Annotated in this window: 84 protein-coding genes, 1 tRNA gene and 1 pseudogene (1 of these 86 running past the window's edge); 39 read left to right on the top strand and 47 right to left on the bottom strand. The window is 68.8% G+C overall.

The genetic code is table 11. The features are described from left to right. The 3 genes and pseudogenes from ACG0Z3_RS08525 to ACG0Z3_RS08515 form a co-directional block, all read right to left on the bottom strand. Positions 1–320, bottom strand: a pseudogene (locus tag ACG0Z3_RS08525) (IS5/IS1182 family transposase); the annotation flags it as partial. Positions 321–355: 35 nt separating this feature from the next. Beyond that, positions 356–1378, bottom strand: coding sequence for an alcohol dehydrogenase AdhP (adhP, locus tag ACG0Z3_RS08520; RefSeq protein ID WP_394396841.1), 1023 nt, complete (start codon positions 1376–1378; stop codon positions 356–358). Positions 1379–1466: 88 nt separating this feature from the next. Continuing rightward, positions 1467–2456, bottom strand: a complete 990-nt coding sequence (locus tag ACG0Z3_RS08515) for a TerC family protein (protein ID WP_394396840.1) — start codon at positions 2454–2456, stop codon at positions 1467–1469. A 121-nt stretch (positions 2457–2577) separates the two neighbouring features. On the opposite strand from ACG0Z3_RS08515, the gene ACG0Z3_RS08510 reads away from it, so the two are divergent. The 6 genes from ACG0Z3_RS08510 to ACG0Z3_RS08485 all read left to right on the top strand — a co-directional run bounded on the left by ACG0Z3_RS08510 (position 2578) and on the right by ACG0Z3_RS08485 (position 8931). Further along, positions 2578–3471 carry a LysR family transcriptional regulator gene (locus ACG0Z3_RS08510; RefSeq protein ID WP_394396839.1) on the top strand — a complete coding sequence of 298 codons (894 nt, stop codon included), beginning with the start codon at positions 2578–2580 and terminating at the stop codon, positions 3469–3471. 330 nt (positions 3472–3801) lie between these two features. Then, positions 3802–5271 carry an IMP dehydrogenase gene (gene guaB, locus ACG0Z3_RS08505; RefSeq protein ID WP_394396838.1) on the top strand — a complete coding sequence of 490 codons (1470 nt, stop codon included), beginning with the start codon at positions 3802–3804 and terminating at the stop codon, positions 5269–5271. Positions 5272–5331: 60 nt separating this feature from the next. Next, a complete protein-coding gene (locus ACG0Z3_RS08500; RefSeq protein WP_394396837.1) occupies positions 5332–6561 on the top strand; it encodes an MFS transporter in 1230 nt (409 codons plus the stop codon). Between the two features lie 10 nt (positions 6562–6571). Next, a complete protein-coding gene (gene guaA, locus ACG0Z3_RS08495; protein ID WP_394396836.1) occupies positions 6572–8206 on the top strand; it encodes a glutamine-hydrolyzing GMP synthase in 1635 nt (544 codons plus the stop codon). Beyond that, positions 8203–8358: a hypothetical protein gene (locus ACG0Z3_RS08490; RefSeq protein WP_394396835.1), complete on the top strand. Its 156-nt coding sequence runs from the start codon at positions 8203–8205 to the stop codon at positions 8356–8358. The genes guaA and ACG0Z3_RS08490 overlap by 4 nt, the downstream gene beginning before the upstream one ends. A gap of 3 nt (positions 8359–8361) precedes the next feature. Then, the gene (locus ACG0Z3_RS08485) at positions 8362–8931 is read left to right on the top strand and encodes a 2'-5' RNA ligase family protein (RefSeq protein ID WP_394396834.1); all 570 of its coding nucleotides are present in this window, start codon (positions 8362–8364) and stop codon (positions 8929–8931) included. A 151-nt stretch (positions 8932–9082) separates the two neighbouring features. On the opposite strand, the gene ACG0Z3_RS08480 is transcribed toward ACG0Z3_RS08485, so the two are convergent. Genes ACG0Z3_RS08480 through pxpB form a run of 4 tightly spaced genes read right to left on the bottom strand, consistent with a single transcriptional unit; the run spans position 9083 to position 12370 of the window. Beyond that, complete coding sequence (locus ACG0Z3_RS08480) at positions 9083–10075, bottom strand: DUF72 domain-containing protein (protein WP_394396833.1); 993 nt, start codon at positions 10073–10075, stop codon at positions 9083–9085. Continuing rightward, positions 10075–10824: a 5-oxoprolinase subunit PxpA gene (pxpA, locus tag ACG0Z3_RS08475; RefSeq protein WP_394396832.1), complete on the bottom strand. Its 750-nt coding sequence runs from the start codon at positions 10822–10824 to the stop codon at positions 10075–10077. Before pxpA ends, ACG0Z3_RS08480 begins: the two co-directional genes overlap by 1 nt. Continuing rightward, positions 10821–11741: a 5-oxoprolinase subunit C family protein gene (locus tag ACG0Z3_RS08470; RefSeq protein WP_394396831.1), complete on the bottom strand. Its 921-nt coding sequence runs from the start codon at positions 11739–11741 to the stop codon at positions 10821–10823. Before ACG0Z3_RS08470 ends, pxpA begins: the two co-directional genes overlap by 4 nt. Next, the gene (gene pxpB, locus ACG0Z3_RS08465; protein ID WP_394396830.1) at positions 11738–12370 is read right to left on the bottom strand and encodes a 5-oxoprolinase subunit PxpB; all 633 of its coding nucleotides are present in this window, start codon (positions 12368–12370) and stop codon (positions 11738–11740) included. Before pxpB ends, ACG0Z3_RS08470 begins: the two co-directional genes overlap by 4 nt. 42 nt (positions 12371–12412) lie before the next feature. Here pxpB and tadA point away from each other — a divergent pair, with 42 nt between their 5' ends. Both tadA and ACG0Z3_RS08455 read left to right on the top strand, forming a co-directional pair. Then, positions 12413–12958 (top strand): tRNA adenosine(34) deaminase TadA, encoded by a 546-nt coding sequence (gene tadA, locus ACG0Z3_RS08460; RefSeq protein ID WP_394396829.1) that lies wholly within the window; start codon positions 12413–12415, stop codon positions 12956–12958. Then, complete coding sequence (locus ACG0Z3_RS08455; protein WP_394396828.1) at positions 12955–13938, top strand: LD-carboxypeptidase; 984 nt, start codon at positions 12955–12957, stop codon at positions 13936–13938. The genes tadA and ACG0Z3_RS08455 overlap by 4 nt, the downstream gene beginning before the upstream one ends. Before the next feature lie 45 nt (positions 13939–13983). Here the strand turns inward: ACG0Z3_RS08455 and ACG0Z3_RS08450 are convergent, their stop codons facing one another. Continuing rightward, the gene (locus ACG0Z3_RS08450) at positions 13984–14604 is read right to left on the bottom strand and encodes a DUF4254 domain-containing protein (RefSeq protein ID WP_394396827.1); all 621 of its coding nucleotides are present in this window, start codon (positions 14602–14604) and stop codon (positions 13984–13986) included. A 42-nt stretch (positions 14605–14646) separates the two neighbouring features. Between ACG0Z3_RS08450 and ACG0Z3_RS08445 the strand changes: the two genes are divergently transcribed. Continuing rightward, the gene (locus tag ACG0Z3_RS08445; protein ID WP_394396826.1) at positions 14647–15609 is read left to right on the top strand and encodes a glycosyltransferase family 9 protein; all 963 of its coding nucleotides are present in this window, start codon (positions 14647–14649) and stop codon (positions 15607–15609) included. Here ACG0Z3_RS08445 and gpmA read toward each other — a convergent pair. Next, positions 15594–16337 carry a 2,3-diphosphoglycerate-dependent phosphoglycerate mutase gene (gpmA, locus tag ACG0Z3_RS08440; protein WP_268165270.1) on the bottom strand — a complete coding sequence of 248 codons (744 nt, stop codon included), beginning with the start codon at positions 16335–16337 and terminating at the stop codon, positions 15594–15596. The genes ACG0Z3_RS08445 and gpmA overlap by 16 nt on opposite strands. Positions 16338–16525: 188 nt before the next feature. Here gpmA and ACG0Z3_RS08435 point away from each other — a divergent pair, with 188 nt between their 5' ends. The 7 genes from ACG0Z3_RS08435 to ACG0Z3_RS08405 all read left to right on the top strand — a co-directional run bounded on the left by ACG0Z3_RS08435 (position 16526) and on the right by ACG0Z3_RS08405 (position 22199). Next, a complete protein-coding gene (locus ACG0Z3_RS08435; RefSeq protein WP_394396825.1) occupies positions 16526–17734 on the top strand; it encodes a porin in 1209 nt (402 codons plus the stop codon). Positions 17735–17753: 19 nt separating this feature from the next. Then, positions 17754–18176 carry a type 2 periplasmic-binding domain-containing protein gene (locus ACG0Z3_RS08430; RefSeq protein ID WP_394396824.1) on the top strand — a complete coding sequence of 141 codons (423 nt, stop codon included), beginning with the start codon at positions 17754–17756 and terminating at the stop codon, positions 18174–18176. 76 nt (positions 18177–18252) lie between these two features. Beyond that, entirely contained in the window at positions 18253–19767 is a 1515-nt protein-coding gene (locus ACG0Z3_RS08425; RefSeq protein ID WP_394396823.1) for a methyl-accepting chemotaxis protein, read from the top strand. A gap of 78 nt (positions 19768–19845) precedes the next feature. Next, positions 19846–20256 (top strand): rhodanese-like domain-containing protein, encoded by a 411-nt coding sequence (locus ACG0Z3_RS08420; protein ID WP_394396822.1) that lies wholly within the window; start codon positions 19846–19848, stop codon positions 20254–20256. 11 nt (positions 20257–20267) lie between these two features. Next, on the top strand, positions 20268–20528 hold the full coding sequence (gene grxC, locus ACG0Z3_RS08415; protein ID WP_268165274.1) for a glutaredoxin 3: 261 nt from the start codon (positions 20268–20270) through the stop codon (positions 20526–20528). A 117-nt stretch (positions 20529–20645) separates the two neighbouring features. After that, entirely contained in the window at positions 20646–21119 is a 474-nt protein-coding gene (secB, locus tag ACG0Z3_RS08410; protein WP_394396821.1) for a protein-export chaperone SecB, read from the top strand. A gap of 81 nt (positions 21120–21200) precedes the next feature. After that, positions 21201–22199, top strand: coding sequence for an NAD(P)H-dependent glycerol-3-phosphate dehydrogenase (locus tag ACG0Z3_RS08405; RefSeq protein ID WP_394396856.1), 999 nt, complete (start codon positions 21201–21203; stop codon positions 22197–22199). 22 nt (positions 22200–22221) lie between these two features. Here ACG0Z3_RS08405 and ACG0Z3_RS08400 read toward each other — a convergent pair whose 3' ends face one another. From ACG0Z3_RS08400 to ACG0Z3_RS08390, 3 genes are read right to left on the bottom strand one after another with little or no spacing between them, the layout of a single operon-like run. Beyond that, complete coding sequence (locus ACG0Z3_RS08400; protein ID WP_394396820.1) at positions 22222–22977, bottom strand: tRNA-uridine aminocarboxypropyltransferase; 756 nt, start codon at positions 22975–22977, stop codon at positions 22222–22224. Between the two features lie 4 nt (positions 22978–22981). Beyond that, positions 22982–23452 (bottom strand): tRNA (uridine(34)/cytosine(34)/5-carboxymethylaminomethyluridine(34)-2'-O)-methyltransferase TrmL, encoded by a 471-nt coding sequence (gene trmL / locus ACG0Z3_RS08395; RefSeq protein WP_394396819.1) that lies wholly within the window; start codon positions 23450–23452, stop codon positions 22982–22984. 18 nt (positions 23453–23470) lie between these two features. Next, positions 23471–24226, bottom strand: a complete 756-nt coding sequence (locus tag ACG0Z3_RS08390) for a ComF family protein (protein WP_394396818.1) — start codon at positions 24224–24226, stop codon at positions 23471–23473. Positions 24227–24249: 23 nt separating this feature from the next. Here ACG0Z3_RS08390 and ACG0Z3_RS08385 point away from each other — a divergent pair, with 23 nt between their 5' ends. The 7 genes from ACG0Z3_RS08385 (at position 24250) to ACG0Z3_RS08355 (ending at position 30104) form a co-directional block, all read left to right on the top strand. Next, positions 24250–25164 (top strand): class I SAM-dependent methyltransferase, encoded by a 915-nt coding sequence (locus tag ACG0Z3_RS08385; RefSeq protein ID WP_394396817.1) that lies wholly within the window; start codon positions 24250–24252, stop codon positions 25162–25164. Between the two features lie 252 nt (positions 25165–25416). After that, complete coding sequence (gene coxB, locus ACG0Z3_RS08380; RefSeq protein WP_394396855.1) at positions 25417–26538, top strand: cytochrome c oxidase subunit II; 1122 nt, start codon at positions 25417–25419, stop codon at positions 26536–26538. Between the two features lie 30 nt (positions 26539–26568). Further along, positions 26569–28221, top strand: coding sequence for a cytochrome c oxidase subunit I (ctaD, locus tag ACG0Z3_RS08375; protein ID WP_394396816.1), 1653 nt, complete (start codon positions 26569–26571; stop codon positions 28219–28221). A gap of 5 nt (positions 28222–28226) precedes the next feature. Continuing rightward, positions 28227–28331 carry a cytochrome oxidase small assembly protein gene (locus ACG0Z3_RS08370; protein WP_268165280.1) on the top strand — a complete coding sequence of 35 codons (105 nt, stop codon included), beginning with the start codon at positions 28227–28229 and terminating at the stop codon, positions 28329–28331. Positions 28332–28337: 6 nt separating this feature from the next. Then, positions 28338–28934 (top strand): cytochrome c oxidase assembly protein, encoded by a 597-nt coding sequence (locus ACG0Z3_RS08365; protein ID WP_394396815.1) that lies wholly within the window; start codon positions 28338–28340, stop codon positions 28932–28934. After that, positions 28931–29173 carry a DUF2970 domain-containing protein gene (locus ACG0Z3_RS08360; RefSeq protein WP_394396814.1) on the top strand — a complete coding sequence of 81 codons (243 nt, stop codon included), beginning with the start codon at positions 28931–28933 and terminating at the stop codon, positions 29171–29173. The genes ACG0Z3_RS08365 and ACG0Z3_RS08360 overlap by 4 nt, the downstream gene beginning before the upstream one ends. A 46-nt stretch (positions 29174–29219) precedes the next feature. Next, positions 29220–30104: a cytochrome c oxidase subunit 3 gene (locus tag ACG0Z3_RS08355; RefSeq protein WP_394396813.1), complete on the top strand. Its 885-nt coding sequence runs from the start codon at positions 29220–29222 to the stop codon at positions 30102–30104. Between the two features lie 66 nt (positions 30105–30170). On the opposite strand, the gene ACG0Z3_RS08350 is transcribed toward ACG0Z3_RS08355, so the two are convergent. Further along, positions 30171–30392: a DUF2909 domain-containing protein gene (locus ACG0Z3_RS08350; protein ID WP_394396812.1), complete on the bottom strand. Its 222-nt coding sequence runs from the start codon at positions 30390–30392 to the stop codon at positions 30171–30173. 30 nt (positions 30393–30422) lie between these two features. Between ACG0Z3_RS08350 and ACG0Z3_RS08345 the strand changes: the two genes are divergently transcribed. The 5 genes from ACG0Z3_RS08345 to ACG0Z3_RS08325 are packed head-to-tail and all read left to right on the top strand — an operon-like array spanning position 30423 to position 34377. Then, positions 30423–31130, top strand: a complete 708-nt coding sequence (locus tag ACG0Z3_RS08345) for an SURF1 family protein (RefSeq protein WP_394396811.1) — start codon at positions 30423–30425, stop codon at positions 31128–31130. Positions 31131–31134: 4 nt separating this feature from the next. Continuing rightward, positions 31135–31779 (top strand): SCO family protein, encoded by a 645-nt coding sequence (locus ACG0Z3_RS08340; RefSeq protein WP_394396810.1) that lies wholly within the window; start codon positions 31135–31137, stop codon positions 31777–31779. Beyond that, the gene (locus ACG0Z3_RS08335; protein WP_394396809.1) at positions 31776–32867 is read left to right on the top strand and encodes a COX15/CtaA family protein; all 1092 of its coding nucleotides are present in this window, start codon (positions 31776–31778) and stop codon (positions 32865–32867) included. The genes ACG0Z3_RS08340 and ACG0Z3_RS08335 overlap by 4 nt, the downstream gene beginning before the upstream one ends. Before the next feature lie 2 nt (positions 32868–32869). After that, positions 32870–33775: a heme o synthase gene (cyoE, locus tag ACG0Z3_RS08330; protein ID WP_394396808.1), complete on the top strand. Its 906-nt coding sequence runs from the start codon at positions 32870–32872 to the stop codon at positions 33773–33775. Further along, on the top strand, positions 33772–34377 hold the full coding sequence (locus ACG0Z3_RS08325) for an SCO family protein (protein WP_394396807.1): 606 nt from the start codon (positions 33772–33774) through the stop codon (positions 34375–34377). Before cyoE ends, ACG0Z3_RS08325 begins: the two co-directional genes overlap by 4 nt. A gap of 56 nt (positions 34378–34433) precedes the next feature. On the opposite strand, the gene rpoH is transcribed toward ACG0Z3_RS08325, so the two are convergent. The 4 genes from rpoH to ACG0Z3_RS08305 form a co-directional block, all read right to left on the bottom strand. Further along, the gene (gene rpoH, locus ACG0Z3_RS08320) at positions 34434–35351 is read right to left on the bottom strand and encodes an RNA polymerase sigma factor RpoH (protein ID WP_394396806.1); all 918 of its coding nucleotides are present in this window, start codon (positions 35349–35351) and stop codon (positions 34434–34436) included. Positions 35352–35496: 145 nt separating this feature from the next. Then, entirely contained in the window at positions 35497–36000 is a 504-nt protein-coding gene (locus tag ACG0Z3_RS08315; protein ID WP_394396805.1) for a chemotaxis protein CheW, read from the bottom strand. 31 nt (positions 36001–36031) lie between these two features. After that, positions 36032–39208, bottom strand: a complete 3177-nt coding sequence (locus ACG0Z3_RS08310) for a PAS domain S-box protein (protein ID WP_394396804.1) — start codon at positions 39206–39208, stop codon at positions 36032–36034. After that, a complete protein-coding gene (locus ACG0Z3_RS08305; protein ID WP_394396854.1) occupies positions 39205–41769 on the bottom strand; it encodes an ABC transporter permease in 2565 nt (854 codons plus the stop codon). The genes ACG0Z3_RS08310 and ACG0Z3_RS08305 overlap by 4 nt, the downstream gene beginning before the upstream one ends. 84 nt (positions 41770–41853) lie before the next feature. On the opposite strand from ACG0Z3_RS08305, the gene ACG0Z3_RS08300 reads away from it, so the two are divergent. Next, positions 41854–41927, top strand: a tRNA-Gly gene (locus ACG0Z3_RS08300). A gap of 70 nt (positions 41928–41997) precedes the next feature. On the opposite strand, the gene ACG0Z3_RS08295 is transcribed toward ACG0Z3_RS08300, so the two are convergent. The 3 genes from ACG0Z3_RS08295 to ACG0Z3_RS08285 form a co-directional block, all read right to left on the bottom strand. After that, positions 41998–42936: a diguanylate cyclase gene (locus ACG0Z3_RS08295; RefSeq protein ID WP_394396803.1), complete on the bottom strand. Its 939-nt coding sequence runs from the start codon at positions 42934–42936 to the stop codon at positions 41998–42000. After that, positions 42933–45512, bottom strand: coding sequence for a response regulator (locus ACG0Z3_RS08290; RefSeq protein ID WP_394396802.1), 2580 nt, complete (start codon positions 45510–45512; stop codon positions 42933–42935). The genes ACG0Z3_RS08295 and ACG0Z3_RS08290 overlap by 4 nt, the downstream gene beginning before the upstream one ends. A gap of 154 nt (positions 45513–45666) precedes the next feature. Then, entirely contained in the window at positions 45667–47334 is a 1668-nt protein-coding gene (locus ACG0Z3_RS08285) for a bifunctional metallophosphatase/5'-nucleotidase (RefSeq protein WP_394396801.1), read from the bottom strand. Between the two features lie 408 nt (positions 47335–47742). On the opposite strand from ACG0Z3_RS08285, the gene ACG0Z3_RS08280 reads away from it, so the two are divergent. Continuing rightward, complete coding sequence (locus tag ACG0Z3_RS08280) at positions 47743–50229, top strand: TonB-dependent receptor (protein ID WP_394396800.1); 2487 nt, start codon at positions 47743–47745, stop codon at positions 50227–50229. 101 nt (positions 50230–50330) lie between these two features. Here ACG0Z3_RS08280 and ACG0Z3_RS08275 read toward each other — a convergent pair whose 3' ends face one another. Then, on the bottom strand, positions 50331–51815 hold the full coding sequence (locus ACG0Z3_RS08275) for an NAD-dependent succinate-semialdehyde dehydrogenase (RefSeq protein ID WP_394396799.1): 1485 nt from the start codon (positions 51813–51815) through the stop codon (positions 50331–50333). 107 nt (positions 51816–51922) lie between these two features. Here ACG0Z3_RS08275 and alaS point away from each other — a divergent pair, with 107 nt between their 5' ends. Then, on the top strand, positions 51923–54547 hold the full coding sequence (gene alaS / locus ACG0Z3_RS08270) for an alanine--tRNA ligase (RefSeq protein WP_394396798.1): 2625 nt from the start codon (positions 51923–51925) through the stop codon (positions 54545–54547). A gap of 75 nt (positions 54548–54622) precedes the next feature. On the opposite strand, the gene ACG0Z3_RS08265 is transcribed toward alaS, so the two are convergent. The 5 genes from ACG0Z3_RS08265 to ACG0Z3_RS08245 all read right to left on the bottom strand — a co-directional run bounded on the left by ACG0Z3_RS08265 (position 54623) and on the right by ACG0Z3_RS08245 (position 60453). Further along, complete coding sequence (locus ACG0Z3_RS08265; RefSeq protein ID WP_394396797.1) at positions 54623–56749, bottom strand: methyl-accepting chemotaxis protein; 2127 nt, start codon at positions 56747–56749, stop codon at positions 54623–54625. Positions 56750–56854: 105 nt separating this feature from the next. Continuing rightward, positions 56855–57379, bottom strand: a complete 525-nt coding sequence (locus ACG0Z3_RS08260; RefSeq protein WP_394396796.1) for a chemotaxis protein CheW — start codon at positions 57377–57379, stop codon at positions 56855–56857. Positions 57380–57410: 31 nt separating this feature from the next. Beyond that, on the bottom strand, positions 57411–59546 hold the full coding sequence (locus tag ACG0Z3_RS08255) for a chemotaxis protein CheA (protein WP_394396795.1): 2136 nt from the start codon (positions 59544–59546) through the stop codon (positions 57411–57413). 25 nt (positions 59547–59571) lie between these two features. Continuing rightward, positions 59572–59934: a response regulator gene (locus tag ACG0Z3_RS08250; protein WP_268165303.1), complete on the bottom strand. Its 363-nt coding sequence runs from the start codon at positions 59932–59934 to the stop codon at positions 59572–59574. A gap of 51 nt (positions 59935–59985) precedes the next feature. After that, the gene (locus ACG0Z3_RS08245) at positions 59986–60453 is read right to left on the bottom strand and encodes a hypothetical protein (protein ID WP_394396794.1); all 468 of its coding nucleotides are present in this window, start codon (positions 60451–60453) and stop codon (positions 59986–59988) included. Between the two features lie 197 nt (positions 60454–60650). Here ACG0Z3_RS08245 and ACG0Z3_RS08240 point away from each other — a divergent pair, with 197 nt between their 5' ends. The 7 genes from ACG0Z3_RS08240 to ACG0Z3_RS08210 all read left to right on the top strand — a co-directional run bounded on the left by ACG0Z3_RS08240 (position 60651) and on the right by ACG0Z3_RS08210 (position 67720). Next, the gene (locus ACG0Z3_RS08240) at positions 60651–61808 is read left to right on the top strand and encodes a hybrid sensor histidine kinase/response regulator (RefSeq protein WP_394396793.1); all 1158 of its coding nucleotides are present in this window, start codon (positions 60651–60653) and stop codon (positions 61806–61808) included. Then, positions 61805–62452, top strand: a complete 648-nt coding sequence (locus ACG0Z3_RS08235) for a response regulator (protein ID WP_268165306.1) — start codon at positions 61805–61807, stop codon at positions 62450–62452. The genes ACG0Z3_RS08240 and ACG0Z3_RS08235 overlap by 4 nt, the downstream gene beginning before the upstream one ends. A gap of 199 nt (positions 62453–62651) precedes the next feature. Further along, entirely contained in the window at positions 62652–63833 is a 1182-nt protein-coding gene (locus tag ACG0Z3_RS08230) for an efflux RND transporter periplasmic adaptor subunit (RefSeq protein WP_394396792.1), read from the top strand. After that, positions 63830–64528 (top strand): ABC transporter ATP-binding protein, encoded by a 699-nt coding sequence (locus tag ACG0Z3_RS08225; RefSeq protein ID WP_394396791.1) that lies wholly within the window; start codon positions 63830–63832, stop codon positions 64526–64528. Before ACG0Z3_RS08230 ends, ACG0Z3_RS08225 begins: the two co-directional genes overlap by 4 nt. Positions 64529–64543: 15 nt before the next feature. After that, positions 64544–65713 (top strand): ABC transporter permease, encoded by a 1170-nt coding sequence (locus tag ACG0Z3_RS08220; protein ID WP_394396790.1) that lies wholly within the window; start codon positions 64544–64546, stop codon positions 65711–65713. Between the two features lie 2 nt (positions 65714–65715). Next, positions 65716–67032, top strand: coding sequence for an ABC transporter permease (locus ACG0Z3_RS08215; RefSeq protein ID WP_394396789.1), 1317 nt, complete (start codon positions 65716–65718; stop codon positions 67030–67032). Between the two features lie 4 nt (positions 67033–67036). Beyond that, the gene (locus tag ACG0Z3_RS08210) at positions 67037–67720 is read left to right on the top strand and encodes a class I SAM-dependent methyltransferase (RefSeq protein WP_394396788.1); all 684 of its coding nucleotides are present in this window, start codon (positions 67037–67039) and stop codon (positions 67718–67720) included. A gap of 8 nt (positions 67721–67728) precedes the next feature. On the opposite strand, the gene fliR is transcribed toward ACG0Z3_RS08210, so the two are convergent. From fliR to fliF, 13 genes are all read right to left on the bottom strand, one after another. Then, positions 67729–68493, bottom strand: coding sequence for a flagellar biosynthetic protein FliR (fliR, locus tag ACG0Z3_RS08205; RefSeq protein ID WP_394396787.1), 765 nt, complete (start codon positions 68491–68493; stop codon positions 67729–67731). A gap of 12 nt (positions 68494–68505) precedes the next feature. Next, positions 68506–68775, bottom strand: coding sequence for a flagellar biosynthesis protein FliQ (gene fliQ, locus ACG0Z3_RS08200; protein WP_268165312.1), 270 nt, complete (start codon positions 68773–68775; stop codon positions 68506–68508). Positions 68776–68806: 31 nt separating this feature from the next. Continuing rightward, positions 68807–69559, bottom strand: coding sequence for a flagellar type III secretion system pore protein FliP (fliP, locus tag ACG0Z3_RS08195; RefSeq protein ID WP_268165313.1), 753 nt, complete (start codon positions 69557–69559; stop codon positions 68807–68809). Next, positions 69549–69872, bottom strand: a complete 324-nt coding sequence (locus ACG0Z3_RS08190; RefSeq protein WP_394396786.1) for a FliO/MopB family protein — start codon at positions 69870–69872, stop codon at positions 69549–69551. The genes fliP and ACG0Z3_RS08190 overlap by 11 nt, the downstream gene beginning before the upstream one ends. Before the next feature lie 152 nt (positions 69873–70024). Then, positions 70025–70468, bottom strand: coding sequence for a flagellar motor switch protein FliN (gene fliN, locus ACG0Z3_RS08185; protein ID WP_394396785.1), 444 nt, complete (start codon positions 70466–70468; stop codon positions 70025–70027). Next, complete coding sequence (gene fliM, locus ACG0Z3_RS08180; protein ID WP_394396784.1) at positions 70458–71462, bottom strand: flagellar motor switch protein FliM; 1005 nt, start codon at positions 71460–71462, stop codon at positions 70458–70460. The genes fliN and fliM overlap by 11 nt, the downstream gene beginning before the upstream one ends. Before the next feature lie 87 nt (positions 71463–71549). Next, positions 71550–72149, bottom strand: a complete 600-nt coding sequence (locus ACG0Z3_RS08175) for a flagellar basal body-associated FliL family protein (RefSeq protein ID WP_394396783.1) — start codon at positions 72147–72149, stop codon at positions 71550–71552. A gap of 134 nt (positions 72150–72283) precedes the next feature. Next, the gene (locus ACG0Z3_RS08170) at positions 72284–73489 is read right to left on the bottom strand and encodes a flagellar hook-length control protein FliK (protein ID WP_394396782.1); all 1206 of its coding nucleotides are present in this window, start codon (positions 73487–73489) and stop codon (positions 72284–72286) included. Positions 73490–73493: 4 nt separating this feature from the next. After that, entirely contained in the window at positions 73494–73949 is a 456-nt protein-coding gene (fliJ, locus tag ACG0Z3_RS08165) for a flagellar export protein FliJ (RefSeq protein WP_394396781.1), read from the bottom strand. A 73-nt stretch (positions 73950–74022) separates the two neighbouring features. Then, positions 74023–75450 carry a flagellar protein export ATPase FliI gene (gene fliI, locus ACG0Z3_RS08160; RefSeq protein WP_394396780.1) on the bottom strand — a complete coding sequence of 476 codons (1428 nt, stop codon included), beginning with the start codon at positions 75448–75450 and terminating at the stop codon, positions 74023–74025. Then, a complete protein-coding gene (locus tag ACG0Z3_RS08155) occupies positions 75447–76220 on the bottom strand; it encodes a FliH/SctL family protein (RefSeq protein WP_394396779.1) in 774 nt (257 codons plus the stop codon). The genes fliI and ACG0Z3_RS08155 overlap by 4 nt, the downstream gene beginning before the upstream one ends. 121 nt (positions 76221–76341) lie before the next feature. After that, a complete protein-coding gene (fliG, locus tag ACG0Z3_RS08150; RefSeq protein ID WP_394396778.1) occupies positions 76342–77337 on the bottom strand; it encodes a flagellar motor switch protein FliG in 996 nt (331 codons plus the stop codon). Between the two features lie 179 nt (positions 77338–77516). Then, positions 77517–79211: a flagellar basal-body MS-ring/collar protein FliF gene (fliF, locus tag ACG0Z3_RS08145; RefSeq protein ID WP_394396777.1), complete on the bottom strand. Its 1695-nt coding sequence runs from the start codon at positions 79209–79211 to the stop codon at positions 77517–77519. A 153-nt stretch (positions 79212–79364) separates the two neighbouring features. Between fliF and fliE the strand changes: the two genes are divergently transcribed. Further along, positions 79365–79691, top strand: coding sequence for a flagellar hook-basal body complex protein FliE (gene fliE / locus ACG0Z3_RS08140; RefSeq protein WP_394396776.1), 327 nt, complete (start codon positions 79365–79367; stop codon positions 79689–79691). A gap of 142 nt (positions 79692–79833) precedes the next feature. On the opposite strand, the gene ACG0Z3_RS08135 is transcribed toward fliE, so the two are convergent. The 8 genes from ACG0Z3_RS08135 to ACG0Z3_RS08100 all read right to left on the bottom strand — a co-directional run. Beyond that, positions 79834–80343 (bottom strand): pilus assembly FimT family protein, encoded by a 510-nt coding sequence (locus ACG0Z3_RS08135; RefSeq protein WP_394396775.1) that lies wholly within the window; start codon positions 80341–80343, stop codon positions 79834–79836. Then, positions 80340–81071, bottom strand: a complete 732-nt coding sequence (locus tag ACG0Z3_RS08130; RefSeq protein ID WP_394396774.1) for a flagellar brake protein — start codon at positions 81069–81071, stop codon at positions 80340–80342. Before ACG0Z3_RS08130 ends, ACG0Z3_RS08135 begins: the two co-directional genes overlap by 4 nt. A gap of 101 nt (positions 81072–81172) precedes the next feature. Next, complete coding sequence (locus ACG0Z3_RS08125) at positions 81173–81472, bottom strand: flagellar protein FliT (protein WP_394396773.1); 300 nt, start codon at positions 81470–81472, stop codon at positions 81173–81175. Positions 81473–81504: 32 nt separating this feature from the next. Then, positions 81505–81939 (bottom strand): flagellar export chaperone FliS, encoded by a 435-nt coding sequence (gene fliS / locus ACG0Z3_RS08120; protein WP_394396772.1) that lies wholly within the window; start codon positions 81937–81939, stop codon positions 81505–81507. 172 nt (positions 81940–82111) lie between these two features. Continuing rightward, positions 82112–83551, bottom strand: coding sequence for a flagellar filament capping protein FliD (fliD, locus tag ACG0Z3_RS08115; protein ID WP_394396771.1), 1440 nt, complete (start codon positions 83549–83551; stop codon positions 82112–82114). An 89-nt stretch (positions 83552–83640) separates the two neighbouring features. After that, positions 83641–84627, bottom strand: a complete 987-nt coding sequence (locus ACG0Z3_RS08110; RefSeq protein ID WP_394396770.1) for a flagellin N-terminal helical domain-containing protein — start codon at positions 84625–84627, stop codon at positions 83641–83643. A gap of 245 nt (positions 84628–84872) precedes the next feature. After that, on the bottom strand, positions 84873–85745 hold the full coding sequence (locus tag ACG0Z3_RS08105) for a flagellin N-terminal helical domain-containing protein (protein ID WP_394396769.1): 873 nt from the start codon (positions 85743–85745) through the stop codon (positions 84873–84875). A 233-nt stretch (positions 85746–85978) separates the two neighbouring features. Then, on the bottom strand, positions 85979–85984 hold the end of the coding sequence (locus ACG0Z3_RS08100) for a flagellin N-terminal helical domain-containing protein (protein WP_394396768.1). 861 nt of this gene lie beyond the right edge of the window; 6 of the gene's 867 nt are visible here — the last part of the coding sequence; its start codon lies beyond the right edge, outside the window; the stop codon is at positions 85979–85981.

The raw sequence follows: 85984 nt of genomic DNA, 5'->3' as shown, positions 1-85984 counted from the left end.
ATGTGCGAGTCGATGGCCGAGCGGCCGGCGTTGCTGCCCCGCGCCTTGATTGCCTGCGTCAGGCGGCGCAGGTCCTGACGCTGGACGTAGCCCCACACCAGCCGGGCGCGGTGCTCCTCACCCAGCAGCGACTCCAGGTCCGACGCGCGAAGTTCGATCTGCTGGCGATTGGGGCGCAGCAGCCGGGCGGGCTGGCTGCGCAGCGCGCTGGCTCGCGCCTGCGCCGCCGCAGCGGCTGCTTGTTCGGCTTGTTCATTCAGTGGCGCCAGGTCTTCGAACAGCCCCGCGCTCGCGCTGTATTGGTGCTTGGTCTGACTCATGCCAAGCGCGGCGGCGGAGAAAAACTCTCAGCCTCTCAGTCGAAGCTCAGCACCGCGCGGCCGTCGATACGGCCTGTGCGCAGTTCGTCGAAGATGCGGTTGATGTCCTCTAACCGGCGCGGCGTCGTGGCGGCGCGCACGTGGCCGTCGGCGGCGAACTGCAGGGCCTCGTTAAGGTCTTGCCGCGTGCCGACGATGGAGCCGCGCACGGTCTTCGCGTTGAGCACCACGTCGAAGATGGGCAGCGCGAAGTCGCCCGGCGGCAAGCCCACCATGGACATGGTGCCGCGCTTGTGCAGCATGCCCAGGCCCTGGCTAAAGGACTCGCGCGAGACCGCGGTGACGAGCGCTCCATGCACGCCGCGCAGGTCGCGCTGCAGCACGGCCACCGGGTCGTCCTCGGCGGCGTTGACGCACAGTTCGGCGCCGAGCTGCCGGGCCATGCGCAGCTTGGCGGCGTCGATGTCCACGGCCGCCACGTGCAGGCCCATGGCGCGGGCGTACTGCACGGCCAAGTGGCCCAGACCGCCCACGCCGACGATGGCCACCCACTGACCGGGGCGCACGTCCAGCACCTTCAGGCCCTTGTAGACGGTCACGCCGGCGCACAGGATGGGCGCCAGCGACTCGAACGACAGCCCGGCCGGCAGATGGCCCACATAGCCCGGGTCGGCCAGCACGTACTCGGCAAAGCTGCCGTTGACCGTGTAGCCGGTCATCTGCTGGTGGTCACACAGCGTCTCCCAGCCGGTCAGGCAGTGCTCGCAGCCGCCGCAGGCGGTGTGCAGCCAGGGCACGCCGACGCGGTCGCCCTCGCGGATGCCCTTGACACCGGCGCCCACGGCGGCCACATGGCCCACGCCCTCGTGGCCGGGGATGAAGGGCAGGGGAGGTTGCACGGGCCAGTCACCGTCGGCGGCATGCAGGTCGGTGTGGCAGACGCCGCAGGCCGCCACCTTCACCAGCATCTGGCCGGGCGGCACCTCGGGTACCGGCACCTCGTCGATGGCGAGGGGCTCCCGGTAGGCGTGGACAACGGCGGCTTTCATCGTGCGCATGGGCGGCTCCTGGCGGTCAGGCTTGGAGCCGCCAGCGTAGGCAGGGGCCTGGCCGCCGGCCTTGCGCTGGGTCAACAAAGCGGGCCGCTCAGGTGGTGCGCTCGGTGGCCTGCTGGCCGCGCGTCTTCCACAGCGACACCAGCACGCCACCGGCGATCAGGCCGAAGGTGACGCCCAGCGACAGGGCCGGCGGGAACTTGCCGATCACGTTGACCAGGAAGATCTTGGCGCCGATGAACACCAGCACCAGGGCCAGCGCGTACTTCAGGTAGTGGAAGCGGTGGATCATCGCGGCCAATGCGAAGTACAGCGCACGCAGGCCCAGGATGGCGAAGATGTTGCTGGTGTAGACGATGAACGGGTCGCTCGTGATCGCGAAGATCGCGGGCACGGAGTCCACGGCGAACACCAGGTCGATGATCTCCACCATCGCCAGCGCCAGGAACAGCGGCGTCGCATGTCGCACCAGGCGGCCGCTGGCATCGGGCTGCTGCACGAAGAAGGCCTTGCCGTGCAGCTTGTCGGTCACGCGCAGGTGGCGGCGCAGGAAGCCCAGCACCGGGTTGCTGGCCATGTCAGGCACTTCCTCGGCGGCGCGCCACATCTTGATGCCGGTGATCACCAGGAAGGCGCCGAACAGGTACAGCACCCAGCTGAAGTTCTGCACCAGCGCCGCACCCACGCCGATCAGGCCGGCGCGCATGACGATGACGCCCAGGATGCCCCAGAACAGCACGCGGTGCTGATAGATGCGGGGGATGCCCAGGAAGCCGAAGATCATCGCGATGACGAACACGTTGTCCATCGACAGTGACTTCTCGATCAGGAAGCCGGTGTAGTACTCGATGCCCGACTGCGAGCCCATGTACCACCAGACCCAGGCGCCGAACAGCAGCGCGATGCTGATGTAGCCGGCCGACAGCAGCAGGCTCTCGCGCACACCGATCTCGCGCTCTTCCTTGTGCAGCACGCCCAGGTCCAGCGCCAGCAGAGCGACGACAACGGTCATGAAAGCCAACCAGGCCCAGGCGGGTTTGTCCAGCCAGGGGGTGTGCAGCAGCGCGAGCAGGGTGTCCACGGTGTTCTCGAAGTGAAGGAGTTGGGGGTCGCCGTCCGGCAACCGAGGGCTGCACGATAGGACGGCAGACACATCCAAAAAAGCAGACAATCTCGCAATGAATTTCCCGTAAATCAGGAATATGTCCCAGCACTTCAACTACCGGCACCTGTATTACTTCTGGGTCGTGGCCAAGGAGGGCGGCATGTCGAGAGCGGCCGCGCGTCTGGACATGGCGGTGCAGACCGTCAGCGCGCAGGTGCGCGAGCTGGAGCGCTCGCTGGGCGTGCAGCTGCTGCGCCCGGCGGGCCGTGGCGTGGCGCTGACGGAGGCCGGCCAGCGCGCGCTGCAGCAGGCCGAGGTGATCTTCGAGGCCGGCGAGGCCCTGCCCGGGCTGCTGCGCGCCGGCGCGGCAGCCGCGCCCACGGTGCGGCTGGCACTGGGCATCAGCGACACGCTGCCCAAGCTGGTGGTGCGCCACCTTGTGCAGCCGGTGCTGGACACGCCGGGGCTGCGCCTCGTGTGCCACGAGCAGGGCTTCGACGACCTGCTCGGCAACCTGGCCGTGCACCGGCTGGACCTGCTGTTGGCCGACCGGCCGGCGCCGCCGCATGCCGGGCTGAAGGTGTTCAGCCATGCGATGGGCTCGTCCCAGCTGGCTTGGTACGGCACGCCCGAGCTGGCCGCGCGGGCGAGGAAGCGCTTTCCCCAGGGCCTGGCCGACGTGCCGGTGCTGCTGCCTTCGGCCAATGCCGCGGTGCGCCCGCACATCGATCGCTGGTTCGCGCAGCGTAGTCTCACGCCCCAGGTGTGCGGCGAGTTCGAGGACTCGGCGTTGCTGAAGATCTTCGGCGCCGGCGGCATGGGCGTGTTCCCGGCCGCCGAGCTGGTGAACCAGCAACTGCTGGCCCAGTACGGCGTGCAGCGCATAGACGCGCTGGAGGGCGTTATGGAGCACTTCTACGGCATCAGCACCGAGCGGCGCGTGGTGCATCCGCTGGTGCGGCGCATGGTGGCAGCGGCCGATCAGGCCTGAGAGCTTGAGAGTCTTTCACCCATGCCCGCCTTGCACGCCAAAACACCCCCGCTCTTCGTTGCAAATGCGCGCCATAGCCCGAGCTATGGCTGTGCTTTGCGCCTAGATCAGAGGCGCTTTGACGTGCCTTTCGGGCACGGCCGAAAAACTCCCAAGCTCTGAGTGGCCGGCGGTCCGGCGCCCGGGCGAGGGCACTGATACAATCCAGTGCTCCCCGAACCCGCACACTTGGCTGTGCTTGAGCCGGGCGCGACGAAAGTCGCAAGCCCGGTTCTTTGGGGGGAATGGCCCGGCAGCGGCCCGTTCCCACCCTCCTCTGGAGCTTTGCACATGCGCCTTCTCGGCAAAGCGCTCACCTTCGACGATGTGTTGTTGGTGCCGGCGTTCTCTCAGGTGTTGCCTCGCGACACCAGCCTTGCGACCCGTCTGTCGCGCAACATCCCCCTGAACCTGCCCCTGGTGTCCGCCGCCATGGACACCGTGACCGAGGCCCGTCTGGCGATTGCCATCGCGCAGGAAGGCGGTATCGGCATCGTGCACAAGAACCTGTCGGCCGAGGCCCAGGCGCGCGAGGTGGCCCGCGTGAAGCGCTACGAGAGCGGCGTCGTCCGCGAGCCGCTCACCATCGGCCCGGACGCCTCCGTGCGCGAAGTGGTGGAACTGACCCGCCTGCACGGCTTCTCGGGCTTCCCCGTCGTGCTGGGCAAGAAGGTTGTCGGCATCGTCACCGGTCGCGACCTGCGCTTCGAGACGCGCATGGACGCCAAGGTCCGCGAGATCATGACGCCGGCCGAGAAGCTCATCACCGTCAAGGAAGGCGCGTCGCTGGACGAGGCCAAGGCTTTGATGCATACGCACAAGCTGGAGCGCGTCGTCGTCATCAACGACGATTTCGAGCTGCGCGGCCTGATGACGGTGAAGGACATCACCAAGCAGACCAGCTTCCCGAACGCGGCCCGTGATGCCCACGGCGGCCTGCGCGTCGGCGCGGCGGTTGGCTTCGGCGAGGACACCGAGCAGCGCGTGGAACTGCTGGTCAAGGCCGGCGTGGACGCCATCATCGTCGACACCGCCCACGGCCACAGCGCCGGCGTGCTGGAGCGCGTGCGCTGGGTCAAGCGCAACTTCCCCGGCGTGGACGTCATTGGCGGCAACATCGCCACCGGCGCGGCTGCGCTGGCGCTCGTCGAGGCGGGCGCTGACGGCGTCAAGGTCGGCATCGGCCCCGGCTCCATCTGCACGACGCGCATCGTCGCGGGCGTGGGTGTGCCGCAGATCACGGCGGTCGACAATGTCGCCACCGCGCTGCGCGGCACCGGCGTGCCGGTCATCGCCGACGGCGGCATCCGCTACTCGGGCGACGTGGCCAAGGCCATCGCCGCCGGCGCGGACTGCATCATGATGGGCGGCGCCTTCGCCGGCACCGAGGAAGCCCCGGGCGAGACCATCCTCTACCAGGGCCGCACGTTCAAGAGCTACCGCGGCATGGGCTCCATGGGCGCGATGGCCAAGGGCAGCGCGGACCGCTACTTCCAGGACACGTCGGCCAACAACCCGAACACGTCCAAGCTGGTGCCCGAGGGCATCGAGGGCCAGGTGCCGTACAAGGGCTCGGTCGTGCAGGTCATCTTCCAGATGGCCGGCGGCCTGAAGGCCTCCATGCACTACTGCGGCTGCGCCACCATCGCCGAGATGCAGAGCAAGGCCGAGTTCGTCGAGATCACGACCGCCGGCATGCGCGAAAGCCATGTCCACGACGTGCAGATCACGAAGGAAGCACCCAACTACCGCAGCGAATAAGCTGAGCGCGATGACAACGGGGCGACGCCAGTTCGCCCCGTTTCTCTTTTCTGCCAAGCGATGAGTTCCTCCCCGCAACGCGCCCCGGCCATGGGCTTCATCATGGTGGCCGTGCTGATCGACATGATCTCCATCGGCCTGATGGTGCCGGTGCTGCCGCACATCGTCGGCACGTTCACGAACGGCAATGACGCCCAGACGGCGGCTTACCTGATGGTGACGATGGCGTTCGGCGTGGCCAACTTCCTGGGCTCGCCGGTGCTGGGCGCGCTGTCCGACCGCTTCGGGCGCCGGCCGGTGCTGCTGATCGGCTTTGCTGGGCTGGCGCTGAGCTTCTTCGTCACGGCCATGGCCACGGCGCTGTGGATGCTGGTGGCGGTGCGCCTGTTCTCCGGCGCCATGCAGGCCAACATCGCTGTTGCCAATGCCTATGTGGCCGACATCACCGCGCCCGAGGACCGGGCCCGCCGCTTCGGCCAGCTGGGCGCGATGTTCGGCATCGGCTTCATTCTCGGCCCGGCGCTGGGGGGCTGGCTGGGCGGCCACGACGTGCACTGGCCTTTTCTGCTGGCGGGCAGCCTGGCGTTGGTGAACTGGTGCTACGGCTTCTTCGTGCTGCCGGAGTCCCTGCCGCTGGACCGCCGCCGCCCCTTCGACTGGAAGAAGGCCAATCCCGTGACGGCCCTGCGGGGGCTGGCGGCGCTGCGTGGCGTGGGCTCGTTGGTGTCCGTCATCGCCTTGTCCTCGCTCGCGCAGTTCATGCTGCACATGGTCTGGGTGCTGTACACCAAGTTCCGCTTCGGCTGGGGGCCGGCGGACGTCGGTCGCTCGCTGCTGCTGGTGGGCATCGTGTCGGTGCTCAGCCAGGGCGTGCTGCTGCGGCCGTTGCTGGCGCGGTTCGGCCCGCAGCGCGTCGCGATGATCGGCATGGCGTCGGCCACGCTGGCCTACCTGGGCTTCGGCCTGGCCACCGAGCCGTTGTGGATCTACGCCATCATCGGCATGAACCTGCTGGGCGGCGTGGCGAACTCGGCGCTGCAGAGCATCATCTCCAACGCCGCGCCGGCTGACCGGCAGGGCCAGGCCATGGGAGCCGTGTCCTCACTGAACAGCCTGATGGCCGTCGTCGCGCCCCTGCTGGGCCTCAGCCTGCTGGGCCTGGTCTCGCACCGGGGCCAGGACGATCTGCTGATGGGCCTGCCCTTCTATGCCTGCGCCGCGCTGCAAGCGGCGGCGCTGCTCGTCACCCTCCGTTTCTTCCGCAGCCAACCGGCACCGCAGCCCGCCTGAAAGACGCGCCATGCAACACGACAAGGTCCTCATCCTCGACTTCGGTTCCCAGGTCACCCAGCTCATCGCGCGTCGCGTGCGCGAAGCAGCCGTGTACTGCGAGATCCACCCCAACGACGTGTCCGACGACTTCATCAAGTCGTTCGCGCCCAAGGCCATCATCCTCAGCGGCAGCCACGCGTCCACCTACGAAGACCACGAGCTGCGTGCGCCGCAGGCCGTGTGGGACGCCGGCGTGCCGGTGCTGGGCATCTGCTACGGCATGCAGACCATGGCGGTGCAGCTGGGCGGCGAAGTGAGCTGGAGCGACACGCGCGAGTTCGGCTACGCCGAGGTGCGCGCACATGGCCACACGGCACTGCTGAAGGACATCGCCGACTTCACCACGGCCGAGGGCCACGGCATGCTCAAGGTCTGGATGAGCCATGGAGACAAGGTCACGGCTCTGCCACCGGGCTTCAAGCTCATGGCCTCCACGCCCAGCTGCCCCATCGCAGGCATGGCCGACGAAGCCCGCGGCTTCTACGCAGTGCAGTTCCACCCCGAGGTGACGCACACGGTGCAGGGCGAGGCCATGCTGCGCCGTTTCGTGCGCGACATCGCGGGCTGCAAGGGTGACTGGGTCATGGGCGACTACATCGCCGAAGCCGTGGCCAGGATCCGCGAGCAGGTGGGCGACGAGGAAGTCATCCTGGGTCTGTCCGGCGGCGTCGATTCGTCGGTGGCGGCCGCGTTGATCCACCGCGCCATTGGCGATCAGCTGACCTGCGTCTTCGTCGACCACGGCCTGCTGCGCCTGAACGAGGGCGACATGGTCATGGACATGTTCGCCGGCAAGCTGCACGCCAAGGTCATCCGCGTGGACGCGAGCGACCTGTTCCTCGGCGAACTCGCTGGTGTCACCGACCCCGAGCAGAAGCGCAAGATCATCGGCCGCCTGTTCGTCGACGTCTTCAAGGCCGAAGCCGCCAAGCTCAAGGCGGGCGATGGCGGGCACAAGGGCGGGGATGAAAGTCGCGCCGTCAAAGGCGCGACGTTCCTGGCCCAGGGCACCATCTACCCCGACGTGGTGGAGAGCGGTGGCACCAAGACCAAGAAGGCCACCACCATCAAGAGCCACCACAACGTAGGCGGCCTGCCCGAGCAGTTGGGCCTGAAGCTGCTGGAGCCCTTGCGCGAACTGTTCAAGGACGAAGTGCGCGCGCTGGGCGTGGCCCTGGGCCTGCCTGCCGAGATGGTCTACCGCCACCCGTTCCCGGGCCCGGGCCTGGGGGTGCGCATCCTGGGCGAGGTCAAGCAGTCGTACGCCGACCTGCTGCGTCGTGCCGATGCCATCTTCATCGAAGAGCTGCGCAACACCATCGACCCGGCCACAGGCAAGAGCTGGTACGACCTGACCTCCCAGGCCTTCGCCGTGTTCCTGCCGGTCAAGAGCGTGGGCGTCATGGGCGACGGCCGCACCTACGACTACGTCGTGGCGCTGCGCGCCGTTCAGACCAGCGACTTCATGACCGCCGACTGGGCGGAGCTTCCCTACTCGATGCTCAAGCGCACGTCGGGCCGCATCATCAACGAGGTGCGCGGCATCAACCGCGTGACCTACGACGTCAGCAGCAAGCCGCCGGCCACCATCGAGTGGGAATGACGCCGGTGCGAGGCCGGCATCCCACCCTCAGCCTTCCCGTCGTCGTCATCGTTGCCGCCATCGTGCTGTCGCTGGCCAGGAAGCAGGCCACGGCGCTGAAGCCGGCCACGCCCGGCGCGGCGGCCGAGGCGGCGCCATCGGCCATCCGGTGAGCCGTGCCGGCCCACAAGCTCTTCTTCGCGCTGCGGCCCGATGACGAGGTGGGCGAGCGCATCGCGCGCGTCGCCACGGCGGAGCATGAGGCGCGTGGCCTGAAGCCGCGGTTGCGGCCCAGCCGCATCTTCCACGTCACGCTGCACTACTTCGGCGCGTTCAGCGGCGAGCCGGACGAGCGCCTCGTTGCCGGCGCGCGGCGCGCCGCGGCCGAGGTCGTGCGGCCTGCGTTCGACCTGGGCTTTGATCACTTCACGAGCTGGGGCGACGAGCAGGCCACCCGGCACCCGTTCGTGCTGACCGGTGGCCAGGGGCTGGAGGCCGTGCGTGAGCTGCGTGACGCGCTCGTCGAGCGCCTCGTGGCCCATGGCCTGGCGGCACCCGAGCGAGACTACGAGCCGCACCTGACGCTGCGCTACGACAAGCGCCGCGCGCCGGCCTGGCCCGTCGAGCTGCCCGGCTGGGTGGCCAGCGAGTTCGTGCTGGTGAAGAGCCCGCAGGGGCTGACGCGGCACGACGTCATCGGCCGCTGGCCGCTGCAGGGTTCAGCACGGCAAGGGCTCAGAGGGTGAGAGTTTTTCGGCCGTGCTCGAAAGGCGCGTCAAAGCGCCCTCGAACGAGGCGCAAAGCGCAGGCATAGCTCGGGCTATGCCGAGCATTTGCAACGACGGGCGGGGGTGATTTGACGGGCAAGGCGGGCATGGATGAAAGGCTCTCACCCTCTCAGCCGTCGGCCACCGCCTGCGCCAGCGCCCGCACGCTCAGCGGTGCCGAGCCCTCAGCCTTGTTGGAAATGGTGACGAAGCAATCCTGCCCGGCGCCGGCCGTGCCGCGAATGATGCGGGCCAGCTCGTCGCGGGTCTCGGGGTCGGGGTCCAGCATCTCGGCGAACTCGCCGTACTTCTTCTCGGCTTCTTCGTACCCGTAGGCGCCGTGCAGCCGGTTCAGGTTCCAGCGCACCACCAGCGGCCCGGGCCATAGCGCGCGCAGCAGCGGCAACTGCCCGGCCAGCGGCGGCAGCTTGGGGTGCAGGCCCAGGCAGTAGCGCGCGCCGGTGTCGCGCAGCAGCGCGACGAAGTCCGCCGTCAGCCAGGCCGCGTCGCGCACCTCCACGGCCAGCACGCCGACCGGTGGCTTGGGGCAGGTCCGTAGCAGCGCATGCAGCTGGTCGAACTGCTCGTGCATGCGCGCCAGCCGCGCACCGGGCAGCGGGCTGAGCTGGAACACCAGCGCGCCCAGCGTCGCCCCCAGGCCTTCGTAGGCCGGCTCGATGAAGGTCTGCAGCGCGGTGGCTGGGTCCAGGAACAGCGGGTTGGGCTGCTGGCCGCGGCCGTCCTCGTCGCGCAGCAGCGCATCGGTCACGAGGCTGGGCGCTTTGACGGTGAAGCGAAAGCCGCGCGGCACCTGTTCGGCCTGGCGCTGGAACTCTGATGCGGCCAGCGGCCGGTAGAAGCCCCGGTCGATGCCCACGGCGCGCAGCAGCGGGTGGGCGGCGTACGCCGGTAGCCCCGTGCGCGACAGCGTGGACTCGCTGTGCCGGCCCGCCCACACCAGCCCTTGCCAGCCGGGGTAGCTCCAGGTCGATGTGCCGAGGTGGACATGTGGCGACAGCCGACCGGCCAGGGCGACATCCTCGGCCCGCGGCGGCGCGGGCTGCACGCCGCGGGCGGGCTTGCCGGCGGGCGTCTCGGGCAGCGCGCCGAACAGGTCTTCCATCACGGACGCACGTCCACGCCCGCTGCCGTCAGCGCTGCGCGCAGCGCGCGTGCAAAGGCCAGCGCATGCGGCCCGTCGCCATGCAGGCAGATGGTGTCGGCGCGCAGCCGCACGGTCTCGCCCGTCACCGCCTGCACGGTGCCGTCGCGCACCATGCGCAGCGTGCGCGCGACAGCCACGTCCGCATCGCTGACAAAAGCGCCGGGCTCGCTGCGCGGCACCAAGCTGCCATCGGCACGGTAGCCGCGGTCGGCGAACACCTCGGCCACCGGGCGCAGGCCGGCCCGCACTGCGGCGCGCAGCAGCTCGCTGCCGGCCAGGCCGTAGAGCGCCAGCGACGGATCGACGTCCAGCACGGCCGCCGCGATGGCGTCAGCCAGCGCCGGGTCGCGCGCAGCCTGGTTGTAGAGGGCGCCGTGTGGCTTCACGTGGTGCAACGCGCCGCCCTGTGCGCGCACCAGCGCGGCCAGCGCGCCGATCTGGTAAACCAGGTCGGCGCGCACGTCGTCGGGGCTGAGTGCCATCTCGCGGCGGCCGAAGTGCTCGCGATCTGGGTAGCTGGGGTGGGCGCCGATGGCCACGCCACGGTCCAGCGCGGCGGCCACGGTGCGCTGCATCAGCCGCGCATCGCCGGCATGCCAGCCGCAGGCGATGTTGGCGGAGCTGACAAGTGCCAGCAGGTCGGCGTCGTCGGGGGCGCCTTCGCCGAGGTCGGCGTTCAGGTCGACATGAAAGGCGGCGTCGTTCACAGCCCGTTCCTCATCTGGTTCAGAAGCAGTTGTTGGTCTCGCAGTGCCGTCGCAGCGTCGGCTTGGGTGCAGCGCACGAAGCGCACCCGCGCGCCGAGGCGCAGCTGGGCAAGTTTCCACAGGTCGGCATGGATGACGACGGCGATCTTGGGGTAGCCGCCGGTCGTCTGCGCATCGGCCAGCAGCGCGATGGGCTGGCCTGACGGCGGCACCTGCACGACGCCCGGCAGCACGCCGTGCGACGGGAGCTCGACGCCGTGCTCACGCGTGAGCACCGGGCCGGCGAGGCGGTAACCCATGCGGTTGCTCTGCGGTGTGACGGTCCAGTCGTTCGACCAGAATGCGTCTCGGGCGTCCGCCGCGAAGTCGTCGTACTCGGGCCCGGGCAGCGCGCGCACGCTGGGCGTCCACACGGGCGGGCGCAGGCCGACGGCGCGCGAGGGCAGGGCGGCGCCGGCGATCAGCGGCAGGCAGTCGCCGTCGCGCAGCGCGCGGCCGTCCAGCCCGCCGAAGTGGGCCTTCAGGTCGGTGCTGCGCGAGCCCAGCGCCTCAGGCACGTTGATGCCGCCGGTGACGGCCAGATAGCTGCGCATGCGCTCGCGCGGCGCGGCGAGCTTGAGCGTCTGGCCTGCGCGCACGCGCAGGCGCCACCAGGGGTGCACGGCGCGGCCGTCGAGCTGCGCGTCGGCATCGGTGCCGGTGACGGCGATGCAGCTGTCGGCATGGAAGCGCAGCGTGGCGCCGCCCAGCGTGAACTCCAGCCCCGCCGCGCCGGACGTGTTGCCGACGAGCAGGTTGCCGGCCTGCAGTGCGAACTCGTCGAGCGCGCCGCACAGGCTCAGGCCGCGGTCACGCCAGCCGGGGCGGCCGAGGTCTTGCACGGTGGCCAGCGGCCCGGCGCGAACGATTTCGATCATGAGGCGACGAAGCGCACGCGGTCACCCGGTGCCAGCAGCGTCGGCGGCGCGGCCTGTGGGTCGAACAGCGGGAGGGAGGTGCGGCCGATGAGCTGCCAGCCGCCGGGCGTGGCCAGCGGGTAAATGCCGGTCTGCGCGCCGCCGATGCCGACGCTGCCGGCCGGCACCGACATGCGCGGCTCGTGGCGGCGCGGTGTGTGCAGCGACTCGTCCAGCCCGCCTAGGTACGCGAAGCCGGGCTGGAAGCCCAGGAAGTAGACGACGTACTCGCCCGCCGTGTGGCGTTGCACGACCTCGTCGGCGCTCAAGCCGCAGTGCGTGGCGACATCGCCAAGGTCGGGGCCGTCGTAGGTCACCGGGATCTCGATCCGTCGACCCGGCGCACGGCGCCGTGGTGGCTGTTCCCACAGCTGATGGGCGGCGGCTTGCAGTGCGGCGGGGTCGGTGCGCAGCGGGTCGAACACAAGCGTCAGGTTGTTCATGCCGGGGATCAGTTCCTGCACGCCGTCGACGTCGCTCAGCGCCGCGGCGAGCTGCCAGATGCGCTGTTGCTGGTCGAGCGACACAGGCGCCGGCAGCGTGCAGCACAAGGCTGACTCGCCAAGGGAATGGATGGACAACTCGGGCATGAGCGAAAGCATGCCATGGGCGTCGCCTAAACTGCCGGCCCGATGACCGAACCGATCTTCACGCCTGCCGACGAGCATGCCATGCGGCTGGCGCTGGATCAGGCGCACAACGCCTGGCTGGTGGGCGAGGTGCCCGTCGGCGCCGTCATCACGCGCGGCGGCCAGGTCATTGCGACCGGCTACAACCGTCCGATCACGACGCACGACCCGACAGCCCACGCCGAGATCGTTGCGCTGCGCCACGCGGCCACGCTGCTGGAGAACTACCGGCTGCCGGAGTGCGAGATCTTCATCACGCTGGAGCCCTGTGCGATGTGCGCGATGGCGCTGATGCACGCGCGTTTCAAGCGGGTGGTGTTCGCGGCCACCGATCCCAAGACCGGCGTGGCGGGCTCCGTCACGGACCTGTTCGCGCTGCCGCAGCTCAATCACCACACGCGCATCGAGAGGGGTCTGATGGCTGACGCCTCCGCCAAGCTGCTGCGCGAGTTCTTTGCCGAACGCCGCGAGGCCGCCCGCGCGCGCCGCGCCGAACGCCAGGGGCTGATCCCCACCGGCGAAGCCACCCACCTGGACGACACCCCATGACGACGCTCACCCTGTTTTCCCCGGCCGGCGCAGTGCAGAAGGCCGATGCGCTGAAGCGCGCTGCCAGGCGGCTCACGGCGCTGGGCTTCGATGTGAACATCGACGCAGACGCGCTGTCGCGCCAGCAGCGGTTTGCCGGCGACGACGCTGCGCGACTGGCCGCGCTGCACCGCATTGCCGACGCGGCGCCGTCCGTCGCGCTGGCCTCGCGCGGCGGCTACGGCCTGACGCGCCTGCTGGACCAGATCGACTGGGCGCGCATTGCCGGCAGCGTGGAGCGGGGCACCCGCTGGGTGGGCTACAGCGACCTGACGGCGCTGCAGAACGGCTTCATCGCGCGCCACAAGGGCCTGGCGATGTGGAGCGGCCCGCTGGCCTGCGACGACTTCGGCCGCAGCGAGGCCGACGGCGGCGTGGACGAGGTGACGCAGGACTGCTTCACCGAGGCGATGAGCGGCGCGCTGGAGGCCGTGGGCTTTCGCGCGCCGAGCGCCGAGTTCGACGGGCTGGAGGCCCGCGGCCGGCTGTGGGGGGGCAACCTCACCGTGCTGTGCTCGCTGCTGGGCACGCCGCACTGGCCCAAGATCAAGGGCGGGCTGCTGTTCCTGGAAGACATCAACGAGCATCCCTACCGTGTCGAGCGCATGCTGCTGCAGCTGCAGCAGGCCGGTGTCATCGACAACCAGGCGGCCGTGCTGCTGGGCGACTTCAGCGGCGCAGCTAAGACGCCCAACGACCGCGGCTACGGCCTGAAGGACGCGGTCGCCGCGCTGCGCGCCCGCACGAAGACGCCGGTGCTGACCGGCCTGCCGTTCGGCCATGTGCGCACCAAGGTGTGCCTGCCGGTGGGCGGCACCGTGGAGCTGTACGTCCAGGGGCGCGAGGCCATCCTGGGCTGGCAGTCAGATCCACGCCTGGCCCATGTGCACCACCATGGCGACGGCTGTGCTCCCGACTGCGGGCACGACCACCACCACTGACGTTGCGCGAGGGGGCTGGCCGTCTTCACCGGGCCGTCAGCCGCTTCAGGACTCCGCGACCAGGGCCGGGTTCAGGCGCGGGTCGTTGTACATCTTGAACTGGCGGTAGACCTTGAAATAGGCTCGGCCGGCGCGCGCATCGGCCAGCAGTTCGTCGTAGCAGGCGCCCAGGTCGGCGCGCTGTTGCACGAGGCGTTGCAGCCGTTCGCGGCAGGTCTGGCGGTGCACGTCGTCGACGTCGGTGCGCAGCGTCTGCTCGCGCATTGCTGCGATCTTCAGGCCCAAGATGGCGATGCGGTCCAGCATGGAGCCGGCCGTCTCGCTGTTCAGCCGCGCACCGGGCGCGACCGTGGACACGGGCAGCGCGGTGCCGATGGTGGCCGGGTCCACGAGGCCCAGCGCCGACAGCAGGAACTCGTCGATGCGCTCGATGGCGTCGTTGCGGGCCTGGTTGTGGCGGTCGATGGCGCGCTTGTTGGCGACGATCTCGGCGTCCGGCGCCTGCGTGCGGCGGGCCAGGTCTTCCTGGGCCCACAGGCTGCGGTTGTGGACGTGGTTGACGGCGATCCAGCCGTCGAGGTCGTCGGCTTCGGCCGCGCTGGGCGGCGAGGCGAGCGCGGCGTCGTGCCGGGCGATCACGTCTGCAGAGGAGGGCAGTGAGGTCATGAATTGGAGTGGAGAATTCCGCGCCACTTGGAACAGCCGCCGATGATAGAAGCCCGCCCTGACGCCCAGCCCCTGATTGTTCGCCTGCGCAACTTCGTCGGCGATACGGTGCTGAGCCTGCCGGCGCTGCGCCTGCTGGCGCAGCACGGTTACCGGCTGGAACTGGTGGGCAAGGGCTGGGCGCGCGGGCTGCTGGAGGCGGAGGGCTGGCCTGTGCATGTGCGGCCGGCCAAGTTCGGTGATCGCTTGACGCAGCTGCGCGAGCTGCGCCAGCGGTTCAGGGCGGAGGACCCCGGCTTCGACCGGCGTTCCAACACGTTGCTGCTGCCCTATGCCTTCTCGGCCGCGCTGGATGCGCGCCTGGCGGGGCTCAAGGCCGAGGGCCATGCGGGCGATGGCCGCAGTTGGCTGCTGCGCCGTGCCCACCCGCGCCGCGACGGGCGGCACACGCTGGTCGAGTACTGGGAGCTGGCTTGCGACTTCCTGGGCATCCAGGCGGAGCCGCCGGCCGATATCCACGTGAAGGTCACGGCGGCACAGCGGGAGCAGGCGATGGCCTTGCTGGCCGGGCAGGGCCTGGAGGCCGGGCGCTATGTGCTGATCTGCCCGTTCGCGAACGGCCGCGTGGAGTTCCTGGACCGCAGCTGGCCGGCGTTCCCGGCGTTCGTGCAGCGCCTGCAGGCGGCGGGCCGGCGTGTCGTGATCGTGCCGGGGCCGGCCGAGGTGCAGGGGGCGAAGGACTTGTACCCGGACGCCATACGCCTGGACGGCGTGGCGCTGGGCGTCTACAACGCCTTGCTGCAGCTGGCCGGCCTGGTGGTCTCCAACGACACCGGGCCGGCCCACATGGCCGCCGGCGTCGGCGCACGGCTGCTCAGCGTGCTGGGGCCGACCGATCCGACGCGCTGGGCGCCGTGGGGATCGAGCGTGACCGTCATGCGACGCTGGCCCGAGTGGGGCAGCGTCGATGAGGTGCTGTCAGCCGTGGATCAGGCCTTGCCCTGATTCGCGACGGCGGCGGCTGCCTTGGCGGCCGCTTCGGCGTCGCCCAGGTAGTAGCTCTTGATGGGCTTCAGGTTCGCGTCCAGCTCGTAGACGAGCGGGATGCCGTTGGGGATGTTCACGCCCACGATGGCGTCGTCGGCGATGCCGTCCAGGTACTTCACCAGCGCGCGGATGCTGTTGCCGTGCGCGGCGATCAGCACGCGCTGGCCACCCTGGATGGCGGGCGCGACGGTCTCGTTCCAGAACGGCAGCACGCGGGCGACGGTGTCCTTCAGGCATTCCGTCAGCGGGATGTCGCTGGGGTTGAGCTTGGCATAGCGCACATCGCTGCGCTCGCTGCGCGGGTCGGTGGCTTCCAGCGCCGGCGGCGGCGTGTCGTAGCTGCGGCGCCAGACGAGCACCTGCTCATCGCCGTACTGCTTGGCCATGTCGGCCTTGTTCAGGCCCTGCAGGCCGCCGTAGTGGCGCTCGTTCAGGCGCCAGGCGTGCTGCACCGGCAGCCAGGTGCGGTCCATCTGGTCCAGCGCGTGCCACAGCGTCCACACGGCGCGCTTGAGCACCGAGGTGTAGGCGATGTCGAAGTCGTAGCCGGCTTCCTTGAGCAGCCGGCCCGCGCTCTTGGCCTGCTCCACGCCCGTGGGCGTCAGGTCCACATCGGTCCAGCCGGTGAAGCGGTTTTCGAGATTCCAGGTCGATTCGCCGTGGCGGATGAGGACGAGCTTGTACATGGCCTTGAGTGTTGCGAAAACGGTTCGAAATTGTAGGGACGCACGGTGAGCGGACACCCGTAATGGGTTCGACCGTGAATGAGTGCGCGTTCGCGTCTAGGGTAGTTACCTACTTGCGGGCTTGCGCTCCTAAGATTTTTCCACTGCCGCAATTTCTGCGGTTTCTGATGAGTTACCAAGGAGATCTCATGAAGCTGACCCCCCGGCAACGCGTACTGCCCGCGCTGATCGCCTGCCTGCTGTGCGCCGGCGCGGCCCATGCGGCGGACCCGTCCAGCAATTTCACGGTCTCTGGCTTCGCGACGTTGGGCCTGGTGAAGACGGACACCGACCTGGCGCAGTACGCCATCGCCGGCCAGACGCGCGGTGCCGACAAGGACATCAGCGCCGAGGTCGACAGCAAGCTGGGCCTGCAGTTTGGCGCCAAGTTCAACAACATGTTCTCGGGCACCGTGCAGTTGCTGACCAAGAGCGGCGGCGACGGCAATTTCAAGCCGGCCGTGGAATGGGCCTTCGTCAAGGCGCAGTTGGCGCCGTCGGTGGCGGTTCGACTGGGGCGCATGGGCGCGCCGTTCTTCGCGATCTCGGACTTCCGCGCCGTGGGTTTCGCCAACACGACGCTGCGTCCACCGCAGGATGTCTACAGCCAGGTGCCGGTAAGCCACTTTGACGGCGCCGATGCCAGCTACCAGGCCAACCTGGGCGTCGGCACGCTCACGCTGCAGGGCTTTGGCGGCAAGTCGGCCGAGAAATTCGAGCGTGTCGATGTCGAGCTGGATCGTCTGTACGGCATCAACGCGACGCTGGAAACGGACGCGGGGCTGACGCTGCGCTTCGGCCACGCCAGCGGCAAGCTGACCGTGAAGTCGACCTCGCTGGCTGGCCTGGTGAGCACGCTGCGCGCGACGCCGTTCGCCAGCGTGGGCAACCAGCTGGATGCCAACGACAAGAAGGCCAGCTTCACCGGTGTAGGCCTGACCTGGGATGAGGGCCAGTGGCTGGTCAACGCGGAGTACACGCAGCGTCGCGTGGCCACCTACCTGCCAGATACCGATGGCTGGTACGTGACCGTGGGCCGCCGCTTCGGTAGCTGGACGCCCTACGCCAGCGCCTCGCAGATCAAGTCGGTCAGCACCAATGTGAACAACACCGTGGTCGCTGCCACGCCGCAGCTCGCGCAGTTGCGCGGCATCGTTGATGCGACGCTGGCCAGCCAGCAGCTCAACCAGAAGACGCTGGCGGTCGGCACGCGCTGGGACTTCGCACGCAACTTCGCCATGAAGGTTCAACTGGACCATGTCCGCCCGCAGGGGGATGCGTTCTTCGTCCAGATCCAGCCGGGCTTCAACAGCCGCAAGGTCAACGTCTTCAGCATCGCTGTCGACACCGTGTTCTGAGCCCAGGGAGCAGTCGCAAATGAAATTCCGCAATACCGTCATCGTCGCCGCCCTGCTGGCCACGGGCCTTGCCGCCCAGGCTCAGGTGGTCGTCGTCGTGAATCCCAAGAGCGCCCTGGCCAGCATGACCGCCGATCAGGTGTCGAGCATCTTCCTGGGCAAGACCACCACGCTGCCCAGTGGTGCCACGGCAGCTCCGGTAGACCAGGCCGAGTCCGCCGCCGTGCGCGAGCAGTTCTACAGCAAGGTCACGGGCAAGCAGTCCGCCCAGGTCAAGGCAGCCTGGTCGCGTCTGGTGTTTTCGGGCAAAGGCACGCCGCCCAAAGAGTTGGGGAACTCGGCCGAGGTGAAGAAATTCGTGGCGGGCAATGCCGACGCGATTGGCTACATCGAGAAGTCGGCGTTGGACGGCAGCGTCAAGGCTGTGTTGACTGTCGACTGAAGTCTGCCGAACGTCGGATGATGGGCGCGGCCGCTTGCGGCGCGCCCTTGTTGCTTGATGCCCGAGGAGAGTGCGAATGAATGTGAAGACCCGGATCTGGTTGCTGCCCGCGCTGGCGGCCGCCATCTTTGCCATCGGCATCGCCGTTGTGCTGCTGTTCTCGTCGCGCACCTCTGACGCCATCAAGTCGGTGGGTGATGTTGACTACCCCTACCTGGACGCGACCACGCAGTTCGCCGCGCAGCTGGAGGCGCTGGGCGCCACCATCCAGAGCGCCGTCGCCGAGGGCGAGAAGAAGCGCCTGGACGAGGCCCGTGAGCGCGCCGGCACCATGCGCAAGCTGATCGCCGGCATCCAGAAAATCAACGGCAAGGCCGAGGTGGGCGGGCGACTGGGCAAGAGCTTCGAGGCCTATTTCGTCGCGTCGGTGGACACGGCGGAACTCTTCCTGGGCATCAAGCAGGGGGATCAGGCCGGCGCCATTCCCAAGATGCAGGCGGCGTTGAAGGCACTGGAGACGGAGCTGACCGAAGCCCGCAAGCAGGCCAGCGAAGGCTTCAACGCCGGGCTGGACAAGGCGCATGGCGGTGTGTCGGCCAGCCTGTGGGCCACCGTCATCAGCGGTGTGATCGTCGTGCTTTGCCTGGGCGGGGGGTCCTACCTCGTCATCGGCGGTGTGTGGCGCCAGCTGGGCGGCGAGCCCGAGTACGCCCGTGACGTGATGCGCCAGATGGCCGATGGCGACCTGTCACAGGACATCCGCGTGGCGCCGGGTGCCGAGCAGAGCCTGCTCGCGGCCGTGCGCGACATGTCTCGTGGCCTGGCGGCCATCGTCGCCAACGTGCGCCATGGCACCGATTCCATGACCGTCGCGTCGCGTGAGATCGCCGCCGGCAACCAGGACCTGTCCGAGCGCACCGAGCGCCAGGCTGGCTCGCTGGAGCAGACCTCGGGCAGCATGCAGGTGCTGACCGACACCGTGCGCCAGAGCGCCGACGCGGCCGCCCAGGCCAACCAACTGGCCGGCTCGGCAGCCACCGTCGCGCAGCGCGGCGGCGAGGTCGTTGGCCAGGTGGTCGCGACCATGGAGGAGATCAACACCAGTTCCAAGAAAATCGCCGACATCATCGGCGTCATCGACGGTATCGCTTTCCAGACCAACATCCTCGCGCTGAATGCGGCCGTGGAAGCCGCCCGGGCCGGTGAGCAGGGGCGCGGTTTCGCGGTGGTGGCCGGCGAGGTGCGATCGCTGGCTCAGCGATCGGCGGAGGCGGCCCGCGAGATCAAAGGGCTGATCGGCGCCAGTGTCGACAAGGTCGAGTCCGGCTCGCGCCTTGTTCAGGCGGCGGGTTCGACGATGGACGAGATCGTCGCCAGCGTTCAGCGAGTCTCCGACATCATTGGCGAGATCACTGCAGCGGCCTCCGAGCAGAGCCAGGGCATCGGCCAGGTCAACGCGTCGGTGGTGCAACTGGACCAGATGACCCAGCAGAACGCTGCGCTGGTCGAGGAGGCCGCCGCTGCCGCCAGCAGCCTGGAGCAGCAGGCCATCAACCTGCAGCAGGCGGTGGCGACCTTCAAGTTGTCCTGAAGCCCTCCCGGCGTGGGCCCGGGCATCCAGGCTCACCGATAATCCCGGGCTTTTCTCCAAGCCCTAGACGGTGATCGCTTGAACTTCCTGATCGAAAACTGGTTTCTGATCGTTGCTGCCCTGGTGTCCGGCGGCATGCTGCTGTGGCCCCTGATCGTGTCGGGCTCGCAAGGCGCGGCGCTCACCCCGGCGCAGGCCGTGCAGATCGTCAACCGCGAGAAGGGCGTCCTCATCGACGTCAGCGAGCCCGAGGAGTACGCCAAGGGCCACGTGGTCGGCGCGCGCAACATCCCCTTTGGCCAACTCGAAGGCCACAAGCAACTGCCCTCCAACAAGGCCCTGCCGCTGGTGTTGGTGTGCCCCACCGGCGCACGCGCCGGCCGCGCCGCAGGCATGCTGCGCAAGCTGGGCTACGAAAAGGCCCAGGTGCTGGGTGGCGGCCTGAAGGCATGGCGCGACGCCAACCTGCCTGTCGAGAAGAGCGCCTGAGGAGCCCGGCCATGGCCACCGTGAAGATGTACACCACCCAGGTCTGCCCGTTCTGCGTGCGCGCCAAGATGCTGCTCAAGCAGCGCGGTGTGGAGCAGATTGACGAGGTCCGCATCGACCTGAACCCCGAGGAGCGCCAGGTCATGATGGACAAGACGGGACGCCGCACGGTGCCGCAGATCTTCATCGGCGACACCCATGTGGGGGGCTGTGACGACCTGATCGCGCTGGACCAGCGCGGCGGGCTGCTGCCATTGCTCCAGGCGGCCTGATTTCAAGACCCGGGCAAGCCCGGTCAGGCCTGTCACGAGGCCTCGCCCATAATCCAGCTACCGCCCGCAGCGCGCCGCCTGCGGGCTTTTGTTTGACGCTTCGCTAGAGAGAGTTTCATGGCCGACGAGATCCAAGCTGCCGCCGAAGGCACCCCCGTGTTCCAGATCCAGCGCATGTACCTGAAGGATCTGTCGCTGGAGCAGCCCAATGCGCCGCACATCCTGCTGGAGCAGCAGCAGCCCCAGGTCGACATCAACCTGACGCTGTCGGCCGAGAGCGTCACCGACGGCATCTTCGAAGTCTGCGTGACGGCCACCGTCAACACCAAGGTCGGCGACAAGACGCTGTTCCTGGTCGAGGCCAAGCAGGCCGGCATCTTCGAGATCCGCCACGTGCCGCAAGATCAGCTCGAAGGCATCCTGGGCATCGTGTGCCCGCAGATGGTCTACCCCTACCTGCGCGCCATCGTGTCCGACGTCTGCACCCGCGCCGGCTTCCCGCCCGTGCTGCTGACCGAAGTGAACTTCCAGGCCATGTTCGAGGCCCAGCAGGCCCAGCGCGCCGTCCAGGGCGGCCAGGCGGTCAACTGATCATTCAGGCCCTGGCCTGTTGATGACGCCCCGCCCCGTGCGGGGCGTTGTGCTTGAGGGACACTTTCGCGCATGACGACGATGAAGATCAGCGTTCTCGGTGCCGGTGCCTGGGGCACGGCGCTGGCCATCCAGGCCGCACGGGCAGGCCATGATGTGCAGCTGTGGGCGCGCGACGCCGAGGCCGTCGCGCAGATGCGGGCGACGCGCCGCAACGCGGCCTACCTGCCCGACAGCGATCTGCCGGGGCCGCTGGGGCTGACGGCTGACCGTGCCGCCGCCGTGGCCCATGCAGCGGGCGGCCTGACCATCATCGCCACGCCCATGTCCGGCCTGCGCGAGACGCTGGCGGCGCTGCCCGCCACGCAGCGCGTGCTGTGGCTGTGCAAGGGCTTCGAGGCCGGCACCGGCAAGCTGGGCCACGAGATCGCGCGCGAGCTGCAGCCGGCCATGCGCGTCGGCGTGCTGTCCGGCCCCAGCTTCGCGCAGGAGGTGGCCGCCGGCCGGCCGACGGCGCTGGTGGCCGCCAGCGAGGACGCGGGGCTGGCCCAGGCGGCGGTCGACGCCTTCCATGGTGAGCGGCTGCGCGTCTACACGTCCGCCGACCCGGTGGGCGTGGAGGTGGGCGGTGCGGTCAAGAACGTGATGGCCATCGCCGTGGGCATTTGCGACGGCCTGTCCGGCGCCGCGCCGGACGCGCCGGGCCTGAATGCGCGCGCCGCGCTCATCACGCGCGGCCTTGCCGAGATGCTGCGCCTGGGCGTCGCACTGGGCGCCAAGGTCGAGACCTTCATGGGCCTGTCGGGCCTGGGCGACCTCGTGCTGACGGCCACGGGCGACCTGTCCCGCAACCGCCGCGTGGGCCTGCTGCTGGCCCAGGGGCTGGCGCTGCCGCAGATCCTGCAGCAGCTGGGCCATGTCGCCGAGGGCGTCTACAGCGCGCCGACCGTGCTGGCGCGTGCGCGCGCCGTCGGTGTCGAGATGCCCATCACCGAGGGCATGGTGGCGCTGCTGGACGGGCGGCTGCAGGTCGGCGCGGCGGTCGACTCCCTGATGGGCCGCGAGGCGCGGGCCGAGTAGCGATTCGGGCGGCCCGGCCCGATCAGGCCGTGCACGCCGCCTGCCGGGCCACGGCGTTCTTCAGGCGCTGGTGCATGGCGCCGTCCGGGACGGCGGGCAACTGGTTTTTCGCCTGCAGGTAGTGGTGCGTGAAGACGCCCAGGTAGGCGTCCAGCGCGTCAGCTGCCATCGCGTCGCCCGCCAGGTTCAGGCACTGTGCGGCGACCTCGCTCGTGCAGAAGTGATCGTCGCAGCGCGAACGGCGCAACCGGTATTGCGAGGTGCTGGCGGGCTCGAGGCTGAGCACCGGCATGTGGTTCAGATAGGGGCTGCGGCTGAACATCTTGCGCGCCTCGGACCAGGTGCCGTCGAGCAGGATGAACAGCGGGCGCTTCATAGCGCCGCCCGGGCCCGTGGCGGGCGGCTGGACGGCGTGCACCACGCGTTCCGGCGCGGCGTACTGGCCCGGGAATACGACATGGCAGTCCCAGCCGGGATCGCCCAGCAGCGCGATGAGTGCGGGATCGGTGCGGGTTCGCGACCAGCTGAAGGCGAAGGTGTCGGTCACCAGGTCCGCGATCAACCAGCCGGTGTTGGTCGGCTTCAGCGGCTCGATGTCGGCCATCAGCAGGCACACCGCCGCGCGCGTGCGCATCGGCGTGCGCAGGGCGCAGATGCAGTGGGTCGGGGTGAGCCGGCAGCCCTCGCAGCGCTCGCGCTTGAAACCGCCGCGCGCCGTGAAGGGCTCGTCGGTGCTGGCCAGACGCGCGGCGCGCAGAAGGGAAACGGCGTGGGACACGCGCTCAGCCACCGCCGGCGTAGCCGTTCTGCCGCCAGGCCTCGAACACCGCGACCGCCACGCTGTTGCTCAGGTTGAGGCTGCGCTGGCCTTCGCGCATGGGCAGCCTGACGCGCTGTTCGAGCGCAAACCCGTCGCGCAACGCGGGCGGCAGGCCGGCCGTCTCGCTGCCAAATACCAGCCAGTCGCCCGGCCGCCATGTGACCTCGCCAAACGGGCGGCTGCCACGCGTCGTGAAGGCGAACAGGCGCGTCGGGTCAGGCGATTCAGCGACCAGGAAGGCGGCCCAGTCGGCATGGCGCTGCACTCGGGCGTACTCGTGATAGTCCAGCCCGGCGCGCTGCAGCAGCCGGTCCTCCATCGAGAAGCCCAGCGGCTCGATGAGGTGCAGCGTGCAGCCGGTGTTGGCGGCGAGCCGGATCACATTGCCCGTGTTGGGCGGGATCTCCGGGTGAACGAGGACGATATGGAACATGGGCGGATTGTCCCGCCCCTATCCGTCTCCGGGCTCGGGTGTGCGTGCGATGACCCAGGCCTGCACGCTCATGACGCCGGCCTGCAGCAGCACGCGGGCCAGCTCGTACAGCGTGGCGCCGCTGGTCATCACATCGTCCAGCAGCGCGACGTTGGTGCCGCGCAGCTGGCCGGCCTTCTGGGGCTCGATGGCGAAGATGCCGTGCACGTTGGCGGCGCGGGCATCCAGCTTCAGGCTGGCCTGGGCCTCAGTGTGGCGCACGCGCAGCAGCAGGTCCGGCTCGCAGCGCAGGCCGCGCCGTCGTGCCAGCGCCCGGGCCAGCTCGTGCGACTGGTTGTAGCCGCGTTCGCGCAGCCGCTCGGCGGACAGCGGCACGGGCAGCAGCCAGTCGGGGGCGCTGACCTCCGAGGCGTTGAGGGCGCAGTTGAGCCGCTCCAGCAGGCTCTCCCGCAACTCCAGGGCCTGGTGGTACTTGAAGTGCTGCAGCAGGCCGTCCCAGGGAAAGCCGTACTCCAGTGCGGCCACGGTGTGGTCCAGAGGTGGCGCCTGCAGCAGGCAGCGTCCGCACTGCGGCCGCGGGCGTCCTGTCATCGTCGGCGGCAGCCGCGTGGCGCAGGTCCAGCAGCGAGGCTGTGGGCGTGCATACAGCGTGATGCAGGACTCGCAGATGGTCTGGTGGCTCCAGGCACGGCAGACCGTGCACTGGCCCGCACAGCGCAGCAGCACCCGCTCCACGGGTGCGGGCTTCTGGGCGGCCAGGAAGCGCGAGGGCATCGGGTCAATATACTGACCGACCCATGAGTGAGCAGGCTGCGCCCCCTACTTCAAACAAGGGGCTGCGGCCCCAGGACCTCGATCCCGCCGCGCTGCGTCACCAGGCCCGGCGCCTGGCCCGGGCGCAGCAGGCGCCCTGGCTGCATGCCGAGGTGGCGGCGCGGATGGCCGAGCGTCTGCCCCTGATCAAGCTGAGGCCGGCGCGCGTGCTCGACGTCTCGCCCGCGCTCGGGGCGGGTGCGGCAGCGCTGCGCCAGGCCTACCCCGATGCCGAGATGCTCTGGCATGAGGACGACCCGGTGCTGGCTGCACGCGTGCCGCCAGCGAGCTGGTGGCGCCGGCTGCTGGGCACGGGGGGCGGGCGGCTCGACGCGCTGCCGGCGCGCCCGGAGGTGGACATGTTGTGGTCCAACATGGCGCTGCACGCGGCGGTCGACCTGCCCGAGACCTTGCAGCGCTGGCAGGCCAGCCTGGCGGTCGGCGGCTTCGTGATGTTCTCGTGCCTGGGGCCGGACAGCTTTGTCGAGCTGCGCCCGCTCTTCGCCCGTGCTGGCTGGGGCCGGACGGCCCCGGACTGGTGGGACATGCATGACATCGGCGACCTGGTGTTGAAGGCGGGGCTGGCCGATCCGGTCATGGACCAGGAGCGCGTGCGCCTGACCTGGGGCGGCCCGGAGCGCTTGTTGGCGGACCTGCGGGCGCTTGGCGGGAACGTGGCCCCCGCACGCTTTGCGGGCCTGCGCGGGCGCGGCTGGCGCCGGCAGGTGCTGGCCGAGCTCGAGAGCTTGCGCGACGACCAGGGGCGCCTGGCGTTGACGCTGGAGCTGGTGTTTGGCCACGCATTCAAAGCTGCGCCCCGGCTCGCGGTGGCTGCCGAAACCCATGTGCCCGTCGATGCCTTGCGTGCCAGCCTTCGCCAACACCGCAGCGGCAGCTGACTTGCTAGGTAGTTGCGAGGGGTCTGGCCCCCCGGGGTGACGGGGGTGCCTGGGCTAAAATTCCGCGCCGCCAAGAGGGTTTAGGGCAAAACCCGGCCCGTTCGTCTGCGGGTCTTGCGGCACCAGGTCCGGCTCGCCGGGCGGATGGCCAAGTCCCGCTCTTCAAAGAACCAAGTGACAACCATGACGATGATGAACGCACGAGTGCAGAGCGCCTCACGCGGATGGGCCCTGCGGGCTGCCGCTGCGGCGATGACGGCCCTGGCGACGGGTTCCGCCCTCGCGGTGAACGATCTCAAGGGCGGCCCCGGCGTCAATCAGATCAACCTGCACGAGCCGGTCACGCGCATTGCGGCCGACCAGATGTGGTTGCACAACTTCATGCTGGTCATCTGCCTCGCCATCTTTGTGGCGGTGTTCGGCGTGATGTTCTATTCCATCTTCAAGCACCGCAAGTCGAAGGGGGCCGTGTCGGCCAACTTCCACGAGAGCGTGGCGGTCGAGATCGCCTGGACCGTGGTGCCGCTGCTGATCGTCATCGGCATGGCGCTGCCGGCTACCAAGGTCGTCGTCGCGATGAAGGACACGACCAACGCCGACGTGACCATCAAGGCCACCGGCTACCAGTGGAAGTGGGGCTATGACTACCTGAAGGGCGAAGGCGAGGGCATCGGCTTCCTGGCCACGCTGGACACCGAGCAGCGCGAGCAGTCCAACTCCGGCAAGCCCACCCCGGTCGACAACTACCTGCTGAAGGTCGACAACCCGCTGGTGGTGCCGGTGGACAAGAAGATCCGCATCATCACGACGGCCAACGACGTCATCCACGCCTGGATGGTGCCCGCCTTCGGCGTGAAGCAGGACGCCATCCCCGGCTTCGTGCGCGACACGTGGTTCAAGGCCGAGAAGATCGGTGACTACTACGGTCAGTGCGCCGAGCTGTGCGGCAAGGAACACGCCTACATGCCCATCCACGTGAAGGTGGTGTCCGCCGAGGACTACACCAAGTGGGTGGACGGCGAGAAGAAGAAGCTGGCCGCCAAGGCTGACGACCCGAGCAAGGTCTGGGAGCTGGCGGCGCTGGTGGCACGCGGCGAGAAGGTCTATGCCGCCAACTGCGCGGCCTGCCACAAGGCTGACGGCACGGGCGCCGGCCCCATCAAGGCGCTGGACAAGTCGGCCATCGTGCTGGACGCTGACAAGGGCAAGCAGATCAACATCCTGCTCAACGGCGTCATGGACAAGGGCATGCCGGCCTGGAAGCAGCTGAGCGACACCGACATCGCCGCCGTCATCTCGTACACCAAGAACGCCTGGTCCAACAAGACCGAGCAGATCGTGCAGCCGGCCGAGATCGTGGCCGCACGCAAGTAACCGTCAGAACGCCGAATCAGAGGTAATCCCATGAGTGCAGTGCTCCCCCCCCACGGCGCGGTCGGTGGTCATGCCGGCCATGACGGTCACGCCCACGACGACCATCACGATCACCACGCGCCCACCGGCTGGCGCCGCTGGGTGTTCGCCACCAACCACAAAGACATCGGCACGCTGTATCTGCTGTTCAGCTTCACGATGCTGATGATCGGCGGCATCCTGGCGCTTTGCATCCGCGCCGAGCTGTTCCAGCCGGGTCTGCAGTTCTTCAACCCCGAGCTGTTCAACCAGTTCACGACCATGCACGGTCTGATCATGGTGTTCGGGGCGATCATGCCGGCCTTCGTCGGCTTCGCGAACTGGATGCTGCCGCTGCAGATCGGCGCCAGCGACATGGCGTTCGCGCGCATGAACAACTTCAGCTTCTGGCTGATGATCCCGGCCGCCATCATGCTGGTCGCGAGCTTCTTCATGCCGGGCGGCGCACCCGCCGCCGGCTGGACGCTCTACGCGCCGCTGACGCTGCAGATGGGCCCGTCCATGGATGCCGGCATCTTCGCGATGCACATCCTGGGCGCCTCGTCCATCATGGGGTCGATCAACATCATCGTGACCATCCTCAACATGCGCGCCCCGGGCATGACGCTGATGAAGATGCCGATGTTCGCGTGGACCTGGCTGATCACGGCCTACCTGCTGATCGCCGTCATGCCTGTGCTGGCCGGCGCCATCACGATGACGCTGACCGACCGCCACTTCGGCACTGCCTTCTTCAACCCGGCAGGCGGCGGCGACCCGGTGATGTACCAGCACATCTTCTGGTTCTTCGGTCACCCCGAGGTCTACATCATGATCTTGCCGGCCTTCGGCATCGTCAGCCAGATCGTGCCGGCCTTCGCCCGCAAGCGCCTGTTCGGCTACGCCTCCATGGTGTACGCCACGGCGTCGATTGCCATCCTGTCCTTCATCGTGTGGGCCCACCACATGTTCGCCACCGGCATGCCGGTGACGGGACAGCTGTTCTTCATGTACGCGACCATGCTGATTGCGGTGCCCACGGGCGTGAAGATCTTCAACTGGCTGGCCACGATGTGGCGCGGCTCGATGACGTTTGAAGTGCCCATGCTGTGGGCCGTCGGCTTCATCTTCGTGTTCACGATGGGCGGCTTCACCGGCCTGATCTGCGCGATGGCGCCGATCGACATCCAGATCCAGGACACCTACTACGTCGTTGCCCACTTCCACTACGTGCTGGTGGCCGGCTCGCTGTACGCGCTGTTCGCCGGCGTCTACTACTGGGGCCCGAAGTGGTCGGGCGTGATGTATTCGGAGTTCCGCGGCAAGGTCCACTTCTGGGGCTCGCTGATCTTCTTCAACATCACCTTCTTCCCGATGCACTTCCTGGGTCTGGCCGGCATGCCCCGTCGCTACGCCGACTACCCGATGCAGTTCACCGACTTCAACCAGATCGCGTCCATCGGCGCCTTCGGTTTCGGGCTGATGCAGGTCTACTTCTTCCTGTTCGTTGTCGTGCCCATGATGCGCGGCAAGGGCGAGAAGGCCCCGCAGAAGCCGTGGGAAGCCGCTGAAGGCCTGGAGTGGGAAGTGCCGTCGCCGGCGCCGTTCCACACCTTCGAGACGCCGCCCAAGCTGGACGCGTCGGCCACCAAGATCATCGGCTGACCGTGATGACGCCCGAACAGCGCAAGAGCAACCGCCGGCTGGGTTTGATCCTGCTGAGCGTGGCGCTCGCCTTCGGGGTGGGCTTCATGGCCAAGATGGCCCTGCTGTAAATCGCCATGCGTCTGCTCGATACCCTGCATCGCGACAACCGCCAACTGCTTCTGAAGCTGGTGGTGGTGGTCGCGTTGATGCTCGGCTTCGGCTACGCGTTGGTGCCGCTGTACAAGCACATCTGCGAGGCGCTGGGCATCAACGTGCTGTCGCTGTCCGAGCGCCAGGGCCTGACCGCCAAGAGCGATGCCACCGGCAACGGGCAGATCGACTACAGCCGCACCATCACGGTGGAGTTCGACACCAATGCGCGCGGCCCCTGGGACTTCAAGCCCGAGGTGCGCCACATGACGGTGCACCCGGGTGAACTGAAGCAGGTCATGTACGAGTTCCGCAACAAGCAGGACCGCACCATGGCTGCCCAGGCCATCCCGAGCTATGCGCCCATGCAGGCCAGCGCGCATTTCAACAAGCTGGAATGCTTCTGCTTCAACGAGTACACGTTGCAGCCGGGCGAGACCAAGCAGTGGCCGGTCGTGTTCGTCATCGACCCCAAGCTGCCCAAGGATGTGAAGACCGTCACCCTGTCCTACACCTTCTTTGAGGTGGCGGGCAAGGGCGGCGTCAGGGTGGGCCAGGCCTCCAAGGGGCAGGCGCTGTGAGCGCGCCCGGCCAGGATCTGAAGGAAGCGGTGGGCCGCAAGGCGTCCATCATCCAGACGATCTCTGCCGTGGCCTGGAGTTTTTTCGGCGTCCGCCGGGGGCGTGACCATGAGAACGACATGGCCAAGCTCAACCCGGTGCACGTGATCATTGCGGGCCTGCTTGGCGCAGCCCTGTTTGTGTTGGTGCTGGTGCTGGTGGTCCGCTGGGTCATCAGCAGTGGCGTGGCGGCGGCCTGAGGCCTGGCCCGCCAGGTTCAGAACAAGCGAGAACTAGGAGAACGACATGTCGGCAGCGACAACTTCGGGCAGCGCCCCGTACTACTTCGTTCCGGGCCCGTCGCGGCATCCGGTGATGGCCGCGATCGGTCTGTTCTTCGTCATCCTCGGCGCAGGCCAGTGGATCAACGGGCATCAGTGGGGCGCTTACTCGCTGGCCTTCGGTCTGCTGTGGTGGGCCTTCGTGCTGAAGCAGTGGTTCGGCGACGCCATCCGCGAGAGCGAGGGCGGCCTCTACAGCGACCGCATCGATGTGTCCTTCCGCTGGAGCATGGGCTGGTTCATCTTCTCGGAGGTGATGTTCTTCGCGGCCTTCTTCGGCGCGCTGTACTGGGCCCGCGTGTTCTCGGTGCCGGCGCTCGGCAGCCTGGAGAACAGCCTGCTGTGGCCTGACTTCAAGGCTGTCTGGCCCAGCATCGTGGCGGGCGCCACGGCGTCGCCGGCCGGCACGGTCGAGCCCTTCACCACCATCGGCCCCTGGCCGCTGCCCACCATCAACACGGCGCTGCTGCTGACCTCTGGCGTCACGCTGACCATCGCTCACCACGCGCTGATCGCCGGCAACCGCGCCAAGACCATCGCCTTCATGTGGGCCACGGTGCTGCTGGGTGTGGTGTTCCTGTTCGTGCAGGGTTTCGAGTACGCCCATGCCTACAAGGACCTGAACCTCAAGCTCAGCTCCGGCATCTTCGGCTCGACCTTCTTCATGCTGACCGGCTTCCACGGCTTCCACGTCTTCGTGGGCATGCTGATGCTGCTGTTCATCACCATCCGCCTGCACAAGGGCCATTTCACGTCCGAGCGTCACTTCGGCTTTGAAGGCGCGGCCTGGTACTGGCACTTCGTCGACGTCGTCTGGCTGGGCCTGTACGTCGTCGTCTACTGGATGTAAGACGGGCTCAGCCCCAAAAGACAAAGCGCCGCGGAAGCGGCGCTTTTTTTACGGGGCTTGCCGGGGTCAGCGACCCATGGGCACGCCCTTGGGTTCTATCCATCCCATGGCCCAGCACAGCAGGATGAGGGCGAACAAGGCCACCGACACGGCGATGCGCACGGTCAGCGCGCGAGCCATGTTGGCGCCGCGCTTGTCACCCTTCTGGCCGCTGCGCAGCATGAAGAAGCCGGCGGCGGCCAGCGCGCCGAGGATGCCGATGAAGGCGATCAGGAACACGAATTTCATGGCCGATGATTATCCGCCCCGGGGGCCGGCATGACGACGCGTCGCTGGCTGGTGTTGATCGCCACCCTACTGGCCGTGGCGTTGACGGCACGGCTGGGCGCCTGGCAACTCGACCGCGCTTCACACAAGCTGGCACTGCAGGCGGCCGTTGACGCCGAGGCTGCGCGGCCGCCGCTGCGCAACGCCGACCTCGGTGATGCTGCCGTCCACCGCGGCGTCGTGTTGCGCGGTACCTGGGTGACGGAGCGCACCGTGTGGCTGGACAACCGGCCCATGGACAGCCGTGCGGGCTTCTACGTCGTCACGCCGCTGCGGCTGGCCGGCCGTGCCGACGCCGTGCTTGTGCAGCGAGGCTGGGCGCCGCGCGACCCGACCGACCGCAGCCGCGTGCCGCCGCTGGCGACGCCGCCGGGCGAGGTCGAGATCACCGGCCGGCTGGCCGCTGCGCCGTCGCGGCTTTATGAGCTGGGCCAGGGCGCGGCCGGCGTGATCCGGCAGAATCTCGATCCGGCAGCGTTTGCCGCCGAGTCGGGCTTGGTGTTGCTGCCGCTCACCGTCGTGCAGACCGCGCCCGCCGGCGCCGACGATGGCCTGCTGCGCCACTGGCCGGCGCCTGACCTCGGTCTGCACAAACACTATGGCTACGCCTTTCAATGGTTCGCGCTCTGCGCGCTGATCGTCGGTCTCTATGTCTGGTTCCAACTCCTCCGTCCCCGGCTCCGCAGGCAGCCCTCCTGAGCCAGTGAGCTTTGCGGTTCACAGCCTGCCCGAGCCCGGCGCCACGGCGCAGCGGGCCGGGCGCTTGAAGATGCTGTTCTTGCTGGCGCTGTGCGCTGCGCCGGTGGTGGCGTCCTACTTCACGTTCTACGTGATCAAGCCCAGCGGCTCGGCCTACAGCGAACTCATCACGCCCACGGTCGACCTGCCTGCCGATCTGCCGCTGACCGACCTGCAGGGCCGCGCCGTGCCTGCAGAGTCGCTGAAGAACCAGTGGCTGCTGACGGTCGTGCAGCCCGCAGCCTGCCCCGAGGCCTGCGAGCGCCAGCTCTACGTGCAGCGGCAGTTGCGCGAGATGCTGGGCAAGAACCGGGATCGCGTCGACAAGCTCTGGCTGATTCCCGAGGACGGTGCCGTACCGCGCCCCGAGCTGCTGGCCGCGCTGAGCCAGAAGGGCGTCGAGGTCACGGTGCTGCGCGTGCCGGGCGAGCGCCTGCAGGCCTGGCTCAAGCCGGCGGCGGGCAAGGCGCTGACCGACCACTTCTTTCTCGTCGACCCGATGGGCCGCTGGATGATGCGCTCCCCAGCCGACCCCGAGCCCAAGAAGCTCAAGGGCGACCTCGACAAGCTGCTCAAGGCGGCCGCCGGCTGGGACAACGCAGGGCGATGAACGAGCTGCTGCTTCCTCTGGGCCAGGTCGCCGCCATCGGCGGCGCGGTCGCGCTCGGCCCGCTGCTGTGGTGGCGCCAGCGCTCGCGTTCGCAGACGCCGGTGGGCCGGCTGCGCGCACTGACGCTGCTGACGCTGTTCCTCACCTTCGACCTCATCCTCTTCGGGGCCTTCACGCGGCTGACCGACTCGGGCCTGGGCTGCCCGGACTGGCCGGGCTGCTATGCCTCGGCCAGCCCGCTGGGCGCGCGCCATCACATCGAGGCGGCACAGACGGCCATGCCCACTGGCCCGGTCACGCACACCAAGGCCTGGATCGAGATGTTGCACCGCTACCTGGCCAGCGGCGTGGGCCTGCTCATCCTGGTGCTGTGCGTGCTCAGCTGGCACCTGCGCCGGCAGGCCGGGCCGGAACCGGCACCCTCGCCGTGGTGGCCCACGCTGTCGCTGGTGTGGGTCTGCGTCGTTGGTGCCTTTGGCGCGCTGACGGTCACCATGAAGCTGTTCCCGGCCATCGTCACGGGCCATCTGCTGCTGGCCATGGGCCTGCTGATGCTGCTGGCCTGGCAGCGCGAGGCCTACGAGCCCCGCCCTCTGGCGGCACCGCGAGTGCTGCGGCCGGCGGTCGCGGCAGTGCTGCTGTTGACGCTGTGCCAGGTTGCCCTGGGTGGCTGGGTCAGCACCAACTACGCCGTGCTGGCCTGTGACCAGTTCCCGACCTGCCACAACGGCGAGTGGTGGCCCCGCATGGACTTCGCTCAAGGCTTCCAGCTGTGGCGCGAGCTGGGCGAGCGCGCCGATGGCAGCCTGCTGGGCTTCGATGCGTTGACGGCCATCCACATGGTCCACCGGCTCGGCGCAGCGGTCGTGTTCAGCGCCATCCTGGCGCTGGCCTGGGCCTTGCGCCGGGTCGCGCCGGGCTGGTCGCGCGCGCTGCTGGCCGGGGCCGGCTGGCAGCTGGCCTCCGGCCTGTCCAACGTCGTGCTCGACTGGCCCATCGTCGCGGCCCTGGCCCACACCGGCGGCGCCGCCGTGCTGCTGGGCCTGCTCACCACCTTGTTCGCGCGCCTGCGGGCGCGTCCGCTCTGATCATGGCTACCTCGTCCACCGCCGGCCTGTCCGTGCGCAACCCGCGCTGGCGGCAGTTCTACCAACTGACCAAGCCACGCGTCGTCCAGCTCATCGTTTTCTGCGCCGCCATCGGCATGGCGCTGGCCGTGCCAGGGCTGCCCGACCTGACCCAGGCCGTCACCATGCTCGCGGCGATTGCCGGCATCTGGCTGGTGGCCGGCGCGGCTGCCGCGTTCAACTGCCTCATCGAGGACGGCATCGACGCGCGCATGAAGCGCACCGCCTGGCGTGCCACCGCCAAGGGCGAGCTGAGCCGCCCGCAGACGCTGGCGTTCTCGGCACTGCTGTGCGGGGCTGGCATGGCGCTGCTCGGCCTGTACGTGAACGTGCTGACGATGTGGCTGACCTTTGCCACCTTCGTGGGCTATGCGGTGGTCTACACCGTCATCCTGAAACCCATGACGCCGCAGAACATCGTCATCGGCGGCGCCTCGGGGGCCATGCCGCCGGTGCTGGGCTGGGCGGCCATGCGCGGCGAGGTGGGCTTCGAAGCCTGGCTGTTGTGCCTCATCATCTTCCTGTGGACGCCGCCGCACTTCTGGGCGCTGGCGCTGTACCGCGCCGAGGACTACGCCCGCGCCGGCCTGCCCATGCTGCCCGTCACGCATGGCAACGACTACACGCGGCTGCAGATCCTGCTCTACACCTGGGTGCTGTTCGCGGCCACGCTGCTGCCCTTCCTGGCGGGCATGAGCGGCTGGTTCTACCTGCTCAGCGCCATCGCGCTGGGCCTGGGCTTTTGCGCCTATGGCTTCCGGCTGTGGCGCGGGTATTCGGAGGTGCTGGCACGGCGGACCTTCTGGTTCTCCATCTGGCACCTGTCGCTGCTGTTCGCGGCCTTGTTGATCGACCACTACCTGCCATGAGCACTCGCCGTTTTGCCCTTGCCGCGCTGAGCGCACTTGCCCTTGCGGGCTGCCAGAAGTCCGAGTCGGCCAAGCTTGGCTTCAAGGGCATCGACCTGACGGGCGTCGAGTACGCCCGCCAGCTCAACCTGACCGACCAGGACGGCCGCGCCCGCTCGCTGGCAGACTTCAAGGGCAAGGTCGTCGTCGTGTTCTTCGGCTACACGCAATGCCCCGATGTCTGCCCGACGACGATGGCCGAGGTGGCCGAGGTCAAACGCTCGCTGGGCGCCGACGCTGACAAGGTGCAGGGTGTCTTCGTCACCGTCGATCCGGAGCGTGACACGGCGCAGTTGCTGAAGGCTTACATCACGGCCTTCGACCCCAGCTTTGTCGCGCTGCGCGGCAGCGAAGAGCAGACCAAGGCCGCCGTGAAGGAGTTCAAGGCTTTCGCCGCCAAGGTGCCCGGCAAGACGCCGGAGACCTACATGGTCGACCACACCGCCGCCAGCTACGTGTTCGACACCGAAGGCCGCGTGCGCGTCTACGTCCGCTACGGCGCCGGCGCCGAGCCGTTGGCGCACGACATCAAGCTGCTGCTAGCCGACGCCGGACAGAAATGACACGACAATGAGAAAAGGCCCCGCGTTAAGGGGCCTTTTGCTTGGAGGGCGCGGGCTCAAGCCGCTTCGGTCAGCGCCTTCTTCATCTTCTTCATCGCCGCCACCTCGATCTGGCGGATGCGCTCGGCCGACACGCCGTACTCGGCGGCCAGTTCGTGCAGCGTCATGCCGCCGGAAGTGTCGTCGTTCACCTTCAGCCAGCGCTCCTCGACGATGCGGCGGCTGCGCGGGTCCAGCACGTCCAGCGCGCGCTGGATGCCGTCGCCGGCCAGGCTGTCGCGCGAGCGGGCCTCGATGACGCGCGTGGGCTCCTGGCTGTCGTCGGCCAGGTAGGCGATGGGGGCGAAGCTCTCGCCGTCGTCGTCGGTCTGCGGCTCCAGCGCCACGTCGCCGCCCGACAGTCGGGTCTCCATCTCCAGCACTTCCTCGCGCTTGACGTTCAGCTCGCGGGCCACATGGGCGACCTCGGCTTCCGTCAGCGTGGCGCGGTGCGTGGCGTCATCCGCCTGGCCTGCCTTGAGCTGGTGCTTCATCGAGCGCAGGTTGAAGAACAGCTTGCGCTGGGCCTTGGTCGTCGCGACCTTGACCATGCGCCAGTTCTTCAGGATGTACTCATGGATCTCCGCCTTGATCCAGTGCATTGCGTAGCTCACCAGGCGCACACCCTGATCGGGGTCGAAGCGCTTGACGGCCTTCATCAGGCCCACGTTGCCTTCCTGGATCAGGTCGCCCTGGGGCAGGCCGTAGCCGACGTACTGGCGGGAGATGGACACCACCAGGCGCAGGTGCGACAGCACCATGCGGCCGGCGGCCTCCAGGTCACTCTTGTCGCGCAGGCTGCGCGCGGCGGAGGACTCTTCCTCAGCCGTCAGCAGCGGCAGGCGGTTGACGGCAGAGATGTAGGCGTCGAGATTGCCCAGCGAGGGCACCAGGGCCCAGGGGTCGCGGACGGCAATGGCGGAAGAAGCAGACATCGTCTTGATTCCTGGCTAACCGCCGCGTGAAATGCAGCGGTGAAGGAATATTAGCACTCCCTCGCGGCGAGTGCTAAGGCCGATGCTGCCTGGCCTGGAATGCTGTGTTGGCACCGCTGAAACAGTGGGCGGGCACTGACTTGGGTCAATCGACCAGGCCGAAGTCCGGGCTTTTGATCATGGCCTCGATGTCCAGCAGGATGAGCATGCGCTCGCCGAGCTTGCCCAGGCCGGTGATGAAGCGCGCGTCCATGGCGGCGGGCACTTCGGGCCGGGGCTTGATCTCATCGGTGCTGAGTTCCAGCACGTCGGACACCGAGTCCACCACGATGCCCACCACGCGGCCGGCCACGTTCAGCACGACGACGACGGTGAAGGCGTTGTATTCGCCGGGCTGGCCCAGCCGGATGCGCAGATCCAGGATGGGCACGATGACGCCGCGCAGGTTGACGACGCCCTTGACGAAGGACGGCGCATTGGCCACGCGTGTGGGCGCCTCATAGGAACGGATTTCCTGCACTCGCAGGATGTCCAGGCCGTATTCCTCGCCGCCGATGCGGAAGGTCAGGAACTGGGCCGCGTCGGTGCGGGTCACGGTCTGCACGGCCTGGGCGCCGGCGTTGGCGGGAACGAGGTCGGTGGAGCTCATCGGAACAGGGCGGAGTGTGAATATTGACGCCTCATTCTGCCCGCTCCTTGGCGCCGGCCTGCATCAACAAATCGTCAACCAGGGCCAGCAGTTCACGCACATCCAGCGGCTTGGTGACGTAGTGATGCGCGCCGGCCTGCCGGGCCAGCGCGATCTGCTCGGGCTGTGCGTTGGCTGACACGACGACGGCCGGTGGTGCCGCGACGCCCTGTTGTTGCAGCCGCTGCAGCAGAGCCAGTCCGTCGCCGTCGGGCAATTGCCAATCCAGCAAGAGCAGTTCGGGCGAGCGTTCGCGCAGGGCCCGCCAGCCGGCTTCCAGCGTCGGTGCGATCTCCAGCTCCAGCCCGGGGCGCTGCGCCAGGATGCCGCGCATGACCTCGACATTCAGCGGGTTGTCCTCGACGTAGAGCACGCGCCGGTGCGCTGCGGCCGTGGGCCGGCTGGGCTCCTGCAGGCCGGCCTCGGCCGTGCCGGTCGGTGCGGTGCTGGCCGCTGGCAGGCGCAGCACGAAGCACGCGCCCGGGCCATCGACGGCCTCGGCCCGCAGGCTGCCGCCCATCATCTCGGCGAGCCGCTGGCTGATGACCAGTCCGATGCCGGTGCCGGGCAGGCCGCTGCCCTCGCGGCCCAGGCGGTTGAAGGGCTGGAAGAGTGCGTCCCGTTGCTCCTGCGTCAGCCCCAGCCCGGTGTCGCGCACGGCGGTCTCCACCCAGCCGGGCTGCGGGCAGCTGACCTCGATGGTGATGCTGCCACCCGGGCGGTTGTACTTGACGGCATTGCTGAGCAGGTTGGTCAGCACCTGTGTCACGCGGGTGGGGTCGCCAATGGCGCGCAACGCCGCAGGCGCCAGGCGCTGGCTGATGGACAGCCCCAGCTCGGCGGCGTTCTGCTGGACCATCGCCAGCGCGCGGGCCAGCAGCGGCGGCAGCTCCAGCGGCACGAGGGCCAGCCGCAGGGAGCCGGTCTCGATGCGCGAGAGGTCCAGCGTGTCGTTGATCATCTCCAGCAGGTGCCAGCCCGCCTGCGCGATCTGTTGGGCGCGGGCGCGCTGCCCTGGGGGCAGGGGCTCGCCTGCATCCATCTGCATCAGCTGCGTGAAGCCCAGGATGGCGTTCATGGGGGTGCGCAGCTCGTGGCTCATGCGCGAGAGGAACTCGTTCTTGGCCAGGTTGGCGGCCTCGGCGGCCTCTCGGGCGCGACCGAGCTCCTCGATGCGCAGCTGGTCCGTGATGTCCTCGACCACGCCCACCAGCCGGTGCGGCCGGCCGTCGTCGCCGCGCAGCAGGCTGACGAGCACACGGGCATGGGCCACGCTGCCGTCTGGCCGCAGGTAGCGCTTCAGGCGGCGGTAGAAGGGCAGTTCGCCGCGCATCAGGCGGCGCGCCAGGCGGACGTCCTCGCGGCGGTCGTCGGGGTGGGTCACGTCGATGCTGCGCCGCCCCATCAGCGCGTCTGCCGGGTGCCCCACCAGGTGGCAGAAATACGTGTTGACCTCCTGGAAGCCGCCGTTCAGGTCGGTGAAGACGATGCCCACGGGTGCCGTCTCGAAGATGCTGCGAAAGCGCTGCTCGCTCAGCCGCAGGGCCTGCTCGCCTCCGGCTCGGCTGGCGATCTCGCGCTGCAGCTCGGCAGTGCGCTCGGCGATCTGCGACTCCACATGGCGAGTGCGGCCGGACATCAGCAACAGCAAGGCGCCCACCATGGCCGTCGTCAGCAGGCCAGCCAGCGCGAACGCCCAACTGCGCCCAGGTGGTGGCGCCTGGCCGGGCAGGTCGTAGAAGCGTGCCTCCCAGCGCTGCCCGCCGAATTCCAGTGGCACGGTCACTGGCGGCAGCAGCGCGGTCGGACTGCCCTGAATCGCCTCGCAACCCAGTCGTCCTCCCAGGCGTGGAGATGCTGTGCCCGGCGTCATGTCTACCAGGCAGGCACCCAGTCGGGACGGCCAGTCGGCGGCCAGCCGGGACAGCAGCAGGTCGGGCCGCAGCGTGGCGAACACGTAGCCGCCCGTGGCTGCAGTGCCTGACTGGGCCGACCGGTCCAGCGCCTGGTAGACGACGACGCCCACGCCGCCGTCCCGGTCCTGAGACAAGTGGAAGCCCATGGACGCCACCGGGCGTCCCAGCCGCGCCGCCTGCTCGGTGGCGCGTCGCACCACGGGGATGCTGCGGATGTTGATGCCCAACGCGCCAGCGTTGCGCGACAGCGGTTCTATGAGCCGGATGGCGGTGACGTCCTCGTCGGGCGATGTGCGGATGTCGCCAGCACGGGCGCGGTCACGCACCCCGTAGCCGCCGGGAAAACGATCAGGCGCGGCTGCAGCGGTGAACCCCGCCAGCTGCGCCCGGGGTACCGTCAGCGCCAGCCCCAGCGCGATCAGCGAGCTGTCCTCGCGGAGGAATCCGCTCGTTGCGTGGGCGAAGGCCTCCCGGGTGAGGCGGGGCTGGGCTTTCACCAGCGCATGCACGCCCTCCAGGGCCAGCAACGGCTCGCGCAGCCGGCTGGCCAGTGTTTGCGCCGCGTTGCCAGCCTCGCGCGCGAACTCGGCGCGATGGCTCTGCCGGTCCCAGGCCATCGTCGTGGCCACCCCGAGGCCGACGATCAGCGTCGTCAGCAGCAGCGGCAGACCCACACTGAAGCGTCGCACGGCCCAGGCGGCGTCGGGTTGACCCAGCAGCGCCAGCGTGATGGGCGTCGCGATCAGCACACCCATCAGGTCCCCGGTCCACCAGGTCATCCAGACCAGTGCCATCTGCGCGTTGGTGATGACATCGGTCCCACGCAGCAGCAAGGTGGCGCAGCTCGGGCTGATGCAGCCGGCCAGGGCCGCAGCGGCCAGGTAGGCGGCAATCTCACGTGGCGAAGCCAGCACCATCTGCCGCCCGCACCACCGCTGCATCAGCCGTGCGCCGAATGCAGCCTGGGCTGCCGCGCCGCAGCCTATGCCTGCGGCCAGCGGCAGCATCTGCTCGCCCTGGTTGCTCATCGTCGTGGCCTGCACGATGAACGAGCCCAGCGCCACGGCCGGCAGGTAGCGCGGCCCCAGCACCAGCAGCATCGCCAGGCCCCAGCCGGCGGCCGGGTACAGCGGCGCCACCTGGTAGGGCGGCAGCACCATCAGCAGACCCAGCCGCCCGAGCAGGTAATAGATGAGCGTGATGCCCGCAGACAGGGCCAGGTAGCGGCCGACGCTGCGGGCCGGCGCGCTCATTCGGCCTCGGCCTCGCGAAGCGTCTGCACCACGGGGCGCTGCAGCACGCCGCGCAGGCTCCACCACCCGGCGCTCCAGGCCAGCAGGGCGCCACCCGCGGCGCTGGCTGCGGGCACCCAGAGGTTGATCTTCCAGGGGAACTCGAACACGAAGTGCACCATCAGCCCGGCCAGCAGCAATGCCACCGCCCCGGCCAGGAAGCCGGCCAGCGCGCCCACCCCCAGCAGCTCTGCCCGCTGCACCTTGGCGAGCAGCGACGAGGCGGCGCCCAGCGCCCGCATCAGCCCGAACTCTCTGGCGCGCGCCTCTCGCGTGCTGCTGACGGCGGCGATCAGCACCACCAGCCCCGAGGCCAGCGTGAACGCGAACAGGAACTGGACGGCCTGGATGACCTGATCGAGCACGCGCTGTACCTGCTGGATCTGCGCCGACACGTCGATGACCGTCAGGTTGGGGAACTGCCGTGCCAGCTCGCGGTCCAGCTTGCCGGCGGCCGGCGTGCGGTAGGCGGCGATCAGCGTGGTGGGCAGGTCCGGCAGCGCGGCCTGCTCGAACAGCACGAAGAAGTTCGCGCGCATGGACGACCAGTCCACCTTGCGCAGGCTGGTGATGCGGCCCTGCACCACCTGCCCGGCGATGTCAAAGCTCATCGTGTCGCCCAGCTTCACGCCCAGCGTCTCGGCCAGGCCGGCTTCCACGCTCAGACCCATCTCGCCGGGCGGGGCGCTGCCCCAGCGGCCCTGCAACAGCGTGTTGTGCTCGGGCATGGCGGCAGCGTGGCTGAGGTTGAACTCGCGCTCGGCCAGGCGCTGTGCCCGGTCATCGCTGAAGCGCTTGGCCTGCACCGGCTCGCCCCTGAGCGCCGTGAGCCGGCCGCGGAACATCGGATACCAGTCGTAGCCGGTGACGCCGGCGTTGGCCAGCGTGCGCTGGAAGGCCTCGCCCTGGTCGGGCTGGATATTGATGACGAAACGGTCCGGCACCGAGGCCGGCGTGGCGGCCCGCCAGCTGTCGATCAGCTCGGTGCGCAGCAGCACCAGCAGCGCGAGTGCCAGCAAGCCTACGGCCAGCGACGACACCTGCATCACCGCGAAGCCGGGCCGTGCGGCCACCTGGCGCGTGGCCAGCAGCAGCCAGCGCGGCACGCCGGCATGGCTGATGTTGGACGGCACGATGCGCCGCAGCAGCTTGACCGCCAGCCAGGCCAGCGCCGCGAACACCAGCACCGCGCCGGCGAAGCCGCCCGCCGCGATGGCGCCCAGCTTCAGGTCGCCCGCCAGCACGAGCAGGATGCCTGCCAGGCCTGCCACGCCCGCGCCCAGCACGAGCAGCGAGCCGGCCTTGGGGGCGCCCAGGTCGCGCCGGATCACGCGCAGCGGCGGCACGGCCGCCAGCTGCAGCACGGGCGGCAGCCCGAAGCCCATCAGCAGCGACAGCCCCAGCCCCAGCCCCAGCAGCGCCGGCCACAGGCTGGGCGCGGGCAGTGCCACGTCGATCAGGCCGGACAGCAGCGACACGAACACCTGGTGCAGGGCCAGCCCCAGCAGCACGCCCACCGCGCTGGCGGCCAGGCCGGCCAGCAAGAACTCCAGCCCGTAGGCCCAGGCAATGCGGCGCTGCGGCTGGCCCAGCACGCGCAGCATCGCGCAGGCATCCAGATGCCGCGCCGCGAAGTCCCGGGCGGCCAGCGCGACCGCCACGGCGGCCAGCAGCGCCGACAGCATGGCCACCAGCCGCAGGAAGCGCCCGGCGCGGTCCAGCGTCTGGCGCATCTCGGGGCGGCCGGCCTCCATGGACTCCAGTCGCACGCCGCGCAGCTTCTGCTGCTCCAGCAATTGCGCGGCGTCGCGCGTGAAGCGCTTCATGGCATCCGCGGGTGCGCCGGGGCCGGGCACGACCGCCAGGCGGTAGGTCAGGCGGCTGGCCGGCTGCACCAGCTGCGTGGCCGCCAGGTCCACCTCGTTGAGCATCACGCGTGGCGCGAAATTGATGAAGCCGCCGCCGCGATCGGGTTCGGTCTCGATCAGCGCGGCCAGCCGGAGCCTGCTCTCGCCCAGCAGCAGCATGTCGCCGAGCTTGAGGTTGAGTGCATCGGCCAGCGCAGGGTCGATCCAGACTTCGCCCGCTGCCGGCGCGCCGCTGCGGCCCGGCAGAGCCTCGCGCAGCTGGACCCGGCCGCGCAGCGGGTAGCCGTCGCTGACCGACTTGACCGACGCCAGCCGGCTCTCGCCGCCCTGGGCGTCTTCGGCGCGCGCCATGCTCGGGAAGACGGCGCTGCGCACGGTGGCGAGCTTCAAGGTCTGCGCCAGGTCGACGATGGCGGGCGGCGTGGGCTGGTCGCTGGCGACGACCGCGTCGCCGCCGATCAGCTGGGCCGCATCGCGACGCAGACCCTGGTCCAGCCGGTCCGACAGGAAGGCCACGGCGCACAGGGCTGCCACGGCCAGCGTCACTGCCAGCATCAGCAGCCGCAGTTCGCCGGCCCGCCAGTCCCTCAGCAACTGCCGCCAGGCAAGCAGGGCAACGGCGGGCGGGCGCGGGTCAGAGGCGGCGGCAGACATCATGCGGCTGACTGTAGCGTTGCGACAGGCCTGTGCGTTTCGTCAGCGCGGGAGCCCCGAAGACGCGCCATAATCCGCGTCGCTGCGGGTGTAGTTCAATGGTAGAACGCTAGCTTCCCAAGCTCGATACGTGGGTTCGATTCCCATCACCCGCTCCAGATCCAGACGCCCCCCGACCGCAAGGTCTGGGGGCGTCGCCGTTTGGGGGGCGAGGGCCAACCGCCAGCCTCAGCTGACCAGCCAGCTGACCCGCCCGCGGCCGGCGGCCTTGGCGAGGTAGAGGGCCTTGTCGGCGTTGTCCAGCAGGTCGGCCGTCTTGGTGCCGGCCGCCACGCCGACGCTGACGGTCACGCCGTCCGCCTGCCCGGGGTGCGGCAGCGCCAGCCCGCGCACGGTGGCTTCCAGCAGCTGCGCCACACCGATGGCGCCGGCCAGGTCGGTGTCGGGCAGCAGGCAGACGAACTCCTCGCCGCCGTAGCGGGCCAGCAGGTCGGTGGGACGGCGCAGGCAGGCGCGCAGCGCAGTGGCGATGCGGCGCAGGCAGTCGTCGCCGGCCAGGTGGCCCAGCGCGTCGTTGTAGCGCTTGAAGTGATCCACATCCACCAGCGCCACCGCCAGTGGCGCCCGCGTCCGCTGGGCACGGCCGGCCTCGGCGGCGAAGCGCTCGTCGAAGTGGCGCCGGTTGTGCATGCCGGTCAGGCCGTCGATGAAGGCCAGTTCGCGCAGCAGGTCGGCCTGGGCCTTGAGCGTGAGCTGCGTGCGCACCCGGGCGCGCACGACGGCGGGGTTGAAGGGCTTGGTGATGAAGTCGGCCGCACCGGCGTCCAGGCCGCGGGTTTCGTCATCCGGGTGGTCCTGCGCCGTGACGAAGACGACCGGGATGGTGCGCAGCAGCGGATCGGCCTTGAGCTCGGCGCACAGCTGGTGGCCGTCCATGCCAGGCATCTGTACGTCCAGCAGCACGAGGTCGGGCTGGCGCTCGCGGCACAGCTTCAGCGCCTGGGCGCCGTCGGTGGCCATGAGCACCTGGCAGTCGGCCGCGAAGACGCGGTGCAAGGCCTGGATGTTGACAGGCTGGTCGTCGACGATGAGCAGGCGTGGGCGCCGCCCGGGCACGCCCGGAGCCGCCGGCAGCGGGCTGAACTGGGGCAGCGAGAGCTGCATCATGGGCGGGCCTCCGGCAGGGTCATGAGGTCGTGGCACAGCGCCAGTGCCGTGTGGAAGTCCAGGGCGGCCATTGCGGCGTCCAGTGCCGGGCGTGCCGAGGGCGGCAGGTCGGTGCGCAGGGCCTGGTGGGCGTCGTGCGCGGCCAGGTCAGAGCCGGCCAGCAGTTCGGCGAGCATGACCAGCCGCTGCGTCAGTGCGCTGGCTTCGCCCGGCGGTGCGATGGGCGGCGACGTTGTCGCAGGCGGCTGCAGCCGAGCGGCCAGGCCGTCAAGCGCGGCGATGTCGGTCTGGCGGCAGGCCTTGAAGCGGGCGTGCCAGTCGTCGTCCAGTTGCTGCGCATGCTCGCCCTCGGCGGCGAGCGCGGCCAGTCGTTGGGCGCCGAGCATGGCGGCCAGGCCGCGGTAACCGTGCAGGCTGCGCGCTGCCACGGCGCCGCCGGTGGCCAGCGCCGGTGTCAGCTGGCGGTCCTGCTCGTGCAGGGCGGCCAGCGTGCGCTCGAAGAGCTCCACGCGGCCCGACATGCGCGCCAGCGCGTCTGGCAACGCGATGCCGGCCTGGTCAGCGTCGTCGATCAGGTCCTGGGGCAGGGCGGGTGTTGCCGTCGCCGAGGCCGGGGCGGGCGTCAGGTCACCGCAGCGTCGGCGCAGAACGGCGACGACGGTGTCGGGGTCGAAGGGCTTGACGATGTGCTCATCCATGCCGGCCTCCAGGCACGCCAGGCGCTCGCTCTCCAGTGCGCTGGCGGTCATGGCGATGACGGGCAGCGCCAGGCCAAGCTGGCGGCGGATGAGTCGCGTGGCCGTGGTGCCGTCCATCACGGGCATCTGCACATCCATCAGCACGGCGTCGAAGTCCGGCCGACCACGGCTGCGTGCGAGCAGCGTCAGCGCCTGCTGGCCGTCGCCGGCCAGCGTGACGCGGGCGCCTTCCAGGGTCAGCAGCTCTCGCGAGACCTGCTGGCCGGCGGGGTTGTCCTCCACCACCAGCAGTCGCAGGCCCGCCAGGCGCTGTGGCGCGGGCTCGGGGGCGGCGCCCGGCGAGCTGCGGGCCAGGCGGGCGGCGTCGACGGCCTGGCTCAACATGGCAGCGGTGATGGGCTTGACGAGGAAGCCGTCCAGCAGCGCCTGCTCGGCCGCGCTGCGCCGGGCCAGGCGCTCGCGGTCATGACTGGTGACCATCAGGATCAACGGCCCGCGCCCGAGCTGGTGGCGCAGCTGCATGGTGGCCTGCCAGCCGTCCATGCCCGGCATGACCCAGTCCAGCAGCACCACGTCGGGCGCGGCCTGCGCGGCCAGTGCCAGCGCCTGGGCGCCGCTGTCGGCCAGTCTGACCTGCCAGCCCAGCGAGCGGGCCAGCGCGCCGATGGTGCGGCGGGCCTCGGCGTGGTCGTCGATGACGAGCACCTGCAGCGGCGTGCCGGCCGGGGCGGCGGGCAGCTCGTCGGGCAGCGGGAAGCGCAGCGAGAAGCTGAACCGGCTGCCGACGCCCGGCTGGCTGTCCAGGTGGATGTCGCCGCCCATGAGCTGCACGAGGCGGCGGCTGATGGCCAGGCCCAGCCCCGTGCCGCCGAAGCGGCGCGCCGTGGAAGCCTCGGCCTGGGTGTAGCCGTCAAAGACGCGCTGCTGCTGCTCGGGGGCAATGCCGATGCCGGTGTCGCGCACGCTGAAGCGCAGCGTGGCGTGGCCGGCCTGCCGCTGCTCGCAATGCACCGAGAGCACGACTTCGCCGGCCGCCGTGAACTTGATCGCGTTGCCCGCGAGGTTGACCAGCACCTGCTGCAGGCGCAGGGCGTCGGCATGGATGACCGGCGGCAGCGCCGGGTCGAGGTCGAACAGCACCTCGATGTCACGCCGTTCCACATGCGCGGCCAGGATGACGGAGAGATCGTGCAGCAGTTCGTCGATCCGCATGGGGTGCGGATCCAGCGTCAGGTGGCCGGCCTCGATCTTGGAGAAGTCCAGCACGTCGTTGAGCAGGCCCAGCAGGCCGCGCGCGGCCCCTTCGCTCTTGACGGCGTAGTCACGCTGGCGGGCGTCCAGCGGCGTCTTCTGCAACAGCCGCAGCATGCCCAGCACGGCGTTCATGGGCGTGCGGATCTCGTGGCTCATGTGGGCCAGCACACGGGTCTTGGCCTGCGATGCTTGTTCTGCGGCGGTGCGGGCCTGGGCGTGGGGGGTCAGGTCGATACAGGTCATCACCAGGCCGCCGTCGGGCAGCGGCGCGGTGCGGGCCTCGACGCGGCGGCCGGCTGCGCAGGAGATCTCCAGCCGGCCGGGCGCGGCCTCGCGGCCCAGTGCGCGCAGGGCGGCAGCGCAGGCGCGCGCGGGTTCGCCGTGGCCGAAGTCGCCCCGCGCCTGCAGCGTGTCGACGAGTTCGTCCAGGTGGGGCGGCGGGGCGCCGGGCGGCAGCGGCGGCAGGTCGAGCAGACGCTGGAACTCAGGGTTGTGCGTCAGCAGCCGGTGCCGGGCGTCGAACACCGCCAGTGCGCAGGGGAGATGGGCCAGGACTGCGTCCGCCGACGGCCCCGCAGCGTGCGCAGACGCAGGCGCGCGAGCGGCGCCTGTGCGTCCTTGCATGTCCCATGCCGCCATCGCTCCCCCGAACCGCTGGCCCCGGCCAACGATGCCGGTCGCTTGAGTCTAGGGGTGGCGGCTGCCCGTGTGTTGCCGGGCGTCGCTGCAAGTGGCGACGTGTTTCCCCTAGGCTACGCTGCGGGTCAGTGCAGCTGGGTCACTCGCGCACGATGCGCCCGGCCTCGATGCGCTCCACCGCCTGCGGCTGGCTGGACAGCAGGGCGACGAGTGCATCGATGTCGGTGCCCAGCACGGCCCGATCGCGGCCATGACGGAAACCGGCTTGCGCGTCGCCGCCTTCGGCCAGGAAGTTGTTGACGACGATGCGGTAGTCCCGGGTGCGCTCCAGCGGCTGGCCGTCGATGAGGATGTCGCCCAGCTGGGCCACGCCGTCGGGGCCGGTGCGCCAGCGGTAGCGCAGCGTCCATGAGGGCTGCAGCAGGCGCGGGGCGGCATCGCCCTTGGGAAGCTGGCGCTGCAGCACGTCCCACAGCTGCTGGCCGGTCATGGTCAGCACGACGATCTCGTTGCCAAAGGGCTGGATGGCCAGCAGGTCGCTCATGGTCGTGGGCTTGCCGGGCTCGACCACCAGGTCGGCGCGGATGCCGCCCGGGTTCATGAAGGCGATGTCGGCCGGGCCGTGCTTGCGGGCGAAGGCCAGCTGGCTGTCGGCGATGAGGTTGCCCAGCGGCGTATCGCCATGCGGCGGCTTGCTGCTGCGCACGGCGCCGCGCGACAGCGTCGCCACGGGCTTCATGCGTGCGGCCTCGGTCAGTGCGGCGGCGCGGGCCACCAGGTCGGCCAGGGCCGGGTTGGGCGCGTAGACGGACTGCAGCACCGGATGGTTCACGGCGCTGGCGGCCAGCACGCGGCCGCTGGCGTCGAGCGTGAGCTTGCTCTCCGTGATCCAGCCGCCGTAGCTGCCGGCCTGAACAACGAGGCGGCCGTTGATCTTGCAGGTGTAGGCCTGGTGGGTGTGGCCGCCGATGATGATGGCGTAGGCCGGGTCCAGGCGCTTGGCGATGTCGTGCACGCGGCCGGTCAGCGTGGGACAGGCGTAGCTGGGATCGTTGGCCGCACCGTCGCGGCCCTGCACGCCGCCCTCATGCATCACGGCGACCAGCACCTGCGCCCCTTCGGCCTTGAGCTGGGGCACCAGCGCGTTCAGCGTGTCCGCCTCGTCGGCGAAGCGCAGGCCCTGGATGGCTTTGGCGACGATGACCTGCGGCGTGTCCTTGGTGGCGACGCCGGCGATGGCGACCTTGAGCGTGCCGGCCTGCCGCATGACATGGGTGGGCAGCAGCGGCTTGCCCGTGGCGGCGTCCAGCACGTTGGCGCCCAGGAAGGGGAAGCCCGGGCCCTTGTAGCCCGGCCACAGGCAGCCGGCGGGCGCGCAGTCGCCGCGCGCCTGGCGCAGCAGCTCGGGCAGGCCGGCGTCCAGCTCGTGGTTGCCCAGGGCGCTGGCACTGATGCCCAGCTGTCCCAGCGCGGCGAGCGTGGGCTCGTCGCGCAGCAGGTTGGAAATCTGCGGCGAGGCGCCGATCAGGTCGCCGCCAGCGACGATGACCGCGTCGGGATTCTTGGCCTTGAGCTGCGCCATGGCGGTAGCAAGGTGCGCCACGCCGCCAGCCGGCTGGGCCTTGACCTCGCCGGTGGCGGGGTCGGGCAGCCGGGGCATCAGCGGCGTGGGTTTGGCGGGCTGGATGTTGCCGTGGAAGTCGTTGATGGACAGCAGCGTCAGCTCGGTCGTGCGAGCGGGCGGTTGGGCGGCGCAGCCGGCGAGCAGGAGGCCGGCGATGACGACGGCGCTGAGGCGGAGTTGCATGGGTGGGAGCCAGGTTCTGAGGAGGGCGCCGATCTTAGGAGCGCGACTGTTGCGGGTGTTTGTCGCGGTTTCACGACAGTGCCCACCCCTTCCTTTGCACGCTGCCTTTGGGGGCTAGCGCGCCCAATCTGGTGCCCCGAAGCCGTCGGAAGGCAGCCGCTTCCCTGGGGAATCCCGGCGGAAGAAGCGTCGACGCCGTGGCCTGTTCAGGCTGTCCGGTGCACTGCCCTGGTGCTCGTCTGCGGGGAGGCGGCTCTAAAAACGGCCACTTCTGACTTACCCGTAAAGTTCTGTCACAGAAAGTCATGACAATTCCGCGTCTGGAGCAAGACGACGCGCATGCGCCGGATCGCCCACCGAATCTGCAAAGCCCCGCGCGGCCTGCCGCGCACATCAGGAGTGATAGGAATGAAGAGCGGACTTTTCTGCAAGACGGCCACGGCCCTGGCCGTTTCCTTGCTGGCCACCGGCACCGTGTATGCGCAGGAAGCAGCTAAGGAAGAAGCTGCCCCGCGCGTCAAGGACGACACGGTTCGTCTGGGCACGATCTCGGTCGTCGGTTCGAGCGCCAAGCTCGGCACCGGCATGATGCTGAATGACGACTCCGTCAAGGGTCGCAGCACGATCACCCAGGCCGCCATGGAAAAGGAACTGGGCACCGGCAATGTGCTGCAGAGCATTGCCCAGCTGCCTGGCGTCAACACCTACAACTACGACGCGACCGGCCTGTTCGGCGGTGACGTGAGCATCCGCGGCTTCGGCTCCGACCAGATCGGCTTCACGGTGAACGGCGTGCCGGTCAACGACTCGGGCGGCTATGCCTTCTACGCCCAGGAAATGATCGACAAGGAGAACGTCTGCACCGCCTCGGTGGCCCAGGGTTCCCCGGAGCTGGAGTCGCCCAACAGCGGCGCCACCGGCGGCGCGGTCAGCATGATCACCTGCGACCCGACCGACAAGCGTCGCGCCCGCTTCACGCAGACCCTCGGCGGCCTGAACCTGAAGCGCACCTTCGTCCGTCTGGACTCGGGCCGTTTCCTGGACAACAAGGCCAAGGTGTTCCTGAGCTACTCGCACGCCGAGGTCGACAAGTGGAAGGGCGTGGGCAAGGCCAAGAAGGACCACATCGACGCCGGCTTCTCGCTGGACCTGAACGAGGACAACCGCATCCTGGGTTCCATCCTCTACAACCGCATGGTCAACCAGAACATCTGGAGCGTCAGCAAGGCGCAGCTGGCCGCCAACGGTTATGGCTTTGACTACGCCGCCACCTTCACGCCGCTGAAGACGCCGGCCGGCGGCACGGCGCAGACGGACGTGGCCCAGTCGCCGCTGTACTACGGCATGGCGCTGAACCCGTTCAAGAACGTGATCGCGTCGGTGTCGGGTTCCTTCAAGGTGGCCAAGGACACCTACCTGAAGGTGCAGCCTTACATGTGGTACGGCTTCGGCAATGGCGGCTGGTCCCAGATGATCCTGGACGAGACGGGCGTGGCCGCAGTCAGCGGCAGCAGCGGCAGCAGCCTGCTCGGCGGTGCTGTCGACATCAACGGCGACGGCGACAAGCTGGACAAGGTGGCCGTGGGCCGCGCCAGCGTGACCAAGACCAACCGTCCCGGCGTGACTGCTGAACTCAGCACCACCATGGGCAACCACTATCTGAAGGCAGGCCTGTGGTTCGAGCGCGCCTCGCACATCCAGACCCAGCCGGCCGTGCGCATCGGCAGCGATGGCGTGCCGCTGGACATCTGGCTGCAGGACGGTTGCATCAAGCGCGTCGACGGCAGCTGCTATGAAGGCCGCAACACGAAGACGATCAGCACGGTGACGCAGGTCTACCTGAACGACCAGGTCACGCTGCTGAACGACCGCGCTTTCATCAACTTCGGCCTGAAGCTGCCGAGCGTGACGCGTGATGTGACCAACATCCGCAACGAGAGCGGCAACCTGTCGTACACGGTGAACCCGACCACGGGCGCCCTGGTGTCCGGCGCGCGTCAGTACCGCGACTACAACATCAAGCGCACCTTCCGCGAAGTGCTGCCGCAGCTCGGCGCCCGCTTCAACCTGGACACGAAGCAGCACGTCTTCATGAACGTGTCCAAGAACTTCCGTGCGCCGCCGAACTTCGCCTACTTCGGCAACTACGTCGGTTTCGTGGCCAATGCGAACACGACCGTCGCCAACGCGGCCGCCACGCCCATCGTGGACATCAAGTCGGAAACCTCGATCATGGTTGACGCCGGCTGGCGCTTCCAGTCGCGTGACGTGACGATCTCGGCCACGGTGTTCAGCTCCGACTTCAAGGACCGCCAGGTTCAGGCCACGGACCCGAACACGCAGATCAGCACCTACGTGAACGCGGGCGGCACGAAGAACCGTGGTCTCGAGCTCGAGATCGGCAGCGGCGTCTTCAACGGCTTCTCGGCCTATGGCTCGGTGACGGTCCAGAAGAGCCGCATCAAGGAAGACCTGAAGGTCACGACCACCGGCTTCCTGCCGATCGCTGGCAAGCAGTTCGGCCGTACGCCTGAAGAGATGGCCGCCCTGTCGCTGCAGTACGAGCAAGGCCCGGTCTACGCCCGCCTGAAGGGCAAGTTCACCGGCGGCCAGTACGTCGACCTGATGAACCAGGAAAAGGCGCCCGCCTACACGACGCTGGACCTGGACGCTGGCTACAAGTTCGGCAGCTGGGGCATGCTGAAGAACCCGCAGCTGCGCCTGAACGTGTCCAACCTGGGCAACAAGAAGTACCTCAGCCCGTCGTCCATCTTGACCAATGCGGCCGCCACGACGCTGAAGGGTTCGAACGCGAACTACAACCCGTCCACCCAGTTCTACTACCTGGGCTCCCCGCGTCTGACCTCGCTGACCTTCAGCGTCGACCTCGAGTAAGCCGTAAGCACCAAGGCTGCCGGGCGCACCCTGCCCGGTCAGCCGTTTCGGCAACCGCGCGTGCAGCCACAAGCTGCCGCGCGGTTTTTTTTGCCTGCGCGTCAGCGGTGCAGGTCGCCCAGGCAGATGTACTTCACCTCGACATAGTCCTCCAGCCCCTGGCGCGCGCCCTCGCGGCCCAGGCCCGATTGCTTCACGCCGCCGAAGGGAACCTCGGCCGTCGAGATCAGCCCGGTGTTGACGCCCACCATGCCGTACTCCAGCGCCTCGCTGACGCGGAAGATGCGGCCGATGTCGCGGCTGTAGAAGTAGCTGGCGAGGCCGAACTCGGTGGCGTTGGCCAGCGCGATGGCGTCCGCCTCGGTCTGGAACTTGAACACTGGCGCGACCGGGCCGAAGGTCTCCTCGCGCGAGCACAGCATCTGCGGCGTGGCGTCGGCCAGCAGCGTGGGCTCGAAGAAGCTGCCGGCCGCCGCTTCTATCCGTTTGCCGCCGGCCAGCACCTTGGCGCCCAGCGCGATGGCGTCGGCGACATGCGTCTCGACCTTCTGCAGCGCGGCCTCGTCGATGAGCGGCCCGACATGGACGCCGGCTTCAAAGCCGTTGCCGGTCTTGAGCTGCGCCACACGCGCGGCGAACTTCTCCAGGAAGGCGTCGTAGACGCTGGCCTGCACGTACAGGCGGTTGACACAGACGCAGGTCTGGCCGGCGTTGCGGTACTTGCTGGCGATGGCGCCTTCCACGGCCGAGTCCAGGTCAGCGTCGTCGAAGACGATGAAGGGTGCGTTGCCGCCCAGCTCCAGGCTGAGTTTCTTGATGGTCGGGGCGCACTGCGCCATCAGGAGGCGGCCCACCTCGGTGCTGCCCGTAAAGGACAGGTGGCGCACCACGTCGCTCGCGCACAGCAGCTTGCCGATCTCGATGGACTGCTGCGCGTCCGCCGTCAGCACGTTCAGCACGCCGGCCGGCATGCCGGCGCGCTGCGCCAGCTCGGCGGCGGCCAGCGCCGTCAGCGGCGTGGCCTCGGCAGGCTTGATGATGACCGTGCAGCCCGCCGCCAGCGCCGGCGCGACCTTGCGCGTGATCATCGCCAGCGGGAAGTTCCACGGGGTGATGGCCGCGCAGACGCCCACGGCCTGCTTGATGACGAGGTAGCGCTTGGTGGGGTCGGTGGTGGGGATGGTCTCGCCGTAGACGCGCTTGGCTTCTTCCGCGAACCAGTCCAGGAAGCTGGCGCCGTAGACCACCTCGCCACGCGCCTCGGCCAGCGGCTTGCCTTGCTCGGCCGTCATCAGCCGGGCCAGGTCGTCGGCGTGCTTGACCAGCAGCTGCTGCCAGCGCACAAGCACCGCGGCGCGCTCGCGGGCGGGCTTGGCGCGCCAGGCGGCCAGCGCATTGGCGGCGGCGGCGATGGCCGTCTCCACCTCGGTGCGGCCCAGGTTGGGCACCTGGGCGAGCTCGCGGCCGGTGGCCGGGTCGGTCACGGCGAAGGTGGCGGCAGCACCCACCCATTCGCCATTGATCAAGGCTTGCGTGCGCAGCAGGCCGGGGTTCTCCAGCGCGTCCAGCGGGGAATTCGCGTCCATCGGGGCTTCTCCAGTCGATTTGGCAACCACTCTAACCGTGGCGGGCGAGGCCCCCTCTCTACAATCAGTCCTCTTTGTCACCGCCCATTTCCACAGGAAGCCGCTGAATGAAAGCCGCCGAGATCCGCCAGACCTTTCTGAAGTTCTTCGAGTCGAAAGGCCACCAGATCGTCGCCTCCAGCCCCGTGGTGCCTGGTGACGACCCGACGCTGCTGTTCACCAACGCGGGCATGAATCAGTTCAAGGACGTGTTCCTGGGCTTTGACAAGCGCGCCTACACCCGTGCCACCACCAGCCAGAAGTGCATCCGTGCCGGCGGCAAGCACAACGACCTGGACAACGTCGGCTACACGGCGCGCCATCACACCTTCTTCGAGATGCTGGGCAACTTCAGCTTTGGCGACTACTTCAAGAAGGACGCCATCTCCTACGCGTGGGAGCTGCTGACCGTCCACTTCAAGCTGCCAGCCGAGAAGCTGTGGGTCACCGTCTACGAGGAAGACGACGAGGCCTACGAGATCTGGAACAAGACGGTGGGTGTGCCCGCGGAGCGCATCGTGCGCATCGGCGACAACAAGGGCGCGCGCTACATGTCCGACAACTTCTGGATGATGGGCGACACGGGCCCCTGCGGCCCATGCACCGAGATCTTCTACGACCACGGCCCCGACGTGGCCGGCGGCCCCCCGGGCTCGGCTGAGCAGGACGGCGACCGCTACATCGAGATCTGGAACAACGTCTTCATGCAGTTCAACCGAACGGAAGACGGTGTCATGCACCGCCTTCCGAAGCCGTCGGTGGACACCGGCATGGGCCTGGAGCGCCTGGCTGCCGTGCTGCAGCACGTGCACAGCAACTACGAGATCGACACCTTCGCCCATCTGCTGGCGGCCGCCAAGTCGGCGGTGGACGCCGCCGGCGGCGGTGACTGCGATGCCGCCAGCCCGTCGCTGAAGGTCATTGCCGACCACATCCGTGCCTGCTCGTTCACGGTGGTGGACGGCGTCATCCCCGGCAATGCCGGCCGCGGCTACGTGCTGCGCCGCATCGCTCGCCGCGCCATCCGCCACGGCTACAAGTTGGGCGCGCGCACGCCCTTCTTCCACAAGCTGGTGGCCGCGCTGGCCGCCGAGATGGGTGATGCCTATCCCGAGCTGCGCCAGTCCGAGAAGCGCGTCACCGACGTGCTGAAGCAGGAAGAGGAGCGCTTCTTCCAGACCATCGCCACCGGCATGGAGATCCTGGAAGGCGCGCTGGCCCAGGGCGGCAACGTGGACGGCGATACCGCCTTCAAGCTGCACGACACCTACGGCTTCCCGGTCGACCTGACCGCCGACGTCTGCCGCGAGCGCGGCGTGACGGTGGACGAGGGGCGCTTCCATGAGCTGCTGGAAGAGCAGAAGAACCGCGCCCGCGCGGCGGGCAAGTTCAAGATGGCGCAAGGCCTGGCCTACAGCGGTGCGGCTACCCAGTTCCATGGCTACGAGCACTTGGTCTGCGAGACGAGCAAGGTCACGGCCATCTACATCGATGGCGCCCCTGTCGACGCGGCCCACGCCGGTGACGATGCCGTCATCGTGCTCGACCACACCCCCTTCTACGCCGAGAGCGGCGGCCAGGCAGGTGACGCCGGCGACCTGCGCAACGGCACGACGCGCGTCGTCGTGGCCGATACGCTGAAGATCCAGGCCGACGTGTTCGGCCACCACGGCCAGGTCGTCGAAGGCTCGGTCAAGGTCGGTGATGTCTTCACCGCCCGCGTCGACGCCGAGCGCCGCATCAAGACCGTGCGCAACCACAGCGCCACCCACCTGATGCACAAGGCGCTGCGCGAGGTGCTGGGCGCCCACGTGCAGCAAAAGGGCTCGCTGGTGACGGCGGAGCGCACTCGCTTCGACTTTGCGCACAACGCACCCATGACGGCCGAGGAGATCCGCGAAGTCGAGGCCCTCGTCAACGCCGAGATCCTCGCCAACGCGGGCGCGTCCGCCCAGGTCATGGCCCTGGAGGATGCGCAGAAGTCCGGCGCGATGATGCTGTTCGGCGAGAAGTACGGCGAGACCGTGCGCGTGCTGAGCATCGGCAGCTCCAAGGAACTCTGCGGCGGCACGCACGTGAAGGCGACAGGCGACATCGGCCTGTTCAAGATCGTGGCCGAGTCGGGCGTCGCGGCCGGCATCCGCCGCGTCGAGGCCGTCACCGGCGACAACGCGCTGACCTATCTGCAGATGCTCGAGACCACGGTGCAGGGCGCCGCGATGACGCTCAAGACCACGCCGCACGAGCTGGGCCAGCGTCTGCACGCCGTGCTGGAGCAGGTGCGCCAGCTGGAGAAGGAACTGACGGCCGCCAAGAGCAAGCTGGCCTCCGCCCAGGGCGACGAGCTGCTGGCTCAGGCCGTGGACGTGAAGGGTCTCAAGGTGCTGGCCGCCAGGCTCGAAGGCGCCGACGCCAAGACGCTGCGCGAGACCATGGACAAGCTCAAGGACAAGCTCAAGACGGCCGCCATCGTGCTGGCCGCCGTGGACGGCGACAAGGTGCAGATCGCGGCCGGCGTGACGGCCGACAGCACGGGCAAGGTCAAGGCCGGCGAGCTGGTGAACTTCGTTGCTCAGCAGGTGGGCGGCAAGGGCGGTGGCAAGCCCGACCTGGCCATGGCCGGCGGCACGTTGCCGGCCGGTGTGCCGGCGGCGCTGCAAAGCGTGGTGGCCTGGGTGTCTGAGCGCGTCTGACGCGCAGCCCGCCTCCCGGCGGGCACTGCTGCCAAGAACAAGGCCCGCTCATGGCGGGCCTTGTCGTTGGTGGGATCAGAAGGTTTCCCAGTCGCCGCTGTCGGCCGCGGGCGCTGCGGCGGGAGGTGGCGGTCGCACGGGCGTCGTCGCAGCCGGTTTGGCCGGCGCAGGCCGGGAGGCTGGCGCCTTCGCGGCGCGGCTTGCTGCGGGCGCTGGGGCAGGGGGCTTCACCGCCGGTGGTGCGGGCCGCACGGTGGCCGGCCGGGCCTGTGCCTGGGTCTGGTGGCCGCTCACGCGGAATACTGACACGGCCTCGATCAGGCGCTGGGCCTGCTCCTTCAGGCTCTCGGCAGCGGCGGCCGACTCTTCCACCAGGGCCGCGTTCTGCTGCGTCATCTGGTCCAGCTGAACGACGGAGGTGTTGACGGTGGCGATGCCGTCGCTCTGTTCGGTGGCGGCGGAGCTGATCTCGCCGATGATGTCCTGCACCCGCTGCACGCTGGCGACGATCTCTTCCATGGTCGTGCCGGCTGCCTCGACCAGCCGACTGCCGTTCTCGACGCGCTCGACGCTGTTGCCGATCAGTGTCTTGATCTCCTTGGCCGCCTCGGCGCTGCGGCCGGCCAGCGAGCGAACTTCGCCGGCGACCACGGCGAACCCGCGGCCCTGTTCACCCGCGCGGGCAGCCTCGACGGCCGCGTTCAGCGCAAGGATGTTGGTCTGGAAGGCGATGCCGTCGATGGTGCCGATGATGTCGGCGATGCGCTTGCTGGCCGTGTTGATCTCGTCCATGGTCGTGACGACCTGGCCCACCACCTCGCCGCCCCGGGTGGCGGCGGACACGGCGGACTGCACCAGCTGGTTGGCCGTCTGGGCCGACTCGGCCGTCTGGCGCACCGTACCGGTGAGCTGGCTCATCGATGACGCAGCGTTCTGCAGGTTGCTGGCCGTTTGCTCTGTGCGCTGGCTCAGGTCCAGGTTGCCGCTGGCGATCTCGGTGCTGGCCGTGCCTATGCTGTCGACCGAGTGGCGCACGGTGCCGATGGTGTCGGCCAGCCGCTGGCGCATGCGCTCGGCGTCCTGGATCAGCACGCCGATCTCGTCGTTGCGGGTGCTGGAGACCGGCTGGCTCAGGTCGCCATCGGCGATGGCGCCCACGGCCCGCTGCAGCACGGCCAGCGGCTGCGCCACCCAGCGGCGCATCAGCCACAGCAGGCCCAGGCCCAGGCCGAACGCGGTGAAGGCCAGCGCGCCCCAGAAGAACCAGAGCATGGCGCGGCCCGCCGCCTGGGCTTCGCTGCGCGCCACCTGGGAGACCACCCAGTAGCCCGTCCTGTCGCTCCTGCGCGCCACCGCGAAGTTGTCGCTTTTCCCGTTGCCGAGCGCGTCGGGCGCATCCTTGAGGATGACGGCGCTTTCCTTCTGCTCGGCGAGCGTCTGCGCCAGACCCGGGGCAAGGTCCGACAGCAGCTTGCCCTTGGCCGTGGGATGGCTTGCCAGCGTCGCCTTGGCGGGGTCCTTGGGCATGCTGACGATGTAGGTGCCGCCGTGCTCGAAGAAGCGGGCATCGAGGGCCATGCGGTCCATTGCCGCTTCGAATGCACCGAGGTCATAGCCGATGAACAGGATGCCCACCAGCTTGCCGGCGTCGTCCTTTACGGGCTCGTAGTGCGTCATGTAGGCGCGACCGAAGAGCATCGCGCGGCCCGTGTAGGGCTTGCCGGCCGTGACGGCCGCGTAGGCCTTGCTCTGCTGGTCGAGCAGCGTGCCCATCGCGCGCTCGCCCTTCTCGTTCTTCAGTGACGTCGTGATCCGCACGAAATCGGCACCCTTGGCGGCGAACACCGTCGCCACCCCGCCGCTGGCCGCCGCGAACTTGTCGACCTGAGTGAAGTTGCCGTTGAGTTTCGGCCCCCAGTCGCGCAGGTCACCGGTGGACTCGTCGAGCGTGAAACTGGGGCCGAATTCCTGGCGGAAAGACCCGAAGTTGCGCTGCGTCTGCTTGGCGGCCACCTCGTCCATGGCCCCCATTGCATCGACCAGTGAGGCGGCCTTGTCGCCGACCCAGGCGTGGACCTGCTCGTCCAAGGCTCGCCGCAACATGGCGCCCACGATCAGGCTGACGATGAGCAGCACTATCGCCACCGCAGCGGCGCCGGAGATGGACACCTGTCGGGCAATGGAGCGGGCAGGTTGGCTCATGAGACTCTCCCGATGGCCATGACCATGGCCATGGACAGGAACTGCCGCTGCCGTTCATGCGAGCATGAGCGGCCTGAGGGGGCGTGACCGCCCCTCTCCGAGGTATCAGGCGGCGATGGCCGCTTCCATCAGGCCCATGTCGGCACTGCTCATCAGGCCCTCGATGTCCATCAGGATCAGCATGCGCTCGCCCACCGCGCCGATGCCCGTGATGAAGCTGGTGTCGACTGAGGCGGCATTCAGCTCCGGGGCCGGCCTGATGGCGTCGCGGTTCAGTTCGAGCACATCGGACACGGAGTCCACCACGGCACCGACGACGCGGTTTTTCACGTTGAGCACGATGACAACGGTGAAGCTGTTGTACTCAGCGGTTGCGCAGTTCAGCTTCAGGCGCAGGTCGACGATGGGGACGATGACACCGCGCAGGTTGACGACGCCCTTGATGAAGTCGGGCGCATTGGCGATGCGGGTCGGCTGCTCGTAGGAGCGGATTTCCTGCACTTTCAGGATGTCTATTCCGTACTCCTCCGAACCGAGCCGGAAGGTCAGATATTCGCCGCTCTTGGGGCCGTGGGCTTTGGCTGCCACTGCGCCGGGCTGGCGAAGGGCGGGGACGTTGCTGGCTTCCATGCGAACCTCTCTGTCTGTATTGGTTGGGTTGTTAATGGCGCGAGCGGCGCACGAGGCTGCCGACGTCCAGGATCAGCGCCACGCGGCCGTCACCCATGATGGTGGCGCCGGACACATCATTGACCTTGCGGTAGTTGGCTTCCAGGTTTTTCACGACGACCTGTTGCTGGCCGAGCAGCTCGTCCACCAGCAGCGCGACGCGGCCGCCTTCGGCCTCCACGACGACCATGATGGAGCTGACATGTTCGAAGTCGAAGCGCGGCACGTCGAAGACCTTCTCGAGCTCGATGACGGGCATGTACTCGTCACGCACCTCGACGACGCGACCAGAGCCGGCGACGGTCTTGATGGTGTCGGCCTGCACCTGGAAAGACTCAACGACGGAGGACAGCGGCAGGATGTAGCACTCGTCGCCCACGCCCACGCTCATGCCGTCCATGATGGCGAGTGTGAGCGGCAGGCGCACAGAGACCTTCATGCCGTAGCCCTCGGCGGAGTCGATCTCCACCGTGCCACCCAGCGAGGTGATGTTTTTCTTGACCACGTCCATGCCGACGCCGCGGCCGGAGACGTCCGTCACCTGCTCGGCGGTGGAGAAACCCGGGGCGAAGATCAGGCCCCAGCATTCCGCGTCGGTCATGGAGTCCGGCGCGTCGATGCCCTTCTCGCGGGCCTTCTTGATCAGCTTCTCGCGGTTCAGGCCGCGGCCGTCGTCGCGAACCTCGATGACGATGCTGCCGCCCTGGTGGGACGCGACCAGCGTGATCGTGCCCTGCTCGGACTTGCCCTTGGCGAGGCGGTCGGCCGGCATCTCGATGCCATGGTCGCAGCTGTTTCGCACCAGGTGGGTCAGCGGGTCGGTGATCTTCTCGACCAGGCTCTTGTCCAGCTCGGTGGCTTCACCTTGCGTGACCAGTTCGACCTTCTTGCCCAGCTTGGCAGCCAGGTCGCGCAGCATGCGTGGGAAGCGATTGAACACCGTTGACATCGGAATCATGCGGATCGACATGACCGATTCCTGCAGGTCGCGCGTGTTGCGCTCCAGGTCGGCAAGACCGGATGTCAGCTGCTGGTACAGCGCAGGGTCGAGTTCGCGGCTGTTCTGGGCCAGCATGGCCTGCGTGATGACGAGCTCGCCAACCAGGTTGATGAGCTGGTCGACCTTCTCGATGGAGACGCGCAGCGTGGTCTGGTCCATGCCGCCACCGGCCGGCTTGGCATCCGACTTGGCGGGGGCGGCTGCAGGCCTCGCTGCAACGATTGCGGCCGTCGTCACTGGTGCCGCAGCAGGCGCCTCCGCTGTGGCGCCGGAGGGGACGCCGGGGGCATCGCTGAAGAAGCCGTAGCCGGGGTCTGCGGAAGGCGCTTCTGCCGGCGGTGCACCGGGTGCGCCGTCATAGAAGCCGAAGCCCGGGCCCAGCGGCGTCAGCTTGACCTGTTCGCGGGCGACATGGAAGGTGAAGAGGTCCAGCAGGTCGTTGTCGCTGGAACCGGTCAGGACCTTGAAGCGGCGCATGCCGTCCGAGCTCTGACCGGCGTCCAGCGGCTCGATGGTGCCGAGGTCGGTGATTTCCTTGAACAGGTCAACGAGGTTGTCTGCGACGCTGGGATCGGACAGCGGCCCGACCTGCAGCTCCAGCAGTCGTGTGCCAGCCGGCACAGCGTCTGCCGGGGCCGGTGCGTTGACTGGTGTTGGCGTGGGGGCCGGCGCGGCGGCCTTGGGGGCCGCCGCCGCAGGTGCAGCGCCGCCCTCGACGAAGGCCTTGATGTTGGCGAGCAGGTCGGCGGTGTCGACCGGGTCGGCGCCGGAACCCTGATGACGGCCCAACTGCGCGCGCAAGGCGTCGCCTGACTGCAGCAGTACGTCCACCATGGCGGCGTTGGGTTGCAGTTCATGGCGGCGCAGCTTGTCCAGCAGCGTCTCCATTTGGTGGGTCAGCTCGGCAACGTCGCTGAAGCCAAACGTCGCCGCGCCACCCTTGATGGAGTGGGCGCAGCGGAAGATGGCGTTCAGTTCCTCGTCGTCTGCCGCCTCGACGTTCACGTTGAGCAGCAACTGCTCCATGTTGTCGAGGTTCTCACCGGCTTCTTCGAAGAAGACCTGGTAGAACTGGCTGAGGTCGATGCCAGCGCTGATGCTGGCGCCTTCGGTGGTCATGTCACCCATGGCTGGTGCTCCCCTGAAACCGGCTTCAGCGAATGACCTTGCCGATCACTTCGATCAGCTTGGCCGGATCGAACGGCTTGACCAGCCAGCCGGTGGCGCCAGCGGCGCGGCCGGCCTGCTTCATCGTGTCGCTGGACTCGGTGGTCAGGATCAGGATGGGCGTGGTCTTGAACTTCGGGTTCTCGCGCAGCTTCTTGGTGAGGCTGATGCCATCCATGCGCGGCATGTTCTGGTCGGTCAGCACGAGGTCGAAATCACGCTGGCCGGACTTTTCCCAGGCATCCTGCCCGTCCACTGCTTCCACCACATTGAAGCCGGCGTTCTTGAGCGTGAAGGCCACCATCTGGCGCATCGAGGCCGAATCGTCGACAGCGAGGATTGAGTGCATTTGAGTTTTCTCCGAGAGAGAGTTTGCCTGGGAGGCTTGTGAAGCGGGGGTTCAGAAAAGTTCGATGGAGCCGGCGTCCATCTCGTCCTGCGTGACCGGGTTGGGGCGCAGCGGCGCGATCTCGACGACGGCGGCGCCGTCCTCGTCGTCCGTGCCGAAGGTGTCGCGCGCCAACTGGTCGGCGCAGTTGCGCAGGCGCTGGCTGGTGTGGGCGATCAACTGCGTGGCCATGTCCTGGAACTGCAGGGCGGTGATGGCGCTGGCGATGTCTTGCATGATGTGCTTGAGCCCGTCGGCAGCGGGGCCGCCGTCGGTGCCGCTGAGCAGCGACATGGCTTGGTTTGACGCGCTGTAGAAATGCGTGGACAGAGCCTCGCCCGCGTCATCTAGCAGGCGCTGCAGCCGCTCAAGGTCGTTCGTCACCGTCATCAGGTGATCCTGCAGCTCTGCAGCTGCAAGCAGCGGCATGGCCGTCAGGGCATCGTCTAATTTGACTTCGGTGAGGTTGTCTGTCTGCATCGTGTCTCCGCGAGGGGATGCTGCTTCTTGTCACATGACCCTGCGGATCCATCAGGGCGAATCAATCATTGCATGTTCACGCCATTTTCGGCAGCTGTCGACCGGCAGATGTCATGAGAACGCGCGGTATTACCGGTCTGGCGTGCGTTGAGCGGGCTTGCGTGCTGCCCATCAACGTCACGGCATACTGCGGCCCCATGACGACTTCTGGTGTGGGGCAGACGGGCCGGATCCTGCGGGTGTTGCATGTCGAGGACGCCGACCTTGACCACCAGCTCATCCTGACCCAGTTGATCCGTGCGGGTGTGGCTGTCGAGATGCAGCGCCTGGATGCGCTACCGGCCGTGCTGGTGGCGCTGGACCAGCCCTGGGACGCCATCGTGTCCGACTACAACCTGCCGGGCTTCACGGGCCTGCAGGTGCTGGAGGCGGTGAAGGATCGTCAATTGCTGACGCCGTTTCTGCTGGTGTCCGGCGAGATCGGTGAGGACGCCGCCGTGGCCGCCATGCGCAACGGCGCCGCCGACTACCTGTTGAAGAGCAACCTGGCGCGGCTGGCGCCGGCCCTGCTGCATGCCGTGGATGCTGCGGACAGCGAACTGGCGCGGCGTGCGTCCGAAGAGGAACTGGTGCGCTCCAAGCAGCGCCTGCGTCAGTTGGCCGGCCACCTGCAGACCAGCGTGGAACTGGAGCGCGCGGCGATCGCACGTGAGATCCACGACGACGTCGGCGGCTCGCTGACTGCCATCAAGTTCGACCTGGCCTGGATAGACCGTCACGCGCAGGCGCCCGAAGTGCGCGCCCGTGTGGCAGCGGCGCTGGAGACGGTCAGTGCGGCCATCGATGCCAGCCAGCGCATCATGCACAACCTGCGGCCCGCCATCCTGGAGCAGGGCCTGGTGGCTGCACTGCAGTGGATGACGGCGCGTTTCGAGCGCCGTACCGGCATCGAGGCCGGCCTGCGCATCGGCGAGGAGCGCCTGGCGTTGCCGCCGGGCGTGCCGCTGGTGGCCTACCGCACGGCGCAGGAGGCGCTGACCAACGTGTCCAAGCATTCCGGCGCCACGCGCGTGGATCTGGAGCTGAGCTTGGACTCCGGTGTGCTGACGCTGGAGATCCGTGACAACGGCCGCGGCGTGGCCGAGGCCGATCTGGCCAAGGAACGATCCTTCGGCATCCGCGGCCTGCACGAGCGCGCCGCGACGGTCGGCGGCTGGGTGGATCTGTCCAGCACGCCAGGGCAGGGCACCAGCCTCATCCTGACCGTGCCGCTGGACCCCGAGGCCATCGACGCGCTGGATGACTCGACCGACTTCGGCGTCGAGCCGGCCCACTCCATCTGGAGCCGGGCATGATCCGCGTCATCCTTTGCGACGACCACGGCCTCATCCGCCGGGGCATCCGTGACACGCTGGCCGATGCGGACGACATCCAGGTCGTCGGCGAGGCCGGTGACTACACCGAATTGCGCGGTCTGCTGCACAAGCTGGGCAGCGAGGACAGCTGCGACGTGCTGGTGCTGGACATCAACATGCCCGGCCGCTCTGGCCTGGACGTGCTGCACGTGCTGAAGGACGAGGGCTCGCCGCTGCGCGCGCTGATCGTGTCGATGTACCCGGAGGACCAGTACGCCATCCGCGCGCTGAAGGCGGGCGCCTATGGCTACGTCAACAAGGGCGGTGACCCGGCCACGCTGGTGCAGGCGGTGCGCACCGTGGCCCAGGGGCGCAAGTACGTGACGCCCGAGATCGCGCAGATGCTGGTGGAGAGCCTGACGGCGCCCGTCACCGAGCAGGCGCACCAGAAGCTGTCCGACCGCGAGCTGCAGACGCTGGTGATGATCGCGTCGGGCAAGCGCCTGTCCGACATCGCCGAGGAGCTGATGCTCAGCCCCAAGACCGTCAGCGTCTACCGCGCCCGTGTGCTGGAGAAGCTGGGCCTGGGCAACAACTCCGAGCTGACGGTCTACGCCATCCGCAACGGCCTGGTGGCCAGCTGACGCCATTCACCCCGGCTGGCAGCTGTTCAGCCGCGCCAGCCGCCGTTCGTCGAAAGCCCTGAGGCGCTGACAGCCTTGTCTGTGCAGAATCCGCCTCGTTCCAAACCGGGGCGGAAACTTTCGGGAGCGCGTCATCGACACCGGACTGCTGAAGGACCTGCGCATCGACGGTGCGCAGCGCGAGGACCACGGCGGCGGCATGTCGCGCTGGGTGTGGGGCGTGGCGGCGGGCGCGGCCGTGCTGGCGCTGGCGGGCGGCGGGGCCTGGTGGCTGCTGGCGGCCAACCGGCCCGTGGCGGTGGAGACCGTCGCCGTGCGGGCCAACGGCCAGGGTGCGCGCAGCGACGCGGTGCTGCAGGCCACCGGCTATGTGACGGCGCGGCGCATGGCCACCGTGTCTGCGCAGATGACCGGCACGCTGGTGGAGGTGCTCATCGACGAGGGCTTCAAGGTGCGCAAGGGCCAGGTGCTGGCGCGGCTGGACGATACCGGCCTGAAGGCGGCCATGGCCGCCGCGCAGGCGCAGGTGCGCACCGCCGAGGCCAACCTGGGGCAATTGCAGGCGCAGCTGGAGCAGGCGCAGGCCAATGAGCGCCGTCAGGTCGAGCTGGCGGCCAGTGGCATGACGACGCACCAGTCCCGCGAGCAGGCAGCGACCGCCGTGAAGTCGTATGCCGCGCAGCTGGAGGCCGCCCGTCGTCAGGTCGAGGCCGCCCAGGCGCAGGCCCGCCAGACGAAGGTCAACTTCGATTACGCGACCGTGCGAGCGCCGTTTGACGGTGTCGTTACGGCGCGTGCGGCGCAGGTGGGCGAGATCATCTCGCCGCTGTCCGCTGGCGGCGGCTTCACGCGCACTGGCGTGGGCACCATCGTCGACATGGACTCGCTGGAGGTGAACGTCGACGTCAACGAGTCCTACATCGCGCAGGTCAAGCCCGACATGCCTTGCGAGGCGGTGCTGGACGCCTACCCGGACTGGCGCATCCCGGCCCATGTGGTGGCCGTCATCCCGAGTGCGGACCGCGGCAAGGCGACCGTCAAGGTGCGCGTGGCGCTGGAGCAGAAGGACGAGCGCGTGGTGCCCGACATGGGCGTGCGCGTGAGTTTCCTGGCGGCCAAGGCGGCAGTGGACGCGAAGCCGGTGCCGGGCGTGCTAGTGCCGCCGGCTGCCGTCCGCGTCGAGGACGGGCTGGAGCCAGCCAAGGGCAACGCCGTGGTCTACGTGGTGGCCGGCGGCAAGGCCGAGCGGCGCGTCGTGACGCTCGGTGACGATGTCGGCAAGTTCAGGCTCGCCACCCGTGGATTGAAGGCCGGTGAGACGGTCGTCGTGTCGCCGCCTGCCGACCTCAAGCCAGGTTCAAACGTCGCCAACAAGGAATGAGCATGAGCGCTTTGATCGAAGTCCGGGACCTGTCCAAGGCCTATGTTCGCGGCAAGCAGACCGTGGAGGTGCTGCACGGCATCAACCTCGATGTGGCGCAGGGCGACTTCCTCGCGCTGATGGGTCCGTCGGGCTCCGGCAAGACGACGCTGCTCAACCTGATGGGCGGGCTGGATGCGCCCAGCGGCGGCGCCATCAGCGTGGGCGGCGAGCGCATCGATCAGCTGGGCGGCAGCGCGCTGGCCAGGTGGCGGGCGTCCAAGGTGGGCTTCGTGTTCCAGTTCTACAACCTGATGCCGACGCTGTCGGCGCAGAAGAACGTGGAGCTGCCGCTGCTGCTGACCAAGCTGTCGGCGGCCGAGCGCAGGAAGCGCGCCACCATCGCGCTGCAGCTCGTCGGGCTGGCCGACCGGGCCTCGCACAAGCCCACCGAGCTGTCGGGGGGCCAGCAGCAGCGCGTGTCCATCGCGCGGGCCATCGTGTCCGACCCCACGTTGCTGGTCTGCGACGAGCCCACCGGCGACCTGGACCGGCAGAGCGCCGAAGACGTGCTGACGCTGCTGCAGGCGCTCAACCGCGAGCATGGCAAGACCATCGTCATGGTCACGCACGACCCGCGTGCCGCCGCCCGCGCCAGCCGCACGCTGCACCTGGACAAGGGCACGCTGGTGTCGGCCGCCGAGGCCGTGGCCTGAGCGCCGGAGGTCGCCATGAAATACCTCCACCTCATCTGGGCCGCGCTGTTCAGGCGCAAGGGCCGCACCTTCCTGACGCTGGTGTCCATCGTCACGGCCTTCTTGCTGTTCGGGCTGCTGGACGCGGTGCGCGTGGGTTTTGACCAGGCGGGCCAGAGCGCCAACGGCGCCCAGCGCCTGCAGACGGGCGCCAAGATCAGCTTCATCCAGCTGCTGCCCATGTCGCTGGGCGCGCGCATCGCGCAGATCGACGGCGTCAAGGACGTGGCCTACGCCAACTGGTTTGGCGGGGCTTACCAGAAGCCCGAGAACCAGGTCTTCAGCTTCGCCGTGTCGCCAAACTACATCGACATCTACCCGGAGATGAAGGTGTCGGCCGAGCATCGCAAGGCGTTCGCCGACACCAAGGACGGCGCCATCGTCGGCGAGGGGCTGGCCAAGAAGTTCGGCTGGAAGGTGGGTGACCAGATCCCCATGCAGTCCACCATCTTCCCGGACCGCAATGGCAGTCAGAACTGGCCGTTCAAGATCGTCGGCATCATCCAGGTGCCCGACAAGAAATCAGGCGCGTTCTACGACCAGATGTTCCTGTTGAACTGGAAGTACTTCGACGACACGACGCCGTGGAATCAGGGCCAGGTGGGCTGGTACGTGACGCGTGTCAAAGACGTGAACCAGGCCGACCGCGTGCTCAAGGCCATCGACGAACTGTCCGCCAACTCCGACCACGAGACCCGCACGTTGACCGAGCAGGCCGCGATGTCGGCGTGGATGCGGCAGCTCGCCGACATCAACCTCATCGTCACGTCCATCATGGGCGCCGTGTTCTTCACATTGCTGCTGCTGGCGGGCAACACCATGATGCAGGCCGTGCGCGAGCGCACCGGCGAGATCGCGGTGCTGAAGACGCTGGGCTTCTCGGGCGGCAGCGTGCTGAGCATGGTGCTGGCCGAGTCGGTGCTGCTGCTGCTGATCGGTGGTGTCGTGGGCTTGGCGCTGGCCAGCGTCATCGGCCCGGCCGTCAGCGCAGGCAGCGGCGGCGCGCTGAACCTGCCGGCCGCCGGCCTGACGAGCTGGTTGATCGGCACGGGGCTGGCGCTGCTGTTCGGCCTGCTGGTGGGCGCGCTGCCTGCCTTGCGCGCGATGCGCGTCAACATCACCGATGCACTGGCGGGGAGGGCCTGACTATGAAGTTCCTGAAGAACCTGGGGCTGGTGTTGCTGACCGTCCTCATACTGGTCGGCTGGGTGCTGATGCCCTGGTGGGGCGCCGTGGCATTGGCCGGGCTGCTGGCGGCGTGGATGCTGCTTTTCCGCACCGGCGCGCAGGCGCGCTCGGTGGCTTCGGTGGGCATCAGCACGCTGACCCAGCGGCTGGGCTCGTCAGCGGTCATCGTCGTGGGCATTGCCGGCGTCGTCGGTGTGCTGGTGGCGCTGCTGGCCATGGCCGAGGGCTACTCGCGCACGCAGCGCAACGCCGGCAGCCTGGATACCGCGATCGTGCTTCGCGGCGCGTCGGCCAACGAGGTGTCGTCGTCGCTGAGCCGCGAGGACCTCGTGCAGATCGAGCAGGCACCCGGCATCGCGAAGAACGCCAAGGGCGAGCCCATTGTGTCGGCCGAGACGGTGGTGGCCGCCAACCTGCCGGTTCGCGGCAGCAAGACGCGCGACGAGGGCAGCGCCCAGGTGCGCGGCATCAGCGAGGCCGCGTTTGCCGTGCGGCCCAACGCCAGGATCGTCGAGGGCCGAACCTTCCAGCCGGGCCTGCGCGAACTCATCGTCGGCAAGGGTGCCGTGCGGCAGTTCGAGGGCCTGCAGGTCGGCGCGACGCTGAAGCTGGGCAACCAGCCGTGGACCGTCGTCGGCATCTTCGCGTCGGGCGATGCGATGGAGTCCGAACTGTGGGCCGACGCCAAGGTCGTCAACGACGCTTACAAGCGCGGCAGCGGTCGCAACTCGGCCACCGTGAAGCTGGAGAAGCCCGAGGCGATCGAAGCCTTCAGTGCCGCGCTGGAGGCCAACCCGCAACTCAAGGTCAAGGCGTCGACGACGCTGGCGTTCTTCTCCAAGCAGGGCGAGCAGATGGCCAAGGTGCTGCGCATCATCGGCATCACCGTCGGCGCCATCATGGCCGTGGGCGCAGTGTTCGGCGCGCTCAATACGATGTTCGCCGCCGTGGCCAGCCGTGCGCGCGAGATCGCGACGCTGCGCGCCATCGGCTTCCGCGGCCTGCCGGTCGTCGTCGCCGTGATGCTGGAGACCACGCTGCTGGCGCTGCTCGGCGGCCTCATCGGTGGCGCCGTGGCCTGGCTGCTGTTCAACGGCTTCGAGGCGTCGACGATGTCGGCCGGCTCGGTGGGCAAGCTGAGCTTCAACCTGGCCGTGTCGCCCGGCCTGCTGTGGGAAGGCATCAAGTGGGCCCTGGCCATCGGCTTTGTCGGCGGGCTGTTCCCGGCGGTGCGGGCCGCGTCGCTGCCGGTGACAACGGCGCTGCGGGAGGCGTGAGGTGATGGCGCCAAGGCCGACGGGGGCGCAGCAGACCAACGCCGACGAGGGCACGTCGGCTTTCTACGACGGCTATGCGGTGTGGCTGGCCGCAGGAGGTGAATCGCCGCGTAGCGCCATGCTGCAGTTTGTGGTGTCTGACTTGCCGACGGGCGCGTCAGTGCTGGATGTGGGTTGCGGGAGTGGACGCGATGTGGCGGCGCTTCTGAGCCACGGCTTCGATGCATTCGGTGTCGAACCCAACGATGCCATGCGTGCCCGCGCGCAGGCCACGCACTCGACGCTTGCGGGCCGCATTCGCAAGGGCGCGCTGCCGAGCCTGAGTTGGCCGTTTCGTGACCTGCATGAGGATGGTTTTGATGCGGTCGTTTGCAGCGCTGTGCTTATGCATCTCAGCCCTGCTTTGTTGAGCGGCGCGTTGCTGGAGCTCGCTGCGCAACTGCGCACCGGAGCGAGCTTGTCCGGCGAACAGCGGCTGTACCTGTCGGTGCCGCAGATGGACGGCGAGCTGTTGTCCTCCGACTGCGATACCGATGGGCGTCAGTTCTTTAACCATGCGCCGTCGCTCATCGAGCAACTTTTGCTGCCGACGGGACTGGTGCTTCATCTTGGGCATACCAGCGACGCTGTCCTGCAAAGCACAGGAACTCAGTGGCATACGTTGGCTTTCCGGCGCGGGGGGGCTTGAGAGCTACGTCAGCTGAACACCGCCAGCAACCGCTCCAGTGCCACGGTGAAAGGCGTCTGCATCAGCGGCAGCGTGGCCACCATGCCGATCAGGCCCACGCTGACGGTCAGCGGGAAGCCCACTGAGAACACACCGATCTGCGGTGCGACGCGCGAGATCACGCCCAGCACCAGGTTGACGAACATCAGCATCGTGATCAGCGGCAGCGCGATCCACAGGCCGATGGCGAAGATATCCGCCCCCCAGCGCTGGGGCTGGGCCGCGCGCAGGAAGGCGAAGGGCTCATCGCCCACGGGAAAGGCTTGGAAGCTTTGTACCAGCGCGTTGATGAGCAGCAGGTGGCCGTTGATGGCGATGAACAGGAAGGCCACCATGCTGCCGAAGAAGCGTGCGCTGGCCGTGCCCTGGGCGCCGGTGGACGGGTCGAAGAAGCCCGCGAAGTTCAGCCCCATCTGCAGGCCGATCAGCTCACCGGCGAACTCCAGCGCCGCGAACACGATGCGCACCGCAAAGCCCATGGCCAGGCCGATCAGCAGTTGCTGTGCGATCAGCAACGTGAGGCCGGGCAGGGAGTCCAGCGGCGTGACCGGCATGGCGGGCAGCGAGGGCTGTGCCGCCACCGCGATGAACAGCGCCAACCCGATGCGCAGGCGCAGCGGCACGTTGCGCTGGCTGAAGGTGGGCATGCCGGCAAATAGCGCCAGCGTGCGGATGAACGGCCACAACAGCGGGTTCAGCCACGCCAGCAACTGAGCTTCGGTGACGGTGAACATGGCTCCGTGCGCTTATCCCACGACGTTCGGAATCGTCATCAGTGTGCGCTGGATGTACTCCACCAACGTCGTCATCATCCACGGCCCGGCGGCGGCCAGCGTCAGCACGGCGGCCACGACCTTGGGCACGAAAGACAGCGTGGACTCGTTGATCTGCGTGGCGGCCTGGATGACGCTGATCACCACGCCCACGAGCAGCACGACGATCAGCACCGGCGCGGCCACCAGCATCAGCATGTACAGGCCTTGCTGGCCGAAGGTGAAGACTTGTTGTGCGTCCATGGCGTGGGGTCTCCTGGCGGGAGTCAGGTGTTCAGGTGGCGAAGCTGGCGGCGAGGGACCCGAGCAACAGGTTCCAGCCGTCGGCCAGCACGAACAGCATCAGCTTGAAGGGCAGGGCGACGAGCACGGGCGACAGCATCATCATGCCCAGGCTCATCAGCACGCTCGCCACGATCATGTCGATGACGAGGAAGGGGATGAAAACGAGGAAGGCGATCTGGAAGGCGCTCTTGAGCTCGCTGGTCACGAAGGCGGGCACCAGCACCTTGAAGGGCACGTCCTCGGGTTTGATGCTGCTGTCCAGCTTGGCCAGGCGCGAGAACAGCGCCACGTCGGCCTGGCGCGTTTGCTTCAGCATGAAGCCGCGCATGGGCACCTCGGCCCGCTTGAGCGCCTCGTCGAACTGGATCTGCCCGGCGCTGTAGGGCTGCCAGGCGTCGGCGTAGACCTTGTCCAGCGTCGGGCTCATGACGAAGAAGGTCAGGAACAGGCTCAGGCCCACGATGACCTGGTTGGGCGGCGCGGCCTGCGTGCCCAGCGCCTGGCGCATCAGGCTCAGCACGATGGCGATGCGCGTGAAGGCCGTCATCATCAGCAGCACGGCGGGCAGGAAGCCCAGCGCCGTGAAGAACAGCAGCGTCTGGATGGGCACCGAGTAGCTGCTGCCGCCACCGCCCTGGCCAACCAGCAGGGGCAGCGTGGCCGGTGGGGTCTGGCCTTGCTGGGCGAAGACCGTGCCGGCAGCCGCCAGCAGTGCGAGGCCGATCAGGGATTTACGCTGCATCGCCGCGTTCCTTCTTCAGCAGCTTGGCGAAGCTGGCGGGCTGGACCGGCTCCGCCTGCGGCGGCATGACATGCAGTGTTGTGATGCTCTGGGCCGTGGCGCCCAGCACCAGCCAGCAGCGGTCATCGCCCTGGCCGACTTCCACCACCATCAGCCGCTGGCTGGGTGACATCGGCAGCTGCGCGACCAGGCGCAGTACGCCGACCGCCGCCGCGCCGCCCATGGGCGTGCGCTTGAGCAGCCACAGCGCCACGGGGATCAGGGCAACGATCCCGAGGAACCACAGAAACGGAAGCAGGCCGGAAGCATTCATGCCTCGGCATTCTGCGGAGCGACTTGAGGGGGCGAAGCCGTCAAATAGACGGGCAATTGCCCCGTAGTCCAACGACCGCCGCCGCCGTCAGGCTCGGCGCCATCCAGCGGCGCCTCTTGAGAGGGCCGGCGAAGCCGGTAGGGCTGGTCTGTCTACGCCGCCTTGCTGAGGCGGCGCATGCGCTCGGACGGCGTGACGATGTCCGTCAGCCGGATGCCGAACTTGTCGTTCACGACCACCACCTCGCCCTGGGCGATCAGGTAGCCGTTGACCAGCACGTCCATGGGCTCGCCGGCCAGCGCGTCCAGCTCGACGACGGAGCCCTGGGCCAGTTGCAGGATGTTCTTGATCGGGATGCGCGTGCGGCCCAGTTCCACGGTCAGCTGGACGGGAATGTCCAGGATCATGTTGATGTCGCCCGCAGGCCCGCCCGCCGTCGTGGGGGCGAAGTTGGCGAAGCTGGGGGTGGACACCTGCTCCGGCGCTTCGGCGACTTCAGACGCAACGGACGGGGCCGGGGCGGCCTCGGCCAGCGCGGCGGCCCATTCGGCCGCCATCGCGTCCTGTTCTTCTTGGCTGGGTGAGTCAGGTGTCATGTTTGGTTCCCAGCCAGCCCTCCTGAGGGCCGGTCAGCATCTTGTCGATCTTGAGGGCGTAGCGACCGTTGGAGGTGCCGTAGTGGCACTGGAAGACGGGCACGCCGTCCACCTTGGTCTGGATCACGGGGTCCAGGTCCAATTCGATGAAGTCACCGGGCTTGAAGGCCAGCAGCTGCTCGACCGTGGCCGGCGCCGTGCCCAGCTCGGCCACCAGCTCCACCTCGGCCGCCTGGATCTGGTTCTTCATCAAGTTGATCCAGCGGCGGTCGGGCTCGGCGGAGTCGCCCACCGTCGTGGAGTACAGCACGTCGCGGATGGGTTCCAGCGTGGAGTACGGGATGCAAAAGTAGATGGTTCCGCTGGTCTCGCCGATCTCCAGCGTGAATGACGTCGACACGACGATCTCGCTGGGCGTGGCAATGTTGGCGAACTGGGGCTGCATCTCCGAGCGTTGGTACTCCAGCTCCAGCGGATAGATGCCCTTCCAGGCCTTGTGGTACTCGGCGAGGATGACCTCGACGATGCGCGTGATGACGCGTTGCTCGGTGGCCGAGAAGTCGCGGCCCTCGATGCGGGCGTGGAACTTGCCGATGCCGCCGAACAGGCTGTCGATGACGGCGAACACCAGCGTCGGGTCGCAGACGATGAGGCCGCTGCCGCGCAGCGGCTTCACCGACACGACGTTGAAGTTGGTCGGGACGACGATCTCGCGCAGGAAGGCGCTGTACTTCTGCACCTTGATGCCGCCGATGGCGACCTCGGGGCTCTTGCGGATGAAGTTGAACAGGCCCACGCGGATGTTGCGCGCGAACCGCTCGTTGATGATCTCCATCGTGGGCATGCGCCCACGGACGATGCGTTCCTGGCTGGCGAGGTTGTACTCGCGTATGCCGCCAACCTGCTCCTCCTCCTGCTCGAGCTTCTGGCTCTCGCCGGTGATGCCCTGCAGCAGGGCATCGACTTCGTCCTGGGAAAGGATCTGCTGGTTCATGACGGATCTCCCGCTACACCGTCACGCCGCGACGCGCGGGCGCGCTCCCGGTCAGGGCGTGGTGGACGGAGGAGGCGGTGGCAGGCATCACTGCACGATGAAGTTGGAGAACAACACCTGGTTGATCGGGCTGACGACGGCGGCGCGGCGCTTCTTCTTTTTCTTCTTGGGCGCGTCGGCCTCTTCTTCCTCGTCCTCGTCGTCCAGCTCGATGCCCATCGGGCGCACGGACTCGCGCATGATGTCGCGGGCCAGCTTTTCCTTGCCCTCGCGCGTCAGCAGCTCGGTGGCCGTCTTGTGCGACAGCACCATCAGGATGTTGCTGCGGATGGCCGGCATGTAGGCCTTGAGCTGCTCGGCGAACTTGGGGTCATCCACCTCCAGCGTCACGCCGATCTGCGCGAAGCGGTCAACGTCCTTGTCGGCCAGGTTGACGGTGAACGGGTCCAGCGGCACGAAGGTCGGCGGCTTGTCGCTCTTGGGCTTGGCCGCCACGGCCTTGGGCGCAGCGGGCTCGGCGTGCTCGGCGCCTTCCTCGCCCTCGGCGGCGGGCTTCTTCTTCAGCAGCAGGAAGGCCGCGACGCCGCCACCCAGCACCAGGACCAGGACCGCAGCCAGGATGATGATCAGCTTCTTGCTGCCGCCCCCTTTGGGCGCAGCCTCTTCGGCAGCCGGCGCATTCGCCATGAGAACTCCTTGGAACAGATGCCTGCCGCGAAGTTGCGGCCACTCTGCGTCGGATTATTGACTTCGCCCCCTGGGGTCAAGCATGGATTAGCTCAAGCGATGCGTCGTTATTCCGGGTTCCGAGGCGCCGTTGTTCAGGCGAAGGTGTCGAGCAGGCCGGTCGTGCGTCGTGCCGGTGCCGCTGTTGGAGCCGGCTCGCCGGCCGAGCCGCCGCTGCCCGTGCCACGCGTCCTGCCCGCCTCACCGGATTCGCCGCGCGCCTGGCCCGCAGGTCCATCGCCCGAGGATCGCTGGAACACGCCGCCGCCGGACAGCGTCAAACCCTGACCCTGTAGCGCGGCGGCCAGCTCGGGCAGGCTCTGCTCCAGGGCTGCCCGCGTTTGCGCCTGGGCCGCGTGGAAGGACACCTGCGCCTGGCTGCCGTCCACCGTGATCTGCACGGACACCGGGCCCATCTCGGCCGGGTTGAGCTGCAGCTCGGCGCGCTGCACGCCGTCCACCGCCAGCATGCTGACCCGCGCGCCCAGCTCCGGCGCGAAGGCCGCGCCCTGCAGGTGCGCCTGCACACCGGACTGCACCGGCGCCGCCGCCACCTCGGCCGCCAGCGCGGGCCAGGGCAGGGCCTGGGCCAGCATCGCGGCGAAGCCGGTGGTGGGAGCGCCCGCCGTTGGCGGTGTGGCTGCAGCCGCCTCGGCGCCCAGCGGGGCCGCAGTCGTGCTGGTTGCGGGCAGCGGTGTGTCGGTCGTGGTGTCGGGCCGAGCCAGAGCGGCACGCGGGTTGCTGCGGGCATCGGCCGGCTCGGCGCCCGGCGGGGTGCGGGTGTCGCTGCCGATCGCGGCGCCTCGCGCCGTGCTGCGGCTGGCCGTGTCATCGTCGGCGCCTGCGGCGACGCGGCCGCGCGGCGTGGCGGTCCGGGGCAGGGCTTCGGCGGGCTGGGCAGCCAGGCCCAGCAGCTGGGTGAACTCGTTGAGCTCGGGCGTGTCCGGCAGCGGCTCGTCTTCCGTGGCCACGGTGTCCGTCGTTGCGGGGTCGGTGCTGGCCTCGGCGCGGGCTTCGGCCTTGGCGGGTTCTGCGGCGCGGCCTGGCGTGGCCGGCCGGGCGTGCTGGGTCGTGCGGCGCGTCGCGGCGGCCGGGGCGGTGCGGTCGGTCTCGGGCGCTGACTCGGCGGACGACTCGGACGCCGTGGCGGCGTCCGGCGCGGCCTCGGGCAGGGCGCTCTGCACGGTGAGGAACTGCGCGAAGCTGGGCATGCCGGCCGCTGCGGGCTGGGTGGCTGGGGCTGGTGCGGCCGCAGGCGGCGCGGCGGGCTTGGGCGGCAGGGTTTGGGCGGTGGTGATCATGGCGTCACGCGTGGGCGTTGCGGCGCAGATGGGCGCGGGCGGCGAACTCGTCGCTGGCGCGCTGCTCGCGGCGCTGGGCCAGCTTGGCAGCCTCCGCCTGGCGGCGGGCGATGAGCTGGCGCAGCGCGGCGACGCGCAGTTCGGCCTGGCGCAGCGCTTCGCGGGCGCGGACCTGGCGCTGGTCGGCATGGGCGGCCACATGGCCCTGTGTGTCCACTGCCTGGTTCAGGCGCTGGCCGAAGTTCTGGTAGCAACCCACCAGGCTCATGGTGGTGCCCTCGGCGAAAGTCTGCGTCCAGCGCTGGCGGTATTCCTCGCGGTAGCCGGCCAGCTGGCCATGCTGGTCGCGCGCGGCCTGGGCCTGCTGCCCAGCGGCATGCAGGGCGCGGGCGGCGGCGTCGCGCTCGCCTTCGGCCTGCTCCAGCAGCAGGCTCAGCGTGTCGGTCGCGGTTGCACTCATCTAGGACTCCAGCCCGGCGTCCGACCCGGACGGTCAGACGCTCAATCTTTATCGGCAGGCGCCGCCCCGAGGTTTAGGCGCCCTGGACCACGGCCTGCAACTGGCTGACGCTGGCGTGAAGAAGTGCCGGGCTGTGCATGTCCTGCTGCAGCAGCCGCGTCATGTCGGCATGCAGGCGCACGGCCAGGTCCAGCTCGGGGTCGGCGCCCGGGGCGTAGGCACCGAGCTGGATCAGGTCGCGGGCCTTGTTGTATTTCGCCAGAAGCTGGCGGAATCGACGGGCGGAATCGACCTGGTTTTGGGGTGCAACACTGGTCATCACCCGTGAGATGGAGCGCTCGATGTCGATGGCCGGGTAGTGGCCGGCCTCGGCCAGGTCGCGTGAGAGGACGATGTGGCCGTCCAGGATGCCGCGCGCCGCGTCGGCAATCGGGTCCTGCGGGTCGTCGCCTTCGGTCAGCACCGTGTAGAAGGCCGTGATGGAGCCCTCGCCGGCCAGGCCGTTGCCGCTGCGCTCCACCAGCTGTGGCAGCTTGGCGAAGCAGCTCGGCGGGTAGCCCTTGGTGGCCGGCGGCTCGCCGATGGCGAGCGCAATCTCGCGCTGGGCCATCGCGTAGCGGGTCAGGCTGTCCATCAGCAGCAGCACATGCTGGCCCTGGTCGCGGAAGTACTCGGCGATGGCCGTGGCGTAGTGCGCGCCCTGCATGCGCATCAGCGGCGGCGCGTCGGCCGGCGCGGCGACGACGACGCTGCGCCTGAGGCCCTGCTCGCCGAGGATGTCCTCGATGAACTCCTTCACCTCGCGGCCGCGCTCGCCGATCAGGCCGACGACGATGACGTCGGCCTGCGTGTAGCGGGCCATCATGCCCAGCAGCACCGACTTGCCCACGCCCGTGCCGGCGAACAGGCCCAGCCGCTGGCCACGCCCGACGGTGAGCATCGCGTTGATGGCGCGCACGCCGGTGTCCAGCGGGCGGCGCACGGGATCGCGGTCCATCGCGTTGATGGGGCGCCGGATCATGGGCTCGTTGTGGATGTCGTTCAGCTCGCCGCGGCGGTCCAGCGGGTGGCCGTGGGGGTCCACCACGCGGCCCAGCAGGCCGGGGCCCATGGGCAGGTGCAGGCCGCGGTCCTCGCCGCGGCGCCAGGGGTGCAAGGGCTGGCCCAGGGTCGGGGCCAGCGGCGGCAGGTGGCGCGGCACGACCGTGGCGCCGCTGGACAGGCCCTGCACCTCGTCGGTGGGCATCAGGTAGGCGCGGTCACCCGAGAAGCCCACGACTTCGGCGTTGACCGGCGCCAGGCCGCGGCGCGGCGAGTTGCCGCTGCTGGGCATCTGGATGCGGCACACCGAGCCCAGCGGCACCTTGATGCCCGTGGCCTCCAGCACCAGCCCGGCCACGCGCACCAGCTTGCCTTGCGACTCCAGCGGCGCGGCGTTGTCGGCCAGCGTCTCCAGGTCGGCCAGGTAGCGCTGCCAGCGCTCGGTGCGCGCGGACGTCATTCGTCCTCCGCGCGGCGGTCTTCCCAGATGGACTGCTGGCCGATGGCCGACACGGCCTGCTGCCAGCGGGCGGCGATGGTCGCGTCGACGCTGGCGATGTCGGCATCCACCTTGACGCCGCCGCGCGCCACGTCGGCGTCGGGGACGAGCTGGGCCTCGCGGGCCTGGAGTTCCTGGCCGGCGCCGTCCTGCACCAGCGGGAAGTCGTCGGGATGCACGCGCACGCGCACATGCCGGGCCGTCAGCTGCAGCGCCTCGACGGCGTCGTGCGCGACGCGGGCGACGAGCTCGGGCCGCTGCGCCAGCTCGCTGCGCACGACCTGGCGGGCCAGCTCGACGGCGATGCGGGCGATGGACTGGGCCATGTCGCCCTCCAGCGCCTGCATCTCGTCATCGAAGTTCTTCACGACCGCGCCGACCTGCGCGCTGATCTGCTGCGCGAAGCTGTGCTTGAAGGCGTCCAGCGCGGCCATGCCGTCGCGGTAGCCGTCCTGATAGCCGCTCTGGCGGGCGGCGTGCAGCTGTTCCTGCACGCTGGGCTCGGGTGGAGGCGGGGGCGGCACCGGCGCGGCCGCAGCCGGCGGGGGAGACGACGCACCCGGGCGCATCGGTGCGAACGGGGAGGGCGCCGTGTCGCCCAGGCTGTCCAGGCTCCAGGCCTTGGCGCCCTGGACTTCCTCGCCGGGGATGAAGCGCGCGTAGCTGCCGCGCCGGTCGCCTTCGCGACGATCGGGCGGGGGAACTTGCCGGGGTGGTGGTCGGGTGGCCATGCGTCACACCATAAAAGAAACAAAGCCACAGAGGCACAGAGGCACAGAGAGAGCGCCCCGTTCGCTGTGCCTCTGTGCCTCTGTGGCTGTGTTCTTGGACATGGGCAACCGGAACCGTCCGTCAGACAAATTGGTCGTCGCCGCCGCCGGCCAGCACGATCTGGCCTTCGTCCACCAGCCGGCGCACGACCTTGAGCATTTCCTTCTGCTCGGCCTCCACCTCCGACAACCGCACCGGGCCGCGGCTTTCGAGGTCTTCGCGCAGCGTCTCGGCGGCGCGGCTGGACATGTTGCGGAAGATCTTCTCGCGCAGGTCGGCGCTGGCGCCCTTGAGCGCAATGACCAGGCTCTCGCTTTGCACTTCCTTGAGCATGGCCTGGATGCCCTTGTCGTCGATCTTGTTCACGTCGTCGAACGTGAACATGTTGTCCATGATCTTCTGCGCCAGGTCGGCGTCGGCCTCGCGGATGTAGTCCAGCACCGAGGCCTCGACACTGGAGCCCATCATGTTGATGATCTCGGCCGCCGTCTTGGCGCCGCCCAGCGAGCTCTTCTTCATGCGCTCGCCACCGGCCAGCAACTGGCTCATGACCTCGTTCAGGTCCTTCAGCGCGGTGGGCTGAATGCCGTCCAGCGTCGCGATGCGGATCAGCACTTCGTTGCGGCCGCGCTCGGGGAAGAACTTCAGCACTGAGCTGGTCTGGTCGAAGTCCAGGTGGGCCAGCACGGCCGCAATGATCTGCGGGTGCTCGTTGCGCAGCAATTCGGCCACGGAGGCCGCATCCATCCATTTCAGGCTCTCGATGGAGGACACGTCGCTGCCTTGCAGGATGCGGTCCAGCAGCAGGTTGGCCTTGTCCTCGCCCAGCGCCTTGCGCAGCACGGAGCGCACGTATTCGTCGGTGTCGGTGACCAGCGTGCTGTGCTGATCGGCCACCGAGTCGAACTTCTCCAGCACTTCCTCGACCTGGGCGCGCTTGATGACCTTGAGCTTGGCGATGGTCTCGCCCAGCGCCTGCACCTCCTTGGGCGACAGGTGCTTGAAGACCTCGCTGGCTTCTTCTTCGCCCAGCGACATCAACAGGATTGCAGCGTTCTCTAAGCCTTTGTCGTCCATGGCTGAACCTTACCCGACGCGCGGGATGTTGGCTCGCAGGCCGAGCGCCGGGCCGCCCCAAGCCGGCCCGCCATGGCGATGTGCGAGCGGGGTACGCCCCGCGAGAATCGCCGTCCCCTCGGGGGGGCGGCCAGGCTTGCCCGCGTTCAGCAGGGCAAGAGTGGACGAGGGGCTCACATTCACGCCGCCTGCCCGTCCATCCAGTCACGCATGATGTTCGCGACCGCCAGCGGATTGTCTCGCGCCAGCGCGCGGGCGCGGTCGAGCTTCTCGTTGTGCAACGGGGCTTCCAGCTGCGGCATGCCGTTGGCGCCCGGCAACAGGGCCGGTTCGTCCACGACCTCGTCCACGGTCTCCGGCTTCTCCTCGGGCACCGGGATGGGCGCGGCCGCCTTGATGGCCGGGCGGATCATGCCGAACACCGCGATCAGCGCGACCGCCACCACGGCCAGCGGCACGATGGCGCTGCGGGCGATGTCCAGGAGCCAGGGCTGCTGCCACAGCGGCACCTCGATGGGCTCGGTCTTGTCGACGATGAAGGGCGCGCTGATGACCTTGACCGAGTCGCCCCGCTCGGCGTTGAAGCCCATGGCCTCCTTGACGAGGTCGGTCAGCCGCGTGATTTCCTCGGCCGGCACCGGCTGGGTGGTCGTCTTGCCCTTGGCGTCGGTCACCGAGCGGTGGTTGACGACGATCGCTGCGTTCAGCCGCCTGACGTTGCCCACCGCGCCGCGCGTGACGCGCACGGTCTTGTCCAGCTCGTAGTTGGTGACCTGTTCCTTGCGGCTGCTGTTCAGTCCCGCGCCGCCCTGGGCCGCTTGCAGCGGCGCGCTGGCGCCGTTGACGGGCGCCGTGGCTGGCACCGGCGGCTGATTGGTTGCCGCGCCCGGCACGCCGGTGGGCGGCGCGGCATTGGCGTTGGTGCTCTCGCTGTTCTGGTTGGAGCGCACGGCGGCCTGCGCGTTGGCCCCCTGGTTGGGCCGGTACTCCTCGGCGGTGGCCTCGGTCTGCGAGAAGTCCACGTCGGCGGTCACCGTGGCGCGCAGGTTGTCGCGGCCCACCACGGGCTCCAGCAGCTCGGAGATGCGCTTGTTGAAGCCGGCCTCGACCTGCTGCTTGTAGAGCAGCTGCTGCGTGTCAAGGCCCGAGGCGGGGTCGGCACCGGTCTGGGATATCAGCGCGCCAGTCTGGTCCAGCACGCTGACGGCCTTGGGGCTGAGCTCGGGCACGGCGCTGGACACCAGGTGCACGATGCCAGCCACCTGGCTGCGGTCCAGCGTGCGGCCGCCGCGCAGCGTCAGCACGACCGAGGCGCTGGGCTTTTGCTGCTCGCGGAAGAAGCCGTTCTGCTGCGGCATGGCCAGGTGCACGCGGGCATCGGCCACGTCGTTGGTGGTCTTGATGGAGTGGGCCAGCTCGCCCTCCAGGCCGCGCTGGAAATTCAGCCGCTCGGCGAACTGGGTCTGGCCAATGGAGGACTTGTCCATCAGCTCGAAGCCCGGCGCACCGCCGCTCGCGCCGCCGGCGCCGCCCTTGGGCAGGCCTTGCGCGGCCAGCTTCATGCGCAGTTCGTACACCTGGCCGGCGGGCACGAGGATGGTGCCGCCGGCCTCGTGCTTGTAGGGCACGTTCATGGCCGACAGCTGCGTGATGACGGCGCCGCCGTCCTTGTCGGCCAGGCCGGTGAACAGCGGGCGATAGTCCCCCTGGGCCGACCACAGCGTGATGGCCAGCACCGCACCCGCCAGGGCCACGAGCCCGGCGCCCATCGTCAGCTTGCTGCGCAGCGGCAGCCCGCCCAGCCGCTGCACGAAGCTGGGCGGCGCGATCAGGGCCGGGGCGGTGGCTGCGGGGGCGCTCAGGGCGTTGTCCATCGGAGGCAGGGTGGAAGAAGAAGGCGGGCCGGGATGCCCGGCGATGGCGCAAATTATTCGAGGCCGGCCCCCTCAAGAAAGCGTCGAAGTAGCCGACCCCGCCCGCGCATCTCTGCGCTTCGTGGCCCTGGCTTGCTGCCACAGTGCCGCTCCATGGACATGAAGCTGCGCCCCTTCGACTTCGCCCAGGCTGCCGCCCGCGCGGGCCTGGCGGTCAACGGCACGCCGCTGGCGCCCAAGCCGGCCGCCACGCCGGGCGCCAGCTTTGGCGACGCCATGACGCAGGCGCTGAAGAACGTCAGCACCCAGCAGCGCGAGGCCACCCGGCTGCAGCGCGAGGTGCAGCTGGACAACCCCACCGTCAGCCTCGAAGAGACCATGGTCGCCATGCAGAAGGCGCAGATCGGCTTCCAGGCCACGCTGCAGGTGCGCAACCGGCTGGTCTCGGCCTACTCAGAGATCATGAACATGCAGGTGTGATGGGCCCCTCGTCCGGTCTCGCCTGCTGAACGCAGCGAGCCCGGCCGGCCCCCCGAGGGGGCGGCGATGCTCGCGGGGCGTGCCCCGCTCGCACATCGCCAGACGGGCCGGCTTGGGGCGGCCCGGCGCTCGGCCCCGGGGGTCAACAGCTTCCTTTGCGGGCGTCGGTGCCGCAGATGGCGGGTCGGCCCAGCGGGTTCAGGTCGATGTAGAGCTGCTGGTTGCGGTCGTTGGAGATGCCGATGCGCGTCCAGTCCAGCGCACGGCCCATGCCGGCCTGGAAGATGACGCCCTTGCCCGACTGCAGCAGGGTGCCCTTGTGGTCGCGCCAGGACACCCCGCCCAGCTCGCAGCGCGGCGCGTCGGTGGCGCAGTCGCAGGGCCGCTCGCGGCTGACGCCCCAGCACCATTGCGGGCCGCTGTGGAAACTGACCTGCAGGTTGCGGTTCTCGGTGACGCTGAGCTCGCGGGCGCGGCGCAGGTCCATCTCCAGCAGCTCGGCCACGTGGCGCAGCTTCTGGCGCGCGAGGTGGGCGGTGTAGCTGGGCACGGCGGCCGCCAGCAGGATGGCGAGCACCACCATCGTGGCCACCACCTCGACGAGCGTGAACCCGTGCTGCGTGGCGCGGCGGTTGCGGCGGGCGGGGCTCATGCGTCGAGCTTCAGCAGCCGGCGGCGCTTCTGCGTCTGGTCCACGTACATCTGCAGCGCGCGCGTCACGGCGGCGTCCGGGTCGACGAAGGCGCAGCCCATCTGCTGGGTGCCGGTGGTGTCGCCCGGGATGACGCTGGCATGGTGGGGCAGCAGGGCTACGCGCAGCGCGGTGAGGCGGTCCAGCTCCAGCACCAGGCCACTGGCGGCCTGGCCCAGCGGCAGCGGCGGCTCGCTCGATGGCACGGCCAGGGCCAGGCCGCCGATGCTGATGTCCAGCACCCGCAGCGCGCGGCCGGGTGAGCCGCCGCCGGGCAGCACGACGCGTGGGTAGACGCTGCCTGCGGGCTGCACGCGGAAGGCCTGGCGGCGCTGGAAACGGTAGAGGCGGGTGGGCAGGCTGGCGCGCAGCACGGCGCCCTGGTCGCCGCTGACGAGGACGGCCTCGTCCAGCTCGAACTGCAGCTTGACCGCCCCGAGGTAGGCCACGGCGGTGATCTCGCCGCCTGCCACCAGCGCCTGGCTGATGCCCTCGGGGTCGGCGCCGATCTCCAGGCCCAGCACGCCGGCGGCGGTGTCCAGCGTCGTGAAGCGGCTGGCCAGGCTCTGGCTGGGCGGGCCGCTCAGCAGCACCGTTGCGTTCTCGCGCTGCAGTTGGTGCAGATAGGCCGTGATCTCGGCCAGCGCGGTGATGCGGAACTCTTCGGGGGCAGCTTCAGGGGCGCTCATGCGCGAGATGGTAGTGCGGCTGCCGCGCTTGCGGCCTGAGTGCCGTGCCGTTCACAACCGACCCGCTGCGCGTTCAGCGCAGCGTGGCCGGGCGAGGGTGTTCAGTGGACCATGCGGCTGTTGCCCTTGAGCACGTGGTCCAGGTCTTCGAGCCAGGGCTCGGCGAGGTGGCGGATCTCGGCGTCGTTGAGCAGGATGCGCTGCATGATGCGCGTCTTGAGCTGGGATTCGCCGGCGTTGAGCTGGTTCTGGTGGGCGGCTGCCTTGAGCTGGGAGATCAGCAGCACGCAGGCGCCCTCCAGCTTGACGACCTCGTCCCAGTTGCCGGTGCGGGCCGCAGAGAGCATGTCGGCGCTGGCCTGCTCGATGGCCTCGTAGTAGTTCAGCAGTTCGGAGTTCATTGCAGGTACCGGAGGTTCTGTGGACGAGACGCTCAGGCGGCGCGGGCCGTCGGGGCACCGGTGGCGGCAGGGCTCTGGCCGATGGCGGTCCAGGCTTCGCGCACCGGGCTCAGCAGGCGCTGGCACTCCTCGATGGCGCTGATATCGCTGCGCAGGTTGGCCTGGGTCAGCCGCGTGCAGACGTAGCCGTACAGGTCGCGCAGGTCGGTGGCGAGCTGGCCGGCCGACAGATCCAGCCCGGCGCGCAGGCCTTCGTCGAGGATGCGCACGGCGCGCGACAGGGCGCGGCCCTTGAGCTCGACGTTGCCCATCTGGATGGCCTGCGTGGCCTGGGCCATCGCGTCGAACACACCGTCGAACAGCATGGCGACCAGGCGGTGCGGGCTCGCGGCCTGCACGTCGGTCTCCAGGCCCACCTTGGCATAGAGGGTGGCGCGTTGGTTGCGGGCCGAGAAGGGGGAGGACATGTTGCCGTACATGGTGTCGGGGGGAAGAGTCGTCGCGTTGACTGTTTTTCGGCCTCAGCGCGGGCGAACTTGAGCCGGCTTTTGCACGAACTCGCCCGTGCGGGGCGGTCAATTCCGGCGACACCAACAAAAACGGCGACCTGCGGTCGCCGTTGTCGTGTGAGCGAGCCGCTCAGCTGCTGCTACTGCTGTTGAGGTTGGCCATCTGCTGCGAGACGTAGTCGGACAGGCTGTTGAGCTTGCTCATCTGCGTGTCCAGCAGCGAGTAGCGCGCACGCAGCCGGGCCTCGGTGGAGGCGACGCGGTCCTCGAGCTTGTCGATGCTCTTGTTGTTGTTGTCGATGAGCTTTTGCAGGCCGGCCTGGCGCGAGGTGACCCGCCCGTCGGCGCTCAGGGCGCCATCGACATAGCTGCGGATGCGCTGTGCGAAGCCGTCATTGCTGCCGTTGGTGCCGTCCAGCCCCATGAACAGCTTCTTGAGGCTGTCCAGGTCGCTCATGGCGGTGTTGAGCTTGGCGTCGGTGGTCTTGAGGTTGCCGTCGCTGCCGGCCTCAAGGCCGATCTGGGCCAGGCGCCCGATGCTGCCGGCCAGCGAGGTGGTGCCGCCGATGATGTTGCGCAGCTGGTTCTGCAGGCCCACGGCGGTGGCGTCGCCCTGCAGTGGGCCGGAGGTCTTGCTGCTCGAGTCGTACTTGGTCTGCTCGCGCAACAGCGCATTCACTGCGTTGTAGGCGGCGGTGAAGTCGGTGATGAGTTTCTTGATCGAGTCCTTGTCCTGGCTTACCGCGATGCTGGCGGGGATGGTGGACGTCTTGAGCAGCGTGATGTTGAGGCCGTCGATGGCCTCCTTCAGCGAGTTGGTCTCGGAACTGACCTCGATGCCGTTGATCAGCGCGCGGGCGTTCTGGGCCGGCAGCGTCTGGATCAGGGAGGTGATGCCGACGCGTGGGTCGTAGCCCAGGTCGGTCAGGCCCCCCGTGGCGTCGATGCGAAAGGCGTTGGTCTCGCCACTCGTGGTGGAGCGCAGCGTCAGCCGGGCGCCGCTGGCATCGTTGACGATGGCGGCCGTCACGCCGGCGCCGGCGCCATTGATGGCGTCACGGATGCCGGCGAGCGTGTCCTGGCCGGCGCCGATGTTGATCGTGATGGGCGTGGCACCGACCTTGTCGGTGAAGCCGGTGTAGGTCGGGGGATCGCCGCCGTCCGTTGCCCACTTGCCCAGCGTGATGGTCAGGCTGCCCTGGCCCACGGTGGTGGTGGCACTGGCCACGGCGGCGCTGCTGACCAGCGTCTGCGACTGAGCAAGCGCCTCGACCTTCACCGACACATTGCCGATGGCCGCGCCGGAGCCGGCGGAGACGGACACCAGCGTCGGGTCGCTCGACGTGGCCAGCGTGCCGGCCCAGCTGGCCGGCGTCGTGAGCCGCGAGGCGGCGTCGCGCAGCGTCGACAGCGCACTCTGCACCTTGCCGTACGACGACAGTTCGGTCTTGAGACCGTCGACCCGCGTGTTGAGCTGGGTGATGGGGGTGCGCTCGGCAGCGACGAGCTTGCTCACCAGCGACTCTATGTCGAGGCCGCTGCCGATGCCGGCGGAGCTGATGGTTGCCATGCTGCTGGATGTGAAAAGGCCGATATGCCAGAGGGATATCGGCCGGATTCTCCGGAACTTTAGGCCCCGGGTGAAAGTTTTTCGGTGGCTCAGCGCTGCAGCAGCGAGAGCACCTGCTGGGGTAGCTGGTTGGCCTGGGCCACCATCGCATTGCCGGCCTGTTGCAGGATTTGCGCGCGGCTCATGTTGGAGGTTTCCTGCGCGAAGTCGGCGTCCATGATGCGGGATCGGGCCGAGGTCTGGTTCTCGACGGCGACCTGCAGGTTGGAGATGACGGCATCGAAGCGATTCTGCGTCGCACCGAACGTGGAGCGGGCCAGGTTGACCTGCGCCAGCGCGAAGTCGATGAACTGCACGGCCACGAGCGGGTCACCTTCGTCGCCCGCAGCTCCGGTCAGGGCCGGGGGGCCGCCCGCCGCAGCGAAGTCGACCGCTGCCGTCGGTGGCACGCCGGCGGTGCCGCTGCCGGCGGCGCCGAGGATGTTGATCTTGGCGGTGTTGACGGCGGATTCAAGCGCGCCGTTGTTGCCGGTGGGCGTGCCGGTGGTGCCGGCGGTCGTGTCCAGGATGTCGCTCTGCGTGATGACGATCTGGTCATCGGCCGTCGCGTTCGCGCCGACCTGGAAGCTGAACGAGGCGCTGGTGCCGCCCGCGAAGCCGCTCAGGATGGACGAGCCGTTGAAGTTGGTGTTGCGCACCAGCCGGCCGATCTCCGTCTGCAGCTGCGTGAACTCGTTGTTCAGTGCGGCGCGGTCTTGGGTGTTGTTGGTGCCGTTGGCGGCTTGTACGGCCAGCTCACGCATGCGCTGCAGCATGTCGCCGACCTTGCCGAGCGAGCCTTCTGCCGTCTGCGCCAGCGAGATGCCGTCGTTGGCGTTGCGCACCGCGACGTTCATGCCCCGCACCTGGGTGTTCATGCGCTCGGCGATGGCCAGGCCGGCCGCATCGTCCTTGGCCGAGTTGACGCGCAGGCCGGAAGACAGCCGCTGCATGGACGTCGACAGCGACGACTGCGAGGCGTTCAGGTTCCGCTGGGCGTTCAGCGAGACGATGTTGGTGTTGATGGTCTGGGGCATTGAAGCACTCCTCGGAATTCAATCCGGACCGAATGGAACGTCGATCCGATGGGCTGAATTCTGAAAGTGCATGCCGGTGGCAAAAGCCCGATCAACGGGTCAAACCACGGCCAATCAAGACCTCTGCCTGTCCGCGCCGGGGCGGGGTGCCGGGGTGGGGGATGGGGTGTCTGCCACCGTGCTGGGCGGCCCGGCGGCGGTGGCAGTCGCCTCGTCGAAAGGGCGTTGCCGCCCGGGATGCCTGCTTAGCCTCGCAGCAGGGCCAGCACCTGCTGGGGCAGTTGGTTGGCCTGGGCCACCATGGTGTTGCCGGCCTGCTGCAGGATCTGTGCGCGGCTCAGGTTGGCGGTTTCCTGCGCGAAGTCGGCATCCATGATGCGGCTGCGCGAGGCGCTCTGGTTCTCCACCGCGACCTGCAGGTTGGAGATCACCGCATCGAACCGGTTCTGTGACGCACCCAGCGTGGCGCGCTCGCCGTTGACCTTGTCCAGCGCCAGGTCGATGTTGGTGATGACGGTGTCGATCGACGCTTCCGAGCCGGCAGCGGCCGTGATGACGGCCCGGCCTGTGCCGGTGTTGTCGGTGCCGGCCACGACGGTGATCACCGCGTCCGTCGTCATGTCGGTCGTGACGATGTCGATGCGGTCATTGGCCGTCACGTTGGCGCCGACCTGGAATGTCTGCGTGCCCGCGTCGGCCGTGGCCAGCACGGCCTTGCCGTTGAAGGTGGTGCCGGCCAGCACGCGCTGGATTTCCTTGGCGAGTTCGCCGAATTCCTTGTCCAGCGATTCGCGGTCGGCGCTGGTGTTGGTGGCGTTGCGGGACTGCACGGCGAGTTCACGCATGCGCTGCAGCGAGTCGCCCACCTTGGACAGCGCGCCTTCGGCCGTCTGTGCCAGCGAGATGCCGTCGTTGGCATTGCGGATGGCGACCTGCGAGCCGCGGACCTGCGCATTCATGCGCTCGGCGATGGCCAGGCCGGCCGCATCGTCCTTGGCCGAATTCACACGCAGACCCGAAGACAGGCGCTGCATGGAGACGGCCAGGGACGACTGCGACATGGCCGTGTTGCGCTGGGCATTCAGCGAGGCCAGGTTGGTGTTGATGACTTGGGGCATGTTCAATCCTTTCGTTGACGAGGCGTCTGCTACGTAGTCCTCGACTGAATCGCGAACCCGTTGAGATGCTTATCGTCTTGACGGCGGATTGACTTGAATCCTTTTTGCACACGGCCCTAAAAGCGCCGCCCGCTGTGGGGCGGAGCGGCGTTCAAGGAGCTTGTGCTGGTGGCGTGAGGACTTCCGTCTTCAGCGTGGACGTTTCACTCAGGGCCAGCGGAGCTGGCCCGGCGTCATCG

The organism is Pelomonas margarita, from assembly GCF_043555875.1.
GTDB lineage: Bacteria > Pseudomonadota > Gammaproteobacteria > Burkholderiales > Burkholderiaceae_C > Pelomonas > Pelomonas margarita.
Note: the sequence above shows the minus strand (reverse complement) of the source record. Positions and strands in the feature narration are given on the sequence as shown.

Bases quoted from the DNA above. Each gene is read 5' to 3' on its own strand.
- ACG0Z3_RS08110 (WP_394396770.1), bottom strand. From the start codon at position 84,627: ATGCCCCAGACCATCAACACCAACATCGTCTCGCTGAACGCCCAGCGG.
- ACG0Z3_RS08500 (WP_394396837.1), top strand. From the start codon at position 5,332: ATGAGTTCCTCCCCGCAACGCGCCCCGGCCATGGGCTTCATCATGGTG.
- ACG0Z3_RS08280 (WP_394396800.1), top strand. From the start codon at position 47,743: ATGAAGAGCGGACTTTTCTGCAAGACGGCCACGGCCCTGGCCGTTTCC.
- ACG0Z3_RS08305 (WP_394396854.1), bottom strand. From the start codon at position 41,769: ATGTCTGCCGCCGCCTCTGACCCGCGCCCGCCCGCCGTTGCCCTGCTT.
- ACG0Z3_RS08385 (WP_394396817.1), top strand. From the start codon at position 24,250: ATGAGTGAGCAGGCTGCGCCCCCTACTTCAAACAAGGGGCTGCGGCCC.
- fliP (WP_268165313.1), bottom strand. From the start codon at position 69,559: ATGCAGCGTAAATCCCTGATCGGCCTCGCACTGCTGGCGGCTGCCGGC.
- gpmA (WP_268165270.1), bottom strand. From the start codon at position 16,337: ATGTACAAGCTCGTCCTCATCCGCCACGGCGAATCGACCTGGAATCTC.
- alaS (WP_394396798.1), top strand. From the start codon at position 51,923: ATGAAAGCCGCCGAGATCCGCCAGACCTTTCTGAAGTTCTTCGAGTCG.
- rpoH (WP_394396806.1), bottom strand. From the start codon at position 35,351: ATGTCTGCTTCTTCCGCCATTGCCGTCCGCGACCCCTGGGCCCTGGTG.
- pxpB (WP_394396830.1), bottom strand. From the start codon at position 12,370: ATGCCCGAGTTGTCCATCCATTCCCTTGGCGAGTCAGCCTTGTGCTGC.
- ACG0Z3_RS08365 (WP_394396815.1), top strand. From the start codon at position 28,338: ATGCGTCTGCTCGATACCCTGCATCGCGACAACCGCCAACTGCTTCTG.
- coxB (WP_394396855.1), top strand. From the start codon at position 25,417: ATGACGGCCCTGGCGACGGGTTCCGCCCTCGCGGTGAACGATCTCAAG.
- ACG0Z3_RS08295 (WP_394396803.1), bottom strand. From the start codon at position 42,936: ATGATGCAGCTCTCGCTGCCCCAGTTCAGCCCGCTGCCGGCGGCTCCG.
- ACG0Z3_RS08230 (WP_394396792.1), top strand. From the start codon at position 62,652: ATGTCGCGCTGGGTGTGGGGCGTGGCGGCGGGCGCGGCCGTGCTGGCG.
- ACG0Z3_RS08435 (WP_394396825.1), top strand. From the start codon at position 16,526: ATGAAGCTGACCCCCCGGCAACGCGTACTGCCCGCGCTGATCGCCTGC.
- ACG0Z3_RS08235 (WP_268165306.1), top strand. From the start codon at position 61,805: ATGATCCGCGTCATCCTTTGCGACGACCACGGCCTCATCCGCCGGGGC.
- ACG0Z3_RS08220 (WP_394396790.1), top strand. From the start codon at position 64,544: ATGAAATACCTCCACCTCATCTGGGCCGCGCTGTTCAGGCGCAAGGGC.
- ACG0Z3_RS08450 (WP_394396827.1), bottom strand. From the start codon at position 14,604: ATGACCTCACTGCCCTCCTCTGCAGACGTGATCGCCCGGCACGACGCC.
- ACG0Z3_RS08405 (WP_394396856.1), top strand. From the start codon at position 21,201: ATGAAGATCAGCGTTCTCGGTGCCGGTGCCTGGGGCACGGCGCTGGCC.
- grxC (WP_268165274.1), top strand. From the start codon at position 20,268: ATGGCCACCGTGAAGATGTACACCACCCAGGTCTGCCCGTTCTGCGTG.
- ACG0Z3_RS08105 (WP_394396769.1), bottom strand. From the start codon at position 85,745: ATGCCCCAAGTCATCAACACCAACCTGGCCTCGCTGAATGCCCAGCGC.
- ACG0Z3_RS08370 (WP_268165280.1), top strand. From the start codon at position 28,227: ATGACGCCCGAACAGCGCAAGAGCAACCGCCGGCTGGGTTTGATCCTG.
- tadA (WP_394396829.1), top strand. From the start codon at position 12,413: ATGACCGAACCGATCTTCACGCCTGCCGACGAGCATGCCATGCGGCTG.
- ACG0Z3_RS08290 (WP_394396802.1), bottom strand. From the start codon at position 45,512: ATGCAAGGACGCACAGGCGCCGCTCGCGCGCCTGCGTCTGCGCACGCT.
- ACG0Z3_RS08240 (WP_394396793.1), top strand. From the start codon at position 60,651: ATGACGACTTCTGGTGTGGGGCAGACGGGCCGGATCCTGCGGGTGTTG.
- ACG0Z3_RS08335 (WP_394396809.1), top strand. From the start codon at position 31,776: ATGAACGAGCTGCTGCTTCCTCTGGGCCAGGTCGCCGCCATCGGCGGC.
- adhP (WP_394396841.1), bottom strand. From the start codon at position 1,378: ATGCGCACGATGAAAGCCGCCGTTGTCCACGCCTACCGGGAGCCCCTC.
- ACG0Z3_RS08130 (WP_394396774.1), bottom strand. From the start codon at position 81,071: ATGAGCGCCCCTGAAGCTGCCCCCGAAGAGTTCCGCATCACCGCGCTG.
- ACG0Z3_RS08315 (WP_394396805.1), bottom strand. From the start codon at position 36,000: ATGAGCTCCACCGACCTCGTTCCCGCCAACGCCGGCGCCCAGGCCGTG.
- trmL (WP_394396819.1), bottom strand. From the start codon at position 23,452: ATGTTCCATATCGTCCTCGTTCACCCGGAGATCCCGCCCAACACGGGC.
- ACG0Z3_RS08285 (WP_394396801.1), bottom strand. From the start codon at position 47,334: ATGCAACTCCGCCTCAGCGCCGTCGTCATCGCCGGCCTCCTGCTCGCC.
- ACG0Z3_RS08455 (WP_394396828.1), top strand. From the start codon at position 12,955: ATGACGACGCTCACCCTGTTTTCCCCGGCCGGCGCAGTGCAGAAGGCC.
- ACG0Z3_RS08210 (WP_394396788.1), top strand. From the start codon at position 67,037: ATGGCGCCAAGGCCGACGGGGGCGCAGCAGACCAACGCCGACGAGGGC.
- secB (WP_394396821.1), top strand. From the start codon at position 20,646: ATGGCCGACGAGATCCAAGCTGCCGCCGAAGGCACCCCCGTGTTCCAG.
- fliE (WP_394396776.1), top strand. From the start codon at position 79,365: ATGGACATGAAGCTGCGCCCCTTCGACTTCGCCCAGGCTGCCGCCCGC.
- ACG0Z3_RS08265 (WP_394396797.1), bottom strand. From the start codon at position 56,749: ATGAGCCAACCTGCCCGCTCCATTGCCCGACAGGTGTCCATCTCCGGC.
- ACG0Z3_RS08445 (WP_394396826.1), top strand. From the start codon at position 14,647: ATGATAGAAGCCCGCCCTGACGCCCAGCCCCTGATTGTTCGCCTGCGC.
- ACG0Z3_RS08255 (WP_394396795.1), bottom strand. From the start codon at position 59,546: ATGGGTGACATGACCACCGAAGGCGCCAGCATCAGCGCTGGCATCGAC.
- fliQ (WP_268165312.1), bottom strand. From the start codon at position 68,775: ATGGACGCACAACAAGTCTTCACCTTCGGCCAGCAAGGCCTGTACATG.
- ACG0Z3_RS08310 (WP_394396804.1), bottom strand. From the start codon at position 39,208: ATGAGCGCGCCGGCCCGCAGCGTCGGCCGCTACCTGGCCCTGTCTGCG.
- ACG0Z3_RS08125 (WP_394396773.1), bottom strand. From the start codon at position 81,472: ATGAACTCCGAACTGCTGAACTACTACGAGGCCATCGAGCAGGCCAGC.
- fliF (WP_394396777.1), bottom strand. From the start codon at position 79,211: ATGGACAACGCCCTGAGCGCCCCCGCAGCCACCGCCCCGGCCCTGATC.
- fliG (WP_394396778.1), bottom strand. From the start codon at position 77,337: ATGGACGACAAAGGCTTAGAGAACGCTGCAATCCTGTTGATGTCGCTG.
- ACG0Z3_RS08430 (WP_394396824.1), top strand. From the start codon at position 17,754: ATGAAATTCCGCAATACCGTCATCGTCGCCGCCCTGCTGGCCACGGGC.
- ACG0Z3_RS08490 (WP_394396835.1), top strand. From the start codon at position 8,203: ATGACGCCGGTGCGAGGCCGGCATCCCACCCTCAGCCTTCCCGTCGTC.
- cyoE (WP_394396808.1), top strand. From the start codon at position 32,870: ATGGCTACCTCGTCCACCGCCGGCCTGTCCGTGCGCAACCCGCGCTGG.
- ACG0Z3_RS08480 (WP_394396833.1), bottom strand. From the start codon at position 10,075: ATGGAAGACCTGTTCGGCGCGCTGCCCGAGACGCCCGCCGGCAAGCCC.
- ACG0Z3_RS08260 (WP_394396796.1), bottom strand. From the start codon at position 57,379: ATGGAAGCCAGCAACGTCCCCGCCCTTCGCCAGCCCGGCGCAGTGGCA.
- ACG0Z3_RS08245 (WP_394396794.1), bottom strand. From the start codon at position 60,453: ATGCAGACAGACAACCTCACCGAAGTCAAATTAGACGATGCCCTGACG.
- ACG0Z3_RS08355 (WP_394396813.1), top strand. From the start codon at position 29,220: ATGTCGGCAGCGACAACTTCGGGCAGCGCCCCGTACTACTTCGTTCCG.
- fliM (WP_394396784.1), bottom strand. From the start codon at position 71,462: ATGAACCAGCAGATCCTTTCCCAGGACGAAGTCGATGCCCTGCTGCAG.
- ACG0Z3_RS08170 (WP_394396782.1), bottom strand. From the start codon at position 73,489: ATGATCACCACCGCCCAAACCCTGCCGCCCAAGCCCGCCGCGCCGCCT.
- fliI (WP_394396780.1), bottom strand. From the start codon at position 75,450: ATGACGTCCGCGCGCACCGAGCGCTGGCAGCGCTACCTGGCCGACCTG.
- ACG0Z3_RS08225 (WP_394396791.1), top strand. From the start codon at position 63,830: ATGAGCATGAGCGCTTTGATCGAAGTCCGGGACCTGTCCAAGGCCTAT.
- ACG0Z3_RS08510 (WP_394396839.1), top strand. From the start codon at position 2,578: ATGTCCCAGCACTTCAACTACCGGCACCTGTATTACTTCTGGGTCGTG.
- guaB (WP_394396838.1), top strand. From the start codon at position 3,802: ATGCGCCTTCTCGGCAAAGCGCTCACCTTCGACGATGTGTTGTTGGTG.
- ACG0Z3_RS08155 (WP_394396779.1), bottom strand. From the start codon at position 76,220: ATGGCCACCCGACCACCACCCCGGCAAGTTCCCCCGCCCGATCGTCGC.
- ACG0Z3_RS08275 (WP_394396799.1), bottom strand. From the start codon at position 51,815: ATGGACGCGAATTCCCCGCTGGACGCGCTGGAGAACCCCGGCCTGCTG.
- fliN (WP_394396785.1), bottom strand. From the start codon at position 70,468: ATGACACCTGACTCACCCAGCCAAGAAGAACAGGACGCGATGGCGGCC.
- fliR (WP_394396787.1), bottom strand. From the start codon at position 68,493: ATGTTCACCGTCACCGAAGCTCAGTTGCTGGCGTGGCTGAACCCGCTG.
- ACG0Z3_RS08250 (WP_268165303.1), bottom strand. From the start codon at position 59,934: ATGCACTCAATCCTCGCTGTCGACGATTCGGCCTCGATGCGCCAGATG.
- ctaD (WP_394396816.1), top strand. From the start codon at position 26,569: ATGAGTGCAGTGCTCCCCCCCCACGGCGCGGTCGGTGGTCATGCCGGC.
- guaA (WP_394396836.1), top strand. From the start codon at position 6,572: ATGCAACACGACAAGGTCCTCATCCTCGACTTCGGTTCCCAGGTCACC.
- ACG0Z3_RS08345 (WP_394396811.1), top strand. From the start codon at position 30,423: ATGACGACGCGTCGCTGGCTGGTGTTGATCGCCACCCTACTGGCCGTG.
- ACG0Z3_RS08390 (WP_394396818.1), bottom strand. From the start codon at position 24,226: ATGCCCTCGCGCTTCCTGGCCGCCCAGAAGCCCGCACCCGTGGAGCGG.
- ACG0Z3_RS08425 (WP_394396823.1), top strand. From the start codon at position 18,253: ATGAATGTGAAGACCCGGATCTGGTTGCTGCCCGCGCTGGCGGCCGCC.
- fliJ (WP_394396781.1), bottom strand. From the start codon at position 73,949: ATGAGTGCAACCGCGACCGACACGCTGAGCCTGCTGCTGGAGCAGGCC.
- ACG0Z3_RS08470 (WP_394396831.1), bottom strand. From the start codon at position 11,741: ATGATCGAAATCGTTCGCGCCGGGCCGCTGGCCACCGTGCAAGACCTC.
- ACG0Z3_RS08325 (WP_394396807.1), top strand. From the start codon at position 33,772: ATGAGCACTCGCCGTTTTGCCCTTGCCGCGCTGAGCGCACTTGCCCTT.
- ACG0Z3_RS08135 (WP_394396775.1), bottom strand. From the start codon at position 80,343: ATGAGCCCCGCCCGCCGCAACCGCCGCGCCACGCAGCACGGGTTCACG.
- ACG0Z3_RS08190 (WP_394396786.1), bottom strand. From the start codon at position 69,872: ATGAATGCTTCCGGCCTGCTTCCGTTTCTGTGGTTCCTCGGGATCGTT.
- ACG0Z3_RS08175 (WP_394396783.1), bottom strand. From the start codon at position 72,149: ATGGCGAATGCGCCGGCTGCCGAAGAGGCTGCGCCCAAAGGGGGCGGC.
- ACG0Z3_RS08350 (WP_394396812.1), bottom strand. From the start codon at position 30,392: ATGAAATTCGTGTTCCTGATCGCCTTCATCGGCATCCTCGGCGCGCTG.
- ACG0Z3_RS08215 (WP_394396789.1), top strand. From the start codon at position 65,716: ATGAAGTTCCTGAAGAACCTGGGGCTGGTGTTGCTGACCGTCCTCATA.
- fliS (WP_394396772.1), bottom strand. From the start codon at position 81,939: ATGTCCTCCCCCTTCTCGGCCCGCAACCAACGCGCCACCCTCTATGCC.
- fliD (WP_394396771.1), bottom strand. From the start codon at position 83,551: ATGGCAACCATCAGCTCCGCCGGCATCGGCAGCGGCCTCGACATAGAG.